The following is an 82,396-nucleotide window of genomic DNA, read 5'->3' as shown; positions in this document are numbered from 1 at the left end:
GGAACCCGCCGGGCAGCACCGGGATCCGGCCGGGCGGCACCGGAGGGACCAGGCCGATGATCCTGCGAGGAACGGCGACGGACGATGCCCGCTACGACCACGTCGCCCAGGCCAGCGCCCGCACTGTGATCGCCGGCTACTCGACCTCGTTCGGCTGGGCCGCACGCCTCCTGGCGGAGCCGGTGCGCACCCACGTGCGCAGCATCTACGCCCTGGTGCGCGTGGCCGACGAGACGGTGGACGATCCGGACCCGCAGCTGTCTCGCGCCGTGCGCACCCAGATGCTCGATGACCTCGCCGCCGAGACCGGGAGGGCCGTGCAGCGAGGGCGCTCCACCAACCTCGTGGTGCAGGCCTTCGCGATCACCGCGCGGCGCCACGGGATCGGCGCCGACCTGATCGACCCGTTCTTCGCCTCGATGCGCGCCGATCTCACCGTCGCCGAGCACGATCAGGCCAGCCTGGACGAGTACGTGCACGGCTCCGCCGAGGTGGTCGGGCTGATGTGCCTGCGCGTCTTCGTCGCCGGGGACGAGACCGCCTACTCCCGGCTGCGGGCACCGGCCCAGTGCCTGGGTTCCGCCTTCCAGAAGGTCAACTTCCTGCGTGACCTCGCAGAGGACCACGACCAGCTGGGGCGCACCTACTTCCCGGGCCTGGACCCCTCGGACTTCTCCGATGCGCACCGCGACCAGCTGCTCGACGACATCGATGCGGAGCTCCGTCAAGCGGCCACCGCGATCCCCCACCTGCCCGCGGACAGCCGTCGGGCCGTGGCCGCCGCGCACGGGCTGTACAGCGCACTGTCCCGCAGGCTGCGTGCGACCCCCGCCGCGCAGATCCGCCGCACCCGGGTGCGGGTCCCGGATCGTGAGAAGGCGCGGATCCTCGCGGGCGTCCTGCTGGGCAGGCGGCCATGAGCGGATCCGCGCACATGCCTCGCCCGGGGACCGACCCGACCGCCTCCCCCGCCGACGCTCCCGCCGATGCCTCCGCGGTCGTCGTGATCGGCGGCGGCATCTCGGGTCTCGCGACGGCGGCGCTGCTGGCTCACGACGGATGGAGCGTGGACCTGGTCGAGGCCCGCGACGAGCTCGGGGGCCGCGCCGGCTCCTGGGAGCAGGACGGGTTCCGCTTCGACACCGGACCCTCCTGGTACCTGATGCCCGAGGTCTTCGACCACTTCTTCCGTCTGCTCGGCACGTCCTCCGCCGACCAGCTGGACCTGCGGCTCCTGGACCCGGGATATCGAGTGCTCTTCGACGGCTACGAGGAACCGCTCGACGTCCACGCCTCCGCGGCCCGCAACGCCGATGCCTTCGAACAGATCGAAGCGGGCGCGGGGCACCGGCTCGTGGAGTACCTCGATTCCGCCGCGACCACCTACGATCTGGCACTCGCGCACTTCCTGTACACCTCGTTCAGCGCACTGCGGGGGTTCCTCGATCCCGCCGTGATCGCGCGAGCGCCCCGGCTGCTGACCCTGCTCCTCCAGCCGCTCGAGACATTCGTCGCGCGACGCTTCCAGGATCCACGGCTGCGGCAGGTGCTCGGCTATCCGGCGGTGTTCCTGGGCTCTTCCCCGGACCGCACTCCGAGCATGTACCACCTGATGAGCGCCCTGGATCTGACGGGCGGTGTGCAGTACCCGCAGGGCGGGTTCGCCCGGCTGATCGATGCCATCGTCGCTCTCGCCGAGCGCGAGGGCGTGCGCCTGCACACCGGCACCCGCGCGACCGAGATCCTCACGACGCAGCGGGACACGGCCGGGCACCGGCGGCGCCGATCGGGACCCGGGGCGCTTCGAGGCACCGACCTGCCAGCGCGCGACGCCGAGGTGCAGGGGGTCGAGGTGCGGACCGCCGACGGCGGCCACCGCACCCTCCGCGCCGACGTCGTCGTCGCCACCGCGGACCTCCACCACGTGGAGACCACTCTGCTGCCGCGCACGCTGCAGACGTATCCGGAGTCGTGGTGGCGCAGGCGCACCAGCGGCCCCGGCGCCGTGCTGGTGATGCTCGGCGTGCGCGGTCCGCTGCCGCAGCTGGAGCATCACACGCTGTTCTTCACCGAGGACTGGCGCGAGAACTTCGGGGCGATCCGCGCGGGCCGGGTCCCGTCGCCGGCCTCGACCTATGTCTGCCGGCCCTCGGCGACCGATCCCTCGGTCGCTCCTGCCGGTCACGAGAATCTGTTCGTGCTGGTGCCGGTGCCGTCGGACCCGTCGCTGGGTCACGGCGGCGTGGACGGCGCCGGCACCCCGGCCATCGAGCGCATCGCCGACGAGGCCATCGCCCGGATCGCCGAGCAGGCCGGGATCCCCGATCTCGACGAGCGCGTCGTCGTGCGCCGCACGGTGGGCCCCGCCGAGTTCTCCGAGGACCTCGGCGCCTGGCAGGGCAGCATGCTCGGCCCTGCCCACACGCTGCGGCAGAGCGCCTTCTTCCGCGCCGGCAACGCATCCCGCCGGGTGCGCGGGCTGCTCTACGCGGGCTCCAGCACCCTCCCGGGCATCGGACTGCCGATGTGTCTGATCAGCGCGGAGCTGGTCGCCAAGAGGCTGCGGGGCGACCGCTCGTCCGCGCCGCTGCAGGAACCGGCGGCCCGGACCGCGGGCGTCGGGGACGAGACCTGATGCCCGGGCTCTACCTCGCCGCGCTGCTGGTCCCGACGGGGTGCATGGCGCTGCTGGACCGTCGCTTCCACCTCGTGCTGTGGAGGGCGCCGCGGCGTTCCGTCCTCGCCCTGGCGATCGGGATCGGGTTCTTCCTGCTCTGGGATCTCGCGGCGATCGCCTCCGGCCACTACCGCATGGGACAGAGCCCGGCGATGACGGGCGTCCATCTCGCCCCCGAGCTGCCTCTCGAGGAGCTCGTGTTCGTCAGCTTCCTCGCCTATACGACGCTCGTGCTGTGGGGCCTGCTCGATCTCGCAGCACGCCGTCGGCGCACGCACGGCGGGCCCCGGGGCGGACGGAGGGCACCATGACCTATGGCCTGCTCGCCGCCCTCTTCCTCCTGCCCCCGGTACTGGTGACGGTGCTCGCCGTCGTGGTGCGACGGCCCGGACCGCGCTGGTGGGCGATCACCGGTGCCACGATCACGGGGCTCCTGCTCCTCACGATCGTGTTCGACACCGCGATGATCGCGGCAGATCTGTTCCGCTACGACGAGGACCAGCTGAGCGGCGTGCTCATCGGGATCGTCCCCCTGGAGGACCTCGCCTGGCCGGTCGCCGCCGGACTGCTGCTGCCCTCGCTCGCCCTGCTGCTCGACTCTCCGGAGGACCGATGATCGCTGTGACTGATGCCCCCGGCGCCGTGCGCCAACTGGTCGGCTCGTCCCGTCCGCTGAGCTGGATCAACACCGCCTACCCCTTCGCGGCGGCGTACCTGCTGGCCGACGGCGGGATCACTCTCGCGCTGGTGCTCGGCACCGTGTTCTTCCTCGTGCCCTACAACCTGCTCATGTACGGCATCAACGACGTCTTCGATCACGAATCGGACCTGCGCAATGCGCGCAAGGGCGGCGTCGAGGGGATCGTGCTGGACCGACGCTGGCACGCGCTCACGCTGTGGTCCGCCGGCCTGCTCGCACTGCCCTTCGTGGTCGCTCTCGTGGTGCTCGGCTCGGTGGCCTCCACCCTCGTGCTCGCCGTGGTGCTGGCCGCGGTGGTCGGCTACTCCGCCCCGGGGATCCGCCTCAAGGAGCGGCCGGTGCTGGATTCGCTCACCTCGTCGACGCACTTCGTGGGCCCCGCTGCGGTGGGCCTCGCCCTGTCCGGCGCACCGCTCGGCGTCACCGCGTTCGCGGCGCTGGCGGCGTTCTTCCTCTGGGGCATGGCCTCGCACGCCTTCGGGGCCGTGCAGGACATCGTGCCCGACCGGGAGGCGAGGATCGGGTCGATCGCGACCGAGCTCGGAGCCCGCACGACGGTCCGCCTCGCGATCGCGCTGTACCTCGCCGCCGGACTGACCATGCTCCTCACCGGATGGCCCGCCGCTCTGGCCGGTCTGCTGGTCATCCCGTATGTCGCGAGCATCTGGGGGTACCGCTCGCTGCCCGATGCGCACGGCGACCGGGCCCATCCCGGATGGCGGCGCTTCCTGGTGCTGAACCTGCTGACCGGCTTCCTGCTCACCCAGCTGCTGATCTGGATCGTCGTGCGCGGCTGACCCTCGCACGTCGCCCGTCACCCGTCGCACCTCGCACCTCGCACCTCGCACCTCGCACCTCGACCCTCGACCCTCGACCCTCCACCGATCGGTCCCCTTCCGCCCCCGTCCCCTCCCGACGAGTCCCGCAGGCAGGTGGCCGGGCCGGGCGCTGGTGCACGCCCTCCCGGGCGCACGCCCCTCGGCGCGACCCGTTGTGCGCCGGATGGCACGTCGAGACAATGAAGCATGACGGTCACACTGAGATCCTTGGAACTCGCGGTACCCAGCACGGAACTCGCCCAGCAGGAGCTGCGCGATGTCTTCCTCGCCCAGCCGGACCTGAGCCGGCTCGGGTCCCGCCTGGTCACCTCCGCTTTCGACAACTCCGGGATCGAGCGCCGCTACTCCGCACTCACCGAATGGGGAGAGGGAGCAGCCGACGAGGACCCGGTGTTCTTCGATGCCGGCACCCACGACTTCCTGAACCCGACGACCGGTGCCCGCAACGAGGTCTTCGCCCGCGAGGCCACCGAGCTCTACGTGCGCACCGCGGAAGCCGCGCTGGAGGGCTGCGAGGGTCTCGAGGCGGCGGACGTCACGCACGTCATCACCGTCTCCTGCACCGGGTTCTTCGCCCCCGGCCCCGACTACCGCATCGTGCGGGCCCTGGGTCTGAACCCCTCGGTGCAGCGTTACCACCTGGGCTTCATGGGCTGCTACGCGGCGCTTCCCGCCCTGCGCCAGGCCCAGACCATCTGCCGGGCGGACCCCGACGCCGTGGTACTGGTGGCGACCGTCGAGCTGTGCACTTTGCACGTACGCACCTCGAACGACCCGGACACCATCGTCGGCTCGTCCCTGTTCGCCGACGGCGCCGCGGCCTCCGTGGTCACCGGCCGCGATCTCCCCTCGGACCGTCCGGTGCTCACGCTGGACCACTTCGAGACCGTCCTGACCCCGGTCGGCGAGGAAGCGATGGCCTGGAACATCGGCGATCACGGGTTCGAGATGGTGCTGGGCACCTACGTGCCCCACATCATCGATGACCACATCACGGACGCCCTGGAGCCCCTCCTCGCGCACGAGCCGTCCCTGGCCGCGCGACCCCACGCCGAGATCGAGCAGTGGGCGATCCACCCGGGCGGCCGCAGCATCCTGGACAAGGTCGAGGCGCGCCTGGGGCTGAGCACCGAGCAGCTGCTGCCGGCCCGCGACACGTTGCGCGATTACGGGAACATGAGCAGTGCGACCGTGATGTTCGTGCTCAAGCACATCCTCGAGGGCGGTGCGGCCGACGCCGACGCCGATGAGCGCGTCTGCGCGATGGCGTTCGGACCGGGCCTGACCGTCGAGACCGCCCTGATGACCAGGGTTCCCGGCAGCCTGCGCGGCGCCGGTCGGCGCAGCGTCTCGCCAGCCGCCCTGCGGATCGCCCCGGTGGGGCCGGCCGCCGCCACCGCGGCGGATCGGTGATCCTCCCGTCCCTGGCCCATCGGGACCGCGACGCGCGAGAGTGGATGGATGACCCGGGCTGTGATCGCGAGACCCTGGACCGCACCTATTCCCAGTTCCGGGTGGTCAATGCCCTGGTCGCCGGGTGGCATGCGACATATCGACGGCATCTGCGCCCGGTGCTGCCCCGTGACCGACCGGCCACGGTGCTCGACATCGGGTGCGGCGGCGGGGACGTGGCCCGGAACCTGATCCGCTGGGCCCGGCGCGACGGATTCTCCCTGCAGGTCACCGCCATCGATCCGGACCCGCGGGCACTCGCCTGGGCACGACGTCGGCCGCCGGTGCCCGAGCTCACGTTCCGTCCCGCGCTGAGCCGCGAGCTGGTCGACGAAGGCCGCTCCTTCGACCTCGTGATCTCCAACCACCTGCTCCACCATCTCGACGAGCAGCAGTTCCCCGCGCTGCTGGCGGACTCTCAGCAGCTCGCGAGGGTCCGTGCGGTGCACAGCGACATCCGGCGCGAGCGCTGGGGCTACCTGCTCTTCTCCGCCGGGACCAGACCCTTCTTCCGCCGCTCGTTCATCCGGGAGGACGGGCTGATCTCGATCCGCCGCAGCTACACCGTTCCCGAGCTGCGGGCTGCCGTCCCGCCCACCTGGCGCGTCGCACCGCAGCGCCCCTCGCGAGCCCTGCTGATCCACGATCCGGATCCACGGTGAGCCGCATGCTGACCGATGCTGCTGACAGCCTCGGCCGGTCGTGCGAGGTCCTGATCGTCGGCGGCGGCCCCACCGGACTCCTGCTGGCGATCCTGCTGCGGCAGCGGGGCGTGGAGGCCGTGGTGCTGGAGCGCCGGCAACGGCCCGGGGCCCATTCCCGCGCCATCGGCCTGCATCCCCCGGCGCTCGACGCACTGCAGGCCGTGGGCCTCGAGGAGATCGCTCTGGCCCGAGGCGCGCGGATCGCGCACGGCACCGCACGTCGCCACGGCAGCAGCACCAGCCACCACCGCGAGCACGACCAGGACCGAGGCCAGTACCGGGGTCGGGAGCACGAGCACGAGCACGAGCACAGTCTGGGCTGGCTGAGCTTCGAGCGCTCCTGGCCTGCGCGCCCCTTCGTGCTCTCGCTCCCGCAGAGTCTCACCGAGGAGCTGCTGGCCTCGCGGCTCGCGGAGCTGGCGCCCGATGCCCTGCGCCGCGGCGAGGACGTGGTCGGCCTCGAGGACGCGCCCACCGGCATGCGAGTGTGGACCCGTTCGAGCCGGAGCGACGGCACGGACGCGACCGCGGCCCGTCCCCGCGTCACGAGATGGCACGCATCGGTGCTGGTCGGGGCGGACGGCAGCCACAGCACGGTCCGTGCCCTGGCGGGTGTGGAGACCGCGCTGCGCACCTACCCGGACACCTACCTCATGGGCGACGTCGCCGACCCCGCACCTCCCGGACGCTCCGAAGGCCACGGACACAGCGAAGACCACGGACGCAGCGAAGGCAGTGCCCGCACCGCGGACCCGCCGGGCACCGGACCGCCCGTCGGGACCTCGAGCACCGCCACGATCCACCTCGGCCCCGACGGCGTCGTGGAGTCCTTCCCCCTTCCCGACGGGCGACGGCGATGGGTCGCGCACACCGGGACCGCTCCCTCGGCCTCCTCCGCGGAGGACCTCGCCGCCCTGGTCAGAGCCCGGACCGGGCAGCGGATCGACCCCCTGACCTGTTCCATGGTCAGCGCCTTCACCGTCCGCCGACGGACCGTCCGGACGATGCTGAGCGGCCGCCTGGTGCTGATCGGGGATGCCGCCCACGAGATCAGCCCCATCGGCGGCCAGGGCATCACCCTGGGGTGGCTCGACGCACTGGCCCTGGCGCCGCTGCTCGAGCAGGTCATCACCCGGGACCTGCGCCATCGACTGGAGGACATGCCGCTGCTGCGGGAGGCCGCGCGTCGTCGTCTTCGTGCGGCACGCCTCGCCAGCCGACTCGCCGAGCTGAACATGGTGCTCGGCCGGCCCCGGTCCGGACCGCTCGCCCGCGGACGGGACGCCGTGATCCGTGCCGTCTTGAGATCACCGCTGCGACACCGCATGGCCTGGGCGTATGCCATGGGCTGGGCCGTACGGGGGCGTCCCGCAGCGCTCCCTCGGCGTCGCACGTAGCACGGCGCTCGCAGAGCCCGTGAGCGGACCTGCGCACGAACCCGTGCACGAAGCTGCGCAGATCCGGGACCTATCATGTGCGCATCCACCCGCCTCGCCCGCCCGCGGCGATGCGGCGGTGGAGCCCTCTTCCCCGGCGTCATCGCCACCCAGACCCGGAAGCAGCTCATGACGCGGAAACCCTCCCGACCGACCGTGGCCACGATCGCTCGCGATCTCGGCATCTCGCCCGCGACGGTGAGCTATGCCCTGAACGACAAGCCCGGCGTGAGCGCGGCGATGCGCGAGCGAGTGGTCGGGCATGCTCACGAGGTGGGCTGGACCCCGCACTCCGGCGCGCAGGCGCTGCGTCGCGGCCGCAGCGGGAACATCGGGCTGGTCCTGGTCAGGGACCCGGAGGAGGTCTCCCGCGAGCCGTTCTACTCCGCCGTGACGGCCGGCATCGAGTCCTCCACCTCGGTGCACGGCTACGAGCTGATGATCCGCTTCGTGCGCGGCGGGGCCGACGCGGAGAGCGACGTCTTCCGCACCTGGTCCCATCAGCGTCGGGTGGACGGCGTCGTGCTCCTGGACCTCGCCGAGGACGACCACCGGCCCGCCGTGCTCGAGGCGCTGACCATGGACTTCGCCGTGCTCGGCCACTACAGCGGCCCGGAGTCGTTCGCGAAGGTCATGACCGCCGAGGCCGACGACGCCAGGACTGTGGTCGAGCACATCATCGAACGCGGTTACGACGGCTGCATCCAGCTCACCGGCCCCGCGCAGTACGCCCACGAGCGCCGCCGTCTCGAACTGCTGCGCAGCCTGTGCCAGGAGTACCGGATCCCCCATTCCACAGCGTCGGGCCCGTACACGATCGACTCCGGGCTCGCCGCCTTCGAGACCTCTGACCTGCGGCTCAGCAGTCGGCCGGCCGTGGTCGCCTCGAGCGACCTGATCGCGATCGGCGCGCTGCGCGGGGCCCAGCGTCGGGGCGTCGCGGTGCCGGAGCAGCTCGGGCTGGTCAGCTGGGACGACTCGCTGATCGCCGAGCTCACCGTCCCCTCGGTCACCGCGCTGGCGCGCCGGCCGTTCGAGATGGGACGGCTCGCCGGGGACCTCCTGGTGCGCCAGATCGAGGACGCCGGCACCCCGCGCACCGAGCTTCAGGTGGAGCCGGCCTCGCTGATTATCCGGGAGTCCACCGGCGGCCTCTGAGAACGTGACCGCTCCGTGACTCAATCCCGTTGACACCCGGCTCTCCATCGAGCCATACTCACCGAATCGATTAAGTTCGAATCGATTAAGCAGCTCTGCCGCGCGTCGCTCCCCTGCGGAGCCCGCGCATCTCCCGTTCCCTCGACGGCGCACCGATGATGGCGCGCCAAGGAGTCTTCCGATGCGACGTCGCACTCTTCTGACCGCTGCCCCCCTCGCCGCTGTGGGCCTGACCGGCCTCGCCGCCTGCGGCTCCGATTCGGGTTCCGGCGGCTCGAACAAGAGCCCGGACAAGCTCACCTACTGGGCCTCCAACCAGGGCACCAGCCTCGAGAACGACAAGGAGGTGCTGACCCCGGTCCTGGAGAAGTTCACCGAGGACACCGGTATCGAGGTGGATCTCGAGGTCATCGGGTGGGCCGATCTGCAGACCCGCATCCAGACCGCCATCACCTCCGGCCAGGGGCCCGACGTGGTCAACATCGGCAACACCTGGGGCGTCAGCCTCCAGGCGACCGGTGGCCTCCTGGAGCTGGGCGACGAGCAGTTCGAAGCCCTCGGCGGTCGCGACCGCTACGTCCCCGCGGCGCTGGCCACCGGCGGCGCGGAGGGCACCGATCCCACCTCGATCCCGCTGTACGGGCTCGCCTACGGCATGTACTACAACGTGCAGATGTTCGAGGACGCCGGCATCGAGCCGCCCACCACGTGGGAGGAGATGGTCGAGGCCGCCAAGGCGCTGACCGACGAGGACGAGGGCGTGTACGGCATGTCCCTGGCAGCCGGCTCCTACACGGAGAACAACCACTTCGCGTTCATCAACGCCACGCAGAACGGTGCCGCGCTGAACACCGAGGACGGCAAGCCCTCCTTCACCGAGGACGGCGTGGTCGACGGCATCCTGCGCTATCTCGACCTCATGCAGGAGCACAAGGTCGTCAACCCCTCCAACGCGCAGTTCGACAACGGCACCAAGTCGGTCACCGCCTTCGCGAACGGCGAGGCGGCGATGATCATCAACCAGAACAACGCCAACGCCACGATCGAGGACAACGGCATGGACCCGGAGCAGTTCGCGGCGATCCCCTTCCCCGCCCCGGCCGATGCCGTCAGCGACTGCGCCTCGCACCTCGCGGGCATCAACCTCGCGATCATGAAGGACACCGAGAACGTCGACGGCTCCCTGAAGTTCCTGAACTACATGACCTCCGATGAGACGCAGTCGGAGCTGGGCAAGCCCTTCGCCTCGCTGCCCGTGCTGGTGGACGGGAAGCCCACCTTCACCGATGACACCGAGCAGGCGGAGATGTTCATGGAGGTCTACGGCGAGCGCGCCGAGCCGCTGCCGCTGGTGCCGTGGGAGGACCAGTTCGAGACCTCCGTCGGCCAGGCCATGAACAACATGTTCGCGACCATCGCCACCGGCGGCAAGGTCACCCGCGACGACGTCATGACCGCCATGCAGACCGCGCAGGACTCGATCCGCGCCTGAGGGTGCGTCCGGCCGACGGGGGCTCAGCCCCCGTCGGCCCTCGTGCGCCCGCCATTTCGACGAGAAGAGCCACATGACCAGCCTGACCGCCCCGGAGGGCACCGCGACGCCCCCGAAGCGTCCCGATCGGCCGACGCCGCGGCGCCCGCGCCATCACCTGTTCCCGTACTTGATCATCGCGCCGGCGGTGCTGCTCGAGCTGCTGATCCACATCATCCCGATGGCCACCGGGTTCTGGATGAGCTTCATCGAGCTCACCAAGTTCTTCATCCGGCGCTGGACGGAAGCACCCTTCTCGGGCCTGGAGAACTACCGGATCGCGGTCGACCTGAACACTCCCGTCGGCCAGGAGCTGCTGAACTCCTTCGTCGTGACGCTCGCGTTCACCGCGCTGGTGGTGGGCCTCAGCTGGGGGCTCGGCATGGCCGCAGCCGTCGCGCTGCAGCGTCCCTTCGCCGGCCGTGGCATCTTCCGCACCCTGTTCCTGATCCCCTACGCGCTGCCCCTGTACGCCGCGGTGATCACCTGGAACTTCATGCTCCAGCGGGACACCGGCGCCGTGAACCACGTGCTCGTGGACCAGCTGGGCCTGCTCGACGGCGCCCCGTTCTGGCTGATCGGCGACAACGCCTTCATCTCGGTGGTCGTCGTCGCGATCTGGCGCATGTGGCCGTTCGCGTTCCTCATGTTCATGGCCGGCCTGCAGTCGATCCCCGGTGAGCTCTATGAGGCCTCCGCGGTGGACGGCGCCAGTCCGATGCGCCAGTGGCGCTCGGTGACCCTGCCGATGCTGGCCCCGGTCAACCAGACCCTGCTGCTGGTGATGTTCCTGTGGGTCTTCAACGACTTCAACACCCCGTACGTGCTGTTCGGGACCGCCCAGCCTCCGGCCGGCGACCTGATCAGCTTCCACATCTACAACGCCTCGTTCCTGTCCTGGGACTTCGGAGTGGGCAGCGCGATGAGCGTGCTCCTGCTGCTGTTCCTGCTGGTCGTGTCGCTGGTGTACCTCTACTTCACCCAGTGGAAGAAGGAGAAGAACAATGCGTGAGACCGTCGGGGAGAAGATCTTCCGCATCATCGTGCTGGCCGGCCTCACCGTGTTCGTCGCGGTGCCGCTGTACGTCATGGTCACCACCTCGCTCAAGCCCCTGGGCGACGTGCAGGCCGGGTTCTCCTGGATTCCCAGCAGACTCACCATCACCCCGTTCATCGAGATGTGGTCGACGGTGCCGCTGGCGAAGTACTTCATGAACTCGCTGATCGTCACCACCGTCGCGACGCTGTTCAGCGTGGGCGTGGCGACGCTCGCCGCCTATGCGGTCTCGCGCTGGCGCTTCCGCGGCCGTGGTCCGTTCATGACCACCGTGCTGTCCACCCAGATGTTCCCCGGTGTGCTGTTCCTGCTGCCGCTGTACCTGATCTTCGTGAACATCGACGCCACCTTCGGGGTGCCGCTGGTGGGCACGCGCATCGGCCTGATCATCACCTACCTGACGTTCTCGCTGCCCTTCGCGATCTGGATGCTGGTGGGCTACTTCGACGGGATCCCCCGGGAGCTCGACCAGGCCGGCAAGGTCGACGGCGCCAGCAACCTCACCATCCTGCTGCGCATCATCCTGCCTGCGGCCCGGCCCGGCATCGTCGCCGTCGCGATCTACGCGTTCATGACGGCCTGGGGCGAAGTGCTGTTCGCCTCCGTGCTCACCACGGAGGAGACCCGCACCCTCGCCGTCGGGCTGCGGCAGTACGCCACGCAGACCAACGTCTACTGGAACCAGGTCCTCGCCGCCTCGCTGGCGGTGTCGATCCCGGTGGTCGTCGGCTTCCTCATGATGCAGAAGAACTTCGTCGCAGGCCTCACCGCCGGCGCCGTGAAGTGACCTCGATCCACCACTCCCGCTGAAGGACACCCATGCAGTTCTCCGTCCAGATGTACAGCGTCCGCGAGGCGCTCGCCTCCGACTTCCAGGGCACCGTGTCGCGCCTGGTCGACCTCGGTCTCACCCACGCCGAGCCGTACCACCTCGTCGAGTTCCGCGAGGAGCTGGTGCGTGCCCGCGAGCAGTTCGCGATCGATTTCCCCAGCGCCCACCAGTCCTTCCTCGGCGACGTCGACTTCGACGAGATCCTCGAGGCCGCCCAGGCCGTCGGCGTGCAGTACCTCGTGGACCCGCACTGGAGGCCCGAGGACTGGACCGATGCGGCGGCGGTGCGCGAGCTGGCCGCGACGCTGAACGCGCGCGCCGCGTCGGCCGCCGAGGCGGGCCTCCACGTCGGCTATCACAACCACCAGTTCGAGCTGGAGTCCCGTCTGGAGGGCCGCAGCGCTCTGGAGCTGTTCGCCGACGAGCTGGACCCGCAGGTCATCCTCGAGGTCGACACCTACTGGGCTGCCGTGGGCGGCGCCGAGGTCCCCTCCCTGCTGGACGCCCTCGGCGACCGCGTGCAGCTGGTCCACCTCAAGGACGGCGACCTCTCGGCGGACCCTGCCGCGCAGCTGCCGCTGGGCGAGGGGAAGATGCCGCTCGCCCAGACTCTGGATGCCTCTGCGAAGGCGGCCTTCGGCGTGATCGAGTTCGACGCGTACGCAGGAGACATGTTCGAGGGCATCGCTGCCTCGCTCGCCTATCTGAACAGGACGGTCGACACGGCGGCCTGACTCCCGGCGGCCATCTCCTCGGTCCCACCCGCACGACAGCCACGCTCGCTCAACATCCGCTCCCGCACGCGCGTCCGCTCCCGGGCTCGCGCGCCACGCACTCCGCAGCACCCAGCACCCAGAACCCAGAACCCGCATTCCGCACCCAGTACTCGTACCCCGCACCCGTACCCGCACCCCGTACCCCGTACTCCGCACTCCGCACTCCGCACGACAAAGGATCTTCTTCATGACCGCTCAGAACGCGACCGGCCCCGTCGGCGTCGGCATCATCGGTGCCGGCACCATCTCCGGCCAGTACCTCGAGAACCTCACCTCCTTCCCGGACGTGGCGGTGCACATCATCGGCGACCTCTACCCCGAGGCCGCCGCGAAGCGCGCCGAGGAGTTCGGTATCCCCGCCTCCGGGACCACCCAGGACGTGCTGGACCACCCGGACGTCGAGATCGTCATCAACCTGACGATCCCCACTGCGCATGCCGAGGTCTCCCAGGCCATCGTCGCCGCGGGCAAGCACGTGTGGACCGAGAAGCCGATCACCACCGCTCCGGCCGACGCGAAGGCCCTGCTCGACGCGGCCGACGCAGCCGGCGTGCGCGTGGGCGGCGCCCCGGACACCGTGCTCGGCGCAGGCATCCAGACCGGTCTGCGCACTCTGCGCGACGGCTCGATCGGCACGCCGGCCAGCGCCCTGACCCTGTTCCAGTCCCCCGGTCCCGAGAGCTGGCACCCCAACCCCGCCTTCCTGTTCCAGGAGGGTGCCGGGCCGCTGTACGACATCGCGCCGTACTACACCACCACGCTCGTCCTCGCCCTCGGCCCGGTCAGCGCGGTCAGCGCCGTGGGCTCCAAGGCTCGCGAGCAGCGCACCATCGGCTCGGGCCCCAAGGCCGGCGAGGTCTTCGACGTCACCGTGCCCACCCAGGTCGCAGCGCTGCTGCGCTTCGAGTCGGGCCAGAACGCGACCGTGCTGCTGAGCTTCGACTCCCCGCACACGCGCACCGGCTTCGTCGAGGTCTACGGCACCGAGGCCACCCTCGCGTTCCCGGACCCCAACGTCTTCGACGGCGACTCGGCCCTCACCGCATACCGCGGCGAAGAGCCCACGCCGGTCCCCGCGACCGGCGCCACCACCGGCCGCGGCCTGGGCGTGCTGGAGATGGCCCGCGCGATCCGCGCCGGCGTCCCGCATCGCGCCCAGGGCGAGATCGCCGCGCACGTCTTGGACGTCATGGTGGCCATCGAGACCGCCATCTCCGAGGGCTCGATCGTGGACGTCAGCTCCACCTTCGCCGAGGTCGAGCCGATGCCGGCCGACTTCGACCCCTTCGCCACCACCCTCTGACTCAGCGCGGACGGGGCAGCGCACAGCAGGCCCCGCCCCACTCGCTGGGCTCAGCCCACCTCAGCCAGCTCAGCTCACTTCGGCTCGGCCCGGCTCAGCCCAGCTCACTTCGGCTCGGCCCGGCTCAGCCCAGCTCACTTCGGCTCGGCCCTGCGTGTCAGGGTGAGTTGAGACCAGTGGTTCATAGCAAGTCCGCCTTCGCAGGGCGAGATCAGGAACGACCCCGATGAGCATCTCGACTCTCTCCACGCTGCCGTCGTCGACCCGCGATGATGGGTCCATGAGCAGTTCGCATCCCCGCGCCGATGGTCCGCGCCGTCGCCGGTTCACGCCCGAGCAGAAGCTCGCCCACCTGGCCGCCTACGAGGAGGCCTGCGAGCAGCAGCAAGGCGGTGCCTACCTGCGCCGCGAGGGCCTGTATTCCTCGTTGATCACCGAGTGGCGGCGGCTGCGCGATGCCGGCGTGCTGCAGGGCAAACAGCCCGGGCAGGCGATCGGCCGGCCCAGCAAGGAGCAGGCCGAGATCGCCCGGTTGCGGCGCGAGCTGGAGACGACCCAGCAGCGCCTGGATCGCACCGAGACCGCGCTGGAGATCATGGGAAAAGCACGCGCGCTCTTGGAGGACATCTCCGAGAGCGCGGATACCGAGACCAAGCGCAACAAGCGCTGATGAACGCCTACACCGACCTCACCGTCCAGGGGACACCCACCCGGGCCGCGTCGGTCTTGACCGGCATCTCGCGGGCGACAGCCAGTCGCCGGCAGCAGCGCCCGGGGCCACCCGTGCCGCGGGAGGTGGTGCCGGCCAACCGGCTCTCGCGCACCGAACGGGCGAGGGTGCTTGCGGTGCTGACCAGCGACGAGTTCGTCGATGCCACCCCGATACAGATCTTCGCCGAGTTGCTGGACCGTGGGATCTACCTGTGCTCGGTCTCCACGATGTATCGGGTACTGCGGGAGAACACCCTGGTCACAGAGCGTCGCAGGCAGGCCAGGCATCCGGCGAGGGCGATCCCCGAGCTGGTCGCCACGGCACCTGGGCAGGTCTATTCCTGGGACATCACCAAGCTGCCTGGCCCGGTCCGGGGCGTCTACTACGACGCCTACGTGATGATCGATATCTACTCCCGCTACCTCGTCGGCGTCCACGTCCACGCCCGCGAGTCCGGGCCCCTGGCCGAGGAGATGATGCGCGAGGTGTTCGCCATCCACGGCATCCCCGAGGTGGTCCACGCCGACCGCGGCACCTCGATGACCTCGAAGACCGTCGCGACGCTGCTCGCCGATCTGGAGGTCACCCGCTCGCACTCGCGCCCGAAGGTCTCCAACGACAACCCCTACTCCGAGGCCTGGTTCAAGACGCTGAAGTACGCCCCGGTCTTCCCCGACCGATTCGGCTCTCTCAGCGATGCCAGGGCGTTCATGGACGCGTTCCGCGACCGCTACAACCACGAGCACCACCACGGCGGTCTGGGCCTGCACACGCCGGCGGAGGTTCACTACGGCCTCGCCGCCGCGAAGGCCGCCGACCGCGCCGACGTCCTCAACACCGCCCGGAACGCCCACCCCGAACGGTTCAGCACCCCAACTGCCGTCCCGAAGATCCTCACGCTGCCCGACGCAGCCTGGATCAACAAGCCCGCCAACCACGACGACCAGCAGGCCTACCAGACCGCCGCCTGACTCCCACTGGCCTCATTCACCTTGACAAATTCCGCGGCCCGGCTCAGCTCAGCCCAGCTCGGCTCAGCTCAGCTCAGCGTTGAGTTTTGTCCCTCCAGGACCGATGTCAGCCACGACATCGGTCCTGGAGGGACATTTTTAGGCTCCCCGCTGGTCGGTTCCCTCCCTGCATCACCTTCGTGCGCTGGAGGCTTCCCCGTTCGCGGAGAGCCCGCGATATGCTCGAGCGACGACACGGGGTGCCCCACCGGGGCTGAGAACACACCCGCCGAACCTGAACGAGCTCGCACTCGCGGAGGGATGTCATGGATGAGCGCAGCACCATCTCGCGCCGTCATGCCCTGCTCAGGGTCCTTTGCCGTGCTCCGCATCCGACACCGTGCGCACCGCCGGTGCCCTGCACGGTCCCGGATGCCGCGCCCGGCATCCGGCGCACACATCGCGCACGACGCCACGCATCGGCAGGACACCTCTTCGCGCGAACGGCTCGTCGGCGGCCCCGTGATCGTCCGGGATGCGAGAGACGCACCCGGCCCATCCGATCACCGATCACCGATCACCGATCACCGATCACCGATCACCGATCACCGAGGAGGCCTCCCCGATGAGCACGTCATTCACCCACTCCCTGCGCGAGGGCAGCGAACCCACCTGGACATCCGCCGTGCAGCACCGGTTCGTCGCCGAGCTGCACGACGGCACGATCTCCGATGAGGTGATGGCCGGCTACCTGATCCAGGACCACCGTTTCCTCGACAGCTTCCTGGCGCTGCTCGGCGCCGCGATCGCCACGGCAGGGACGTTCGAGGCACGGCTGCGATTCGCGCAGTTCGTCGGCGAGGTGGCCGGGGACGAGAACACCTATTTCCTGCGCTCTTTCGAGGCGCTCGGCGTCACGGAGCAGGACCGGCAGAACGTGCCGAACACCCCGGCGACCGACGGGTTCCTCGCCCTGTTCCACGAGGCGGCGGACACCCGGGACTACGGCGCGGTGCTGGCCGTCCTCCTGGTCACCGAGTGGCTCTACCTGGACTGGGCTGCCGCGGCGCCGCGTCCGCTGCCGGAGAGCTTCGTCCACGCCGAGTGGATCACCCTGCATGACAACCCCGGCTTCGTGGACCTCGTGGATTTCCTGCGCCGCGAGCTCGACCAGGTCGGTCCCGCGAACCCCGAGGTCGCGCGCACATTCTTCGACCGCACGGTGCAGCTGGAGCTGGACTTCTTCGACCAGTCCTCTTCGACGCCGTTCGTCGGAGGTGCCCGATGAGCCTGTTCGAGGATCTCCGCGCCGCCGCCCTCCCCGAGTGGGAGGCATACACCGACCATGCCTTCGTCGAGCAGCTCGGTGCCGGCACCCTGCCGCTGCCCGCCTTCCAGGACTACCTGGTGCAGGATTACCTGTTCCTGGTGCAGTTCGCCCGCGCCAATGCGCTGGCCGCCTACAAATCGCGCACCCTGGCCGACCTCACCGCGTCGGCCGGAGGCCTCTCGGCGATCCTCGCCGAGATGGATCTGCACCTGCGCCTCACCGGCGAGTGGGGCATCCCCCGAGAGGCGGTCGAGTCGGCGCCGGAGAAGCTCGCGACCGTCGCGTACACCCGGTACGTGCTGGACTGCGGGCAGGCCGGTGACCTGCTGGATCTGAACGTCGCGCTGGCCCCGTGCACGATCGGCTACGCCGAGATCGGCGAGCGCCTCGAGCCGCAGCTGGAGCGCGTGCCCGACCATCCCTATGGGGCGTGGATCTCCGAGTACGCGGGCGACGACTTCCAGCAGGCGGCCGGCCGTGCCATCGCCCAGCTGGACGCTCTGTCGTCGGGCTCGCTCAGCGCACAGCGGTTCGAGGAGCTGCTGGGCGTGTTCCGCACCGCCGCCCGCCTCGAGGCCGAGTTCTGGCAGCAGGCGCTGGCGGCCGACGAGCGCTGATCGTCGGGCGGGGCGGCCGGCCTCCACCGGCCGCCCCGTCTCAGCCCAGCAGGACCCCGGCGATCGCGGCGCTCATGAGGTTCGCGAGGGTGCCGCCGAGGATCGCCTTCAGGCCGAGCTGGGCGATCTCGGAGCGACGGCTCGGGGCCAGGCCGCCGAGCCCGCCCAGCAGGATGCCCAGCGAGCTGAGGTTCGCGAATCCGGTGAGCGCGAAGGTGGTGATCGCTGCGGTCTTCGGGCTGAACGAGTCGATCTGGGGGCCGAAACCGGCGAAGGCGACGAACTCGTTGACCACGACCTTCTGGCCCACGAAGCTCCCCGAGCTCACGGCCTCGTTCCACGGCACGCCGATCATCGCCATCACCGGGGCGAACACCCAACCGAGGATCTGCTGGAAGGTCAGGTCCCCGGCCCCGAACCAACCGCCGACGGTACCCAGCAGCAGGTTGATCAGGGCGATCAGCGAGATGAAGGCCAGCAGCATGGCGCCGACGGTCGCGGCGAGCTTGAGACCGTCGGCTGCGCCGCCCGCCGCGGCGTCGATGACGTTGCTGTACTGCATCTCCTCGAGGTCGTCCTCGGTGTCCTCAACGTCCTCGGGTGCCTCGGCGTCCTCAGCATCCTCAGCGGCCTTCGCGACGCCGCCATCCGTGACGCCGATATCCGTGGCGCGCGCGGCGTCGGCCGGGGGCGCTGCGGCCTCGGCGGTGGTGCCCTCCACGCGGGAGGTCTGCGTGCTGCGGCTCCTGGAGCGCGTACTGCTGGCTTCGACCAGGGCGGCCTCCCGCGCCAGGGCGTCGGGATCGTCCTCCGGCAGCAGGATCTTCGCCATGAGCAGGGCGCCCGGGGCGGCCATGAAGCTCGCGGCGATCAGGTATTCCAGCGGCGCGCCGAGCAGCGAGTAGCCCACCAGCACCGAGCCGGCGACGGTCGAGAGCCCGCCGACCATCACGGCGAACAGCCCCGAGCGGGACAGGCGCTTGATGTAGGGCCGGATCACCAGGGGTGCCTCGGTCTGGCCCACGAAGATGTTGGCCGCGGCGTTCACGGACTCCGCGTACCCGGTGCCGAGCAGCTTGCCGAGGCCGCCGCCCAGCAGAGAGACCACCTTGGGAAGGATCTTCCAGTGATAGAGCACAGCGGTCAGGGAGGCGAAGAAGATGATCACCGGCAGCACCTGGAGGGCGAACACGCTGCCCTCGCCGTCGGCCGGGATCAGCGGGCCGAACAGGAAGCTGATGCCTTCCGCGGAGGTGTCGATGACGGCCTGGAAACCGGCCGAGACCTTCCCGAGCGCCCATTGCCCGGGCCCCCAGTACAGGACGAGCACCCCGAAGCCCACCTGGAGGGCGAGGGCTCCGATCACGGTGCGCAGCCGGATCGCCCGGCGGTTGCTGGACAGGGCGAAGGCGATCAGCAGGAGCCCTGCCATTCCGCCGAGGCCCCAGAGAAGGTTGACCATCGCGAGTACCTCAGGAATCAGTTCGGGAACAGGTGCCGATACGGGTGCGAATGCGCGCGCCAGTGTAGGGGCCGACGCCACCGCACCCCACCGTCCCCGGTGAGAGCGATCCGCGGGAGGATGGTTCCTGCACGGATCCCACCGACCACCCCGGAGGCACCATGAGCCGCCCGCCGCACGAGACCGCACGCCGCGAGGCGCTGCTGGCGCACCTGACGGAGTTCCTCGGGGACCAGTACGTCATCGCCCCCGAGACCGTGGATCAGGAGCATCCCGTGGACCTGGCCGTCTTCGCGCCCTCGGAGCAGGTCCCTCATCCCACGCTGGTCACGCTCGGGCTGTCGGAGCGACCTATGCGCTCCGCGATCGGGAGCGGCGCGGGCGCCTCGGGCGACTCGGATGCCTCGGATGCCTCGGATGCCTCGGATGCCTCGGATGCCTCGGGCGACTGGGATGCCTCGAACGCCCCGAACGCGTCGGGTGACTCGGACAGCTCGAGCGGCGGCGAGTATCGGCTCGAACTGCTCCTCGGGCTGCCCGCCGGATGGCCGGGGATCGATCCCCCGCAGCAGGAGCTCCTGGAGACGGGGGCGAACTCCTGGCCGCTGCAGCTGCTCAAGGACACCGCACGGATCCCCGGGGCCGACGGCTCGGTGCTGGACTGGGGCCACAGCATCACCCGCGACGGCGTGCCGTACGACGAGTCGGTGCCGTTCACGGGAGCGCTGATCGGGCCGCCCTACGGATATCCGCCCCAGCTCATGAACGCCTCCACCCCGCAGGGCCCGGTGCAGCTGCTGGCGGTGCTCCCGGCCACCCCGGAGGAGCTCGCGCTGCAGGCCTCGGTCCCCTCCGGCGGGGACATGCTGCTGGGCCGGTGGGAGCAGGCGGGGGTCACCGCCGTCGTCGATCCGGGGCGCGATGCAGCGGCCGACGGGCCGGCGCCGTGGCGTCTGCACGTGCTGCTGCGGGAGCCGGCCGAGCATCTGGGCCAGGTGCTCGACGGGGTGCTGCCGAACCTGGCGGAGCAGCTCGGCGCCCAGGGCATCGATGAGTTCGTGCTGCCGATCGGGCCGGAGCCGCTGCGATGGCGAGTGGGCGGCCGATTCGCACCCTCGGCCCTGGAGGAGGACCTCGCCCTGCAGGCGCACGGCGCCTCGAGCGGGCAGGGAGCACTGCGCGAGGAGGGAGCACTGCGCGAGGCCGTCGCGCACCATGCCACCGTGCTCACGATCTCCCCGGAGCGCCCGGGAGACGGCGCGACCGTCTCGGGAGCCGCAGCCATGGCGGCGATGCTGGCCGAGGCGGGGAAGGCGGCCGCGATCTGGCTGCCCCATCAGCGACATGTGGCCCTGCCCGAGCAGTTCCTCGCCGATATCGAGGCGGAGCTGCCCACCACCTGCCGGGTGCACCCCGAGGCTCTGGCCGATGGTCGTCCCGCCGTGCGCACGCACGGGCTCGAGGCGCTCGGCGGGCTCGAGGTGCAGTTCTCCGCGCCGGGGCTCTCGCAGGCCGAGCTCCGCGACCGCCTGAACCGGATGCTGGTCGAGTGCACCGAGAAGGTCGGCGCGGTGCCGGTCGCAGGGCAACGGGCACAGCTGGGCGAGGTGGCCTACGAGCTGCGCACCGTCGCGCACCCCGATTCTGGACTGGAGGTCCTGGAGATGGCCTTCGCGCCCGGCACCGATTGACACGAGGGCGACGGCCACGACGACGACATCGTCACGCCTCCGCGAGGAACTCCCGGGCAAGCTCTCCGAGCTTCTCGGGCTGGTCGTAGGGCAGCAGGTGGCCGGCGCGGGCCACGGTCTCGAATCGCGACCCAGGGGTGGCGGCGTGCGCGGCGGCCATCTCGTCATGACTGATCAGCGGGTCGTCGTCACCATGCACCCAGAGGGTGGGGACGCGCAGCCCCCGCAGCTCCTCGATGCCTCCGAACCGGGTGCGCAGCGGTCCGTACCAGTCGATCTGCCAGTCGTCCATCGCCCGCTCGCCGAACCGCTCCTTCTCGCGCGCCTCTTCCTGCACGCCGGCGATGATCCGGGCGAATCCAGCAGTGTCCTCCCCCGCGGCCAGGCTGGGGATCAGGCTGGAGCGCACATAGCCGGGGAAGCGGGCCATGACCCAGGTGGAGCCCCGCAGCAGGCCCGGGACCCGGAGCATCAGCCAGGTCAGCAGATGGTACGGGCGCTTCCGGTCGAGTCCGCCTGGGTTGACGGCGATCAGGGCACGGACACGTTCGGGATGCTCGAGCGCGAACCTCATGCCGGCGCCGCCGCCCATCGACAACCCCATGATCGCGACGTCGTCGAGGCCGAGCTCGTCGAGCAGCGCGGGCAGGAACCGCCGGTAGAAGGCGTCGCCGAGCCAGCCTGACCAGGGCCGGCTCGCTCCGTGCCGGGGCATGTCGATCACGAGCACCTGATGATCCGTCGCGAGAACGGGGACCACGTCGTGCCAGATCCCGTGCGCGGTGTCGAGCATGGCTCCGTGCAGCAGGAGCACGGGCGGCCCGGTGCTCCCGGCCCGGTACAGCCGCACGGGCCCTCCGAGCACCGTGAGGTCTTCCTCGGTGTCGAATGCAGTGGTGGTCATGTCTGCTCCAGATCGTCGAGCTGAGCGGTGAGGGCGTCGAGCAGTTCGAGCTGAGCGGAGCGGGCCGCGGCGGGATCAGTCTCCGTGCCAGATCGCTCCACGGCAGCGGGGGCGAGGCCTCGCCCCATGAGGTCGGCGAACAGGGCGACGCTCTCACGCAGAGCGTCGTCGGTGATCGGGCCGATGCTCGCCGGGGCGTTGAGCAGACCGATGGTGAAGGTGCTCAGCACCTGTGAGAGCACGTCGCCGTCGACGCCCTGATCGATCACCCCAGCACTCTGCAGGCGCCGCACGTACCGACCCAACCAGTCGAAGCGCTCGCGATATCGGGCATCGTCGACGGCGCGCACATGATCGCCGAGCACCTCGGTGTCCCCGAGATGGAGGGAGCGCAGGAGCGGATCGGCCAGCAGCGCCTCGACCCCGAAGCGATACACGGCGGGCAGGTCGACCAGGTCGTCGGCGGCGTTGACGCGACGGTGCACCTCGGCGGTCGCGGCCTGCATGCTGCGCCGCAGCGCCGCGTCGAGGATGGCCTGCTTGTCCTCGAACTCGAGGTAGACGGCGCCCTTGCCCACACCCGCCGATTCGGCGATGCGCGCCACGGTGGTGGATCGCCAGCCGAGGTCGAGAGCGAGGTCCCGCGCGGCGTCGAGGATCCGACGGCGGCGCTCCGGGATGCGCGGGCGGGGCATCAGATCTCCTCGGGTGCGGAGGGTGCGGAATACGGATCAGAGGTGTGTACTGACCAGCTTCAGCCTTTTGGTCACTACAGCGTAGGCGACCGCCGCCCTGATGGCCAGAGCCGCCCCCGATCCCCGTCTCCGACCCCGGTAGGTTGGTCTCATGGACGCCGACCACCCCCTGCACGTGCGGGCCGACGACTCCACCCCGCGGGACGACCATCTCGTCGCCGAGCTCACCGAGCTGCTGGACTCCGTGACCGGGTTCGAGGAGATGGCCGAGCACATGGCCCTGCTCGCCGATCAGCGACGCCTGCGGATCCTGTTCTGCCTCCATGCCCACCCGGGCGTGCGCAGCTCGGACATCGCGCGCGCGATCGATGCGAGCGATTCGACCACCTCGCATGCGCTGGCCCTGCTACGTGACTCCGGACTGGTGCGGGCGCGACGTTCGGGACGCGAAGTGCGCTATGAGCTCGCCGACGGATTCGCCCACACCCTCCTGCACGATCTGGGATCCGGCCACCTGCCCGGCATCCACCACCACGGGCACGAGCACGAGCGCCAGCGCCGGCGCCAGCACCAGCACGAGCACGAGCACGCCCACGAGCACGAGCACGAGCACGGGCACGAGCACCCTCCGGATCACTGAGTCCCGATCACTGAGGGTCATCGCCCCCAGGTGCCCGTCCCCCACTCCGGCTATCGCCGCACCGTCGAATACTTGTAGAGTCTTTCAAGTACTTCACCCGACGTGCGGAAGGACGGGCATGGCGATCACCACCGGCGCCGCAGGACATGCGCCCTCCAGCGCCGACGGGACGACGTCCACCAGCGCCGACGCCGCCGGATCTCGTCCACTGGGCGACGTCGGCGGGCCGTCACCTCGTGGGGCGCGCGGGCCCGACGGCTCTCGCGGTCCCGATGCGCTCGGCGTGCGCTCCCGCTCTCGTCGTTCCGCCGCGATCGTGGCTCTGCTCACCGTCACCGCCGTGGTCAGCCTGATGCTCTGCATGGGTCTCGGCCCGGTGTCGATCCCGGCCGGCACGACGATCCAGGTGATCTCCCAGCATCTCGGACTGCCCTTCGCGTCGTCGGCCCCGGTGGATGCCTCGACCGACGCGATCATCTGGACCGTGCGCCTGCCGCGCGTGCTGATGGGGGCGGCCGTCGGCGCCTGCCTCGCGATCTCCGGCGCCGCCCTGCAGGCGATGGTGCGCAACATGCTCGCGGACCCGTACATCCTCGGGGTCTCCGGCGGAGCCTCCACCGGCGCCGCCGCTGCGATCCTCTTCGGCGTCGGCGCGGCGATGGGCGAATACGCCCAGTCGGTGCTGGCCTTCGTCGGGGCGCTCGGCGCGGCCCTGCTGGTGTTCGCGATCGCCCGCGCCGGCGGGCGCGTGACCTCGCTGCGACTGCTGCTGTCCGGAGTGGCCGTCGGCTATGCGCTGACCGCCGTGACGAACCTGCTGATCTTCTCCTCGGACTCCGCGGAGGGCTCACGCTCGGTGATGTTCTGGATGCTGGGCTCGCTGTCGCTGGCCCGCTGGAACGCATTCCTGCTGATCGCGGTGTGCGCCGCCGCGATCGGGGTGGCGGTGATGACGCTCGGCGCACGCGTGCTGGACGCCCTCAGCGCGGGCGACGAGATCGCCCATGGCCTGGGCATCTCCCCGGATCGTGCCCGCATCGGGTTCCTCCTCGCGGTCTCGCTGTGCACCGCGGCCGCGGTCGCCGGCGCGGGCGCGATCGGCTTCGTGGGCCTGGTGATCCCCCACCTGGCGCGCCGCCTCGTCGGCGCCCGGCACCGCGTGCTGATCCCGGCGAGCGCTCTGCTGGGGAGCCTGTTCCTGCTGTGGGCCGACGCTTTCGCACGCGTGGTCATGCAGCCGCGCGAACTGCCCATCGGCGTGATCACCGCCGCGATCGGCGCCCCGTTCCTGCTGATCCTGGTGCGCCGCCTCCATGCCCGACGCCCCTGATCCGTCGTCCACCGAGCACCCGACACCCAGCACCCCGCCCCGACGTCCCGCGCTCTCCGCGCAGCATCTCGCCAGCCCCCTTTTCCCTCACTCCCCTGTCCCCCGCTCTTCTGCTCCCCCGTTTCCGAGAAGGTCGTCCCGTCCATGCATCTGCCGCCCGTCCACCGCTCCGCCGCACCGGCAGCCGCGGCCGCCGCGGCCGCCGAGTCCGACGTTGCCGCACCGGTGTCCGCGCCTCCAGTGAGCCGGCCTGTGAGCCGGCCTGTGAGCCGGCCTGTGAGCCGACGCTCCGCCCTCGCCGGAGGCCTGGCCGGGGTCCTCGGGATCACGGCCACTGCCTGCGGCGACGGCTCAGCCGACGGGTCGGGCGCAGGCGGCGCGGCCGCCGCCGAGGGCTTTCCGCTCGAGCTCTCCAACTGCGAGGCCACGCTGACCTTCGAGGCACCGCCCGAACGGATCGTGCTGCTGGAGTCCGCCCCCGTGACCACGTTGGACGGGATCGGCGTGCTGGACAAGGTCGTCGCCCGCGCGGGAGCCTTCCCGCCCGGCTACTACAGCGAGGATCTCGACACGCGGGTGGAGATGATCGAGACGCTCTCGGACGATCTGGACGCCTCCGGTCATCTGCAGATCTCCCAGGAGGTGGTGATCGCCCAGTCCCCGGACATCGTGTTCGGGCTCCCCAACGGCGTCACGCGGGAGGCCCTGGCGGACGCCGGCGCCCAGGTGATGGTCCAGGACATCTACTGCAGCACCGAGGACGACCGTGCGAGCTTCGAGACGCTGTACTCCACGATCAGCACCTACGGCAGGATCTTCGACCGCACGCAGCAGGCGGAGGACCTGATCACCACGCTGAAGGATCGGGTGGCGACCGTCTCCGACTCCGCGGAGGACCTCACCATCACGACTGCAGCGGTGCTGTATCCCTCGCTCGGCGGCGGCCCGCTGTACACCTACGGCGCCGGCTCCATGGTCACCGCGCAGCTGGACGCCCTGGGCATCGAGAACGTCTTCGCCGACACCGCCGAGCGAGTGTTCGAGATCAGCTCCGAGCCGCTGCTGGCCGCCGATCCCGACGTGCTGATCGTGCTCTATCAGGGCGAGGGCGACGGCAGCGACGTCGCCGACGAGATGGTCGGCCAGGACCAGCTCGCGGGGCTGCGGGCCGTGCAGGGCGACGCGGCGCTGCCGCTGCTGTTCAACTTCGCCGAGCCCGCCTCGCCGCTGGTCGTGGACGGACTGGAGAGGATCCACGAGTGGCTGCTCGACATCGAGGGATGAGCCCCGGGCCCGACGTGCCGGGCACGGCCCCGCGCGCCGGAGGAGCACCGTCGGGTCCCGGCGCCGAGCCGCCCGCACCCGTGCTCGAGGCGCGCGGTCTCACGCACGCCTTCGGCGCGAAACCGGTGCTGCGCGGGGTGGACCTGAGAGTCGACGACGGCGAGATCGTCGGCCTCGTCGGGCCCAACGGGAGCGGCAAGACCACTGCGCTGCGGATCCTGCATCGAGAGCTCGTGCCCGACGCCGGCCAGGTGCTGCTCGAAGGCCGTGACCTGGGCGGCTACGCCGGTCGCGAGCGGGCACAGCGCATCGCGGTGATGGCCCAGGAGATCTCCGGTGAGGTGCCGTTGACCGTGGCGGACGTGGTGCTGCTGGGCCGGATCCCGCACTCGGGCACCTTCGGGTCCACGTCCGACGCCGACCTGCAGATCGCGGCCCGGGCGCTCGAGGACTGCGGCGCGCTGCATCTGGCCCGTCGGGAGTTCGGCCTGCTCTCCGGCGGCGAGAAGCAGCGGGTGCTGATCGCGCGGGCGCTCGCCCAGCAGCCGCGCCTGCTGCTCATGGACGAGCCCACGAACCATCTCGACATCGGCTCGCAGCACCACGTGCTGCGGATCGTCCGCGCGAAGAACCTCGCGACCATCGTGGTGCTGCACGACCTCAACCTCGCCGCGCGCTACTGCGATCGCGTGGTCGTGCTGGCCGACGGCCATGTGCAGTCCAAGGGCCCGCCCCGGGTCGCGCTGGCGGCGCACCTGGTGAGCGCCACCTACGGCGTCGCCGCCGAACGCGCCATGGCCGACGACGGCATCACCCAGTTCCTGTTCCGCGGCCAGGAGCCGGAGCATGGCTCGAGCACGCCCGCCACCTCCGCGATCCCGTTCACCAAGACACCCACCGTCGGGGCGACCCCGCCCGCGGACACTGCCCAGGAGACGACCGATGACGCCCACCGCTGACCCCGACCAGGCTCGCTGGAACGACTACTGGACGCGCTACGCGGCAGAGTACGACGAGCACCAGATGTCCCGGCTCGCCCATCCCGAGGAGCGCGAGACCTGGTCGCGCGTGTGGGCCGACGTGCTCCCCGCGGGGCCCAGCACGATCCTCGACGTGGGCACGGGCAGCGGCAACGTGGCCCTGCTGCTCGCGGGCGCCGGGCACGAGGTGACGGGCATCGATCTCGCCGAGGGCATGCTCGAACGTGCCCGGGGCAAGTGCGCGGGCCATCCGCATCCGCCGACGTTCGTCACGGGCGATGCGGTAGACCCGCCCTGCGCCCCGGGCTCCTTCGACGCGATCGTCTCGCGGTATCTGCTGTGGACCCTGCGCGACGCCCCTACCGCGCTGCGCCGCTGGCACGAGCTGCTGCGCCCCGGAGGCGTGCTCGTGGCCGTGGACGCCCCCTGGTTCGGGGACGATGCGGACCTTCCCCGGGGGACCGCTCGTCAGGACGATTTCGCCGCCGCCTATGACCAGGACGCCTTCGCACGCCTGCCCTTCGGACGCGCCCGGGCCGAGCAGATCGTCGCCGAGTGGGAGGCCGCGGGCTTCGAGGACGTGCGCGCTGATCCCCTGACCGAGGTGCTCGAACTGGATCGCGTTCACGGTGTCGCCCCCGGCCACTCCCCGCAGCTGCAGCACCGCTTCAGCGCCCGCCGACCGCGCTGACCCCGTCGGACCCTTTGGATCCGTCGGATCCGTAAGTGTCCGGTGCGCAGCCGTTCCGCCGCTGGGCATCGCGAACAGGCAGGTCGCAGCACTGCGCGACCGCTCGGCAGTCACTGACCCACGCCACAGACCAATCCCATAGACAACACTGTGCCTCACACACTATGGTGTGTCGCATGAGCGAACCCTTCGACACCCATCTGCAGGAGCTGAGGCGCGGCACCGTCGTGCTCGCGTGCCTGCAGCTGCTGCGCACCCCCGGGTACGGCTACGCCCTGCTCGAGCAGCTCGAGAGGCGAGGATTCGCGACCGACGCGAACACGCTCTATCCGCTGCTGCGGCGCCTGGAGAAGCAGGGCTTCCTGACCAGCGAGTGGAACACCGAGGACTCTCGACCGCGCAAGTTCTACGTCACCTCCGAGCAGGGCCTCGGCCTGGCCGAGGTCCTCCGACAGGAATGGCGGGCGCTCGCCTCCGCGATCGCTTCATTGCACGAGACCAGCACCGGCCCGAGCACGGACGAGGAGCACTGACATGTCCACCACTCTCACCGAGCGTTACATCAGCACCACCATCACCTCCCTCCCGGCGCCTCTGCAGGACGATGTGCGCGCGGAGCTCGAGGCCTCCATCGCCGACGCCGTCGAGGCCCGCCTGGACCAGGGCGAGCAGAGGAGCGAGGCCGAGCGCGCCGTGCTCACCGAGTTGGGCGACCCGGGAATCCTCGCCGCGAGCTACTCGGACCGTCCGCTGCACCTGATCGGCCCGCGCTTCTACCTCACCTGGTGGCGCCTGCTGAAGCTGCTGCTGATCATCGTGCCGATCTGCGCGTTCGGCGGCGTCGCGCTCGGGAAGCTGATCGAGGACGTGCCGATCGGTGACGTCATCGGCGCCTCGATCGCCGCGGGGCTGGGCGCGATCGTGCACGTCGCCTTCTGGGTCACGCTGGTGTTCGTGATCCTGGAGCGCACGGGCAGCGAGACGACTCTCGCGGAGTGGGATGTGGACCAGCTGCACGAGCCGCGACCAACGGGCGCCGGCCGCGCGGACCTCATCGCCTCGATCGTGTTCGGCGTGATCGGCGTCGGGGTGATCCTGTGGGATCAGGCCCGCGGCTTCGCGCGCATCGACGGACACGGGGTCCCGATCCTGCATCCCGACCTGTGGCCCTGGGGGATCCTCGCGCTGCTCGCAATCATCGCCCTCGAGGTGGGTCTGACGGCGATGATCTACGCTCGGCGCCGCTGGACGACGGCCTCCGCGGTGCTCAACACCGCTCTCGCCGTGGTGTTCCTGAGCTGGGCGCTGACCCTCCTGGGTCATGACCTCCTGCTGAACCCGGAGTTCCTGGATCTCGCGTTCGTCGACAACGGCGTCCAGCCCGACACCATGCGGGTTCTCGGCATTCTCCTGGTGTTCGGGCTCGTCGGGATCTCGGCGTGGGACATCGTCGACGGCTGGCTGAAGAACCGACGGGATTCCCGACCCTGAGACCTGGTGCCCGGCGCGGGCTGCTCCCAGCCCGCGCCGGGCGCCGGGCACCAGGCACCAGGCACCAGGCACCAGGCACCAGGCACCAGGCACCAGGCACCAGGCACCGGGCACCGGGCACCGGGCACCGGATGGTGACGTCGAGTCGACAGCCACAGCCACAGCCACAGCCACAGATGATCGGGGCCGGACGGTCGGGTCCGGAGATGTCGGCGGGATCAGCCGACGGAGGGGAACTGCTGGCTCGCATCCGGCAGTACCAGACGTGACGAGAACGGGAATAGACTTGCGCACTTCGTCGTTGTAGGGGACTGTAGTCAGAGGTCCGCAGCTGGAGTCCGCGGCGAAGAACGGTGACCGAACACCGCTCTGAGCGCCTCATGGACGAGTAACTCCCGGCTCGACAGCTGCTGCCACCGAAGCGATGCGCGCGACCTTTCCACACCGCGCGACCGTGCAGCTTCGGCCCGACTTCGCGGCGAACCGCTGAGACCGGGTCCGCAGCACGTGCGCTTCCGGGTCGCCGCCCTCCCGGGCGAGCACTCCCGTGACATGACCCCCGCTGGTGAGAGTCCAGCACCCACGATCATTGCGTCGGCCCCGGCCGACGTCGCATGCGTCGACCTCTCGTCGGCGCCGAAGGAGAACAGCATGACCACCATCGACACCACGTACAGTCCGACCACCCCTGCCGCCCCGACCGCTGCACAGCAGTCCGGGACCCGCACGGTCGTCTTCCGCGACCAGAGCGCCGGCGTGCGCTACCTGACCCGTTCGGATCGTCCGACGGACCTCTCGACGACCTGGGAGGACGGCAACGTCTACCCCGTCATCGAGGTGGACCTGTCCTCGGCGGCGCATTTGGCGAGCCATCGCCACGCCCGCACGACCGGTCCCGTCGGCCGTTCCGGCCGTGCCCGTCGCCGCCGTGAGAAGGCGGCCTCGGCACGCAGCTGACGGCAGGCCCGTCTGGAGAGCTCGCCTCACGGCGACATCGCCGGACAGCCCTCAGCGCGACGGCGCGCACACCAGTGCCTCAGTGCCTCAGTGCCTCAGTGCCTCAGTGCCTCAGTGCCTCAGTGCCTCAGTGCATCAGCACGTGACCACCTCGAGCCGTGCAGCACACGCCTCTTCGCGCGTCGAAGAGCGTGTGCTGCACGGCTCGATCGTTGCGTGCCCCAGCTGCCCGACCGCGACCGAAGGTCGGGGCAGTGCCGTTCCGACGACGCGGGTCAGGCTGCCGCGTGCTCGCGGGCAGCGGCCACGGCCCTGTCCGCATCGGCCACGACGAGCATGCCGTTGATATGCGCGCCGGCGAGCGCTCCTCCCGCCGCGGCGGCTCCCACCTGAGCACCGGGGTCGGTGGCATTGCCCGCGACCCACACTCCGGGCACTTCGGTCGCCCCGGCCATGCCGCTGGAGATCTTCTCCCCCATTCCTCCGGGGACCTCCTCGGTCGCGAGACCGAGACCATCGACCCCGTCCAGGCGAGGCCCCATCACGGTCGCGACCACGAGCACGCTGCGCGGCACGACCTCTCCCCCGACCAGACGCACGCCGGAGATTCCGCCGGCTCCATCGCCGACGACCTCCTCGAGGCCGGTCTCGACGATCCGGACGCCGAGCGCGGCGCATCGCTCCCGGGAGGCCTGGTCGACCTCGACCCCGTCGGCGACGAACACGATGATGTCGTCGCTGAGCTGACGGAACATGAGCACCTGGTGGAACGAGGCCGGGCGCGTGGCGATCACGCCGATCGCCTGATCGCGCACCTCCCAGCCGTGGCAGTACGGGCAGTGGACGACGCCGTGACCCCAGTGCTCGGCGAGGCCCGGCACGGCGGGCAGCTCGTCGCGCAGACCGGTGGCGACCAACACGCGGCGGGCCGCGAGTCGGCGACCGTCCACGAGATCCACGGTGAAGCGCAGGTCCCCGTCGGCGGACCGGCCCGCAGGGCGAGCCTCGGCGACTGCGCCGGAGATGATCACGCCCCCGTAGTGGCGCACCTCCTCGCGACCGCGCGCGAGGAACTCGGCGGGCGGGGTGCCCTCATTGCCGAGCAGGCCGTGGATCCCGTCGGCCGGAGCATTGCGGGGATCCCCGCTGTCGATCACGACGACCCAACGGCGGGAGCGGGCGAGCATGAGTGCGCCGTTCAAGCCTGCGGCGCCGCCGCCGATCACGACGACGTCGATGAGACCGTCGGGCAACGGATCCGACTCGTGCGCCGGGCCGGCGGCAGCCGCAGCGGCGAACGCCGAGGCAGCACGCGACCCGGCGACGTCGGCCGGCACGGAAGCGGGAGCGGTACCGGAAGCGGTACCGGAAGCGGAAGCGGAGATGGACGCAGAAGCAGGGGTGGACACGGAAGCAGTCGGTGATGTCATGTCCTCGACGCTAGACACGGTTGCCTGCAATGCATAGCCTCTTGCTCATGACGCAAGAACTTGGGGATGTCGACAGCCTCGTTCGGCAAAGACTCCGTGCCCTGCGCCTCGCCCAGGGCCTGTCCCTCGGCGACCTCGCCGAGCGCACCCATCTCAGCCCCTCCTCGCTCTCGCGGATCGAGAACGGACAGCGCCGCCTGGCGCTGGATCAGCTGGTGCTCCTCGCCCGGGGCCTGGACACGAGCCTGGACGAGCTGGTCGAGGTGCAGGAGGACGAGGTCGTCTCCAATGCGATGGTGGATCGCGGCGCCGACTCCCTGCACTGGCAGGTGCGCCGCTCCCCCGGCACCATAGTCCTGCGTCGCCGCGTGACCGGACCGCCGCCTCCGCCGGATCGGACCCGCGCCCACCCCGGCCAGGAGTGGCTCGTGGTGCTCTCGGGCACGCTCACACTGCTGCTGGGCGATCGACGCTACCGGATCGAGACGAACCAGAGCGCCGAGTTCGACACGATGCTCCCCCATGCCTTCGGCGCGGAGGGCGGCCCGGTCGACGTACTGATGATGGTCGACCGCGAGGCGCGGCGAAGCCATCGTGGGGACGACGAGGCGGCGGACGGCTGAGCCCGACGCCTGCTTGACACAGGGATCCACGGCGGTGCACTATCTCCGTCATACGAATAACGTCCTGTCCGCCGAACCCGCGCAGCATCGCGCGATCCACCGCGACAGGGCCCCACCCCAGCCCACTCGCCTGACTGACCCGAGGAGGACGCATGGCGCACCGCCCCACGATGCACGACGTCGCGGCGAGCGCTGACGTCTCCCAGGCCGTCGTGTCGATCGTGCTCAGCGGGTCCTATGCGGGCCGCGCCTCGGAGACCACCGCCCAGCGGGTGCGGGATGCCGCCTCGGAGCTCGGCTATCGACCCAACCTCCAGGCCAAGAGCCTGAAGACCGGCCGCACGGAGATCATCGGGCTGGTCGGCGACGAGGTCGCGACCTCCCCGTTCTCGGGCATGATGATCAAGGGAGCCCAGGACCGCGCCTGGCAGGAGCACCACACCCTGATGACGGTGGACACCGGCGGCGATGACGCCCTCGAGCGCGCCGCCGTCGAGACGATGCTCTCCCACCAGGTGCACGGCATCCTCTACACCGCGATGTTCCATCGAGAGGTGAAGATCCCGCGAGCTGCCCTCGACACCCGTGTCGTCTGCCTGAACGCCCGGGACGTCGAAGGTCGCGCCCCCAGCGTCGTCCCGGACGAGGTCACCGGCGGGTACGAGGCTACCCGCGCCCTCCTCGATGCCGGCCACACCCGCATCGCGATGATCAACATCCACTCCACGATCCCCGCCGCCGTCGGCCGCCTCGAGGGGTATCGCCGCGCCCTGTCCGAAGCCGGCCTCCCACGCGACCCCGCTCTCGTGCGCCCCGGGGACGGGACCCATCGCTCAGGGGTCGACGCTGTCGAGGATCTCCTGGCCCTCCCCTCTCCCCCGACGGCGATCTTCTGCGGGACCGACCGCACCGCCCTCGGCGCCTATCAGGCCCTCTCCGCGAAAGGCCTGGAGATCCCGGGTGACATCTCCATCGTCGGCTTCGACGACCAGGACGTGCTGCGCGACTTCTTCCAGCCGCCGCTGACCACGGTGCAGCTGCCCTTCGCGGAGATGGGCGATCGAGCAGCCGCCCTCGTGCTCGATGCCTCCGCGCCCGCCGAGGTCCACCTGATCCACTGCCCGGTCATCCACCGAGAATCCGTTGGCCCCCCGAAAGGACGATGATGTCGCATTCGCTCACCGCCACCGACGTCGGAACTGCCTCGACGACCGATGCCGAACCCGAGGAGACTCCGGCCTCGCCGCCTGAATCTCCCCCTCGGCGCGCGAGAAGACGCCTGCCCCTCCGCATGCTTCACGCCTGGCAGTTATACGTATTACTCGCTCCGGCGCTCGTCTACCTCATCGTCTTCAAGTACTGGCCGATGTACGGGGCCCAGATCGCGTTCCGCGATTACAACCCGGTCGACGGCTTCTTCTGGAGCCGCTGGGTGGGACTGGACCACTTCGTCGCCTTCGTGACCTCGTTCCAGTTCGAGCGCCTCGTCGCGAACACACTGACGATCAACACCGTCGGCCTGCTGGTGGCGTTCCCTGTCCCCATCATCCTCGCGCTGATCGTGAACCAGCTGCCCAGTGAGCGGTTCAAGCGGATGACGCAGACCGTCCTCTACGCGCCGTCGTTCATCTCCGTCGTGGTCATCGTAGGCATGATCCACCTGCTGTTCTCCCCCAGCTCCGGCATGGTGAACCACGCGATCTCGCTGCTGGGCGGCGAGCCGATCTTCTTCATGGGCACCCCCGAATGGTTCCGCCCCCTCTACATCGGGTCGGACATCTGGCAGAACGCCGGCTTCTCGATGATCATCTACCTCGCGGCACTGACGGCCATCGACCCGTCGCTGCACGAGGCCGCACGGATGGACGGCGCGAATCGCTTCCAGCGGATCCGACACATCGACATCCCCGGCATCCTGCCGGTGATCACGATCCTGTTCATCCTCGCCGTCGGGAACATCTTCAACCTCGGGTTCGAAAAGGTCTATCTGATGCAGACGGACCTCAACCTCCCCACCTCCGAGGTCATCAACACCTACGTATACAAGACCGGTCTGCAGAACGCCCAGTTCAGCTACTCAGCGGCCATCGGGCTCTTCAACTCGGTCCTCAACCTCCTGCTTCTCCTGACCTTCAACTGGGTCGCGAAGAAGGCCAACCAATCGAGTCTGTGGTGATGAGCATGTCGAGCGCACTGTCCCCTGCGAAGAACTCCCTGCGTCAGGAACCCTTCCATCGCCGCATGGCCGACCCGCTGTTCGGGATCGTCACCTATGGCCTGATCGCCGTCGCGATCATCGTGATCGTCTATCCGCTCTACTTCATCGTGATCGCCTCGATCTCCGACCCGAACCTCGTGCAGCAGGGAAAGGTCGTCCTCTTCCCTCGAGGGGTCACGTTCGACGGATACGCGACGATCTTCGGCACCTCGACGATCGTGCGCGGCTTCGCGAACTCCGTGCTGTACACCGTGGTGGGCACCACGCTCAGCGTCACGATGATCATGACCGGCGCCTATGCCCTGAGCAGGAAGGACATGCCCGGGCGCAACCTGTTCATGATCCTGTTCGTCATCACGATGTTCTTCGACGGAGGCATGATCGCCCGCTACCTCGTGGTGAAGGAGCTCGGCATGCTCAACTCCATGTGGGCCGTGGTGCTGCCCGGCGCCGTCGGAGTCTGGAACCTGATCATCGCCCGCACGTTCCTCGAACAGAACCTCTCCTCCGAGCTGCGAGAAGCCGCACAGCTCGACGGGGCCTCCGATTTCCGCTTCTTCTTCGGAATCGCCATCCCGCTGTCGAAACCGCTCATCGTGCTGATGGTGATGATCCATCTCGTGGCGAACTGGAACGCATTCTTCGACGCGATGATCTATCTGAACGATGAATCGAAGTATCCGCTCCAGCTCATCCTGCGGAACGTCCTCATCCAATCCCAGGCCTCCGCCTCCGGGATGGACATGGCGTCGATGGACAGCACGGCGGCGGCGCAGAAGATGGGCGAGCTGCTCAAGTACTCGATGATCGTCGTCTCCACGATCCCGCTGCTGATCGCCTTCCCGTTCCTCCAGCGCCACTTCATCAAGGGCGCCACCCTCGGCGCGCTCAAGAGCTGACCCGCAGGTCCGCCCACCGTCCGGATCCTCGGATCCCCCCTCCCTGCATCACCGATACGAAGGAGTACCGCCATGCTCTCCCGCCGTCGTTTCACCCTGTCCGCCACCGCCCTCGGCGTCACCATGCTGGGCATCACGGGCTGTTCCCGCCCCTCGGAGCGCACCACCGAGGACCTCTCCGCCGACGTCGGCCTGACCGACTCGGGCCAACCGATCGTGACCGAGGAGCTGACGCTCACCTTCGGCGGCGCGAAGTCAGCCCTCGCGCCGGAGTTCGAGACCATGGAGCTGGTCAAGACCTGGCAGGAGGACTCCGGGATCGAGATCGTCTGGAACAACGAGCCCGACGAGGTCTGGGGCGAGAAGAAGAACCTCCTGCTGGCCGGCGGCGATCTGCCCGACGCCCTGTTCACCTCCGGGCTCTCCGATGCCGAGGTCGCCAAGTACGGCGCCAACGGGACCCTGATCGCCCTGGAGGACCTGATCGAGGAGAACGCCCCCACCCTCACCGCGATCCTGGACGAGCGCCCGGACATCAAGGCCGCGATCACCGCATCCGACGGGCACATCTACACGCTCCCCTCCGTGGAGGAGATGGGACTCGTCGAGTTCCCCCGCATGCTCTTCCTCAACACCGACTGGCTGGAGGAGCTCGGGTTGGAGATGCCCACGACGGTCGAGGAGTACCACGACGTGCTGCTCGCCTTCAAGGAGGACATCCCCGGCGGGGTCCTCCCGCTCTCGTTCATGGATGCCGGCGACATCTCCGACCTGATCGCCGCGATCGGCGGGCAGCCCGACAACCACGATCACCGCATCGTGGAGGACGGTGAGGTCGTCTTCACGGCGAACACCGAGGGCTTCCGCGACGCGATCGCCGAGCTGCACAGCTGGTACACGGAGGGGCTCATCGACCAGGAGTCCTTCTCGCAGGACTACGTCAAGTTCGTCTCCAAGGGGAAGTCGGACCCGGAGACCCTCGGATCCTTCTTCTTCTGGGAGATCCCGGAGGTCGTCGGCCCCGAGCGTGCGGACCACTACGCGGTCGTGCCGATCTTCCCGGGCCCTGACGGCGTCCAGCGCGCCTGCGTCGCCAACAACCAGGAGATCAACCGCGGCGCCTTCGCGATCACCCACACCAACGAGTACGCCGCCGCGACCATGCGATGGGCCGACATGCTCTTCGAACCGGCCATGAGCGCGCAGGCGAACTGGGGCCCGATCGGCGTCTCGCAGGAGCTGAACGCCGACGGCCTGCTCGAGCAGATCCCGGTCGGCGAGGGCGAGACCGAGCAGGAGCGACGCGTCAAGGTCTCCCCCGGCGGCCCGAAGATCGTCACCGCTGACGACTTCGAGACGGTCGTGCTGCCCGAGCCACGTGCCGCGGAGCGCCAGGCCCAGATCGCAGAGTTCTACGAGCCCCATCGTGCCAACGAGAAGTACCCTCCGGTCATGCTCTCGGTGGACGAGCTGAACACCGTCAGCACCATCGAAGCGGACATCACGACCCTGGTCACCGAGAAGATCGCGACCTGGATCGTCAAGGGCGGCATCGAGCAGGAATGGGACGGATACGTCTCGCAGCTGGAGTCCATCGGGCTGAGCGAAGTCCTCGCGGCCTACCAGGCCGCCTACGACCGGTTCGCCGAGCACACCTGACCGGGCCCGCCCACCACGCCTGACCAAGCCCGACCTGCACGGCCTTCATCGCCGATGCCCCACCATCGACACCATCGACAGAGAGACCATGAGCACCACTGCACAGATCCTGCCCTCGGCGGATCGATACCGTCCCCGATTCCACTTCACGCCGTCGTCGACCTGGATGAACGACCCCAATGGGCTCATCCGGCACAACGGCCGGTGGCATCTCTTCTTCCAGAACAACCCCCTGGGCAGCACGCACGACAACCTGTCCTGGGGCCACGCCGTCTCCGACGACCTCGCGACGTGGGAGGAGCTGCCCGTCGCCCTGGAGTTCGCCGAGGACGAGATGGTGTTCTCCGGGAGCATCGTCCATGACGCGCAGAACGTCTCCGGCCTCGCGCCGGAGGGTGGGGCCGGGCCGCTCGTGGCCTTCTACACGAGCGCCTACGGCCCGCAGCACCCCACGCACCCAGGTATCCAGGCCCAGTCGATCGCCTACTCCACGGACGACGGCCTCACGTGGACCCGCTATCCGGGCAATCCCGTCCTCGACAGAGGGTCCCAGAACTTCCGCGATCCCAAGGTCTCCTTCCATCCCGAGACCGGGACCTGGATCATGCTCACTGTCGAGGCGCTCGATCACAGCGTGCTCGTCCACACCTCTTCCGACCTCCTGACCTGGGAGCACGCCTCGACGTTCGTCGATCCCGCGATCGACGGCGGGATCTGGGAGTGCCCGGACCTCCTGCGCGTCCCGGTCCAGGACGCTTCCGGCGTCCACGCCGGGGAGGCCTGGGTGCTCATCCTCAGCACGAACCCCGGCGGTCCGGCCGGCGGCTCGGGCACCTATGCGCTGGTCGGCGACTTCGACGGCCGGAGCTTCACGGCGCTGGGCGCCCCGGAACCCCTCGATCTCGGGCCGGATTGCTACGCCGCCGTCTCGTTCTCGGGCGTCACCGGCGAACCGCTCATGATCGGTTGGATGAACAACTGGGACTACGTGATGGAGACGCCCACGGCCCCGTGGCGCTCCTCGATGACGCTGCCGCGTCGGATCCGACTTGCTGCCGAGGCAGGCGACGTTCCGCGCCTCCGGCAGCAGTGCGTGATGCCCCCGGTCCCCGCGACCCGGCGCATCGACGTGACGGCGCAGCGCGCGCAGCTCGCCACGCTGCCTGCCGATGAGCCGTTCCGACTGCACGGGACGCTGGCCGTGGACTCTCCGCTGACGCTGCGCCTCCGCTTCGGCGAGGGCTCCGACGCCGGCGAGCTCGTCATCGAGGTCGACGACCGCGGGCGCGTGACCATGGACCGCTCGGCCGCTCATGAGCGCGAGTTCGCTCCCCGGTACTCACGGACCGCGCCCTACCAGACCGCTGCCGGGTCCGAGCGGATCGACGTCGACCTCCTCGTCGACCGATCGACCGCGGAGCTCCTTCTCGACGAGGGCCGTGCCGTGATGTCCATGCAGATCTTCCCGGAGCCCGGGCCCGTCACCGTGCTGTCCGAGCCCGCCTCGTGAGCAGGCCCGCCGTCCACGTCATCGGCGAGGCGCTGATCGACGTCGTGGTCAGGGCCGATGGCGTCGAGCGGGTCCGTCCCGGCGGCAGCCCCGCCAATGTCGCGGTCGGTCTGGCGCGACTCGGAGTGCCCGCCGACCTGCTCTGCCGCATCGGTGCGGATGCCTACGGCGACCTCCTGCGCGCCCATCTCGAGCAGGCGGGCGTCGGGCTGCCCGACGGCGGCTCACCGGCGCCGGCCCACACGTCGACGGCCGTCGCGACCCTCGGGGCCGACGGCTCGGCGAGCTACCGCTTCGACATCGACTGGGACCCTGGGACGATCGCGGTGCCCACTGCGCGGATTCTCCACACCGGGTCCCTCGCGACGGTCCTGGAGCCCGGCGCGACCGCCGTCGCGAACGCCCTGTCGGCCGCCGATCCCGCGACCCTCGTGTCGGTCGACCCGAACGTCCGCCCAACGGTCGGCGTCCCCCAGGTGGAGGTCCGCTCGCGCACGGAGCGTTTGGCCGGCCGCGCTCATCTGCTCAAGATGAGCGACGAGGACCTCGACTGGCTGTATCCGGGAGCGGCGCCGGAGGAGGTCGCGGCGAGGATGCACGAGCTGGGAGTGCGACTGTTCGTGGTCACGCTCGGGGCTCAGGGCTGTTTCCTCAGCACGTCGGAGTGGTCCTGCCGGATACCCGCCGAGGCGGCGACGCTGGTGGACACCATCGGTGCCGGGGACGCCTTCATGTCGGGCTTGCTGTACGCGGTGATCGCGGACGACGGCGACCAGACCGTTCGCACCGGCGTACTGCAGCGGGAGCAGGTGGAGAACTGGGCGCACACCGCGCAGCGCAGCGCCGCGCTCACGCTGGGGCGGGACGGCGCAGAGCCTCCCCTGCTCGCGGAGCTGCACGCGAGGGAGCTGGTCAGCCAGTCAGCCCGTGAGCCGGTGAGCCGGTGAGCCGGTGAGCCGGTGAGCCGGTGAGCCGGTGAGGCAGTGAACAGTCGGCGGCCGAGCAGTCGACCTGTCAGGCCGGAAGGCTCGTCTCTGACCGGCGCGGAACTCTGACCAGGGCGGAATACATCGACCCCGGAGGTCGTTGACCTCTCTCGTCACCGCATCCCGGCACGCGGCCGGGTCGACAGGCACCGCGCCCCACCTCGGGCACGGCGGCCAGCAGGCGAGGAGTGCACCATGAAGAAGAACATCCATCCCGAGTACCGCCCCGTCGTATTCCGCGACGCGAGCGCCGGCCAGTCGTTCCTGACCAACTCCACCTGCACCTCGTCCACCACGATGAACTGGGAGGACGGCAAGGAGTACCCGGTGATCGATGTCGACGTCTCCTCCGCCTCCCATCCCTTCCACACGGGACGCGCCGCTGTGCGCGACGCTGCCGGTCGGGTCGCGAGGTTCCGTCAGCGTTACGTCCGCGCCGGAGTTCTGACCGCCTGAGCTGCACCGTTCGTCTGCCGTGCTCGTTCTCGGCGACCGCTGCGCCGCGTCCGTCAGACGTTCGCGTCGCGGGCACCGAGCCACGGGGCGAGGTGATCCTCGGCCCCGAGCCAGGGTGAGAGCCCGGCAGCCCATTCCCGCGAGGTGAGCAGGCTGCGCCCGAAGGCGTCGCGCACGCGCGGCCCGTCGGCCGGCTCGACCCCGGTGACCACGAGCCGAGTGGTGGGCAGGTCCAGGCCCGCCTTCCAGACGGCTCCGATCGAGACCTGGCCGCCGGCGCCGTCCCACTGGCAGATGCTGTCGGGGCGGTCCGGGACCCAGAACCGGCCGCGCGCCCGCAGCCGACCGCCACCCAGCGCCTCGATGTTCTCGAGCAGACGCTCGGGATGGAACGGCCGGGCCGAGGTCAGGTCGAGGGTCCAGGTGCCGTGCGCCGTCGGCCCGCCGTAGGGCTCGACGTACCGCATGTCGCGTCGGCGCAGCGCGTGCAGATGGTCGAGCTGCCCGCCCAGCACGTGGCCGATCTCGACGTCGTGAGGCCCCTCGCTCAGCCGCTGCTCCGGGGCGCGCAGATGCTCCAGCAGCTCTCCGCCGGCCGAGTCGATCCCGCCCTCGGCGACGACCAGGTCGGAGTACTCGAGCTGGGCGGCGAGCGCCTCCCCCACGCTCCGCGCATCTCCATCGGCCCACTGCAGGTCCCGCTCGGCGAGCGTGTCGGCTCCGAGCAGGTCATGGACGGCGGTCCCGGTCGCGAGCACCGCCACGGCGCTCGCGAGATGCCATGTCTCCTGATGGGGCCGGAGGGTCCCGGCGACGACCGAGGGGTCGGCGCTGATCGGCGGGGCGAGCAGGACGGCCGCGGTGCGCGGGTCGTGGGCGAGCCGGTCGAGGGTCGGCACGGCGTCCTCCCGCATGGCGCAGGAGACGCACGGGTGGTCGAGAGTGACGGCGTCGTCCTCGAGCACGCCGTCGACCGAGAGGAGCAGGCGGCGCAGAGCGGAGGAGTCAGCGGTCACCTCGTAGCGGAGCTCGACAGCCCCCTCGACATCGAGCAGCAGGCTCGCCACCAGGGAGTCCCTGAGCACCGGATCGATGGCCGTGACCACGGAGACAGGCAGGGAATTCCCGCCGTTCCGGGATCGTTGAAAGTGATCGAACGCGTGGACATCGGGCACGCCGACACCACCTCTCCTGCTTGACGATAATGATTCTCAGTAAGTAGTATCATCGACCATGTCGTCACGCTGTCAAGTCACCGGAGCCGCACCGAGCTTCGGGAAGTCCATCTCCCACTCGCATCGACGCACCTCGCGCCGCTTCGACCCCAACATCCAGCGCAAGCGGTTCTACGTCCCCTCGCTGGGGCGCACCGTCCGGCTCCGGGTCTCCGCCCGCGGCCTGCGCACCATCGACCGTCGTGGGATCGAGGCCGTCGTGGCCGAGATCCGCGCTCGCGGCGAGAAGATCTGAAAGGAATCCCCACCATGGCCTCCAAGAACGACGTGCGCGGCACGATCAAGCTGCGCTCCACCGCCGGAACCGGCTACACGTACATGACCAGCAAGAACCGACGGAACACCCCGGACCGTCTGACCGCCCGCAAGTTCGACCCGCGAGCACGGGCCGTCGTCGAGTTCCGCGAGGAGCGCTGATGGCGAAGACCTCGAAGATCGCGGCCGATCGCCGCCGACGCGAGACCGTCGCCCGGTATGCCGAGCAGCGCGCGATCCTCAAGCGCACTCTCAAGGACCCCGCCTCGACGCTCGCCGAGAAGGTCCAGGCGCAGCGTTCGCTGCAGCGCCTGCCGCGGGACGCGAGCCCCACCCGGCTGCGCAACCGCGACGCGATCGACGGCAGGCCCCGCGGCCACCTGCGCACCTTCGGCCTGTCGCGGGTCCGCTTCCGGGCCGCCGCCCACCGCGGCGAACTGCCCGGCATCACGAAATCCAGCTGGTGACCCCGGCGCTTCGGCGCCGCACCCAGCACCACCCTCGATCCGGTGAGAGATCACCTGGAGAGGACATCCCATGAAGCCGACCATCCACCCCGACTACCAGAGCGTCGTCTTCCGCGACGCGAGCGCGGACTTCTCCTTCCTCACCCGCTCCACCCGCACCTCCGACAAGACGGTGACCTGGGAGGACGGCCACGACTATCCGGTGATCGACGTCGAGGTCTCCTCGGCCTCGCATCCGTTCTACACGGGGAAGGCGACGGTGCTGGACACCGCCGGCCGCGTGGAGAGGTTCCGTCGCCGGTACGGGCAGAGTGCACGAGCCGGAGCCACGACCGCCCCCGCGTCGCAGCCCGATGCGACCGCCGACGCTGCCTCCGAGAGCGCCGCCGGTCCCGACGAGGCGGGGACGCGATGAAGGTCCGCTCCTCGCTGCGATCGCTGGCCCGCATGCCGGGCGCCCAGGTGGTGCGGCGGCGCGGACGGATCTACGTGATCAACAAGAAGAATCCGCGCTTCACCGGCCGACAGAAGGGCTGACGCCCGCGGCGGCCCGGCCGCCCCATCCCGTCATCACCTCCGAGCCGTGCGAAGTCTGCCCTCCCGGGCAGGAATCGCACGGCTCGGAGGTGCGCTCCGGAACCGGTGCCCGCAGGAGCAGCGGACCCTCGGACACGGGACTACGGTGGCACCAGGCCCTGATCCGGAATCGCCGCGCAGAGAGTTGCCGCCATGACACGCACCGAGGACGCCGCTCCGCTCGAGACCGAGGTGCTGGTCGTCGGCGCCGGTCCCACCGGGCTGATGGCCGCCCTCGTGCTCGCCCGACGAGGTGTCCGGGCGCTCGTGATCGACTCGAAGGAGGGCCCGACCCGTGAGTCGCGTGCCCTCGTGGTCCACGCGCGCAGCATGGAGATCTACGACCAGCTGGGCCTCACGCAGCAGGTCCTCGACGGCGCCGTGCCCGGGACAGGGATCCAGATCCGCGGAGATCGGAGGGAGTTCGGGGCGATTCACGAAAAGTCCGGGGCGACCGAGGCAGAGCCCGGTTCGACGAGGCGGGCGAGCCGGATCAATATCGACCAGGCGCAGGAGGGCTGGACGCCGTTCCCCGGGGTGCAGATCTTCGAGCAGTCCCGCAACGAGGAGCTGCTGGCGCGCACGCTCGCGACCGAGGGGCATCCGGTGCTGTGGCAGCACGGCCTGGAGTCGCTGGTCTCAGACGCCGACTCTCCGGACGCCGGAGTGGAAGCCGTGGTCACCGGGCCGGACGGTCCGCTGCGGATCCGCGCCCGCTGGTGCATCGGCGCCGACGGAGCCGGCTCCGCCGTGCGCCATCAGCTGTCCCTGCCGTTCGAGGGAGTCACCGACGATGCGACATTCTGCGTGGCCGACGTCCATGGCGTGACCGGCCTGCCGGAGAACCTGCTCGTCGCCCAGTTCGGGAACGAGAAGTTCGCGATCCTGTTCCCGCTGGGCCCCGGCGGCCACAAGCGCCTGATCTGGCTGCACGGCGAGGAGCATCCCGACCAGGAGACGGCCCTCACCGAGGCGCGCACGGACCTCGGCATCGACTACGACTCGGTCGACTGGTTCTCCGCCTACCGCGTGCACCATCGCATCGCCTCCACGTTCCACCAGGGGGCCGTGTTCCTCGCCGGCGACGCCGCGCACGTGCACTCCCCGCTCGGCGGGCAGGGCATGAACACGGGCCTGCAGGACGCCCACCACCTGGCGCATCTGCTGGCCGACGTCCTCTCCGGGCATCGCTCCGAGTCAGCGCTGGCCCGGTACGAGCTCGAGCGCCGGCCGGTGGCGCTCACCTTGATCGAGTGGACCGACCAGGCCTTCGGCATGATCGCCCGTCCCGGTCGCGGGACGGCGTTCCTGCGCCGACGGGCCCGGGACGTGATGGCCGTCCTCGCACCGCGCCTGCTCTCCACACGCCTGGGGCCCTATGTCGGCGGACTGCTCGGGCAGTACCGGATCCGCTACCACGCGGTGCCCAAGGGCGAGCAGCCACCACGATGGGCGGCCGATCCGGCCGTCGGCCTGCGTCTGCCCCCGACCAGGGAGAACGCCGAAGGTCTGCGCGCGATGAGCTGGCAGCTGCACACCTACGGCACGGACGCCGACAGGCCGGTCGCCGTGCCGGACTGGGTCGAGGGGCCGTTCGCCTTCTCCCCCGACCCGTGGGGCCGACTGCGCCGGGACCGCCTGTACCTGGTGCGGCCCGACGGGTTCGTCGCCGCATCGTTCCCGCTGCACGCCGGAGCGGCAGCGGTGCACGAGGTGCGCGAAGCGCTGCATGCGCACGACGTCGTCGGCTGACGTGGGGTCGCCCGATGCCGACCCGGCCCCGGAGCAGCCGCGGCGGATGCGACAGCGCACGTAAGGTGCCGGGATGGACCTCCACGACATCTCCGCCCGGATCGAGAAGCTCTCCGCCCAGTACGCCGAGGTCTACGGCATCGAGCGGTCGGCCGAGTGGGCGCTGCTCAAGCTCGCCGAGGAGGTCGGAGAACTCGCCCAGGCGCACTTGACCGCGACGGGACAGAGCCGCGATCGCGGGCTCGACGCCGATGCCCAGCAGCAGGTGCTGGCCGACGAGCTGGGAGACGTGCTCGGCATGTGCCTGGTCTACGCGCAGCAGATGGGCATCGACCCCGTCGACGCCGTCACCACGAAGTGGTTCCAGCACGAGCGATCGCAGTCGATCGCAGCAGGAACCGAAGCAGAAGCTGCGACAGAATCTGACGCAGACACCGACGCAGGAGCTGGAGCTGGAGCTGGGGCAGCTGCCGGCGCCGGTCCTGGGACAGGAGCCGGGCGCTCGGCACGTACCCGGGGCGCTGACGCATGAGCCTCGGCGTCTCGGTCAAGGCCGTACTGCAGGACGACGCCGGCCGGGTGCTGCTCGGCCGCAATCCGCGCGACGAATGGGAGCTCCTCGGCGGGCGCCCCGATCCTGAGGACTCCACGCCCCAGGACACGCTGCGTCGTGAGCTGCTCGAGGAGGCCGGGATCGCGATCGACGTCGGCCCGATCCTGGACTCCTGGATCTACGATCTCGGCGACCTGGGGCGAGTCTGCATCGTCACCTACTGCGCGACTCCCGCGAACGGTGCTCGCCTGCAGGTCAGCGACGAGCACTCCGATCTGCGGTGGTTCACGGCCGACGAGGCTCTCGCAGCGCGGATGCCGCAGGGCTACACGGACAGCATCCGGGCGGCGGAGGCCCTCGCCTCCCCTCCGGCCGGCTGAGCTCCCACGGCCGCGTCAGGCCTGGCCGTTGTCGAAGTACTCGCGCACGTCGGCCGGGACCGGGGGGATGTCGTAGGGGATGCCGCCGTGGCGGATCGACTCGGCCCCGTAGACGCCGGTCGCGACGGCCTCGCGGGCCGCGATGATCGAGACGTCGGTGCTCCCGCCCTCGCGCGCGAAGCGCAGGAACTCCGCGACCAGGCTGGGATCGGCGCCGCCGTGGCCACCACTGGCCCGGGCGATCACCTCGACCGCGTCCGGACGGCCGGGGCCGGAGCGTCGGGACTCCCAGATGTGGATCTGCTCGCCGCTGCCGTCGCCCATGTTCTCGATCCGGCCCGCGTCCCCGATCACGGTGTAGTTGCGCCAGTAGTCGGGCGTGAAGTGGCACTGCTCGTAGGAGGCCAGCACCCCGTTGTCCAGCGTCATGTTCAGCATCGAGATGTCCTCGACGTCGATCACGGGGTTAAGCTCCTTCTGCTCCGTCGGGGGCCAGATGTCCGCGTCGTACCAGTCGCCCATCAGACGATCCGAGTTGTCGCGGCGGTCGGTGACGTCTCCGTAGACGGCGAGATCGCCGATGCCGGAGACACGGCGGGTGTAGCCCCCGGCCAGCCAGTGGATGACGTCGATGTCGTGGGCGCCCTTCTGCAGCAGCAGGGAGGTGGCCTTCGCGCGCTCGGCGTGCCAGTCCTTGAAGTAGAAATCGCCGCCGGTGCCCACGAAGTGGCGGCACCAGATGGCCCGCACGCGGCCGATGCGCCCGGAGTCGACGATCGCCTTCATCTGCCGGATCACCGGCATGTGGCGCATGTTGTGGCCGACGAACAGGCGGGTGCGCTTCTCCTTCGCGAGCGCGAGCATCGCATCGGTGTCCTCGACCCGGATCGCCATCGGCTTCTCCGAGAAGGTGGGGATCCCGGCACCGAGGGTCTTCAGCGCCACCTCGGCGTGCGCGTAGTCCGGGGCCAGGATCATCACCGCGTCGACCTGGTGCTCGGCCAGCAGCTGGTCCACGTCGTCGACCGTGGCGACCTCGTCGCCGAACAGCTCACGCGCCTTGTCCTTGCCCCGGGAGGTCGGCTCGGCCACGACCGTGACCCGGGACCCCTCCCCGGGCAGGTGGGCATGCCGCGCGAGGCCGCCACGGGCGCCGAAACCGATCACGCCGATCTTGAGGTCAGTCATGGAGGGAACCGCTTTCAAAGAGATGCACAGTGGGCAGGCCCCATCATCCTCGTGACGAGGGATCGTGGAGCTGGGTACGGACACACCGTGCTGAACTGATTTACAAAGGTAGTGAAAGCATTTACTCTCGATCTCACCCTGTCAAGGCACTGAGGCCTGCGGGGTGAGCGGCCCCGCTCCGGGGTCATGACCGAGAGGACCGATCTCGTGACCACGTCGACCGCGCAGACGCCCGCGCCGCCCCCGCAGGCGGTGACGACCAGCCGCGCCGCGCCGACCGCGCCCCGGAGGCCCCGAGCCTCCTTCCGCAGCCGGCTGCAGAAGGACTGGCAGATGCTCGTGCTGATGATCCCGGGGGCGCTCTGCCTGCTGCTGTTCTTCTACGTCCCCATCCTCGGCAACGTCATCGCCTTCCAGGACTACTACCCCTTCATCACCATCCCGGAGGCCGAGTGGGTCGGGATGTGGAACTTCATCGACCTGTTCAACGACGAGCAGTTCCTGGTGGCACTGCGCAACACCCTCGTGCTGGCGGCGGTGCAGCTGGCCCTGTTCTTCCCGGTGCCGATCGTCCTCGCGCTGATCGTCGACTCGATGATGACCCCCCGATTCCGCAAGGCCTTCCAGTCGATCGTGTACCTGCCGCACTTCCTGTCGTGGGTGCTGGTGATCGCACTGTTCCAGCAGATGCTGGGCGGGGCCGGATTCATCAACCAGTTCCTCGCCTCGCACGGCATGGACACGATCCCGTTCATGACCAACCCCAGCACCTTCCCGCTGCTGGTGACCCTGCAGGTGATCTGGAAGGACGCCGGGTGGGGGATGATCATCTTCCTCGCCGCCCTCGCCTCCATCCCGTCCTCGCTGTACGAATCGGCCGCGACGGACGGCGCCGGCCGCCTGCACCGCATCTGGCACATCACGCTGCCGGGCATGCGCCCGGTGATCGTGCTGCTGCTGATCCTGCAGCTGGGCTCGATCCTCACCGTCGGCTTCGAGCAGTTCATCCTGCAGCGCGACGCCGTCGGCCCCGAGGCCGCCGAAGTGCTGGACACCTACAGCTACTACGCCGGCGTGATCGACGGCAGCTGGTCGATGGGCGCGGCCGCCGGCCTGGCCAAGGGAGTCGTGGGCACGATCCTCATCCTCGCCTCCAACAAGGTCGCCCACCTGCTGGGCGAGGACGGCATCTACCGAGGGAGCAGCAAATGAGCGCACCGACCACCGATCGCACAGCCCCCGCCTCCCGCTCCGGCCTGCCCGACGAGCGCGGGTTCCACCAGCGCCTGTGGGACCTGCTCGGCGGTCGCTCCGAGCGGCCCGCGTGGATGGAGAAGCCCTCTCCCGCCCTGTCGGTCCTCAAGACGCTCGTGGTCCTCGCGATCTCGATCTCGATCCTGGTGCCGATGCTCGTGGTGGTCTCCACCTCGCTCGCCTCGGATGCCGAGATCCGCGAGGCCGGCGGCTACGTGCTGTTCCCGACCGAGCCGACGCTCGAGGCGTATCGGACGATCTTCGCCAGCCCGCTCATCTTCCGCTCGCTGGGGGTCAGCGTGCTGGTCACGGTCGCGGGCACGCTCATCGCGCTGTTCGTGACGATCACGATGGCCTACGCCCTCAGCCGTCCGGTCCTGTTCGGCAAGCCGATGCTGCTGGCGATCGTGCTGACCATGTTCTTCTCCCCCGGTCTGATCCCGCTATACCTCATGATCAAGGAGCTGCATCTGCTGGACAGCCTGTGGTCGCTGATCCTGCCCACGGCGTTCGCGGCCTTCAACTTCATCGTGATGCGCTCGTTCTTCATGGCGCTGCCCCAGGAGCTGCTCGAGGCCGCCCGCATAGACGGCGCCAGCGACTTCCGGATCCTCTGGCAGATCGTGATGCCCCTGTCGAAGGCGGTGATCGCCGTGATCGGGCTGTTCTACGCCGTGGCGTACTGGAACGCCTTCTTCAACGCGATGCTCTACATCAATGATCAGGAGCTGTGGCCGATCCAGCTGATCCTGCGCAGCTACGTCATCCAGGGCACGTCGATGACCGCGGACCAGCTCGGCGTGCAGCAGACCGCCGCCCCGCAGTCGATCAAGATGGCCGTCGTGGTCGTCGCGCTGGTCCCGATCCTCCTGGTCTACCCCTTCCTCCAGAAGTACTTCTCCAAGGGCGTCATCACCGGCGCCGTCAAGGGCTGAGCACCCGCCCTCGAGAAAGGCATCCCATGCGCCCCGAACCCCGACGTCGCCACGTCCTCGCCGCTGCCGGAGCCCTCGCGCTCGGAGCCGGCGCCGCGGCGTGCGGCCCCCGTCCCCAGCCGGAGATCCCCGACGTCCCGGACGTCACCCTGCCGACCTATCAACCGCTGGAGGGGCTCACCCCGGACCTGCCCGGCAATGCCGAGGGCCTCCACGACGTGTACCTGACGGTCCCCGATCAGCTGATCACGACCACGTCGAACGCCCCCATCGCCTCGGGCACCATCACCGGGCTGACCCAGACCTTCCAGACCCCGCCCCCTCCGATGAATCGCAACCCCTACTGGAAGCGCCTGAACTCGGCGATGGGCGGGATCTTCGATCTCGACGTGGTGGTGGACGACTACCCCTCGAAGTTCGCCACCACCCTGGCCTCGGGCAATCTGCCGGACCTCATGTGGGTGCCGCCGAACCAGGGCATCCCCAACATCGGACCGATGCTGGAGGCCGCCTTCACCGATCTCACCGACTACCTCGCGGGCGACGCGGTGCTCGAATACCCCAACCTCGCCGCTCTGCGCGAGGACTCCTGGCGCACCGCCGTGGTCAACGGACGGATCTGGGGAGCCCCTATCCCCTCCACCCCGTTCGGCCAGGTCTACATCGGCAACCCGGAGGTGTGGGAGGAGGTGGACGGCTTCAGCGCCGACAGTGCCGCCCAGTTCCTGGAGAAGTGCCAGGAGCTGTCGATCCCCGGCAAGCGCTGGGCGCTCGAACCGTTCCTCCCCAATGCGTTCCACATGATCGGCGAATGGTTCGGGGTCCCCAACGGATACCGGGTCGAGGAGGATCGCAGCCTCACCGCTGCGCAGCAGACCGAGGAGTACCTCGAGGCGCTCGAGTTCGCCCGAGAGCTGTTCGCCGCCGGCGCGTTCTATCCGGACCTGAACCTGGCCGAGGCACCCCAGCTGCTGGCCAACGGGACGCTGGCCGCCTTGGTCTCGGTGGGGCCGCGCGGCGCCTCGGAGCCCCGTCTGAACAACCCCGATCTGCGGGCCGACGTCATGATCCCGTTCCCCGCGGTCGACGGGCGCATCCCCACCTACGACATGGGCTACGGCACCGTCGGCTTCACCCCCTTCCGCAAGACCGATGACGAGTCCCGCATCCGGGAGCTGCTCAGCGTGATCAACTATCTCTCCGCACCCTTCGGGACCACCGAGTACATGCAGGTCAACTGGGGCACCGAAGGTGAGGAGTACACGGTCGACGACGGCAACTACCTGTTCACCGACGAAGGGGCCCAGAACGTTCCCGGCCTGCAGAGCGCCCTGCAGATCATGGCTGCGGGCGAGGGCGTCGTGTACAACCCGATCCCCGACGACTCCCGCTACATCTACGAGATCGAGCAGGAGCTGCTGCCCCTCGCGCAGAAGAGTCCGATCAAGGGCCTGTACTCCCCCACCAACTCCCGCCTGGGCACCAAGATCAAGACCCGGCTGGACGAGGCCCGTGACGAGGTGATCCAGGGTCGCGCGTCGATGGACCACTTCACGGCCGCGCTCCGCGAGTGGGAGGAGAAGGGCGGCAAGCAGATCCTCGAGGAGTTCGCGGAGCTCCTGCCCGACGACGTCCCGGTCACGCCCTCGAACCGCACCTGACACGGGCGGGCGCCTGGACACGGCTGTCGACCACCCGACGGGGGCGGGCGCCGCGACACGGCCGTCGACCACCCGACGGGGGCGGGCGCCTGGACACGGCCGTCGATCGCCCGACGGTGCAGCCGTCGCCACGAGGACGGGCCGGGAGCCGTCGGCCGAGTCGACTCGTCTCGGCCGACGGCCATGGCGTCGACCGCCTGCACTCAGCCGTCGGCTCGTCGGTCAGCCGGCCAGCCGGCCAGCCTCAGCCGTCGGTGCGTCCGAAGACGTGCTCCTCGGCGAGCGCCAGGCGCGTCGGCCGCTTCTCCAGGTCCAGCAGCAGCACCTCGTTGCGTCCGGCGCGCACCAGCGGCGCCGGGACGTAGAGCGTCTGCTGCGGGCCGATGTTCCAGTAGCGGCCCACGCAGAAGCCGTTGACGTAGGCGACGCCGTGGCCCGCACCGGAGACGTCGAGGAAGGTGTCCACCGGCCCGTCGGCCTCGAAGGAGGAGCCGGCCAGCACGGGCAGAGCGTCATCGAGCACGGTGGAGGTGCCGGACTCGGCGGCGTCGTCCGCTGCGTCGGCCGCGTGCTCGTCGACGGCGGGGCCCTGCGCGAGCAGCTCCGCGAGCTCGTCACCCATGTCCTCGAGCGGCCAGGCGTCGGCCTCCCAGTCGTTGAGGAAGCGGATCGTCTGCCAGACGCCGCCGAGGATGCCCTTGCGTTCGCCCAGTCGCGGGCCGAAGTTCACGCGGCCGAGGTTCTCGACCAGGATCTCGACACGCACGGTGCGGCGGCCACCCTCAGGCAGTAGCCGGTCCGCGAATCCGCTCAGCTCGATGGTGGCGGGGTCGGTCTCGCGCTGCTCGTTCCCGACCACGCCGGTAGCGCCGACGTACAGCCCGTCGACATACACCCAGGCGCGATCGTGGAGGTCATAGAGCTTCAGCGGTGAGATCTCGGTGCGGCCGTCGCGCTCACCCGCGGCGATCTCGAGGTCGCGGCTCAGGCGCAGCAGACCGCGCTCCAGCCCCATGTCCTCGAACGAGGGCGGCGTGGGATGCACCTCGACGCTGCGCACGAAGCGTTCGGTGTCGCGCAGGGGGACGGTCTTCTCGATCGGCAGCTCTGCGGCGGGCAGACGGGCCGGGACGGCGTCGAGCCCGAGCCGGGCGAGGTGATCCTCGAGAGCGGGCAGCTCGACGTGCTGGGCGATCACTGCACGGAAGGCGCGGAACTTCTCGGTGAGCTCGCCGTTCTCCGCGATCGGGGCGTCGTAGTCGTAGCTCGTGGTGGTGGGCTGCAGAGCCCCGTCGTGGTTCGCACCGGCGCGCAGCCCGAAATTGGTGCCACCGTGGGCCATGTAGAAGTTCACGCTCATGCCGTGGCCGAGCATGTCCGCGAGCTCGCCGGCGGCGTCGTCCCCGGTGCGGGCATGGTGCTCCTCGCCCCAGTGGTCGAACCAGCCGTTCCAGAACTCCATGCACATCTGGGGCTGCGCGGGCAGCTCCTCCTGCGCCATCGCGAGCACCTCGAGGGCGCGCGAGCCGAAGTTGACCGTGCCGAGGGCGCCGTCCACGGTGCCGCCGGTCAGCCACATGCGCGCCGGCCCGTCGGACGTCACCAGCAGCTCCTCGATGCCGCGGGCGATCAGGCCGTCGCGCAGGTGCGCGAGATAGGCCGTGTCGTCGCCGAAGCTCCCGTACTCGTTCTCGACCTGCACCATCACCACGTTGCCGCCGCGGCCCGCCTGGCGCTCGGCGATCACGGGGATCAGCTGGTCGAACCAGGCGTCCACAAGCTGCAGGTACGGTGCGTTGCGGTTGCGCAGTCGCATGTTGCGGTCGGCGAGGATCCAGCCCGGGAATCCGCCGTTCTCCCACTCGGCGCAGATGTACGGGCCGGGCCGCACGATCGCGTCCAGGCCCTCCTCCCCCGCGATGTCCAGGAAGCGGCCCAGATCCGCGATGCCCGCGAAGTCGACTACGTCCGGTGCGGGCTGATGGACGTTCCAGGCCACATAGGTCTCCACCGTGTTGCAGCCCATCGCCACCAGGCGCCGCAGGCGGTCGCGCCACTGGTCGGGGTGCACGCGGAAGTAGTGGATCGCCCCGGAGATCACGAGATGGGGCGTCCCGGCACGGAGGAACCCGTCGGGCGTCGGCTGCAGCAGGGCGGTCATCGGTGGTCGTCCTCTCGGTGAAACGTCTTACGTCCAGTGTCGCAGGCCCGGCAGCGGGGTGCTGCCCTCTTCTCGCCCCGCCTCCCCTCTCGCCCCGTCACCCCGTCACCCCGTCACCCCGTCACCCCGTCACCCCGTCACCCCGTCACCCCGTCACCCCGTCACCCCGTCACCCCGTCACCGAGGGTGGCAGAGTTTTGTGGCCGCACGACCGATGTGCGCGACGACATCGTGTGATGTCTCAGGACTTCGGTGACAGTTCTGTATCAGGACATCGGTGACAGTTGATGTCTCAGGACATCGGTGACGGTTCGGGGTTCTTCGGTGGCCGGCCTCGGCGTTTGCCGCTCCGTTGACCCGTGTGCTTGGAGGCGTATCGGATGCCGAGCGGGGGCCAAGCGTGCTCGGCCAGGATCTCGCCGTGAAGGTCGACGAACGTGACGCTGGCCTGTTCGACGAGGACGTGCACTTCCTGCTGGGCATGAGGGTAGGAGACCTGGAACGCGACGCCGTGGAGGGTGATCGTGCCGTTGTTGTTCACCACCCGTGTTCGTTCACCGGTCTGGATGACCCGCTCCCGGGGGAGCTTCCGGGAACGCTTCTTGCTGTCCCCGACGGACTCGATGATCAGGCTGGGCTCCACGACAGGCCGGGGAGACGGTGCCGGCTCAGTCGCGTCCCAGGCTTGGCGTGGTGTGATCCGTCCGGGAAGTCCCTGGTGAGGGCGTTGCTCGTTATAGATGACGTCGAACTCGTCGACCTGTGCTTGGAGCTCTTCGATGCTTCCCGCGATGGGCTGCTTGTCCAGCCAGCGGAACAAGGTCTGGTGGAATCGTTCGTTCTTGCCCTGCGTGGTCGGCTTGTAGGGCTTCCCGGTGATCGCCTCGACTCCCAGCGCGGTCACGTGGATGACGAGCTGGCCCTTCATCCCACGGCGCGTGGGGTTCAGCGCGGCTCCGTTGTCGGTGAGCAGACGCTGTGGAGTTCCGCAACGCGCGGTGCCCTTGTTGAACACCGCGATCGCTGCTTCAGCGGTCTCGCTGCCCGCCACGTGAGAGGCGACCGCGAGGCGCGAATGATCGTCCTGGAGCTGGAAGATCACGCAGGTCCGGCCGTTGGTGAGGACGTACTGGGTCGCATCCAGCTGCCAGCACGCGTTCGGTGCCGGATAGACGAACCGCCGCCAGGACGCGCGAGGCCGCTTCCTCGGCTCCAGTCGAGCCACGCCTCGTTCGCGGAAGATCCGTGCCAGGGCCGCGATCGATGGCGCTTCAAGTCCCATCGCTTTCATCCGGTCGTGGACGCTGATCGGACCGTGATCCAGCCCAGACGCTTCGAGTGCGGCGCGGACCTGAACAGCCTGGTCCTTGACCTCTTCATCGAGCTGGCCCGGGGAGGTATGTGGTCGTTTGGTGCGGGGCTCGAGCACGGCCGCGGGCCCATCGACGCGGGCGCGAGCACGGAGGACGTAGAACGTCTTGCGCGAGATGCCGTGCTCGACGCAGAACGTGCTCACCGACCCACGCGGCGGGGCCTGTCAACTTGTCTGTGTAAGCGGGGTGTTCACAGGTAGGGGGTGATCCGTTCGGGATAGGCCGCTGCGAGCTGCGCGAGGGCTTGTTTCCAGTTGGTGACGACCTGGCCCTCGACGAGTCGGCCCTGGGCCTTCCTTTGGCCGGCGGGCTTGCCACGGTCCTTCTCGCGCTCGGCGGCGCGCTTGTCTTCGATGTTGCAGATCGCCAGCCAGAGCAACTTCACGGCCGCTTCCGTGGTCGGGAAGTGCCCGCGGTTCTTGGTGACCTTCCGCAGCTGGAAGTTCAGCGACTCGATGCTGTTCGTCGTGTAGATGACCTTGCGGAGCATCGGCGGGAACTGCAGGAACGGAATGAACCTCTCCCACGAGGCCGCCCAGGTCGCAGCCGCAGATGGGTACTTCTGCCCCAACTCAGAGGCCTCGAAATCAGCCAGCGCCTTGCGGGCGACGTCCTCGCTCGGGGCCGTGTAGACCGGCTTCAACGCCTTGGCGACCTTCTTGCGGTCCTGGTAGGCCACGAACCGCATCGCGGCCCTGATCAGGTGGACCACGCAGGTTTGGACCATCGATTCCGGCCACGTCGCCTCGATCGCCTCTGGAAGACCCTTGAGGCCGTCGCAGCAGACGATCAGCACGTCCCGAATGCCCCGGTTGGCGAGGTCCGCGCAGACGTGGGCCCAGAACGCCGATCCCTCGGTGTCCTGGACCCAGATTCCCAGCACGTGCTTGATCCCGTCCAGGTCCACACCGACGGCGATATAGGCAGCTCGGTTGATGACCTGGCTGTTCTCTCGGATCTTGATCCGGATCGCGTCGAGATACATCACCGGGTAGAACTCCTCCAGCGGCCGGGACTGCCAGGCCAGGACCTCCTCGGAGACGGCGTCAGTGATGTTGCTGATCGTCTCGTGGGACAGGTCCGTGCCGATTGTGGAGGCCAGATGGTGCTGGATATCGCGGATCGTCATCCCGCCGGCATAGAGGCTGATGATCATGTCATCGAGCCCGCCCAGACGGCGCTGCCCCTTGGGGACCAGGCGCGGGGTGAACGAGCCTCCCCGGTCGCGGGGCACGTCCAGCTCGATCGGCCCGACCTCGGACTCGACCTTCTTTGGCGTCGTGCCGTTACGGGAGTTGGCGTGCTTCGCCGCGTCCTCGGAGCCCTTCTCATAGCCCAGATGGCTGGTCAGCTCGGCCTGCAGACCTCGCTCGAGCGCGGCCTTGACCAGCGCGGGCACGAACCCGCTGTCGCCGGTCAGCTCGACCTTGCCCGCGTCGATCTGCGCGAACAGTGCATCGAGCTGTCCGGAGGCCTTCAACTGCTCGACCAAATCCTGGCCCGACGGCTCACCGCCCGGCTGCTGCTTCTCGTTGGTCATGGTCATGATTCTTACCGTTCCTCTCGGTACGGCTTACACAGACCATCTGACACGCCCACGCGGCGCGTCATCAGGCCACCGCGAGATGGCCAGGCGGACAGTGGGATCGACGGGCTCGTTTCTGCTCACCGCCCATTTTTACCGGCGAAGTGTCACCACCAAGAGCCACGGAAGTGTCACCGATGTCCTGATACAGAACTGTCACCGATGTCCTGCGACATAACAGTCACCACCAAGAGCCACGGAAGTGTCACCGATGTCCTGATACAGAACTGTCACCGATGTCCTGCGACATAACAGCCACAAAACTCTGGTCGTGCGGGCAGCAAAACTCTGGTCGTGCGGGCAGCAAAACTCTGGTCGCCACGGGGGCGGCGCAGCCTGCAGGGCGTCAGCTCTCCTGGACGACCGCCGCGGAGCCGGCGTGGACGGTGAAGGCGCCGTCCGCGTCGGTGCCGCTGAGCAGGTCCCGCCCGCTGACCTGCACGACCTGGTCGCGGTCGGAGTGGTTCAGCACGAACAGGTAGGTCGTGCCGTCCTCGGCGAAGCGACGCACGGCCTCGACATCCCGGTGCAGGCCGGACACCGACGCCTCGACCCCTGCGGCGGCGACGATCTCGCCCACGAGGGTCTCGAGCCCCTCGGCCGACGGGCGGGCGGCGACGTACCACCCGGCGCCCTCCCCGACCTCCTGACGGGTCACCGCAGGCCAGCCGCGCAGCGGCCCGTCGGCCCAGGTGCGCACTGCCTCGGCACCCTCGAGATGCGTCTTCTCGCTCCACAGATCGGCGGCGGTGCCGTCGTCGAGGTGGAGGATCTCGCCCTCCTGCAGCGGGTAGAACTCCTCGGTGCGCACACCGAGCAGGTCGCGGAACGCACCGGGGTAGCCGCCGAGCCGCACGTGGTCGTGCTCGTCGACGATGCCGGAGAAGAAGGTGATGACCACCTGGGTGCCGGACCGTGCAGCGTCGGCGAGGAGGCCGGCATCCTCGTCCGTCACCGAGTACAGGGTGGGCGCGATGACCAGCTCGTAGCCGGTGAGGTCCACGCCCGTGGGCACCATGTCCACGCCCACACCGAGGTCCCACAGCGCGGTGTACCAGCGCAGCAGCTCCTCGGAGTAGCGCAGGTGCTGGGTGGGGTGGGAGTCCAGCTCGGCAGCCCACCACGAGGGATAGTCGACGACGATCGCGACCCGGTTCAGCACCCGGCTTCCGTGCACCGGAGCAAGCGCCTCGAGCGCCCGGCCCAGGCCCACGGTGTTCCGCCAGACGTCCGTGTCCCGGCCGCCGTGGGGCACCATCGCGGAGTGGAACTTCTCGGCCCCGGCTCGGGACTGGCGCCACTGGAAGAACATGACCCCGTCGGCCCCGCGAGCGACATGGGCGAGCGAGTTGCGCAGCATCTCCCCGCGCCCCTTGGCGCGGTTGCGGGGCTGCCAGTTCACGGCGGAGGTGGAGTGCTCCATGAGGATCCACGGGTCCCCGCCGGCCGCTCCGCGGGTGAGATCGGCGGCCATCGCCAGCTCGATCTGACCGCGCTCGTCGGCCGCGATCAGGTAGTGGTCATTGGCGACCAGGTCCACGTCCCCCGCCCAGGAGAAGTAGTCCATCCACTTCGTGGCGCTGGAGAGCATGAAGTTGGTGGTGGCCGGGACCTGCGGGGTCACCTCGCGCAGCACGTCCCGCAGGGCGCGGTAGTGGGTCAGCAGCTCGTCGCTGGAGAAGCGGGCGAAGTCGAACTGCTGGGTGGGGTTGGCGTAGGTGGGGGCGGCGCGCGGCGGCAGGATCTCCTCGAAGGAGTCGTAGCGCTGCGACCAGAACGCCGTGCCCCAGGCCGCGTTGAGGGCGTCGATGGTCTCGTACCGGCGCTCGAGCCAGGCCCGGAAGGCGGTCGCGGCATGATCGGAGTAGTCGTGCGGGACATGGCAGCCCAGCTCGTTGTCGACATGCCACAGCGCGAGGGCCGGATGCTCGCCGTAGCGCTCGGCCATCACACGGGTCATGCGCAGCGCGTATTCGCGCAGCAGCGGTGAGGAGACCGCGTAGGACTGCCGCCCTCCCTGGCCGAGCACGGTGCCGTCCTCGGTGACGGGGAGGATCTCGGGATGGGCGCGGGTGAGCCACGGCGGCGGGGACGCGGTCGCGGTGGCGAGGGCGACCTTGATGCCTGCGTCGGCGAGGTGGTCCATGACCTCGTCGAGCCAGGCGAAGTCGTACTCGCCCTCGCGCGGCTCGAGCGTGGCCCAGGCGAAGATCGCGACGCTGACCAGGTTCACCCCGGCCTCGCGCATGAGCTCGATGTCCTCCAGGCGGACCTCGCGGGGCCACTGCTCCGGGTTGTAGTCACCGCCGTAGATGATCCCGTCGACTCCGAGCGGCCAGGGGCGTGCAGCGGTCATGTCTCCTCCATCGCGAGAACTCTCCGGAACCTGTGCTGACCACGGTAGTCGGCGCCGGCGGTTCCGTGGGAAAGCGCCCATCCCTCGCCCCTGGGCCGACGGCGTGGTCGCGTAGGTTCGCCGCCGGCGCGGTCGCGCGGGTCCGCCGACGGAGCCCGCAGGAGGGGCCCGCCGGCGGTGAGACGGACGGGTGCACCGGGCGGAGTCACGGGCCGCCGATCAGCGCGTCTGCGTCGGGTCCCCGATCCAGCCGGCCACCAGCGGTGCCTGCGTCGTGCGCTCGTAGGCGACGACGAGGAACGGCGAGTCCAGGATCAGCTCGTGCTGGCCCGTCTGTGCCGAGGTGGTGTCGGCGATGACGCCGGTCGCGGCGGCGGCCTCCATCCCGTCCTCGTCGACCGTGATCACGGCCTTCTGCAGGACGTCGGTGATCATCAGCTGCTCCTGCGCGGTGATGCCGGAGAAGTCGGCGGCATCGGTGAACGGATCCTCCATCCCCAGCCCTTGGAGGACGTGCTTCAGCGAGTCGCCCCACTCGATGTCGAAGCCGGGCAGCGTCACCTCGGTGGCGGCGTCAGAGCTCTCGAGCCCGGCGAGCAGTGCCGCGAGACCGGACGCCCCGTCGTCGGCGGCGTCGGCCCAGGCGTCGATCACGCTCGCGAGGTCCTCGACCGGCTGAACCAGTGCGAGCGCGAGATCGTCCCCATAGGTGTCCAGGGACGTCGCGCGGCACAGATCGTCCTCGTACCAGGACGAGGTCCCGCCGGTGAGCATCTCCGCGCTCACCTCCTCCCCCGCGGAGGTGGTGAAGGTGCCGCCAGTGGTGGACAGGGAGTTCGACCAGGCGGCCTTGAGGTGGAGGGCGTTGACCAGCACCATGCGGGTCGCGTCGGAGAGCGCGCTCTCCGGGATGAGCTCCTCGATGAGATCGCCGGTGGCGTCGGAGACCCAGTCGTTGATGCGCTCCCGCCCCTTCTCCCGCTCCTCCTGGTCGGTGAAGTCCACTTCGTACACACCGGTGCCGAGATGGGTCTTGAGGCCGCTCAGGAACTCCTCCTGGACCGAGAGTCCCTCCTGCAGCCACGCACCGTCGACCAGAGAGGCGACCGCCGGTTCGGGGGCCTCCTCGTCGGCCTCTTCGCGCTCATCGTCGCCGACGGCCTCGAGCACGCTCGACAGCGTGTTCGCGGTGGCCGCGAGCTCGTCGATGCTGCCGCCGAGCACCTCCTCCAGCTGCGCACGGGTGTCTCCGGCCGCGCCGAGGCCGGCCATGGTCAGGGCCACCTGCGCCGACAGGGGCGAGCAGATCAGATTGACCTCGGAGCGGCCCAGGGCGCCCAGCAGACGGGAGCTGAAAGGCACCGCGAGCTGCCCGGCGCCGGCTGCCGCGCCCGGATCCGCGCGCTCCCCGTCCGCGAGGAGATCCGGCTGCCCGACCTCCCTGTCCGTGCCGGGGTCGTCGTCGCTGCAGCCCGCGAGCGCGAGCGTCGCCACCGGGGCACCTGCCCCCACCGCGAGCACGGCGCGACGAGGGATGTCGGGGCGGGAGTCGAGTGCGGTCATGGGTCCATCGAACGGGGCCGTCACCGCAGATGCAAGCATCTGCACGCACCGAAGGTCACAGGACGACACCGGCGAGCACGGACCGGAACGACGAATCCCCTGATCCGGGCCGACGAGCGGGACGGATCAGGGGATTCGAGGTCGCACGGCGACGCCTCGCCCGGGGGCGGTGCGTCGGCGCCCGGCGGCGGTGCGTCGGCGCCCGGGGGCGGTGCGTCGGCCGAGGCGCGATCAGCCCTTGACGGAGCCCTCGGTGAGTCCGCCGCGCCAGAAGCGCTGCAGCACCAGGATGAGGATCGCCAGCGGGATCACCGACAGCAGGGCGCCGCCGGTGGTGAGCTGGTAGAACTCCGGCAGCCGGTCGGTCTGGGCCCGCCAGTTGTCCAGGCCCAGGGTGATCGGATACAGCTTCTCGTCGGCCAGCATGACCAGGGGGAGCATGTAGTTGTTCCAGATCGCGACGAACTGGAACAGCAGGATGGTCACGATCGCCGGGGTCAGCTGCGGCAGCGAGAGGCGATGGAACAGCCCCAGCTCGCTGACGCCGTCGAGCCGGCCCGCCTCGAGCATCTCGTCGGGCACGGCGGCTCCGGCGTAGATCGAGGCCAGGAACAGGCCGAAGGGGCTCACCAGCGAGGGGATCAGCACGGCCCAGTAGGTGTTGGTGATCCCGATCGAGGAGAACAGGAAGAACAGCGGCAGGGCCACGGCGGTGCCGGGGACCAGCACGCCGCCCAGCACCAGCCCGTACACGAGCTTCCGGCCCGTGAAGCGGTACTTGGCCAGGGCGTACCCCGCGGCGACCGCGAAGTAGGTGGCCACCACGGAGCCGATACCGGAGTACAGCAGCGAGTTCAGCCCCCAGCGCGGGAAGATCCCGCCGTTGGCGGACAGCACGGCCTTGAGGTTGTCCAACAGCTGGAAGTTCTCGCCGAACCAGAAGCCGTTCGTGCCGAACAGGTCCTCGGTGGACTTGCTGGCGTTGACGACCACCCAGTAGACGGGCACCAGGAAGTAGATCGCGACGATCGCGAGCAGGGCCGTGACGATGATCGTCGTGGTCGGCTTGCGGCCGGCGTCCCGGGTGCCGGCGCGGCCGTCCCCGCGGGGGGCCTTGACCGACTTGCCCGTGGCAGGCGTGCTGCCCGTGCGTCGGTCCGTGGTGGCGGTCTTGTTGTCGAGGGAGCTCATCGGCGCTTCTCCGTCCAGTTGGAGACTCCCAGCGCAACGGCCGAGAGCAGGAAGGCGGCCAGGGCGATGATCACGGACTGCGCCGCCGCCATGCCGATGTCGTTGTACTGGAACGCGAACGCGTAGGCGGACATGTTCGGGGTGTACTCCGACGTGATGCCGGCGCTCATGGTCTGCAGCAGCCGCGGCTCGGCGAACAGCTGCAGGGTGCCGATGATCGAGAAGATCACCGTGAGCATCAGGGCCGGGCGGATCAGCGGCAGCTGGATCGAGGTGGCGACGCGGAACGAGGTCGCGCCGTCGATCTTCGCGGCCTCGTAGAGCTCACCGGGGATCGACTTCAGCTGCGCGATGATGATCAGCATGTTGTAGCCGGTGTAGGTCCAGGTCACGATGTTCGCGATCGACCACAGCACCATGTTCGGGCCCAGGAAGTCGATGTTGATGCCCACCGCTCCGAGCACGTCCACGATCGGGGACAGCCCCGGGATGTACAGGAACGACCACAGGATCGTGGCGATCACGCCGGGGATGCCGTAGGGCAGGAAGTAGGTGGCGCGGAAGAATCCCGGCCACCGTGCGGAGGCGCTCTCGAGCAGCAGCGCCAGGACCGTGGCGGCCACGATCATGACCGTCACCTGCACCACGCCGAACAGGACCATGCGGCCGATGGAGGCCACGAAGTTCGCGTTGGTCAGCGCCGCGACGTAGTTGTCGAACCAGGCGAAGGAGTTCGTCAGCCCGCCCTCGCCGAGCAGGCCGGAGCGCTCGACGGAGGTGAAGCTGTAGCCGATCGCCATGATGATCGGCACGATCATGGTGCCGATGAACAGCACCAGGAAGGGGGCCAGCAGGAGCCAGGGAGCGGTCTTCGATCTCATCGTGCCTCCTCCGCATCCAGTCCCATGTCGCGCATGATCTTGACGATCTCCTTCTGCGAGTTGGCGAACATGTCGACCAGCGGCACCTCGCCGCTGACGGCGTTGGTCATGCCGTCGCCGATGATCGCCTGGGCGCGCTGCATCATCGGCGCCCAGGTCCAGTCGAGGTTCTGCCCCTCGGCCATCGGCACGATGACCTCTTCGTTGTAGTTCTGTCCGGAGAAGAACTCTGAGGGCTGCTGCCGGATCTCGCCGATGTAGTCCTTGGCGGGCGACCAGCCGATGCCGGAGAACTCGATCATGGCGTCGATCCCGGCAGGATCGGTGCACATCCAGGTGAGGAACTCGAGCGCCTCGACCGGGTGCTGGCTGGTGGACAGCACTGCGGCCGACGAGCCGCCGTGGCCGCCGGAGGCGTAGCCGTCGTCCCAGCGCGGCATGGGCGCCACGGCCCATTTGCCGGAGCCGCCGGGGACGGTCTCGTTGAGGGCGTCGGACCATGAGCCGCTGATGGACGCCAGCACGTTGCCGTCGCCGGCCGCCGCGTACCAGGGGGTGGTGTAGGAGCCGTAGCCGGTGCCGATGATCTTGTCGGCCAGGATGCCGTCCCAGAACTCCGCCATCCGCATCGAGGCGTCGTCGGTCATGTCCACGATCCAGCCGTCACCCTCGGGCCGGAACCAGACCGCGCCGGTCTGCATCGCCCAGGCGATCGGGTGGGAGCCGTCGGAGGGGTCGAGGCTGATGAGCTTCTTGCCGGCCTCGGAGACGATGCCCGCGGTCTCGCGGAACTCGTCCCAGGTGGCGGGGGCCTGCAGCCCGAGCTCGTCCTCGAGGACCTCCCGGTTGTAGAACGTGGCCACCGGCCCCGTGTCCTGCGGGACGGCCCAGTAGGAGTCGCCCACCTTGACCTGGGAGATCGCACCCGGGTCGAAGGCGTCCGCCTGCTCGGCGAAGCCGTAGCGGGTGAGGTCCACGAGCGCACCGGCCAGGGCGAACTCGGGCACCTGCCGCAGCTCGACCTGCGCGATGTCGGGACCGCCGCCGGCGGCGACCGCGGAGAGGATCTTGGCGTAGCCGCCGGTGTTGCCACCGGGGATCCAGGTGGCCTCCACCCGGATCCGGTCCTGCGTCTCGTTGAAGACGTCAGCGACCTTCTGAAGGTCCTTCAGCCAGGCCCAGTAGGTGACGGTGACAGGACCGTCGGATGGCGGGATGGTCGCCTCGGCATTGATGTTGCCGGGGTTCGGCGGGGCGCAGGCGGCGAGCGCTGCGGCCATGCCGGCGGCTCCCGTGCCCGCGAGTGCCGCACGCCGTGTGAAGCTGCTCATGAGGGATGGTCTCCTTCCTCCTCGTCGAGGGTGAACGTTCACGATAGCCGGGTTGTCGTCGAAATCGTCACCCATGATCAGGTCGTGACCTACGGGTGCGCCACGTCACAGCTCGCACGCCTGGCAACTTCACGAATCGTCTGCGCCCAGGATTGCGCTGTGATATGCGCATCGTCCACCGCCTCGGGCCGTCCGCGGCGGTGGGGAAATACTTTCACAGTGGTAGCGTGACCGGCCGGTAGCCGAGGCTGCCGCCGCCCACGAGCACCCCCATGCGACTGCCGAGGGCCCTGTTCACCCCGCCTCATCCCCCTCTTCAAGGATCACCCCTATGGTCGACATCCGCCTGGATGCTCAGTGGATCGACTACGCGATCATCGCGTTGTACTTCGTGTTCGTGCTCGGCGTCGGCTGGTACGCGAAGCGCGGAGTCTCGAATTCGATCGAGTTCTTCCTCTCCGGCCGCTCGCTGCCCGCCTGGGTCACCGGCCTCGCCTTCATCTCCGCCAACCTCGGCGCCGTCGAGATCATGGGCATGTCCGCCACGGGCGCCCAGTACGGCATGCCGACCATGCACTACTTCTGGGTCGGCGCGATCCCCGCGATGCTGTTCCTCGGCGTCGTGATGATGCCGTTCTACTACGGCTCCAAGGTGCGCTCGGTCCCCGAGTTCATGCGCATGCGCTTCGGCACCGGGGCGCACCTGGTGAACTCCCTCAGCTTCGCGGTCGCCCAGCTGCTGATCGCGGGCGTCAACCTGTCGCTGCTGGCCACCATCGTGAACCGGCTGCTGGGCTGGCCGCTCTGGGTGGGCCTGGTGCTCGCCGCCGCGTTCGTGCTCTTCTACATCACCGTCGGCGGACTCTCCGCCGCGATCTACAACGAGGTGCTGCAGTTCTTCGTGATCGTCGCGGCCCTGCTGCCGCTGACGCTGATCGGCCTGCACCGCGTGGGCGGCTGGAGCGGCATGAAGGAGCGCATCGCCGGTGACGGGATGCTCGGCTCCGAGCAGCTGCACTCCTGGCCCGGCCAGGCCCTGTCCGGCTTCGACAGCCCGGTGCTGTCGGTCGTGGGCATCGTGTTCGGCCTCGGCTTCGTGCTCTCCTTCGGCTACTGGACCACGAACTTCGTCGAGGTGCAGCGTGCGATGGCCTCCAAGTCCATCACCGCCGCCCGGATGACGCCGATCATCGGCGCCTTCCCCAAGATGTTCATCCCGTTCATCGTGATCATCCCCGGCATGATCGCTGCGGTGCTGGTGAACGAGCTGACCGAGTTCAAGCAGCTCGAGAGCGCGGGCGACGCCGCAGGTGCGGCCGCCACCGGCGTCAACTACAACGACGCCCTGCTGCTGCTCATGCGCGACGTGCTCCCCAACGGTCTGCTGGGCGTCGCGATCGCCGGTCTGCTGGCCGCGTTCATGGCCGGCATGGCCGCGAACATCTCTGCCTTCAACACCGTGGTCACCTACGACCTGTACGAGCAGTACGTGAAGAAGGACGCCCCGGACGCCCACTACATCAAGGTGGGTCGGATCGCGACCGCCGTCGCCTGCGTGATCGCGATCTTCACGGCGCTGATCGCCGGGCAGTTCTCGAACCTGATGGACTACCTGCAGACGCTCTTCGGGTTCTTCAACGCCCCGCTGTTCGCGACGTTCATCCTGGGCATGTTCTGGAAGCGGATGACCCCGACGGCCGGGTGGACCGGTCTCGTCGCAGGCACCCTCTCGGCGGTCGCGCTGTGGAGCTCCTCGACCTTCTTCGACGCGTTCGAGCTGCCCGGACAGGGCCTTGCCTTCGTGAGCGCGGCGACCGCGTTCGTCGTCGACATCGTGGTCTCCGTGGTCGTCACGCAGTTCACCGCCCCCAAGCCGGTCCACGAGCTGAAGGGCCTCGTCTACTCCGAGACCCCGAAGGCCGATCTGGTCGACGCCGACGAGAAGGACCTTCCCTTCTGGCGCCGCCCCGTCCCCATGGCGGGCATCGGCCTCGTCCTCGTCGTCATCCTGAACATCGTCTTCGCCTGAGCGCGGACGGAGGAGAACACCCATGAGTGCACACAAGGATCAGAATCCGGGCGCGGCCGCGGCCGACGCCCCTGAGGGCGCGAAGGTCGAGACCGCCGGCGCGTTCGACATCCGCAATTTCATCGGCACCCTGCTGGGCCTGTTCGGCCTGATCCTGGTGGCGATGGGGCTGTTCGCGTTCAACGACGCGGAGGCCGCGAAGACCGAGGGGCTCAACGCCAACCTGTGGGCGGGGCTGGCCATGGTCGTCGTGGCGATCCTCTTCGTCCTGTGGACGAAGCTGGACCCGATCCGCATGGTGGTGCGCGAGAACGAGGAGGGAGCCGACGTCCCCAAGGACATCGCTCCCCTCGACTGACCCGGCCTCTGCCGGCGGCCCCGCGCCCATCCGTCGGCCGACGCCCCACAGCGCGCGCCCGCCCCAGGGGTGACGCTCCGGATATGCACGAATCCCCCGATCTGCGCCCTCAGCGGCACGGATCGGGGGATTCGTGCCTCCTGCCCCGCGTAGCATCGACGCCGACGCCGCACCCGACGAAGGAGCACGAGTGACCGAGCAGACCACCACCCCCTCCCCCGACAGCCCGACAGGCAGGAGCAGCACGAGCAGCACTGCCCCGCCCGAGGATCACCTGGTCACGACCCTGCACTCGCTCGACCTGCCGGATGGTCCGCTGAACTACACCGCGACCACCGGCACCGTGGTGCTGACGGAGGAGCCCGAGGGCGAGGAGTACGGGCGCGGCTGCGCCTATGCCGAGCTGTTCTCCGTCTCCTACGTCGCCACCGCCTCCGGCGCCTCCTCGGCCGACGCCGCCGAGCGCCCGGTGCTGTTCGCCTTCAACGGCGGCCCCGGCGCCTCGACGGTCTGGCTGCACCTGGGCCTGCTGGGCCCGCGCCGTGTGGACTCGGGCGACGCCGGCTCCCCCGCCGATCCGCCGCATCACCTGCTGGACAACCACGAGACGATCCTGCGCCATGCGGATCTCGTGGTGGTCGACGCGATGACCACCGGCTACTCACGGCCCGCCCCCGGCGCGAAGCCGGCCCGCCACCACGGCCTCACCGCGGACCGCGATCTGATCGCCTCGTTCGTCATCGACTGGCTGACCCGCAATCAGCGCTGGACCTCCCCCGTCTTCCTGGCCGGCGAGTCCTACGGCACCACGCGCGCCTCGGCCGTCGCCGCGCGCCTCATGGATCGCTACTACCTGGCGGTCGCGGGCATCGCCCTGATCTCCCCCGTGCTGGACTTCGGCACCATCAGCTTCGATCCCGGCAACGACTGCCCCTACGTGCACTACCTGCCCACCTATGCGGCGATCGCGCATGCGCACGGCAAGCACGAGGGCCGCCTGCTGCAGGACGTGGTCGACGAGGCCGAGGCCTTCGCCGAGCAGGAGTACCCGGCGCTGCTGGCCGCGGGGCTGCGCCTGTCGACCGAGCAGGTCCGTGAGGCGGCCGCCCGCATCGGCGCCCTGATCGGCGTGGATCCGGGCTGGGTGGAGCGTGCGGACCTGCGGGTGGAGCACATGGCGTTCCTCGCGGAGCTGCTGCGCGATCAGGGCCTGGTCACCGGGCGCATCGACGGCCGCTTCACCGCGCCGCTCGGCGATGGCAACGCGGCCTCGATGGAGACCGATCCGTCGATCGACCAGCTCGCCCCGTCCTACACGGCGACCATCAACCAGTACCTGCGCGCGGAGCTCGAGTTCTCCAGCGACGTGGTCTACGAGATCATGTCCGGCCGGGTGCATCCGTGGAGCTACAAGGACTTCGAGAACCGCTCCGTCGAGGTCGCCTCGGATCTGTCGCGCCTGCTGCGGAAGTCCCCGCACACCACCGTGCTGGTCTCCCACGGCTATCACGACGCGGCGACGCCGTTCCACGCCAGCGAGCACGTGCTCGCCCAGCTCGCGATCCCGCGCTCGGACTACGACGAGCGGATCCGCATCGAGTACTACGAGGCCGGGCACATGATGTACTGCCACGAACCCAGCCGCCTCGCGCTCTCCCAGCACCTCGCGGAGTTCGTGACCGGTGAGGACGCCGCCGTGGACGCCTCACCCGAGAAGTAGCCTCCACGCGCAGCCCAGCGGTCGATCCAGAACGCGCGTCCCCGCCGCGGGCCGGAACGCACGCCCCTGACCGCCCCCGACCGGCTCCTCTCGCAGTAGTGCACCGCAGCGACCGATGCCACCTCGCGCATCGGTCTCTGCGGTGCATCATGGGCGGTCCGTGGCACGGGCCCGCGGGTTCGGGGGCGTGCGAGCGCGGAGGCCGGGGCAGGGCCGGGCGGGTGAGGGTCGGGGCCCGGGCGATAGCGGCCGAAGGCGCCGCACGGTCTCACCCCTCGTAAGGGGCGAGCTTCCCGAGGGTCTCGTTGAGCGCCTCGGTCGAGGAGGGATGGGTCCAGATCCCGTCACGCAGCTGCGTGGCCGTGGTGCCGGTGCGCATCGCGAGCGCCACGAGGTTGATGACCTCCTGGGCCTCGACGTGGAACAACCGGGCTCCGAGGATCTCGTCGGTCTCCGCGTCGACCACGTACTTCACGATCCCGCGAGGGTCGCCCAGGGCCTTCGGGCGCGGCATCGCCTTGATCGTGGCGACCTTCTGGGAGGCGACGAGGATCGTCCGGCCCTCGGCGAGCGCTTCGTCGGCGGTGAGGCCCACGGTCGCGAGCGGCGGGGTGAGGAAGGTGGTCGCAGGCACGGCGACCCGGTCGGTCGTGGTGCGCCGGCCGCCGCCCTGCAACTGGGACAGGACCACGCGGTTGTCGTCCAGGGAGAGGTACGTCTGCTGGGCGCCGCCGTGGACATCGCCCATGGCGTAGACGCCGTGGGCGCTCGTGCGCAAGTGCTCGTCGACCACTACAGCGCCACGCCCGTCGGTGTCGACCCCCGCGGTGTCGAGTCCGAGGCCGGCCGTCGCGGGGCGTCGCCCGGTGGCCAGCAGCACGGCCTCCGCCTCGAGCGTGCGCTCCTCACTGCCCACGCGTACGACGACCGCTGCAGCCTCGGCCCCGTCCTCGATCCGCACTGCCGAAGACTCGTGCAGCAGGTGGATGCCGGCGTCCTCGAGCACCTCGGCGACCTCGGCGGCGACGTCCTCGTCCTCCGCCGGCAGCAGGCGCTCGCGTCGGTTCACGACGGTCACGTCGGATCCGAATCCGGCGAACATCGAAGCGAACTCCAGACCGATGGGGCCCGCACCGATCACGACGAGACGCTCAGGCAACGGGTCCACGTGCTGCAGCGAGGTCGAGTCGTGCACGCGCGGTGAGTCGATGCCGGGCAGGTCGGGACGCGTCGGGGTGGCGCCGGTGTTGACGATGACGACATCGGCCGACGCGGTGAGCAGGTCATCGCCTCCGGTGACCTCCACGGTGCGTTCGGCGGTGAAACGGGCGCGGCCGTCGATCAGGGTGACGGCATCGAGCTCGGCCAACATGTGGTGGTTGACCTCGCGCATCTTTCCTACGACCGTGTCACGGCGGGAGACGGCGCGGCTCCAGAACTGCTGGGCGTCGTCATCCTCGCGGCGCTGCTCGGCGTCGTGGACGAGCGTCTTGGTGGGCACGCAGCCGATGTTGATGCAGGTGCCGCCGTGCATGGTGTCGAACTGCTCGACCATGCCCACTCGGGTCCCGGTGCCGCCGAGCGCTGCGGCGAGCGTCTTGCCGCCCTTGCCCCAGCCGATCACCAGCAGGTCGAAATCCAGGTGAGGGGTATCGCCGTCGTTCCGTACGGTCGTGGAGGTAGAAGTCGAAGTGCTCATAGGGCAACAGTAGGCCCGGGCCACGGCGGGCGATCGCCCAGAGGGGCTTCGGTCCGCGCCGCACGCCACATCTTCATCGGCCTGCGCGATCCGATCCCCGCCAGATTCTGCGGGTGCAGACTGGAAGCATGACCAGTGTGCCCATCGAAGATCACGCCCTGCTCTCGGACCAGCGCGCCTCGGCGCTCGTGACACGAGAGGGGGACATCGACTGGCTGTGCCTGCCCCGCTTCGACTCCGCTGCCCTGTTCTGTTCCCTCCTCGGGGAGGACGAGCACGGGCACTGGTCGCTGCGGATCGCCGACGGTGAGGTCGTCTCCCGCCGGTACCTGCCGGGCACGATGGTGCTCGAGACGGTGTGGCGGTCCCCCACCGGCACCGCGGCGGTCACCGAGCTGATGCCGATCGGAGACGGCGGACGCCCTCGGGGCCAGGGTGGTGAGGATCCGGCCGGAACCGCGCCCACCGCGCTCCCCTTCGGCGCCACCTCGCTGGTCGGCGACGTCGACGACCAGGCGGATCTCGTCCGCAGCGTGACCTGTCTCGAAGGCGAGGTCCACGTGGTGCAGCAGCTGGCGATCCGCTTCGACTACGGACAGACGGTGCCGTGGGTGCGGCGCGGTGATGACGCGGGTGGCGACAAGGTGCTGATCGCCGTCGCCGGCGGGGACGGCATCGCCCTGCACGGGCCCGCGCTCACCGCCCACGGCCGCATGCACCGCGGTGAGCACCGGCTGCGGGCCGACGAGACCGCCGCCTGGGTGCTCACCTGGTTCCCCTCCTGGCAGGGAGTGCCCGGCGCCGTCGATGTGGAGGACGTCCTGCAGCGCACGGTCGCCGAGTGGACCGGGTGGCTCGGCCAGATCCGTGTGCAGGAGGAGTACTCGCAGCCGGTGGCCCGCTCCCTGCTGGTGCTGCGCGCGCTGACCCACCGGCGCACCGGCGGGATCATCGCCGCCGCCACCACCAGCCTCCCCGAGGACATCGGCGGAGTGCGCAACTGGGACTACCGCTTCTGCTGGTTGCGCGATGCCGCTCTGTCCCTGGAGGCGCTGCTGGCCCACGGGCATGTGGATGCGGCCAGCACCTGGCGCGACTGGCTGCTGCGCGCGATCGCCGGCGATCCCGAGCGCCTGCAGATCATGTACTCGATCACCGGCGACCGGAACCTGCCCGAGCGCGAGCTGGCGCATCTGCCCGGTTATGCGGACTCGGTGCCGGTCCGTGTCGGCAACGGTGCGGCCGACCAGTACCAGGCGGACGTGGTGGGCGAGGTGATGATCGCCCTGGGCGCGATGCGCGAGGCGGGCCTGGAGGAATCCGAATGGTCCTGGCCGCTGCAGAGGGCCCTGGTCCGCTACACCGAGGCCCGCATCGACCAACCGGATCAGGGCATCTGGGAGATGCGCGGCGACCCTGCCTTCTTCACCCACGGCCGGGTGATGGTGTGGGCGACGTTCGACCGCGCCGTGCACGCCGTGGAGCGTCACGGGCTAGCCGCCGCTCCGGATGAGCTCGAACGCTGGCGCCGCCACCGTGATCAGGTGCGCGAGGAGGTCCTGAGCCGCGGCGTCGGGGCCGACGGCGCCTTCACCCAGACCTATGGCAGCGCCGAGGTGGACGCTTCCCTGCTGCAGATCCCGCACACCGGCTTCCTCCCGGCCGACGACCCCCGCATGCTCGCCACCGTCGCCCGGATCGAGCAGGACCTGCGCACCGAGGAGGGTCTGATCCTGCGCTACCGCACGCAGGGCCAGGACGGGCTGCCCGGGGACGAGCACCCCTTCTTGGTGTGCTGCTTCTGGCTGGTCGAGCAGTACGCCGCCGCCGGTCGCGTCGACGACGCCGAGAAGCTGCTGGACCAGCTGCTGACCTGCGCCAACGACCTGGATCTGCTGGCCGAGGAGTACGACGGCAGCGCCGGGCGCATGATCGGCAACTTCCCCCAGGCCTTCAGCCACCTCGGCCTGATCCGGGCCGTCGACGCGCTGGCCCTCGCACGCAGCTGACCGGCGCCCGCTCGCCCTGCTCAGCAGCAGCGGCCCTGCGGGTTCCGGTCCTCCTCGGCGTACTTCTCCCGCCAGAACTCGCGCTCGCTCAGCGGTGCGTGGGTGCAGCCCGTGACGCGGTGATGGGTCAGGTACTTGTCGTAGGCGTCGGAGCCCATGATGCCGCGCGCGAACCGGCGCACCTCACGCAGGACGACGCCGACCCGGGCGCGGACGTCGGCCGCGGAGCCGGCACCGCGGGCACCCGCGGCACCCGTGCCCGCCGCCCGAGCGCCCGCCGCCCCCGTTCCCGTTCCCGTCGCACTGGTGCCCACGCCCGCGCTCGCGCTCGTGCCCATCATCCGGGCGTCCGTCGTCCGAGAGCCGGTCATTCGCGCGTCCGTCATCAGTGGTGACCCCCTCCGGCAAGGTCCTTCTCCGGGTGCTGGCCGAGATACTCGGTCCAGCGGCCCTGGAGCTCCTTCTCCGCCGGCGAGGCCACCATCCCGGACGGGGCGAAGTACTCGGACTCGACGTACGGATCCTCGGTGTCCAGGATGTTGTGGCCACGCAGCGCCTGCAGGGTGCGCCAGAGCGAGACGATCATGACGATCACGGCGCACACCACGAACAGGATCGACAGCGAGCCCTGCACGGCGGTGTTGAACACGACCGTCTGCATGTCCTCGACGTTGGTCGCCAGGCCCAGGCTGGTCTCCCCCGCGGCGAGCGCGTCGCGATAGGCGATGTGGTTCGCCCAGTAGCCCACCTGCGGGTCGCTGGAGAAGATCTTCAGCAGTGAGCCGTACACGGTGATCACGGCGGTGAAGAGCATGGGCACGGCGATCGTGAGCAGGATCCAGCGGTGGCCCTTGCGGGCGAACACCACCAGGCAGATCGACAGGGCCACGGCCGCGAGCAGCTGGTTGGCGATGCCGAACAGCGGGAAGAGCGTATTGATCCCGCCGAGCGGGTCCATGACGCCCATCAGCAGGATCGAGCCCCATCCGGCCACCATCAGCGCGGTGGTGATCCAGGCGCCCACACGCCACGACGGGTCGCGGAAGCGCTCGTGCGCGCCGCCGAGGAGGTCGCCGAGCATGAAGCGTGCCACGCGGGTGCCGGCGTCGACGCTGGTGAGGATGAACAGTGCCTCGAACATGATGGCGAAGTGGTACCAGAACGCCATCATCCCGGCGCCGCCGACGACCTTGTGCATGATCCCCGCCAGACCCACGGCGAGCGTGGGGGCTCCGCCGGTGCGCGAGACGATCGATGCCTCGCCGACGTCCTTCGCGGTCTGATCGAGGGTCGCGGCATCGACGTTCACACCGGTCAGGCCCAGGGAGTTCACGAACTGCGCAGCACCTTCGGCGGTGTTGCCGGTGGCGGCGCCCGAGGAGTTCATGGCGTAGTAGATGCCCTGGTCGATGGAGACCGCGGCGACCAGCGCCATGATCGCCACGAAGGATTCCATGAGCATGCCGCCGTAGCCGATCATGCGGGCCTGGGACTCCTTCTCCACGAGCTTCGGGGTGGTGCCCGAGGAGATCATCGCGTGGAACCCGGACAGCGCCCCGCAGGCGATGGTCACGAACAGGAACGGGAACAGCGCACCGGTGAACACGGGGCCGTCGGTGCGGGAGGCGAACTCGCTCATCGCGGGGGCCTCGATCACGGGCCGCACCACGACGATCGCGAGGGCCAGCATCACGATGGTGCCGATCTTCATGAAGGTCGAGAGATAGTCGCGCGGGGCGAGCAGCACCCACACCGGGAGCACCGCGGCGAGGAAGCCGTAGATGATGATCGCGACGGCGAGCCAGGTGCGCTCGATGTCGAACAGCTCGCCGCCCCAGCCGGATTCGGCGACCCAGCGGCCGGAGATGATCGCGAGCAGCAGCAGCGCGCAGCCGATCACGGAGACCTCGAAGACCTTGCCCGGGCGGATGTAGCGCAGGTAGATGCCCATGAAGATGGCGATCGGGATGGTCAGCCCGACGCTCCAGACGCCCCAGGCGCTCTCGCCCAGCGCGTTGACCACGACCATCGCGAGGATCGCGACGATGATCAGCATGATCGACAGGGTCGCGATGAAGGCCGCGATGCCGCCGACGAGTCCCAGCTCGTCGCGGGCCATCTTGCCCAGCGAGCGTCCGCCGCGGCGCATGGAGATCACGAGCACCAGCAGGTCCTGCACGGCACCGGCGAGGATCACGCCGACGACGATCCAGATCGTGCCGGGCAGATAACCCATCTGGGCGGCGATGACGGGGCCCACGAGCGGCCCGGCGCCGGCGATCGCGGCGAAGTGGTGGCCGAACAGGATGCGGCGGTCGGTGGGGACGAAGTCCTTGCCGTCGTAGGCGTACTCGGCAGGGGTCGCGCGGCGGTTGTTCGGCCGCACCAGCTTGTCCTCGATGAACTTGCCGTAGAAGCGGTAGGCGATCAGGTAGGAGCACACGGCGGCGAACACGAACCAGATCGCGTTCACGTTCTCGCCGCGCCAGATCGCGACCATGAACCAGCCGGCGCCACCCAGCAGGGCGATCACCGCCCACAGGGCGATCTTCGTCGGAGTCCAGCGCCTGTGCTCGCGCTCGTGCGCCGGGTCGACGACGGTGGGCGGCATGGTGGCTGCGGTGGTGGCCTCGGGGCCGGGTGAATCCGGTGCGCCGGGCGATCCGGGTGCGCCGGAACGGCCGGTGCCGGAGTCCGACGCGCCGGATGAGGGTGAGCCGGGGGCGGGCGTGCTGGGCACGGGGATCCTCCTGGATCGACGTTGACCTGGGGAAGGCGAGGAGCAGGGATGCTGCCGCCGTGCCATGGCGCCGGGTGGCAGCGGGAACCGATGCTACGCCTTCGCCGACGCCCCGACGTACACAGGGCACAGGGCACAGGGCACAGGGCACAGGGCACAGGGCACAGGGCACAGGCATGGTCGTCGAACCGTCCGGTCGCGACCACCGCTCCCCTGCACCCCCTCCGTGCACCGGGGTGCAGACTGGGGGAACCATCCGTCGATCGAGGAGGAACACCATGTCTGCTGCGACCACCCGCCCCACGATCACCCCGGCTCGCATCTCCGACCTGCTCGAGCGCGTCCCCCGCAGCTCCTTCGTCGGCGGCTCGTTCCTCGGCGGCACCCCCTCGCTGGCCGTGCTCGACCCGGCCACCGGCACCGCCCTCACCGAGGTGGTCGACGCCGATGCCGCGACCGTCGGCCGCCAGGCGCTCGACGCCGCCGTCGCCGCGCAGGACGACTGGGCCGCCACCCTGCCCCGCGAGCGCTCGGAGATCCTGCGCCGCGCCTACGAGCTGTGCCACGAACGGGCCGACGACCTGGCACTGGCGATGACCCTTGAGATGGGCAAGCCGCTGGCCGAGTCCTACGGCGAGGTCACCTACGGCGCCGAGTTCCTGCGCTGGTTCAGCGAGCAGGCGGTGCGCGCGCCGGGCGAGTTCCGGCATGCCCCGTCGGCCGAGCACGCGATCCTCACTGTGGCCCGTCCCGTCGGACCCGTCCTGGCGATCACGCCCTGGAACTTCCCGCTGTCGATGGGCACCCGCAAGCTCGCCCCGGCGCTGGCCGCCGGCTGCACCGCGGTGCTCAAACCCGCCCAGAAGACTCCGCTCACCTCGCTGCTGCTGATGGAGATCCTGCGCGACGCCGGTGTGCCCGCAGGCGTCGTGAACTGCGTGGTCACCTCGGATTCGAAGGGGCTCTCCTCCACGGCGATGTCCGATCCCCGCCTGCGCAAGGTCTCCTTCACCGGCTCCACCGGCGTGGGACGCACCCTGCTGTCCCAGGCTTCCGAGCACGTACTGAAGGCCTCGATGGAGCTGGGCGGGAACGCCCCGTTCCTGGTGCTCCCCTCGGCCGACATCGACACCGCGATCACGGCCGCGATGCCCGCGAAGTTCCGCAACAACGGCGAGGCCTGCACGGCCGCGAACCGCTTCTACGTCCACTCCTCCGTCGCCGAGGAGTTCACGCAGCGCCTGGTGGCCGAGACCGAGAAGCTCGTCGTCGGCCCCGGCATCGAGGACGGCACGACGCTGGGCCCGCTCATCGACGACGCCGCGGTGCAGAAGGTCGAGGAGCTGGTCACCGACGCCGTGAGCCGCGGAGCACGCGTGCTCACCGGAGGGAAGCGCCTGGATCGCGAGGGCTTCTACTACGCGCCGACGGTGCTCGCCGATGTGCCCTCCGACGCCCGCGTGAACCACGAGGAGATCTTCGGCCCCGTCGCCCCGATCATCGTGATGGACGATGTGGATGCCATGATCGCCGCCGCCAACGACACCGAGTTCGGGCTCATGAGCTACGCCGTCGGCGCCGACCTCGCCGAGGTCACCGACGCCGCGGGCCGCATCGAATCCGGCATGGTCGCGGTCAATGTCGGCGTGGCCTCCGACGCGGCCGCGCCCTTCGGCGGGATCAAGGAATCCGGTCTCGGCCGCGAGGGCTCCCACGAGGGTCTCGAGGAGTACCTCGAGATGACGTACGTGCGCCTGCCGGTGTGAGCGGGCACCGCCCGGAGGATCTCCCGATCGCCCAGGTGGCACCGTGAAAGCGCTCGCCGACCCGACGACGACGAGCACATGAACTCGCGTTGACCGATTCACATCGATCTGCGCGGATCGGTTGCGAGGTGCGTCACAGCCCGATACGGTCGCCGAGGAACCCTTCCCTCACCCTGCCGCCGGCGCTCCTCCGTGCACGGCGCATCTAGGAGCCGACGTGCGCACCCTTTATCGCTCGATGACCGTCCTGTCCACCCTGGCCCTCGCCTCCGCCGGCGTCGCCCTCGGAGCCGGTTCGGCCTCCGCAGGGCTGACCACCTCCTGCGAAGGCGATGCCTCCGATACGACCGTCCCCGGCGAGCTCGTGGTCAAGGAGGGCAACTCCTGTGTGCTCGACTCCGTGACCATCAACGGGTCGGTCGAGGTCCAGGCGGGCGCCGATCTGCTGATCACCAACTCGAGCGTGGCCGAGGGAGTCGAGGTGGCCGCCGACGGCTACTTCGACTCCACCGGCTCCGAGGTCGCGGGCGACGTCACCTCGACCGCCGGCTACGGCGTGTACCTCGACGAGACCACCGTGGACGGCGCCTACACGGGCGACGCCGGCGAGGGCGCCGATCCGTTCCTCTACTCCTACGACTCCTCGATCGCGGGCGACGTGACCGTCGGTCAGGGTCTCGTGCACCTCCAGACCGTGAACGTGGGCGGGCCCGTCTCCACTGAGGGCGCCCTCTACACGGACATCGTCGATTCCACCCTCGCCGACGACCTCACCGTCAGCGGCAACGCCGAGGGCGCCACCTTCTGCGGCAGCGAGGTCGACGGTGCGTCGACCTTCACCGGCAACACGGGCGTGCAGATCGGTACCGGCGGCGCCATCATCGACTGCGAGGACGGCAACTACTTCGGTTCGGACCTGACGGTCTCCGACAACACCGACGGCGTGGACGTCTCCTCCGCCATCATCCGCGGCGCGCTCTCCGGTGAGGGCAACGACCCGGCCCCGACCGGCAGCGACCTCCGCGTGCGCGGTGAGGTGAGCGGCCAGTTCGTCGACCTCTCGCCGGCATCGCAGAAGATGTCCCTCAAGGCCCAGTCCGCCGTGGAGAGCCACTCCTCGACCCTCGACACCAAGCGCGATGAGCGTCGCGCCGTCGCCGAGGAGCAGGCCGAGCTCTCCGGTCCCGCGAACCTGGGCTGATCCGGGCGCCTGCCCCGCATCCCGGGGCAGGCGCGCGGCAGGTCCCACCGGTGCCCGCTGCAGCGGGACCGGCCGCGAGCTGGGCCGGTCCCGCATAGGCTTCGGCCATGGGCACCACCATCTACCTCACCGGCGAGTCCAAGGCCCCCAGCAACAATCCGATCACCGAGCAGTGGGGATTGTTCTTCATCGGCCTCATCGTCGATACTGAGACCCACGTCATCCGCGAAGCGGACTGCACCGCCATGCTGTCCCTCACCGTCGAGTTCGTCCGCGAGCTGCTGGTAGGGCGTTCGCTGCTCGAGGATGACGCGCTGGTGGAATCGATCACCGACAGGTACCACGGGTCCTCGCAGAGGGCGCTCGCCACGGCAGTGCGCAACGCCGCCGCGAAGTACCGCGACTTGTCGGCCGGTGCCGCCGTCTAACTCCATACCCGCCACCGTCAGCCCGGAACCTCACCGAACCGGATCCCGTCGGAAGCACGCAGGCCACGTCTCCTGGAGACGTCGGTCCGCCGTGCTTCCGATTTTTTTATCCCCGGATGGCGGCGCCACCGACCACCCCTCACCGAGGAGATCTCCCGATGATCACCAACGGCCTGCTCATGCTCGGCGTCCTGCTGGCGCTGTCATGCGTGCTGATCGTGCTCGAGCGCACGACCGGCTGGAAACTGTTCAAATTCGTGCCCGGCATGGTGCTGATGTACCTGCTGTGCGCCACGCTCAACTCGTTCGGCGTGTTCGGCGACGACGACGCCACCCGCGCGCCGATCGAGCAGGTCAAGGACGTGCTGCTGCCGGCGATGATCTTCCTGTTCCTGTTCGGCTGCGATCTGCGAAAGATCATCAGGCTCGGCCCCAAGCTGCTGCTGACCTTCTTCGTCGCCGCCCTCTCGCTGACCGTCGGCATGATCGGCGTGTACGCCGTGTTCCAGGGCTTCCTGCACAGCGAGGCCTGGAAGGTGTTCGGTGCGCTGCTCGCCTCCTGGACCGGAGGCAGTGCCAACATGGTCGCGGTGCAGGACATCCTGCAGGCGCCCGAGTCGATCTTCGGCTACGCGCTGATCACCGACACGCTCGGCTACTCCGTGTGGCTGATGCTGATGTTCGCCTCCGTCGCCGTCTCCCCGCGGTTCAACAAGTGGACCAAGGCGGACACGTCCTACCTCGAGGTCCACGAGGGCGCCTTCGACCAGGAGAAGAAGCCGGTCACCACGGCATCGCTGGCGATCGTGGTGTTCGGGTCGATCTTCGTCTCCACTCTCTCGATCTGGGTGGGCGAGCTGCTCCCGGAGTGGGGCGAGGTCGTCAACGCCACTACCTGGACCATCCTCATCGTCTCCGTGCTGGGTCTGCTCGTGGCCCTCACCCCGCTCGGGGAGACCGCCGGCTCCAGCGAGGTCGCCGGACTGATGCTGTTCGCGGTGATCGGGCAGATCGCCTCGGGCTCGGACTTCACCGCGATCACCCAGGCCCCGATCTACCTGGTCATGGGGGCGCTGGTCCTGCTCATCCACGCCGCGATCATGGTGGTGTACGCCAAGCTCACCAAGACCGAGCTCTTCTCTCTGGCCGTGGCCTCGACCGCGAACGTCGGCGGCATCGCCTCGGCGCCCGTCGTCGCCGCCGCCTTCAACCGCCAGCTGGTGCCCGTCGGCGTGCTGTTCGCGCTGATCGGCTCGTTCATGGGCACGTTCGTGGGTCTCATGGCCGCCCAGCTGATGGCGGCGCTGTGAGCGGGCAGCCAGGGCCTGAGCACCTCGATGAGCCGCTCGTCGTCGTCGCGGTGCGCCGGCATCGCCATCGGGCCCCGCTGCTTCGCCCCTTCGTCACCGCTGCGCGGCGCACGGAGGCCGTGGAGTACGTGGTCGCCGAGGTGGAGCTGGCCGACGGCACGATCGGGCAGGGCAGCGCAGCGGAGACCGTCGCGATCACCGGGGAATCGGCCGACACGATCGAGGCAGCTCTGGAGGGCCCGCTGCGCGCAGCGATCCAGGGCCGTACCGGCACGATCGTGGAGCTGTCCGCCCGGGTCGCCGGCGCGCTCGAGGGCTCCACGAGTGCGAAGGCCGCGCTCGAGATCGCGCTGCACGACGCCTGGGCCAAGGCCCTCGATGCTCCGCTGGTGGAGCTGCTGGGCGGCCGGCTCACCGATGGCCTGCTCAACGACATGACCATCTCGTTGGAGGATCCGGAGGTGATGGCCGGGCATGCCCGCGAGGCCGTCGCCGGCGGAGAGCAGATCCTGAAGATCAAGCTCGGCCACGACATCTCCGAGGATCGCGAGCGTCTGGCCGCCGTGGTGGCCGCCGTGCCCGACGTCCGCCTGCGGCTCGACGCCAATCAGGGCTGGGGGCCGGAGCAGGCGATCGACATCATCACCGGTTTCCTGGCCGACGGCCTGCCAATCGACCTGGTCGAGCAGCCCGTGGCGGCCGCGAACATCGAGGGCCTCGCCCGCGTGACCGCTGCGGTGGACGTGCCGATCATGGCCGACGAAGCCGTCTGGAACGCCGAGGACGCCCATCGTCTGGTCGAGTCCGGCGCCGCGGACCTGCTGAACATCAAGCTCGCCAAGACGGGCGGGCTGCGCGGAGCCCTGGAGATCGCGGACGTCGCCCAGAAGGCCGGGGTGGAGTGCATGGTCGGCGCCATGATGGAGCCCCGCATCTCGATCACCGCGGCAGCCCACCTCGCCGTCGCGCATCCGGCGATCACGATGATCGACCTGGATCCGCCGTTCTGGTTCGCGTCCGACGAACCCGCCGGCGGGTACACGCAGGAGAACGGCTGGTTCCGTCTGGCGGGCGGGCCGGGCCTCGGGCTCGAGCTGCTCGCCGCCGACGTCGACCCGGCTGACGCCGATCTCGTCCCGACCCACCCGGTTGGACTTTCGGCCGGTGCAGAACCGTCGGCCGCCGTAGAACCATCGGACCCGTCGGGCCACTCGAACCCGTCGGACCCGTCGAACCCGTCGAACCCGTCGAACCTGTCGGACCCTCGCGCAGGAGGTGGTAGGTGAGCGACAGAGACGGCCCGTCGCCCGGCGCTGCCGGGCGCCGGACCCGCTTCCCCGCATGACCTGTGCATCCGTCATCTGATGCCCCGCACGCGTCGGGGCACGTCGAAGGAGATCCCATGTCCCTGCACGTTCCCGAACCCCAGCTGACCCGACGCGGCGGCCTGCGCCTGGCTGCGACCGGCACCGCCGGACTCGCCGTCGCCGGCGTCGCTGCCATGGCCCCTGCGGCGATGTCCGCGCCTGCGAGGGCCGACGCTCCTGCCGGACACCCGCGGAATCAGCCCGCACCGGGCGCCGATCTCGCGCCGGGCGACACCGCCCATGTCGCCGTCACCGCGACCACGTTGTGGGTGGAACCGGACAGCGCCCGGCCCGACGTCGATGCCCCGTCGCTCACCAACCCCGTCGACCTCGACGCCTGGAACGCGAACATGGAGGACACCGAGACTCGACGCTGGCTGACCGGCGAGCTCGAGACGCAGGCCGTTCTCGGCAGCGAGGTGATCGTCGATGAGATCGACGGCGACTGGGCGCACGTGGTGGTCACCGCACAGGGCACCCCGCGCGACCCACGCGGCTACCCGGGCTGGGTGCCGACGGTGCACCTGGTGGCGGACGAAGGCTTCGCCCATCGCGCCGCCGCATCGCCCACGGCGACCGTCACGGCGCTGACCAGCACACTCACCGGGACGCCGTCCGGGAACCACCCGAGCATCGACGTCTCCTTCGACACGGTCCTGCCGGTGCTGGGGCGGACCGGGAAGGCCGTGCGCGTGGCCGTACCCGGCGGTCGACCCGCCTACCTCCCGAAGGACGATGTCGTGGTACGCGAGCAGGGCGAGGAGCCGCCGCTGCCCACTGCCGAGGACATCGTCGCCACCGGCGAGCGGTTCCTCGGGCTGCGCTATCTGTGGGCGGGGGTGAGCGCGTACGGCTTCGACTGCTCCGGCTACACGTACACGCTGTTCCACCATCACGGCATCGCGATCGACCGCGACGCCGGGGACCAGATGAACCATTCGGGTCTGGACCCGGTGGAGCGCGAGGACCTCCAGCGCGGCGACCTCGTGTTCTTTGCGACCGAGCCCGGTGGCGATTCGATCCGCCACGTCGCCCTCTACCTCGGGGACGACCAGATCATGCAGGCCCCCAACGCCGAGCGCAGCGTCGAGATCATGTCGCTCACCGAGTACGACCCGACCGGAGAATACGCCGGCGCCCGGCGTGTTCAGCTCGCCGACTGACCACCGGGGCCCGGCCCGGCGGGTTCAGCTCGCCGACTGACCACCGGGGCCCGGCCCGGCGGGTTCAGCTCGCCGACTGACCGTCTGGGCCCGGTCCGGCGGGTTCAGCTCACCGGCCGACCACCGGGGCCCGGACCCGGACCGGCGGTGCGTCGGCTGCACGGTCTGCGTCGTCAGCCGACCGTGCAGCCGAGCTCGCCGCTCGCCCTGTCAGCCAGTCCCGTCAATCGGCCCTGTCATTCGACCGTGTCAGTCGGTCCCATCAGTCGACGATGAGGTCGTACCGGAACGGGTGGAAGTTGTCGAGGCCGTCGTACGGGTAGGCCGCTGTGCGGGACGTGGTGCCACCGGCACCGTAGGACTGCTCGAGCACGTTGTATCCGCCGTCGACCCATCCGTTGAACAGCACCACGTGCCCGACGCCGCCCTCGGAATCGGCGTTCTTCTGGAGGATGAAGTCGCCCGGGAGCAGGTCCTCCTTGGAGATCGCGTGCGAGATCTCGTAGCCGCCGTCGGGATGCAGGGTCTCGGTGGTCAGACCGGTCGGGTTGTCGTCGAAGCGGGCTGCCAGAGCCATCGAGACGAAGCCGGAGCAGTCCATGCGCCAGAGGATGTCCTGATCCTCCTCCGGACCGATATCGAAGTTCTCCATGCTGTACGCGCGGGGATCGTCGACCCAGAACATCGCGCGCTCGATGACCTCGTCGCGCGAGATCTTCTCGTTGAAGCCGGGCACCGGGGCCGCCGAGGCGGACGGCGCGAACACGGTCGGGACGGCGGCGCCGGTCACAGCCGCCGCACCGGCGACGCCGAGGCCGCGGAAGAACGTCCGACGGGAGTGCGGGGAGAGTTCCTGATCAGTCACGGTGGATACCTCCGTGTCGTCTGCACGGCCGCCGTGCGCCCGACCTCCGGTCGATCAGGCAGCGGTCCCGTGCGGGATCGTGCCCTCCACTGTGACCACGGTCACGACGCGGATTTCAACCCCTCCAGCGTCACCCTCACATTTATTTTACTCACCGTTCATCGGCTGACCTGGGCTTTTCGCACTCCGTCCGGCCGACGTGGGCGTCCTGTGCTCAGGCCGTGGCAGCGGGCAGCAGGTCGCGCACGAGCTGCGCGATCCGCGCGTCCGCCTCCTGCGGCTGGAGGCCGGAGGTCATGGCCGCGAGCACGTGCAGCTCCTCCCCGTCGGGGTCACCGAGGAAGGCGACGTCGTGCCGGTAGCCGTCGACCCATCCGGATTTCGAGCCGTGGTCGACGTCCTCGCGCACCGCGGTGGTGATGAGGGGGATCTGCTGGGCGCGCAGGGCCGCTCGCGCGAGCTCGACGGAGGCGATGGACAGCGAGGGCTGAGGAGACTGCGCGGCCCGTGGGTCCCATGCGGAGTGTCGGGCCTGCGTGGACCGTCGGGGTTGCGCGGACTGGCGGGACTGCGCGGGCAGCGTGGCAGGGTGCCTAGCGCGGTGCGCGTCGGGGCCTGCCGTCGCCTCATCTCGCCGCACGAGGGCGAGCATCGTGCGAGCCAGATCGTCGGCGCTGGTCTCGTTGGTCCTCCCGGCTTCCAGGGCGGCCGCGTCACCGATCAGGCGTTCCACCCGGGTCGCGCCCAGCTCGAGACGCTGGATCGTCTCGTCGACGGCGTCGATCCCGATGAGCTCGACGAGATGGTTCGTGGCTTCGTTGCTGGAGCGATCGATCATCCGCCGCAGCAGGTCCCGCACCGAGATCGCGGCGCCGTCGGCCGGATGCGTGGGGTCGAGGTGATCGCCGCCCAGGGTGAACCGGGTGCCGTCGCAGCAGGTGAAGGTGCGGGTCGCGGGGACAGTCGCCTCCAGATCGAGCGCTCCGCCGTCGGCCGCGCGCAGAGCCGTCAGCAGCACGTGCAGCTTGATGGTGCTGGCCGCGTAGTACGGCCGATCCGCCCCC

The 82,396-nt window shown here is 69.7% G+C and carries 72 protein-coding genes, 2 pseudogenes and 1 riboswitch; of the genes and pseudogenes, 55 read left to right on the top strand and 19 right to left on the bottom strand.

Annotated features, from left to right (window positions below; translation table 11 throughout):
* Positions 1–56: 56 nt before the first annotated feature.
* The 17 genes from CIK81_RS14680 (at position 57) to CIK81_RS14600 (ending at position 18,074) form a co-directional block, all read left to right on the top strand.
* Positions 57–920, top strand: coding sequence for a phytoene/squalene synthase family protein (locus CIK81_RS14680; protein WP_096166698.1), 864 nt, complete (start codon positions 57–59; stop codon positions 918–920).
* A gap of 14 nt (positions 921–934) precedes the next feature.
* The gene (gene crtI, locus CIK81_RS14675) at positions 935–2,635 is read left to right on the top strand and encodes a phytoene desaturase family protein (RefSeq protein WP_114328977.1); all 1,701 of its coding nucleotides are present in this window, start codon (positions 935–937) and stop codon (positions 2,633–2,635) included.
* Positions 2,635–2,988 (top strand): lycopene cyclase domain-containing protein, encoded by a 354-nt coding sequence (locus CIK81_RS14670; protein ID WP_114307492.1) that lies wholly within the window; start codon positions 2,635–2,637, stop codon positions 2,986–2,988. The genes crtI and CIK81_RS14670 overlap by 1 nt, the downstream gene beginning before the upstream one ends.
* Positions 2,985–3,293 (top strand): lycopene cyclase, encoded by a 309-nt coding sequence (locus CIK81_RS14665; RefSeq protein ID WP_096166695.1) that lies wholly within the window; start codon positions 2,985–2,987, stop codon positions 3,291–3,293. Before CIK81_RS14670 ends, CIK81_RS14665 begins: the two co-directional genes overlap by 4 nt.
* The gene (locus CIK81_RS14660) at positions 3,290–4,174 is read left to right on the top strand and encodes a prenyltransferase (RefSeq protein WP_114307493.1); all 885 of its coding nucleotides are present in this window, start codon (positions 3,290–3,292) and stop codon (positions 4,172–4,174) included. Before CIK81_RS14665 ends, CIK81_RS14660 begins: the two co-directional genes overlap by 4 nt.
* Positions 4,175–4,402: 228 nt before the next feature.
* Positions 4,403–5,629, top strand: coding sequence for a type III polyketide synthase (locus CIK81_RS14655; protein WP_114307494.1), 1,227 nt, complete (start codon positions 4,403–4,405; stop codon positions 5,627–5,629).
* Complete coding sequence (locus CIK81_RS14650) at positions 5,626–6,330, top strand: class I SAM-dependent methyltransferase (protein WP_096196388.1); 705 nt, start codon at positions 5,626–5,628, stop codon at positions 6,328–6,330. Before CIK81_RS14655 ends, CIK81_RS14650 begins: the two co-directional genes overlap by 4 nt.
* Before the next feature lie 5 nt (positions 6,331–6,335).
* Positions 6,336–7,769, top strand: coding sequence for an NAD(P)/FAD-dependent oxidoreductase (locus tag CIK81_RS14645; protein WP_114355843.1), 1,434 nt, complete (start codon positions 6,336–6,338; stop codon positions 7,767–7,769).
* Positions 7,770–7,844: 75 nt separating this feature from the next.
* On the top strand, positions 7,845–8,966 hold the full coding sequence (locus tag CIK81_RS14640; protein ID WP_114355842.1) for a LacI family DNA-binding transcriptional regulator: 1,122 nt from the start codon (positions 7,845–7,847) through the stop codon (positions 8,964–8,966).
* Between the two features lie 181 nt (positions 8,967–9,147).
* Complete coding sequence (locus tag CIK81_RS14635; RefSeq protein WP_096196386.1) at positions 9,148–10,458, top strand: ABC transporter substrate-binding protein; 1,311 nt, start codon at positions 9,148–9,150, stop codon at positions 10,456–10,458.
* A gap of 73 nt (positions 10,459–10,531) precedes the next feature.
* Entirely contained in the window at positions 10,532–11,509 is a 978-nt protein-coding gene (locus CIK81_RS14630; protein WP_096166689.1) for a carbohydrate ABC transporter permease, read from the top strand.
* Positions 11,502–12,341, top strand: coding sequence for a carbohydrate ABC transporter permease (locus CIK81_RS14625; RefSeq protein ID WP_096166688.1), 840 nt, complete (start codon positions 11,502–11,504; stop codon positions 12,339–12,341). The genes CIK81_RS14630 and CIK81_RS14625 overlap by 8 nt, the downstream gene beginning before the upstream one ends.
* A gap of 32 nt (positions 12,342–12,373) precedes the next feature.
* The gene (locus CIK81_RS14620; protein ID WP_096196385.1) at positions 12,374–13,120 is read left to right on the top strand and encodes a sugar phosphate isomerase/epimerase; all 747 of its coding nucleotides are present in this window, start codon (positions 12,374–12,376) and stop codon (positions 13,118–13,120) included.
* A 229-nt stretch (positions 13,121–13,349) separates the two neighbouring features.
* Entirely contained in the window at positions 13,350–14,465 is a 1,116-nt protein-coding gene (locus tag CIK81_RS14615; RefSeq protein WP_114355841.1) for a Gfo/Idh/MocA family protein, read from the top strand.
* 226 nt (positions 14,466–14,691) lie between these two features.
* Positions 14,692–16,148 (top strand): IS3 family transposase gene (locus CIK81_RS14610; protein WP_241964154.1). Its coding sequence is split into 2 segments (ribosomal slippage): positions 14,692–15,070 and positions 15,070–16,148, totalling 1,458 coding nucleotides; the frame shifts between segments, so codons are not numbered across the junction.
* Between the two features lie 225 nt (positions 16,149–16,373).
* Positions 16,374–16,466: riboswitch (TPP riboswitch) on the top strand.
* Positions 16,467–16,752: 286 nt separating this feature from the next.
* Entirely contained in the window at positions 16,753–17,415 is a 663-nt protein-coding gene (locus CIK81_RS14605) for a TenA family protein (protein WP_096166003.1), read from the top strand.
* Positions 17,412–18,074: a TenA family protein gene (locus CIK81_RS14600; protein ID WP_096166000.1), complete on the top strand. Its 663-nt coding sequence runs from the start codon at positions 17,412–17,414 to the stop codon at positions 18,072–18,074. Before CIK81_RS14605 ends, CIK81_RS14600 begins: the two co-directional genes overlap by 4 nt.
* 40 nt (positions 18,075–18,114) lie before the next feature.
* Here CIK81_RS14600 and CIK81_RS14595 read toward each other — a convergent pair whose 3' ends face one another.
* Positions 18,115–19,536, bottom strand: a complete 1,422-nt coding sequence (locus CIK81_RS14595) for a NupC/NupG family nucleoside CNT transporter (RefSeq protein ID WP_096196383.1) — start codon at positions 19,534–19,536, stop codon at positions 18,115–18,117.
* A gap of 161 nt (positions 19,537–19,697) precedes the next feature.
* Between CIK81_RS14595 and CIK81_RS14590 the strand changes: the two genes are divergently transcribed.
* Positions 19,698–21,227 (top strand): suppressor of fused domain protein, encoded by a 1,530-nt coding sequence (locus CIK81_RS14590; RefSeq protein WP_096196382.1) that lies wholly within the window; start codon positions 19,698–19,700, stop codon positions 21,225–21,227.
* A gap of 31 nt (positions 21,228–21,258) precedes the next feature.
* On the opposite strand, the gene CIK81_RS14585 is transcribed toward CIK81_RS14590, so the two are convergent.
* Both CIK81_RS14585 and CIK81_RS14580 read right to left on the bottom strand, forming a co-directional pair.
* Entirely contained in the window at positions 21,259–22,131 is an 873-nt protein-coding gene (locus tag CIK81_RS14585; RefSeq protein ID WP_096165997.1) for an alpha/beta fold hydrolase, read from the bottom strand.
* The gene (locus CIK81_RS14580) at positions 22,128–22,826 is read right to left on the bottom strand and encodes a TetR/AcrR family transcriptional regulator (RefSeq protein WP_096165996.1); all 699 of its coding nucleotides are present in this window, start codon (positions 22,824–22,826) and stop codon (positions 22,128–22,130) included. Before CIK81_RS14580 ends, CIK81_RS14585 begins: the two co-directional genes overlap by 4 nt.
* Positions 22,827–22,977: 151 nt before the next feature.
* On the opposite strand from CIK81_RS14580, the gene CIK81_RS14575 reads away from it, so the two are divergent.
* The 8 genes from CIK81_RS14575 to CIK81_RS14540 all read left to right on the top strand — a co-directional run bounded on the left by CIK81_RS14575 (position 22,978) and on the right by CIK81_RS14540 (position 30,199).
* A complete protein-coding gene (locus CIK81_RS14575; protein WP_096196381.1) occupies positions 22,978–23,466 on the top strand; it encodes a helix-turn-helix transcriptional regulator in 489 nt (162 codons plus the stop codon).
* A gap of 118 nt (positions 23,467–23,584) precedes the next feature.
* On the top strand, positions 23,585–24,796 hold the full coding sequence (locus tag CIK81_RS14570) for an iron ABC transporter permease (protein WP_096196380.1): 1,212 nt from the start codon (positions 23,585–23,587) through the stop codon (positions 24,794–24,796).
* A gap of 276 nt (positions 24,797–25,072) precedes the next feature.
* Positions 25,073–26,080: an ABC transporter substrate-binding protein gene (locus tag CIK81_RS14565; protein ID WP_241964195.1), complete on the top strand. Its 1,008-nt coding sequence runs from the start codon at positions 25,073–25,075 to the stop codon at positions 26,078–26,080.
* Positions 26,056–27,039, top strand: a complete 984-nt coding sequence (locus tag CIK81_RS14560) for an ABC transporter ATP-binding protein (protein ID WP_241964194.1) — start codon at positions 26,056–26,058, stop codon at positions 27,037–27,039. Before CIK81_RS14565 ends, CIK81_RS14560 begins: the two co-directional genes overlap by 25 nt.
* The gene (locus CIK81_RS14555) at positions 27,023–27,751 is read left to right on the top strand and encodes a class I SAM-dependent methyltransferase (protein WP_096165991.1); all 729 of its coding nucleotides are present in this window, start codon (positions 27,023–27,025) and stop codon (positions 27,749–27,751) included. Before CIK81_RS14560 ends, CIK81_RS14555 begins: the two co-directional genes overlap by 17 nt.
* A 176-nt stretch (positions 27,752–27,927) precedes the next feature.
* Complete coding sequence (locus tag CIK81_RS14550) at positions 27,928–28,284, top strand: PadR family transcriptional regulator (protein WP_114311355.1); 357 nt, start codon at positions 27,928–27,930, stop codon at positions 28,282–28,284.
* 1 nt (position 28,285) lies between these two features.
* Positions 28,286–29,242, top strand: coding sequence for a permease prefix domain 1-containing protein (locus CIK81_RS14545; protein WP_096196378.1), 957 nt, complete (start codon positions 28,286–28,288; stop codon positions 29,240–29,242).
* A 651-nt stretch (positions 29,243–29,893) separates the two neighbouring features.
* A complete protein-coding gene (locus CIK81_RS14540) occupies positions 29,894–30,199 on the top strand; it encodes a 50S ribosomal protein L31 (protein WP_114307499.1) in 306 nt (101 codons plus the stop codon).
* Between the two features lie 275 nt (positions 30,200–30,474).
* Here the strand turns inward: CIK81_RS14540 and CIK81_RS14535 are convergent, their stop codons facing one another.
* Positions 30,475–31,629 carry an NAD(P)/FAD-dependent oxidoreductase gene (locus tag CIK81_RS14535; protein ID WP_096165989.1) on the bottom strand — a complete coding sequence of 385 codons (1,155 nt, stop codon included), beginning with the start codon at positions 31,627–31,629 and terminating at the stop codon, positions 30,475–30,477.
* Between the two features lie 47 nt (positions 31,630–31,676).
* On the opposite strand from CIK81_RS14535, the gene CIK81_RS14530 reads away from it, so the two are divergent.
* The 8 genes from CIK81_RS14530 to CIK81_RS14495 all read left to right on the top strand — a co-directional run bounded on the left by CIK81_RS14530 (position 31,677) and on the right by CIK81_RS14495 (position 39,980).
* The gene (locus CIK81_RS14530; protein ID WP_096165988.1) at positions 31,677–32,252 is read left to right on the top strand and encodes a helix-turn-helix domain-containing protein; all 576 of its coding nucleotides are present in this window, start codon (positions 31,677–31,679) and stop codon (positions 32,250–32,252) included.
* A 152-nt stretch (positions 32,253–32,404) separates the two neighbouring features.
* Positions 32,405–33,418, top strand: a complete 1,014-nt coding sequence (locus tag CIK81_RS14525; RefSeq protein ID WP_241964193.1) for a LacI family DNA-binding transcriptional regulator — start codon at positions 32,405–32,407, stop codon at positions 33,416–33,418.
* A 125-nt stretch (positions 33,419–33,543) separates the two neighbouring features.
* Positions 33,544–34,428 (top strand): sugar ABC transporter permease, encoded by an 885-nt coding sequence (locus CIK81_RS14520; protein ID WP_176485641.1) that lies wholly within the window; start codon positions 33,544–33,546, stop codon positions 34,426–34,428.
* On the top strand, positions 34,428–35,369 hold the full coding sequence (locus tag CIK81_RS14515; RefSeq protein WP_114355839.1) for a carbohydrate ABC transporter permease: 942 nt from the start codon (positions 34,428–34,430) through the stop codon (positions 35,367–35,369). Before CIK81_RS14520 ends, CIK81_RS14515 begins: the two co-directional genes overlap by 1 nt.
* Positions 35,370–35,441: 72 nt before the next feature.
* Positions 35,442–37,028 carry an extracellular solute-binding protein gene (locus CIK81_RS14510; protein WP_096196373.1) on the top strand — a complete coding sequence of 529 codons (1,587 nt, stop codon included), beginning with the start codon at positions 35,442–35,444 and terminating at the stop codon, positions 37,026–37,028.
* Between the two features lie 88 nt (positions 37,029–37,116).
* Positions 37,117–38,538: a glycoside hydrolase family 32 protein gene (locus CIK81_RS14505; protein WP_114355838.1), complete on the top strand. Its 1,422-nt coding sequence runs from the start codon at positions 37,117–37,119 to the stop codon at positions 38,536–38,538.
* Positions 38,535–39,485, top strand: coding sequence for a carbohydrate kinase (locus tag CIK81_RS14500; RefSeq protein ID WP_158542056.1), 951 nt, complete (start codon positions 38,535–38,537; stop codon positions 39,483–39,485). The genes CIK81_RS14505 and CIK81_RS14500 overlap by 4 nt, the downstream gene beginning before the upstream one ends.
* A 234-nt stretch (positions 39,486–39,719) precedes the next feature.
* A complete protein-coding gene (locus CIK81_RS14495; RefSeq protein WP_114355837.1) occupies positions 39,720–39,980 on the top strand; it encodes a type B 50S ribosomal protein L31 in 261 nt (86 codons plus the stop codon).
* Between the two features lie 53 nt (positions 39,981–40,033).
* Here the strand turns inward: CIK81_RS14495 and CIK81_RS14490 are convergent, their stop codons facing one another.
* A complete protein-coding gene (locus CIK81_RS14490; protein ID WP_241964192.1) occupies positions 40,034–41,155 on the bottom strand; it encodes a GTP-binding protein in 1,122 nt (373 codons plus the stop codon).
* Between the two features lie 58 nt (positions 41,156–41,213).
* Here CIK81_RS14490 and rpmB point away from each other — a divergent pair, with 58 nt between their 5' ends.
* From rpmB to CIK81_RS14450, 8 genes and pseudogenes are all read left to right on the top strand, one after another.
* Complete coding sequence (gene rpmB, locus CIK81_RS14485) at positions 41,214–41,450, top strand: 50S ribosomal protein L28 (RefSeq protein ID WP_096196370.1); 237 nt, start codon at positions 41,214–41,216, stop codon at positions 41,448–41,450.
* A gap of 14 nt (positions 41,451–41,464) precedes the next feature.
* Positions 41,465–41,632, top strand: coding sequence for a 50S ribosomal protein L33 (rpmG, locus tag CIK81_RS14480; protein WP_096165980.1), 168 nt, complete (start codon positions 41,465–41,467; stop codon positions 41,630–41,632).
* Positions 41,632–41,937: a 30S ribosomal protein S14 gene (gene rpsN / locus CIK81_RS14475; protein ID WP_096165979.1), complete on the top strand. Its 306-nt coding sequence runs from the start codon at positions 41,632–41,634 to the stop codon at positions 41,935–41,937. Before rpmG ends, rpsN begins: the two co-directional genes overlap by 1 nt.
* Before the next feature lie 70 nt (positions 41,938–42,007).
* Positions 42,008–42,244, top strand: a pseudogene (locus CIK81_RS14470) (type B 50S ribosomal protein L31); the annotation flags it as partial.
* Positions 42,245–42,348: 104 nt separating this feature from the next.
* Positions 42,349–42,474 carry a type B 50S ribosomal protein L36 gene (ykgO, locus tag CIK81_RS14465; protein ID WP_096165977.1) on the top strand — a complete coding sequence of 42 codons (126 nt, stop codon included), beginning with the start codon at positions 42,349–42,351 and terminating at the stop codon, positions 42,472–42,474.
* A gap of 192 nt (positions 42,475–42,666) precedes the next feature.
* Entirely contained in the window at positions 42,667–44,265 is a 1,599-nt protein-coding gene (locus CIK81_RS14460; RefSeq protein WP_114311351.1) for an FAD-dependent monooxygenase, read from the top strand.
* A 73-nt stretch (positions 44,266–44,338) separates the two neighbouring features.
* Positions 44,339–44,797: a MazG nucleotide pyrophosphohydrolase domain-containing protein gene (locus CIK81_RS14455; protein ID WP_114307507.1), complete on the top strand. Its 459-nt coding sequence runs from the start codon at positions 44,339–44,341 to the stop codon at positions 44,795–44,797.
* Positions 44,794–45,198 carry an NUDIX domain-containing protein gene (locus tag CIK81_RS14450; RefSeq protein ID WP_114355836.1) on the top strand — a complete coding sequence of 135 codons (405 nt, stop codon included), beginning with the start codon at positions 44,794–44,796 and terminating at the stop codon, positions 45,196–45,198. The genes CIK81_RS14455 and CIK81_RS14450 overlap by 4 nt, the downstream gene beginning before the upstream one ends.
* A gap of 15 nt (positions 45,199–45,213) precedes the next feature.
* On the opposite strand, the gene CIK81_RS14445 is transcribed toward CIK81_RS14450, so the two are convergent.
* Positions 45,214–46,386, bottom strand: coding sequence for a Gfo/Idh/MocA family protein (locus tag CIK81_RS14445; protein WP_114305627.1), 1,173 nt, complete (start codon positions 46,384–46,386; stop codon positions 45,214–45,216).
* 333 nt (positions 46,387–46,719) lie between these two features.
* On the opposite strand from CIK81_RS14445, the gene CIK81_RS14440 reads away from it, so the two are divergent.
* The 3 genes from CIK81_RS14440 to CIK81_RS14430 are packed head-to-tail and all read left to right on the top strand — an operon-like array spanning position 46,720 to position 50,236.
* Positions 46,720–47,598 (top strand): sugar ABC transporter permease, encoded by an 879-nt coding sequence (locus CIK81_RS14440; protein WP_241964196.1) that lies wholly within the window; start codon positions 46,720–46,722, stop codon positions 47,596–47,598.
* Entirely contained in the window at positions 47,595–48,575 is a 981-nt protein-coding gene (locus tag CIK81_RS14435) for a carbohydrate ABC transporter permease (protein ID WP_096165972.1), read from the top strand. The genes CIK81_RS14440 and CIK81_RS14435 overlap by 4 nt, the downstream gene beginning before the upstream one ends.
* 26 nt (positions 48,576–48,601) lie before the next feature.
* A complete protein-coding gene (locus CIK81_RS14430) occupies positions 48,602–50,236 on the top strand; it encodes an extracellular solute-binding protein (RefSeq protein WP_096165971.1) in 1,635 nt (544 codons plus the stop codon).
* A gap of 244 nt (positions 50,237–50,480) precedes the next feature.
* Here the strand turns inward: CIK81_RS14430 and CIK81_RS14425 are convergent, their stop codons facing one another.
* The 8 genes and pseudogenes from CIK81_RS14425 to CIK81_RS14385 all read right to left on the bottom strand — a co-directional run bounded on the left by CIK81_RS14425 (position 50,481) and on the right by CIK81_RS14385 (position 62,677).
* A complete protein-coding gene (locus CIK81_RS14425) occupies positions 50,481–52,397 on the bottom strand; it encodes a beta-galactosidase family protein (RefSeq protein WP_114355835.1) in 1,917 nt (638 codons plus the stop codon).
* 661 nt (positions 52,398–53,058) lie between these two features.
* Positions 53,059–53,925: pseudogene (locus CIK81_RS14415) on the bottom strand (integrase core domain-containing protein); the annotation flags it as partial.
* 35 nt (positions 53,926–53,960) lie between these two features.
* Positions 53,961–55,310, bottom strand: a complete 1,350-nt coding sequence (locus CIK81_RS14410; protein ID WP_096166685.1) for an IS256 family transposase — start codon at positions 55,308–55,310, stop codon at positions 53,961–53,963.
* A gap of 391 nt (positions 55,311–55,701) precedes the next feature.
* Positions 55,702–57,711, bottom strand: coding sequence for a beta-galactosidase (locus CIK81_RS14405; protein ID WP_114305603.1), 2,010 nt, complete (start codon positions 57,709–57,711; stop codon positions 55,702–55,704).
* A 219-nt stretch (positions 57,712–57,930) separates the two neighbouring features.
* Positions 57,931–59,274 (bottom strand): serpin family protein, encoded by a 1,344-nt coding sequence (locus tag CIK81_RS14400; protein WP_114355833.1) that lies wholly within the window; start codon positions 59,272–59,274, stop codon positions 57,931–57,933.
* A gap of 231 nt (positions 59,275–59,505) precedes the next feature.
* Positions 59,506–60,465 (bottom strand): carbohydrate ABC transporter permease, encoded by a 960-nt coding sequence (locus CIK81_RS14395; RefSeq protein ID WP_158542055.1) that lies wholly within the window; start codon positions 60,463–60,465, stop codon positions 59,506–59,508.
* Complete coding sequence (locus CIK81_RS14390; protein ID WP_096166901.1) at positions 60,462–61,346, bottom strand: carbohydrate ABC transporter permease; 885 nt, start codon at positions 61,344–61,346, stop codon at positions 60,462–60,464. Before CIK81_RS14390 ends, CIK81_RS14395 begins: the two co-directional genes overlap by 4 nt.
* Positions 61,343–62,677: an ABC transporter substrate-binding protein gene (locus CIK81_RS14385; RefSeq protein WP_096196361.1), complete on the bottom strand. Its 1,335-nt coding sequence runs from the start codon at positions 62,675–62,677 to the stop codon at positions 61,343–61,345. Before CIK81_RS14385 ends, CIK81_RS14390 begins: the two co-directional genes overlap by 4 nt.
* Positions 62,678–63,008: 331 nt before the next feature.
* On the opposite strand from CIK81_RS14385, the gene CIK81_RS14380 reads away from it, so the two are divergent.
* From CIK81_RS14380 to CIK81_RS14370, 3 genes are all read left to right on the top strand, one after another.
* The gene (locus CIK81_RS14380; RefSeq protein WP_096164271.1) at positions 63,009–64,706 is read left to right on the top strand and encodes a sodium:solute symporter family protein; all 1,698 of its coding nucleotides are present in this window, start codon (positions 63,009–63,011) and stop codon (positions 64,704–64,706) included.
* A gap of 22 nt (positions 64,707–64,728) precedes the next feature.
* On the top strand, positions 64,729–65,064 hold the full coding sequence (locus tag CIK81_RS14375; protein WP_096164272.1) for a hypothetical protein: 336 nt from the start codon (positions 64,729–64,731) through the stop codon (positions 65,062–65,064).
* A gap of 190 nt (positions 65,065–65,254) precedes the next feature.
* Positions 65,255–66,784, top strand: a complete 1,530-nt coding sequence (locus CIK81_RS14370) for a S10 family peptidase (RefSeq protein WP_096164273.1) — start codon at positions 65,255–65,257, stop codon at positions 66,782–66,784.
* 268 nt (positions 66,785–67,052) lie between these two features.
* Here CIK81_RS14370 and CIK81_RS14365 read toward each other — a convergent pair whose 3' ends face one another.
* Positions 67,053–68,483: an FAD-dependent oxidoreductase gene (locus CIK81_RS14365; RefSeq protein WP_179303716.1), complete on the bottom strand. Its 1,431-nt coding sequence runs from the start codon at positions 68,481–68,483 to the stop codon at positions 67,053–67,055.
* A gap of 128 nt (positions 68,484–68,611) precedes the next feature.
* Between CIK81_RS14365 and CIK81_RS14360 the strand changes: the two genes are divergently transcribed.
* Entirely contained in the window at positions 68,612–70,492 is a 1,881-nt protein-coding gene (locus tag CIK81_RS14360; protein WP_096164274.1) for a glycoside hydrolase family 15 protein, read from the top strand.
* Between the two features lie 20 nt (positions 70,493–70,512).
* Here the strand turns inward: CIK81_RS14360 and CIK81_RS18840 are convergent, their stop codons facing one another.
* Both CIK81_RS18840 and CIK81_RS14350 read right to left on the bottom strand, forming a co-directional pair.
* Positions 70,513–70,863, bottom strand: a complete 351-nt coding sequence (locus tag CIK81_RS18840; protein WP_338022863.1) for a YbdD/YjiX family protein — start codon at positions 70,861–70,863, stop codon at positions 70,513–70,515.
* 14 nt (positions 70,864–70,877) lie between these two features.
* Entirely contained in the window at positions 70,878–73,103 is a 2,226-nt protein-coding gene (locus tag CIK81_RS14350; protein WP_096164329.1) for a carbon starvation CstA family protein, read from the bottom strand.
* A gap of 407 nt (positions 73,104–73,510) precedes the next feature.
* Between CIK81_RS14350 and CIK81_RS14345 the strand changes: the two genes are divergently transcribed.
* The 6 genes from CIK81_RS14345 to CIK81_RS14320 all read left to right on the top strand — a co-directional run bounded on the left by CIK81_RS14345 (position 73,511) and on the right by CIK81_RS14320 (position 80,467).
* On the top strand, positions 73,511–74,998 hold the full coding sequence (locus tag CIK81_RS14345; RefSeq protein ID WP_114329481.1) for an NAD-dependent succinate-semialdehyde dehydrogenase: 1,488 nt from the start codon (positions 73,511–73,513) through the stop codon (positions 74,996–74,998).
* 217 nt (positions 74,999–75,215) lie between these two features.
* Entirely contained in the window at positions 75,216–76,199 is a 984-nt protein-coding gene (locus CIK81_RS14340; protein WP_114307633.1) for a hypothetical protein, read from the top strand.
* A 107-nt stretch (positions 76,200–76,306) separates the two neighbouring features.
* On the top strand, positions 76,307–76,627 hold the full coding sequence (locus CIK81_RS14335; protein ID WP_096164277.1) for a DUF3870 domain-containing protein: 321 nt from the start codon (positions 76,307–76,309) through the stop codon (positions 76,625–76,627).
* Between the two features lie 158 nt (positions 76,628–76,785).
* Complete coding sequence (locus CIK81_RS14330; RefSeq protein WP_114311301.1) at positions 76,786–77,937, top strand: DUF819 domain-containing protein; 1,152 nt, start codon at positions 76,786–76,788, stop codon at positions 77,935–77,937.
* Positions 77,934–79,223, top strand: coding sequence for a dipeptide epimerase (locus tag CIK81_RS14325; protein WP_114311302.1), 1,290 nt, complete (start codon positions 77,934–77,936; stop codon positions 79,221–79,223). Before CIK81_RS14330 ends, CIK81_RS14325 begins: the two co-directional genes overlap by 4 nt.
* A gap of 116 nt (positions 79,224–79,339) precedes the next feature.
* Positions 79,340–80,467, top strand: coding sequence for a C40 family peptidase (locus tag CIK81_RS14320; protein WP_096164280.1), 1,128 nt, complete (start codon positions 79,340–79,342; stop codon positions 80,465–80,467).
* A 262-nt stretch (positions 80,468–80,729) separates the two neighbouring features.
* Here the strand turns inward: CIK81_RS14320 and CIK81_RS14315 are convergent, their stop codons facing one another.
* Complete coding sequence (locus tag CIK81_RS14315) at positions 80,730–81,332, bottom strand: twin-arginine translocation signal domain-containing protein (RefSeq protein ID WP_114311303.1); 603 nt, start codon at positions 81,330–81,332, stop codon at positions 80,730–80,732.
* Between the two features lie 214 nt (positions 81,333–81,546).
* Positions 81,547–82,396: serine hydrolase (locus CIK81_RS14310; RefSeq protein WP_147272363.1), on the bottom strand; the 850-nt coding region annotated here is incomplete at its 5' end.

Source organism: Brachybacterium sp. JB7, from assembly GCF_003335205.1.
GTDB classification, from domain to species: Bacteria; Actinomycetota; Actinomycetes; order Actinomycetales; family Dermabacteraceae; genus Brachybacterium; species Brachybacterium alimentarium.
This window is presented reverse-complemented; position numbering and strand designations above follow the sequence as displayed.

Coding starts and splice junctions, on each gene's coding strand:
- CIK81_RS14380 (WP_096164271.1), top strand. CDS start 63,009: ATGGTCGACATCCGCCTGGATGCTCAGTGGATCGACTACGCGATCATC.
- CIK81_RS14365 (WP_179303716.1), bottom strand. CDS start 68,483: ATGAGCACTTCGACTTCTACCTCCACGACCGTACGGAACGACGGCGAT.
- CIK81_RS14520 (WP_176485641.1), top strand. CDS start 33,544: ATGCTTCACGCCTGGCAGTTATACGTATTACTCGCTCCGGCGCTCGTC.
- CIK81_RS14335 (WP_096164277.1), top strand. CDS start 76,307: ATGGGCACCACCATCTACCTCACCGGCGAGTCCAAGGCCCCCAGCAAC.
- CIK81_RS14660 (WP_114307493.1), top strand. CDS start 3,290: ATGATCGCTGTGACTGATGCCCCCGGCGCCGTGCGCCAACTGGTCGGC.
- CIK81_RS14640 (WP_114355842.1), top strand. CDS start 7,845: ATGTGCGCATCCACCCGCCTCGCCCGCCCGCGGCGATGCGGCGGTGGA.
- CIK81_RS14670 (WP_114307492.1), top strand. CDS start 2,635: ATGCCCGGGCTCTACCTCGCCGCGCTGCTGGTCCCGACGGGGTGCATG.
- CIK81_RS14615 (WP_114355841.1), top strand. CDS start 13,350: ATGACCGCTCAGAACGCGACCGGCCCCGTCGGCGTCGGCATCATCGGT.
- CIK81_RS14405 (WP_114305603.1), bottom strand. CDS start 57,711: ATGACCGCTGCACGCCCCTGGCCGCTCGGAGTCGACGGGATCATCTAC.
- CIK81_RS14510 (WP_096196373.1), top strand. CDS start 35,442: ATGCTCTCCCGCCGTCGTTTCACCCTGTCCGCCACCGCCCTCGGCGTC.
- CIK81_RS14595 (WP_096196383.1), bottom strand. CDS start 19,536: ATGGTCAACCTTCTCTGGGGCCTCGGCGGAATGGCAGGGCTCCTGCTG.
- CIK81_RS14330 (WP_114311301.1), top strand. CDS start 76,786: ATGATCACCAACGGCCTGCTCATGCTCGGCGTCCTGCTGGCGCTGTCA.
- CIK81_RS14320 (WP_096164280.1), top strand. CDS start 79,340: ATGTCCCTGCACGTTCCCGAACCCCAGCTGACCCGACGCGGCGGCCTG.
- CIK81_RS14600 (WP_096166000.1), top strand. CDS start 17,412: ATGAGCCTGTTCGAGGATCTCCGCGCCGCCGCCCTCCCCGAGTGGGAG.
- CIK81_RS14440 (WP_241964196.1), top strand. CDS start 46,720: ATGCTCGTGCTGATGATCCCGGGGGCGCTCTGCCTGCTGCTGTTCTTC.
- CIK81_RS14665 (WP_096166695.1), top strand. CDS start 2,985: ATGACCTATGGCCTGCTCGCCGCCCTCTTCCTCCTGCCCCCGGTACTG.
- CIK81_RS14375 (WP_096164272.1), top strand. CDS start 64,729: ATGAGTGCACACAAGGATCAGAATCCGGGCGCGGCCGCGGCCGACGCC.
- CIK81_RS14505 (WP_114355838.1), top strand. CDS start 37,117: ATGAGCACCACTGCACAGATCCTGCCCTCGGCGGATCGATACCGTCCC.
- CIK81_RS14400 (WP_114355833.1), bottom strand. CDS start 59,274: ATGACCGCACTCGACTCCCGCCCCGACATCCCTCGTCGCGCCGTGCTC.
- CIK81_RS14360 (WP_096164274.1), top strand. CDS start 68,612: ATGACCAGTGTGCCCATCGAAGATCACGCCCTGCTCTCGGACCAGCGC.
- CIK81_RS14570 (WP_096196380.1), top strand. CDS start 23,585: ATGGCGATCACCACCGGCGCCGCAGGACATGCGCCCTCCAGCGCCGAC.
- CIK81_RS14445 (WP_114305627.1), bottom strand. CDS start 46,386: ATGACTGACCTCAAGATCGGCGTGATCGGTTTCGGCGCCCGTGGCGGC.
- ykgO (WP_096165977.1), top strand. CDS start 42,349: ATGAAGGTCCGCTCCTCGCTGCGATCGCTGGCCCGCATGCCGGGCGCC.
- CIK81_RS14585 (WP_096165997.1), bottom strand. CDS start 22,131: ATGACCACCACTGCATTCGACACCGAGGAAGACCTCACGGTGCTCGGA.
- CIK81_RS14395 (WP_158542055.1), bottom strand. CDS start 60,465: ATGAGCTCCCTCGACAACAAGACCGCCACCACGGACCGACGCACGGGC.
- CIK81_RS14525 (WP_241964193.1), top strand. CDS start 32,405: ATGGCGCACCGCCCCACGATGCACGACGTCGCGGCGAGCGCTGACGTC.
- CIK81_RS14515 (WP_114355839.1), top strand. CDS start 34,428: ATGAGCATGTCGAGCGCACTGTCCCCTGCGAAGAACTCCCTGCGTCAG.
- CIK81_RS14345 (WP_114329481.1), top strand. CDS start 73,511: ATGTCTGCTGCGACCACCCGCCCCACGATCACCCCGGCTCGCATCTCC.
- CIK81_RS14655 (WP_114307494.1), top strand. CDS start 4,403: ATGACGGTCACACTGAGATCCTTGGAACTCGCGGTACCCAGCACGGAA.
- CIK81_RS14450 (WP_114355836.1), top strand. CDS start 44,794: ATGAGCCTCGGCGTCTCGGTCAAGGCCGTACTGCAGGACGACGCCGGC.
- CIK81_RS14635 (WP_096196386.1), top strand. CDS start 9,148: ATGCGACGTCGCACTCTTCTGACCGCTGCCCCCCTCGCCGCTGTGGGC.
- rpsN (WP_096165979.1), top strand. CDS start 41,632: ATGGCGAAGACCTCGAAGATCGCGGCCGATCGCCGCCGACGCGAGACC.
- CIK81_RS14410 (WP_096166685.1), bottom strand. CDS start 55,310: ATGACCAACGAGAAGCAGCAGCCGGGCGGTGAGCCGTCGGGCCAGGAT.
- rpmG (WP_096165980.1), top strand. CDS start 41,465: ATGGCCTCCAAGAACGACGTGCGCGGCACGATCAAGCTGCGCTCCACC.
- CIK81_RS14540 (WP_114307499.1), top strand. CDS start 29,894: ATGACCACCATCGACACCACGTACAGTCCGACCACCCCTGCCGCCCCG.
- CIK81_RS14580 (WP_096165996.1), bottom strand. CDS start 22,826: ATGCCCCGCCCGCGCATCCCGGAGCGCCGCCGTCGGATCCTCGACGCC.
- CIK81_RS14625 (WP_096166688.1), top strand. CDS start 11,502: ATGCGTGAGACCGTCGGGGAGAAGATCTTCCGCATCATCGTGCTGGCC.
- CIK81_RS14530 (WP_096165988.1), top strand. CDS start 31,677: ATGACGCAAGAACTTGGGGATGTCGACAGCCTCGTTCGGCAAAGACTC.
- CIK81_RS14495 (WP_114355837.1), top strand. CDS start 39,720: ATGAAGAAGAACATCCATCCCGAGTACCGCCCCGTCGTATTCCGCGAC.
- CIK81_RS14385 (WP_096196361.1), bottom strand. CDS start 62,677: ATGAGCAGCTTCACACGGCGTGCGGCACTCGCGGGCACGGGAGCCGCC.
- CIK81_RS14535 (WP_096165989.1), bottom strand. CDS start 31,629: ATGACATCACCGACTGCTTCCGTGTCCACCCCTGCTTCTGCGTCCATC.
- CIK81_RS14555 (WP_096165991.1), top strand. CDS start 27,023: ATGACGCCCACCGCTGACCCCGACCAGGCTCGCTGGAACGACTACTGG.
- CIK81_RS14680 (WP_096166698.1), top strand. CDS start 57: ATGATCCTGCGAGGAACGGCGACGGACGATGCCCGCTACGACCACGTC.
- CIK81_RS14620 (WP_096196385.1), top strand. CDS start 12,374: ATGCAGTTCTCCGTCCAGATGTACAGCGTCCGCGAGGCGCTCGCCTCC.
- CIK81_RS18840 (WP_338022863.1), bottom strand. CDS start 70,863: ATGACCGGCTCTCGGACGACGGACGCCCGGATGATGGGCACGAGCGCG.
- CIK81_RS14390 (WP_096166901.1), bottom strand. CDS start 61,346: ATGAGATCGAAGACCGCTCCCTGGCTCCTGCTGGCCCCCTTCCTGGTG.
- rpmB (WP_096196370.1), top strand. CDS start 41,214: ATGTCGTCACGCTGTCAAGTCACCGGAGCCGCACCGAGCTTCGGGAAG.
- CIK81_RS14545 (WP_096196378.1), top strand. CDS start 28,286: ATGTCCACCACTCTCACCGAGCGTTACATCAGCACCACCATCACCTCC.
- CIK81_RS14575 (WP_096196381.1), top strand. CDS start 22,978: ATGGACGCCGACCACCCCCTGCACGTGCGGGCCGACGACTCCACCCCG.
- CIK81_RS14455 (WP_114307507.1), top strand. CDS start 44,339: ATGGACCTCCACGACATCTCCGCCCGGATCGAGAAGCTCTCCGCCCAG.
- CIK81_RS14350 (WP_096164329.1), bottom strand. CDS start 73,103: ATGCCGCCCACCGTCGTCGACCCGGCGCACGAGCGCGAGCACAGGCGC.
- CIK81_RS14425 (WP_114355835.1), bottom strand. CDS start 52,397: ATGACCGCCCTGCTGCAGCCGACGCCCGACGGGTTCCTCCGTGCCGGG.
- CIK81_RS14645 (WP_114355843.1), top strand. CDS start 6,336: ATGCTGACCGATGCTGCTGACAGCCTCGGCCGGTCGTGCGAGGTCCTG.
- CIK81_RS14605 (WP_096166003.1), top strand. CDS start 16,753: ATGAGCACGTCATTCACCCACTCCCTGCGCGAGGGCAGCGAACCCACC.
- CIK81_RS14460 (WP_114311351.1), top strand. CDS start 42,667: ATGACACGCACCGAGGACGCCGCTCCGCTCGAGACCGAGGTGCTGGTC.
- crtI (WP_114328977.1), top strand. CDS start 935: ATGCCTCGCCCGGGGACCGACCCGACCGCCTCCCCCGCCGACGCTCCC.
- CIK81_RS14630 (WP_096166689.1), top strand. CDS start 10,532: ATGACCAGCCTGACCGCCCCGGAGGGCACCGCGACGCCCCCGAAGCGT.
- CIK81_RS14550 (WP_114311355.1), top strand. CDS start 27,928: ATGAGCGAACCCTTCGACACCCATCTGCAGGAGCTGAGGCGCGGCACC.
- CIK81_RS14590 (WP_096196382.1), top strand. CDS start 19,698: ATGAGCCGCCCGCCGCACGAGACCGCACGCCGCGAGGCGCTGCTGGCG.
- CIK81_RS14430 (WP_096165971.1), top strand. CDS start 48,602: ATGCGCCCCGAACCCCGACGTCGCCACGTCCTCGCCGCTGCCGGAGCC.
- CIK81_RS14435 (WP_096165972.1), top strand. CDS start 47,595: ATGAGCGCACCGACCACCGATCGCACAGCCCCCGCCTCCCGCTCCGGC.